Origin of the sequence: Streptomyces sp. NPDC020597 (genome assembly GCF_044335095.1) — a bacterium.
Lineage (GTDB): Bacteria > Actinomycetota > Actinomycetes > Streptomycetales > Streptomycetaceae > Streptomyces.
Window position 1 is genome coordinate 1 of the sequence record NZ_JBIRUL010000010.1, and the last position, 112,176, is coordinate 112,176.

Annotated in this window: 100 protein-coding genes, 2 tRNA genes, 2 pseudogenes and 1 riboswitch (1 of these 105 only partly in view); of the genes and pseudogenes, 52 read left to right on the forward strand and 52 right to left on the reverse strand. The window is 73.4% G+C overall.

Translation table 11 applies throughout. The annotated features are described in order from the left end of the window. From ACH4ZA_RS19010 to ACH4ZA_RS19030, 5 genes are all read left to right on the forward strand, one after another. Positions 1–636, forward strand: a 636-nt coding sequence (locus ACH4ZA_RS19010; RefSeq protein WP_398430478.1) for a flavodoxin-dependent (E)-4-hydroxy-3-methylbut-2-enyl-diphosphate synthase, incomplete at its 5' end; no start/stop codon positions are given. 30 nt (positions 637–666) lie between these two features. Next, on the forward strand, positions 667–2,589 hold the full coding sequence (dxs, locus tag ACH4ZA_RS19015) for a 1-deoxy-D-xylulose-5-phosphate synthase (protein WP_398430480.1): 1,923 nt from the start codon (positions 667–669) through the stop codon (positions 2,587–2,589). Beyond that, positions 2,586–3,971: an aspartate aminotransferase family protein gene (locus ACH4ZA_RS19020; RefSeq protein ID WP_398430482.1), complete on the forward strand. Its 1,386-nt coding sequence runs from the start codon at positions 2,586–2,588 to the stop codon at positions 3,969–3,971. The genes dxs and ACH4ZA_RS19020 overlap by 4 nt, the downstream gene beginning before the upstream one ends. 168 nt (positions 3,972–4,139) lie before the next feature. Then, positions 4,140–4,772, forward strand: coding sequence for a helix-turn-helix domain-containing protein (locus ACH4ZA_RS19025; RefSeq protein ID WP_398430483.1), 633 nt, complete (start codon positions 4,140–4,142; stop codon positions 4,770–4,772). Further along, positions 4,769–4,891: a DUF6126 family protein gene (locus ACH4ZA_RS19030; protein ID WP_398430484.1), complete on the forward strand. Its 123-nt coding sequence runs from the start codon at positions 4,769–4,771 to the stop codon at positions 4,889–4,891. The genes ACH4ZA_RS19025 and ACH4ZA_RS19030 overlap by 4 nt, the downstream gene beginning before the upstream one ends. Positions 4,892–4,898: 7 nt before the next feature. Here ACH4ZA_RS19030 and ACH4ZA_RS19035 read toward each other — a convergent pair whose 3' ends face one another. Next, entirely contained in the window at positions 4,899–5,696 is a 798-nt protein-coding gene (locus tag ACH4ZA_RS19035) for a tyrosine-protein phosphatase (RefSeq protein WP_398430485.1), read from the reverse strand. Positions 5,697–5,920: 224 nt separating this feature from the next. Here ACH4ZA_RS19035 and ACH4ZA_RS19040 point away from each other — a divergent pair, with 224 nt between their 5' ends. From ACH4ZA_RS19040 to ACH4ZA_RS19065, 6 genes are all read left to right on the forward strand, one after another. After that, on the forward strand, positions 5,921–7,996 hold the full coding sequence (locus ACH4ZA_RS19040; RefSeq protein WP_398430486.1) for an alpha-galactosidase: 2,076 nt from the start codon (positions 5,921–5,923) through the stop codon (positions 7,994–7,996). A 304-nt stretch (positions 7,997–8,300) separates the two neighbouring features. Continuing rightward, positions 8,301–8,458: riboswitch (cyclic di-AMP (ydaO/yuaA leader) on the forward strand. 4 nt (positions 8,459–8,462) lie between these two features. Beyond that, entirely contained in the window at positions 8,463–9,413 is a 951-nt protein-coding gene (locus ACH4ZA_RS19045) for a peptidoglycan DD-metalloendopeptidase family protein (protein WP_398430487.1), read from the forward strand. 353 nt (positions 9,414–9,766) lie between these two features. Beyond that, positions 9,767–10,474: a DUF6250 domain-containing protein gene (locus tag ACH4ZA_RS19050; RefSeq protein WP_398430488.1), complete on the forward strand. Its 708-nt coding sequence runs from the start codon at positions 9,767–9,769 to the stop codon at positions 10,472–10,474. A gap of 126 nt (positions 10,475–10,600) precedes the next feature. Beyond that, positions 10,601–11,386: an SGNH/GDSL hydrolase family protein gene (locus ACH4ZA_RS19055; protein WP_398430818.1), complete on the forward strand. Its 786-nt coding sequence runs from the start codon at positions 10,601–10,603 to the stop codon at positions 11,384–11,386. Between the two features lie 176 nt (positions 11,387–11,562). Next, entirely contained in the window at positions 11,563–12,324 is a 762-nt protein-coding gene (locus tag ACH4ZA_RS19060; protein ID WP_398430490.1) for an SIMPL domain-containing protein, read from the forward strand. A 487-nt stretch (positions 12,325–12,811) separates the two neighbouring features. Continuing rightward, complete coding sequence (locus ACH4ZA_RS19065; RefSeq protein ID WP_398430491.1) at positions 12,812–12,964, forward strand: hypothetical protein; 153 nt, start codon at positions 12,812–12,814, stop codon at positions 12,962–12,964. On the opposite strand, the gene ACH4ZA_RS19070 is transcribed toward ACH4ZA_RS19065, so the two are convergent. Both ACH4ZA_RS19070 and ACH4ZA_RS19075 read right to left on the reverse strand, forming a co-directional pair. After that, entirely contained in the window at positions 12,961–13,635 is a 675-nt protein-coding gene (locus ACH4ZA_RS19070; RefSeq protein ID WP_398430492.1) for a TetR/AcrR family transcriptional regulator, read from the reverse strand. The two genes, ACH4ZA_RS19065 and ACH4ZA_RS19070, sit on opposite strands and share 4 nt — an antisense overlap. Positions 13,636–13,677: 42 nt before the next feature. Then, positions 13,678–14,859: a Glu/Leu/Phe/Val dehydrogenase dimerization domain-containing protein gene (locus tag ACH4ZA_RS19075; protein ID WP_398430493.1), complete on the reverse strand. Its 1,182-nt coding sequence runs from the start codon at positions 14,857–14,859 to the stop codon at positions 13,678–13,680. Positions 14,860–14,987: 128 nt separating this feature from the next. Between ACH4ZA_RS19075 and ACH4ZA_RS19080 the strand changes: the two genes are divergently transcribed. Further along, on the forward strand, positions 14,988–16,181 hold the full coding sequence (locus tag ACH4ZA_RS19080) for an MBL fold metallo-hydrolase (RefSeq protein ID WP_398430494.1): 1,194 nt from the start codon (positions 14,988–14,990) through the stop codon (positions 16,179–16,181). Between the two features lie 96 nt (positions 16,182–16,277). Here ACH4ZA_RS19080 and ACH4ZA_RS19085 read toward each other — a convergent pair whose 3' ends face one another. The 4 genes from ACH4ZA_RS19085 to ACH4ZA_RS19100 are packed head-to-tail and all read right to left on the reverse strand — an operon-like array spanning position 16,278 to position 19,187. Next, positions 16,278–17,135, reverse strand: coding sequence for a serine hydrolase domain-containing protein (locus ACH4ZA_RS19085; RefSeq protein WP_398430495.1), 858 nt, complete (start codon positions 17,133–17,135; stop codon positions 16,278–16,280). A 5-nt stretch (positions 17,136–17,140) separates the two neighbouring features. Continuing rightward, positions 17,141–18,163 (reverse strand): HTTM domain-containing protein, encoded by a 1,023-nt coding sequence (locus ACH4ZA_RS19090; RefSeq protein WP_398430496.1) that lies wholly within the window; start codon positions 18,161–18,163, stop codon positions 17,141–17,143. Further along, positions 18,160–18,840, reverse strand: coding sequence for a DUF5819 family protein (locus ACH4ZA_RS19095; RefSeq protein ID WP_398430497.1), 681 nt, complete (start codon positions 18,838–18,840; stop codon positions 18,160–18,162). The genes ACH4ZA_RS19090 and ACH4ZA_RS19095 overlap by 4 nt, the downstream gene beginning before the upstream one ends. Continuing rightward, positions 18,837–19,187 carry a hypothetical protein gene (locus ACH4ZA_RS19100; protein WP_398430499.1) on the reverse strand — a complete coding sequence of 117 codons (351 nt, stop codon included), beginning with the start codon at positions 19,185–19,187 and terminating at the stop codon, positions 18,837–18,839. The genes ACH4ZA_RS19095 and ACH4ZA_RS19100 overlap by 4 nt, the downstream gene beginning before the upstream one ends. A gap of 179 nt (positions 19,188–19,366) precedes the next feature. Between ACH4ZA_RS19100 and ACH4ZA_RS19105 the strand changes: the two genes are divergently transcribed. Beyond that, entirely contained in the window at positions 19,367–19,585 is a 219-nt protein-coding gene (locus tag ACH4ZA_RS19105) for a hypothetical protein (RefSeq protein WP_398430836.1), read from the forward strand. Here the strand turns inward: ACH4ZA_RS19105 and ACH4ZA_RS19110 are convergent. Together ACH4ZA_RS19110 and ACH4ZA_RS19115 are read right to left on the reverse strand one after the other, a co-directional pair. Continuing rightward, a pseudogene (locus ACH4ZA_RS19110) lies at positions 19,586–19,702 on the reverse strand (IS5/IS1182 family transposase); the annotation flags it as partial. A gap of 156 nt (positions 19,703–19,858) precedes the next feature. Continuing rightward, positions 19,859–20,047 carry a hypothetical protein gene (locus ACH4ZA_RS19115; RefSeq protein ID WP_398430819.1) on the reverse strand — a complete coding sequence of 63 codons (189 nt, stop codon included), beginning with the start codon at positions 20,045–20,047 and terminating at the stop codon, positions 19,859–19,861. A 783-nt stretch (positions 20,048–20,830) separates the two neighbouring features. Here ACH4ZA_RS19115 and ACH4ZA_RS19120 point away from each other — a divergent pair. The 5 genes from ACH4ZA_RS19120 (at position 20,831) to ACH4ZA_RS19140 (ending at position 25,603) form a co-directional block, all read left to right on the forward strand. Next, a complete protein-coding gene (locus ACH4ZA_RS19120; protein ID WP_398430500.1) occupies positions 20,831–23,419 on the forward strand; it encodes an ATP-binding protein in 2,589 nt (862 codons plus the stop codon). A 95-nt stretch (positions 23,420–23,514) separates the two neighbouring features. Continuing rightward, positions 23,515–23,949: a roadblock/LC7 domain-containing protein gene (locus tag ACH4ZA_RS19125; RefSeq protein WP_351680864.1), complete on the forward strand. Its 435-nt coding sequence runs from the start codon at positions 23,515–23,517 to the stop codon at positions 23,947–23,949. A 2-nt stretch (positions 23,950–23,951) separates the two neighbouring features. After that, positions 23,952–24,323 (forward strand): DUF742 domain-containing protein, encoded by a 372-nt coding sequence (locus tag ACH4ZA_RS19130; RefSeq protein ID WP_398430821.1) that lies wholly within the window; start codon positions 23,952–23,954, stop codon positions 24,321–24,323. After that, positions 24,301–24,972 carry a GTP-binding protein gene (locus ACH4ZA_RS19135; RefSeq protein ID WP_398430501.1) on the forward strand — a complete coding sequence of 224 codons (672 nt, stop codon included), beginning with the start codon at positions 24,301–24,303 and terminating at the stop codon, positions 24,970–24,972. Before ACH4ZA_RS19130 ends, ACH4ZA_RS19135 begins: the two co-directional genes overlap by 23 nt. Before the next feature lie 61 nt (positions 24,973–25,033). Further along, a complete protein-coding gene (locus tag ACH4ZA_RS19140) occupies positions 25,034–25,603 on the forward strand; it encodes a GAF domain-containing protein (RefSeq protein ID WP_398430502.1) in 570 nt (189 codons plus the stop codon). Positions 25,604–25,610: 7 nt separating this feature from the next. Here ACH4ZA_RS19140 and ACH4ZA_RS19145 read toward each other — a convergent pair whose 3' ends face one another. Beyond that, on the reverse strand, positions 25,611–26,204 hold the full coding sequence (locus ACH4ZA_RS19145; protein ID WP_398430503.1) for a GPP34 family phosphoprotein: 594 nt from the start codon (positions 26,202–26,204) through the stop codon (positions 25,611–25,613). 309 nt (positions 26,205–26,513) lie between these two features. Between ACH4ZA_RS19145 and tdh the strand changes: the two genes are divergently transcribed. The 8 genes from tdh (at position 26,514) to ACH4ZA_RS19185 (ending at position 32,985) form a co-directional block, all read left to right on the forward strand. Next, the gene (gene tdh, locus ACH4ZA_RS19150; RefSeq protein ID WP_398430505.1) at positions 26,514–27,542 is read left to right on the forward strand and encodes an L-threonine 3-dehydrogenase; all 1,029 of its coding nucleotides are present in this window, start codon (positions 26,514–26,516) and stop codon (positions 27,540–27,542) included. Between the two features lie 46 nt (positions 27,543–27,588). Continuing rightward, positions 27,589–28,800 (forward strand): glycine C-acetyltransferase, encoded by a 1,212-nt coding sequence (locus ACH4ZA_RS19155; RefSeq protein ID WP_398430506.1) that lies wholly within the window; start codon positions 27,589–27,591, stop codon positions 28,798–28,800. A gap of 168 nt (positions 28,801–28,968) precedes the next feature. After that, positions 28,969–29,871, forward strand: a complete 903-nt coding sequence (locus ACH4ZA_RS19160; RefSeq protein WP_398430508.1) for a LysR family transcriptional regulator — start codon at positions 28,969–28,971, stop codon at positions 29,869–29,871. Positions 29,872–29,962: 91 nt separating this feature from the next. Next, a complete protein-coding gene (locus ACH4ZA_RS19165) occupies positions 29,963–30,574 on the forward strand; it encodes a helix-turn-helix domain-containing protein (RefSeq protein ID WP_398430510.1) in 612 nt (203 codons plus the stop codon). Beyond that, positions 30,571–31,092 (forward strand): GNAT family N-acetyltransferase, encoded by a 522-nt coding sequence (locus tag ACH4ZA_RS19170; protein ID WP_398430512.1) that lies wholly within the window; start codon positions 30,571–30,573, stop codon positions 31,090–31,092. The genes ACH4ZA_RS19165 and ACH4ZA_RS19170 overlap by 4 nt, the downstream gene beginning before the upstream one ends. A 30-nt stretch (positions 31,093–31,122) precedes the next feature. Then, positions 31,123–31,482, forward strand: coding sequence for an MmcQ/YjbR family DNA-binding protein (locus tag ACH4ZA_RS19175; RefSeq protein WP_398430513.1), 360 nt, complete (start codon positions 31,123–31,125; stop codon positions 31,480–31,482). Between the two features lie 109 nt (positions 31,483–31,591). After that, a tRNA-Pro gene (locus ACH4ZA_RS19180) sits at positions 31,592–31,665 on the forward strand. 279 nt (positions 31,666–31,944) lie between these two features. Further along, positions 31,945–32,985: a hypothetical protein gene (locus ACH4ZA_RS19185; protein WP_398430515.1), complete on the forward strand. Its 1,041-nt coding sequence runs from the start codon at positions 31,945–31,947 to the stop codon at positions 32,983–32,985. 154 nt (positions 32,986–33,139) lie between these two features. On the opposite strand, the gene ACH4ZA_RS19190 is transcribed toward ACH4ZA_RS19185, so the two are convergent. Genes ACH4ZA_RS19190 through ACH4ZA_RS19210 form a run of 5 tightly spaced genes read right to left on the reverse strand, consistent with a single transcriptional unit; the run spans position 33,140 to position 37,513 of the window. After that, a complete protein-coding gene (locus ACH4ZA_RS19190) occupies positions 33,140–33,574 on the reverse strand; it encodes a (2Fe-2S) ferredoxin domain-containing protein (RefSeq protein ID WP_398430516.1) in 435 nt (144 codons plus the stop codon). Between the two features lie 5 nt (positions 33,575–33,579). Then, complete coding sequence (locus tag ACH4ZA_RS19195) at positions 33,580–34,119, reverse strand: NUDIX hydrolase family protein (protein WP_306947169.1); 540 nt, start codon at positions 34,117–34,119, stop codon at positions 33,580–33,582. Between the two features lie 15 nt (positions 34,120–34,134). Continuing rightward, the gene (locus ACH4ZA_RS19200) at positions 34,135–35,271 is read right to left on the reverse strand and encodes an amidohydrolase family protein (protein ID WP_398430517.1); all 1,137 of its coding nucleotides are present in this window, start codon (positions 35,269–35,271) and stop codon (positions 34,135–34,137) included. A gap of 1 nt (position 35,272) precedes the next feature. Then, the gene (locus tag ACH4ZA_RS19205) at positions 35,273–36,676 is read right to left on the reverse strand and encodes a glutamine synthetase (RefSeq protein WP_398430518.1); all 1,404 of its coding nucleotides are present in this window, start codon (positions 36,674–36,676) and stop codon (positions 35,273–35,275) included. Positions 36,677–36,721: 45 nt separating this feature from the next. Next, positions 36,722–37,513 (reverse strand): SAM-dependent methyltransferase, encoded by a 792-nt coding sequence (locus ACH4ZA_RS19210; protein ID WP_398430519.1) that lies wholly within the window; start codon positions 37,511–37,513, stop codon positions 36,722–36,724. 130 nt (positions 37,514–37,643) lie between these two features. Here ACH4ZA_RS19210 and ACH4ZA_RS19215 point away from each other — a divergent pair, with 130 nt between their 5' ends. Beyond that, positions 37,644–38,507, forward strand: a complete 864-nt coding sequence (locus tag ACH4ZA_RS19215) for a Cof-type HAD-IIB family hydrolase (protein WP_398430520.1) — start codon at positions 37,644–37,646, stop codon at positions 38,505–38,507. A gap of 13 nt (positions 38,508–38,520) precedes the next feature. On the opposite strand, the gene ACH4ZA_RS19220 is transcribed toward ACH4ZA_RS19215, so the two are convergent. Next, positions 38,521–39,228 (reverse strand): response regulator, encoded by a 708-nt coding sequence (locus ACH4ZA_RS19220; RefSeq protein ID WP_398430521.1) that lies wholly within the window; start codon positions 39,226–39,228, stop codon positions 38,521–38,523. 131 nt (positions 39,229–39,359) lie between these two features. Here ACH4ZA_RS19220 and ACH4ZA_RS19225 point away from each other — a divergent pair, with 131 nt between their 5' ends. Continuing rightward, positions 39,360–40,604 carry an amidohydrolase gene (locus ACH4ZA_RS19225; protein WP_398430823.1) on the forward strand — a complete coding sequence of 415 codons (1,245 nt, stop codon included), beginning with the start codon at positions 39,360–39,362 and terminating at the stop codon, positions 40,602–40,604. 27 nt (positions 40,605–40,631) lie between these two features. On the opposite strand, the gene ACH4ZA_RS19230 is transcribed toward ACH4ZA_RS19225, so the two are convergent. The 4 genes from ACH4ZA_RS19230 to ACH4ZA_RS19245 form a co-directional block, all read right to left on the reverse strand. Continuing rightward, positions 40,632–40,964 (reverse strand): DUF3140 domain-containing protein, encoded by a 333-nt coding sequence (locus ACH4ZA_RS19230; protein WP_398430522.1) that lies wholly within the window; start codon positions 40,962–40,964, stop codon positions 40,632–40,634. 30 nt (positions 40,965–40,994) lie between these two features. Then, positions 40,995–41,477, reverse strand: a complete 483-nt coding sequence (locus ACH4ZA_RS19235; RefSeq protein ID WP_398430523.1) for a Dps family protein — start codon at positions 41,475–41,477, stop codon at positions 40,995–40,997. Next, positions 41,474–41,731, reverse strand: a complete 258-nt coding sequence (locus ACH4ZA_RS19240; RefSeq protein ID WP_398430525.1) for a WhiB family transcriptional regulator — start codon at positions 41,729–41,731, stop codon at positions 41,474–41,476. The genes ACH4ZA_RS19235 and ACH4ZA_RS19240 overlap by 4 nt, the downstream gene beginning before the upstream one ends. 124 nt (positions 41,732–41,855) lie before the next feature. Then, positions 41,856–42,674 (reverse strand): lysophospholipase, encoded by an 819-nt coding sequence (locus ACH4ZA_RS19245; RefSeq protein ID WP_398430526.1) that lies wholly within the window; start codon positions 42,672–42,674, stop codon positions 41,856–41,858. Positions 42,675–42,775: 101 nt separating this feature from the next. Between ACH4ZA_RS19245 and ACH4ZA_RS19250 the strand changes: the two genes are divergently transcribed. Next, positions 42,776–43,963 carry a thiolase family protein gene (locus ACH4ZA_RS19250; protein ID WP_398430528.1) on the forward strand — a complete coding sequence of 396 codons (1,188 nt, stop codon included), beginning with the start codon at positions 42,776–42,778 and terminating at the stop codon, positions 43,961–43,963. A 123-nt stretch (positions 43,964–44,086) separates the two neighbouring features. Beyond that, positions 44,087–44,860 (forward strand): sulfite exporter TauE/SafE family protein, encoded by a 774-nt coding sequence (locus tag ACH4ZA_RS19255; protein WP_398430529.1) that lies wholly within the window; start codon positions 44,087–44,089, stop codon positions 44,858–44,860. A 161-nt stretch (positions 44,861–45,021) separates the two neighbouring features. Here the strand turns inward: ACH4ZA_RS19255 and ACH4ZA_RS19260 are convergent, their stop codons facing one another. Beyond that, positions 45,022–45,552, reverse strand: a complete 531-nt coding sequence (locus ACH4ZA_RS19260) for a DUF309 domain-containing protein (RefSeq protein WP_398430530.1) — start codon at positions 45,550–45,552, stop codon at positions 45,022–45,024. Positions 45,553–45,652: 100 nt separating this feature from the next. Here ACH4ZA_RS19260 and ACH4ZA_RS19265 point away from each other — a divergent pair. The 4 genes from ACH4ZA_RS19265 (at position 45,653) to ACH4ZA_RS19280 (ending at position 48,986) form a co-directional block, all read left to right on the forward strand. Further along, a tRNA-Pro gene (locus ACH4ZA_RS19265) sits at positions 45,653–45,726 on the forward strand. Positions 45,727–46,223: 497 nt separating this feature from the next. Beyond that, positions 46,224–46,796 carry a TetR/AcrR family transcriptional regulator gene (locus tag ACH4ZA_RS19270; protein ID WP_398430532.1) on the forward strand — a complete coding sequence of 191 codons (573 nt, stop codon included), beginning with the start codon at positions 46,224–46,226 and terminating at the stop codon, positions 46,794–46,796. Positions 46,797–47,046: 250 nt separating this feature from the next. Further along, entirely contained in the window at positions 47,047–48,225 is a 1,179-nt protein-coding gene (locus ACH4ZA_RS19275) for an acyl-CoA dehydrogenase family protein (protein ID WP_398430533.1), read from the forward strand. Between the two features lie 2 nt (positions 48,226–48,227). Beyond that, positions 48,228–48,986: an SDR family NAD(P)-dependent oxidoreductase gene (locus ACH4ZA_RS19280; protein ID WP_398430824.1), complete on the forward strand. Its 759-nt coding sequence runs from the start codon at positions 48,228–48,230 to the stop codon at positions 48,984–48,986. A gap of 37 nt (positions 48,987–49,023) precedes the next feature. Here the strand turns inward: ACH4ZA_RS19280 and ACH4ZA_RS19285 are convergent, their stop codons facing one another. Beyond that, a complete protein-coding gene (locus ACH4ZA_RS19285) occupies positions 49,024–49,815 on the reverse strand; it encodes a GntR family transcriptional regulator (RefSeq protein ID WP_398430534.1) in 792 nt (263 codons plus the stop codon). Between the two features lie 418 nt (positions 49,816–50,233). On the opposite strand from ACH4ZA_RS19285, the gene ACH4ZA_RS19290 reads away from it, so the two are divergent. From ACH4ZA_RS19290 to ACH4ZA_RS19305, 4 genes are all read left to right on the forward strand, one after another. Further along, entirely contained in the window at positions 50,234–51,253 is a 1,020-nt protein-coding gene (locus ACH4ZA_RS19290; protein WP_398430536.1) for a sugar ABC transporter substrate-binding protein, read from the forward strand. Beyond that, positions 51,253–52,329 (forward strand): ABC transporter permease, encoded by a 1,077-nt coding sequence (locus tag ACH4ZA_RS19295; protein ID WP_398430537.1) that lies wholly within the window; start codon positions 51,253–51,255, stop codon positions 52,327–52,329. Before ACH4ZA_RS19290 ends, ACH4ZA_RS19295 begins: the two co-directional genes overlap by 1 nt. A gap of 8 nt (positions 52,330–52,337) precedes the next feature. Then, the gene (locus ACH4ZA_RS19300; protein ID WP_398430538.1) at positions 52,338–53,255 is read left to right on the forward strand and encodes an ATP-binding cassette domain-containing protein; all 918 of its coding nucleotides are present in this window, start codon (positions 52,338–52,340) and stop codon (positions 53,253–53,255) included. 227 nt (positions 53,256–53,482) lie between these two features. Next, positions 53,483–53,713 carry a hypothetical protein gene (locus ACH4ZA_RS19305; protein ID WP_398430540.1) on the forward strand — a complete coding sequence of 77 codons (231 nt, stop codon included), beginning with the start codon at positions 53,483–53,485 and terminating at the stop codon, positions 53,711–53,713. A 76-nt stretch (positions 53,714–53,789) separates the two neighbouring features. Here the strand turns inward: ACH4ZA_RS19305 and ACH4ZA_RS19310 are convergent, their stop codons facing one another. From ACH4ZA_RS19310 to ACH4ZA_RS19320, 3 genes are all read right to left on the reverse strand, one after another. Continuing rightward, positions 53,790–54,794: a Gfo/Idh/MocA family oxidoreductase gene (locus tag ACH4ZA_RS19310; protein WP_398430542.1), complete on the reverse strand. Its 1,005-nt coding sequence runs from the start codon at positions 54,792–54,794 to the stop codon at positions 53,790–53,792. A gap of 142 nt (positions 54,795–54,936) precedes the next feature. Beyond that, entirely contained in the window at positions 54,937–55,713 is a 777-nt protein-coding gene (locus tag ACH4ZA_RS19315; protein ID WP_398430543.1) for an SDR family oxidoreductase, read from the reverse strand. 15 nt (positions 55,714–55,728) lie between these two features. Continuing rightward, positions 55,729–56,898, reverse strand: coding sequence for a phytanoyl-CoA dioxygenase family protein (locus ACH4ZA_RS19320; protein ID WP_398430545.1), 1,170 nt, complete (start codon positions 56,896–56,898; stop codon positions 55,729–55,731). 117 nt (positions 56,899–57,015) lie between these two features. Between ACH4ZA_RS19320 and ACH4ZA_RS19325 the strand changes: the two genes are divergently transcribed. Then, entirely contained in the window at positions 57,016–58,050 is a 1,035-nt protein-coding gene (locus ACH4ZA_RS19325) for a LacI family DNA-binding transcriptional regulator (RefSeq protein ID WP_398430547.1), read from the forward strand. Between the two features lie 108 nt (positions 58,051–58,158). Here ACH4ZA_RS19325 and ACH4ZA_RS19330 read toward each other — a convergent pair whose 3' ends face one another. Further along, a complete protein-coding gene (locus tag ACH4ZA_RS19330) occupies positions 58,159–58,827 on the reverse strand; it encodes a hypothetical protein (RefSeq protein WP_398430549.1) in 669 nt (222 codons plus the stop codon). 150 nt (positions 58,828–58,977) lie between these two features. Further along, positions 58,978–60,135 (reverse strand): Gfo/Idh/MocA family protein, encoded by a 1,158-nt coding sequence (locus tag ACH4ZA_RS19335; protein WP_398430550.1) that lies wholly within the window; start codon positions 60,133–60,135, stop codon positions 58,978–58,980. A gap of 164 nt (positions 60,136–60,299) precedes the next feature. Between ACH4ZA_RS19335 and ACH4ZA_RS19340 the strand changes: the two genes are divergently transcribed. Next, complete coding sequence (locus tag ACH4ZA_RS19340; RefSeq protein WP_398430551.1) at positions 60,300–61,343, forward strand: LacI family DNA-binding transcriptional regulator; 1,044 nt, start codon at positions 60,300–60,302, stop codon at positions 61,341–61,343. Here the strand turns inward: ACH4ZA_RS19340 and ACH4ZA_RS19345 are convergent. Beyond that, positions 61,333–61,677 carry a cupin domain-containing protein gene (locus tag ACH4ZA_RS19345; protein ID WP_398430552.1) on the reverse strand — a complete coding sequence of 115 codons (345 nt, stop codon included), beginning with the start codon at positions 61,675–61,677 and terminating at the stop codon, positions 61,333–61,335. The two genes, ACH4ZA_RS19340 and ACH4ZA_RS19345, sit on opposite strands and share 11 nt — an antisense overlap. 178 nt (positions 61,678–61,855) lie before the next feature. On the opposite strand from ACH4ZA_RS19345, the gene ACH4ZA_RS19350 reads away from it, so the two are divergent. Next, positions 61,856–62,644 carry an alpha/beta fold hydrolase gene (locus tag ACH4ZA_RS19350; protein ID WP_398430553.1) on the forward strand — a complete coding sequence of 263 codons (789 nt, stop codon included), beginning with the start codon at positions 61,856–61,858 and terminating at the stop codon, positions 62,642–62,644. Between the two features lie 290 nt (positions 62,645–62,934). Here ACH4ZA_RS19350 and ACH4ZA_RS19355 read toward each other — a convergent pair whose 3' ends face one another. The 6 genes from ACH4ZA_RS19355 to ACH4ZA_RS19380 all read right to left on the reverse strand — a co-directional run bounded on the left by ACH4ZA_RS19355 (position 62,935) and on the right by ACH4ZA_RS19380 (position 78,290). Next, the gene (locus ACH4ZA_RS19355) at positions 62,935–63,972 is read right to left on the reverse strand and encodes a class I SAM-dependent methyltransferase (protein ID WP_398430825.1); all 1,038 of its coding nucleotides are present in this window, start codon (positions 63,970–63,972) and stop codon (positions 62,935–62,937) included. Between the two features lie 89 nt (positions 63,973–64,061). Then, positions 64,062–65,282: a glycosyltransferase gene (locus ACH4ZA_RS19360; RefSeq protein ID WP_398430554.1), complete on the reverse strand. Its 1,221-nt coding sequence runs from the start codon at positions 65,280–65,282 to the stop codon at positions 64,062–64,064. After that, on the reverse strand, positions 65,279–66,094 hold the full coding sequence (locus ACH4ZA_RS19365) for an alpha/beta fold hydrolase (RefSeq protein WP_398430555.1): 816 nt from the start codon (positions 66,092–66,094) through the stop codon (positions 65,279–65,281). The genes ACH4ZA_RS19360 and ACH4ZA_RS19365 overlap by 4 nt, the downstream gene beginning before the upstream one ends. Positions 66,095–66,097: 3 nt before the next feature. After that, positions 66,098–66,427, reverse strand: coding sequence for an acyl carrier protein (locus tag ACH4ZA_RS19370; protein ID WP_398430556.1), 330 nt, complete (start codon positions 66,425–66,427; stop codon positions 66,098–66,100). Further along, positions 66,424–71,130 (reverse strand): beta-ketoacyl synthase N-terminal-like domain-containing protein, encoded by a 4,707-nt coding sequence (locus ACH4ZA_RS19375; RefSeq protein ID WP_398430826.1) that lies wholly within the window; start codon positions 71,128–71,130, stop codon positions 66,424–66,426. Before ACH4ZA_RS19375 ends, ACH4ZA_RS19370 begins: the two co-directional genes overlap by 4 nt. An 89-nt stretch (positions 71,131–71,219) precedes the next feature. Then, positions 71,220–78,290, reverse strand: coding sequence for an SDR family oxidoreductase (locus ACH4ZA_RS19380; RefSeq protein ID WP_398430557.1), 7,071 nt, complete (start codon positions 78,288–78,290; stop codon positions 71,220–71,222). A 753-nt stretch (positions 78,291–79,043) separates the two neighbouring features. Here ACH4ZA_RS19380 and ACH4ZA_RS19385 point away from each other — a divergent pair. Continuing rightward, positions 79,044–80,240 (forward strand): serine hydrolase domain-containing protein, encoded by a 1,197-nt coding sequence (locus ACH4ZA_RS19385; RefSeq protein WP_398430558.1) that lies wholly within the window; start codon positions 79,044–79,046, stop codon positions 80,238–80,240. Between the two features lie 61 nt (positions 80,241–80,301). Here the strand turns inward: ACH4ZA_RS19385 and ACH4ZA_RS19390 are convergent. Continuing rightward, positions 80,302–80,506, reverse strand: a pseudogene (locus tag ACH4ZA_RS19390) (hypothetical protein); the annotation flags it as partial. Between the two features lie 70 nt (positions 80,507–80,576). Further along, positions 80,577–81,227: a TetR family transcriptional regulator gene (locus tag ACH4ZA_RS19395; protein WP_398430559.1), complete on the reverse strand. Its 651-nt coding sequence runs from the start codon at positions 81,225–81,227 to the stop codon at positions 80,577–80,579. 58 nt (positions 81,228–81,285) lie between these two features. On the opposite strand from ACH4ZA_RS19395, the gene ACH4ZA_RS19400 reads away from it, so the two are divergent. Both ACH4ZA_RS19400 and ACH4ZA_RS19405 read left to right on the forward strand, forming a co-directional pair. Continuing rightward, the gene (locus ACH4ZA_RS19400) at positions 81,286–81,972 is read left to right on the forward strand and encodes a class II aldolase/adducin family protein (RefSeq protein WP_398430560.1); all 687 of its coding nucleotides are present in this window, start codon (positions 81,286–81,288) and stop codon (positions 81,970–81,972) included. Then, a complete protein-coding gene (locus tag ACH4ZA_RS19405) occupies positions 81,969–82,898 on the forward strand; it encodes a carbohydrate kinase family protein (protein ID WP_398430561.1) in 930 nt (309 codons plus the stop codon). Before ACH4ZA_RS19400 ends, ACH4ZA_RS19405 begins: the two co-directional genes overlap by 4 nt. A 42-nt stretch (positions 82,899–82,940) precedes the next feature. On the opposite strand, the gene ACH4ZA_RS19410 is transcribed toward ACH4ZA_RS19405, so the two are convergent. Then, the gene (locus tag ACH4ZA_RS19410) at positions 82,941–85,535 is read right to left on the reverse strand and encodes a CHAT domain-containing protein (protein WP_398430827.1); all 2,595 of its coding nucleotides are present in this window, start codon (positions 85,533–85,535) and stop codon (positions 82,941–82,943) included. A 199-nt stretch (positions 85,536–85,734) separates the two neighbouring features. Here ACH4ZA_RS19410 and ACH4ZA_RS19415 point away from each other — a divergent pair, with 199 nt between their 5' ends. From ACH4ZA_RS19415 to ACH4ZA_RS19425, 3 genes are read left to right on the forward strand one after another with little or no spacing between them, the layout of a single operon-like run. Further along, complete coding sequence (locus tag ACH4ZA_RS19415; RefSeq protein WP_398430562.1) at positions 85,735–87,156, forward strand: S8/S53 family peptidase; 1,422 nt, start codon at positions 85,735–85,737, stop codon at positions 87,154–87,156. A gap of 7 nt (positions 87,157–87,163) precedes the next feature. Next, entirely contained in the window at positions 87,164–87,802 is a 639-nt protein-coding gene (locus ACH4ZA_RS19420) for an RNA polymerase sigma factor (protein WP_398430563.1), read from the forward strand. Positions 87,803–87,807: 5 nt separating this feature from the next. After that, positions 87,808–88,329, forward strand: a complete 522-nt coding sequence (locus ACH4ZA_RS19425; protein ID WP_398430564.1) for a hypothetical protein — start codon at positions 87,808–87,810, stop codon at positions 88,327–88,329. 64 nt (positions 88,330–88,393) lie between these two features. Here ACH4ZA_RS19425 and ACH4ZA_RS19430 read toward each other — a convergent pair whose 3' ends face one another. Further along, the gene (locus ACH4ZA_RS19430; protein ID WP_398430565.1) at positions 88,394–89,191 is read right to left on the reverse strand and encodes an N-formylglutamate amidohydrolase; all 798 of its coding nucleotides are present in this window, start codon (positions 89,189–89,191) and stop codon (positions 88,394–88,396) included. A gap of 87 nt (positions 89,192–89,278) precedes the next feature. Here ACH4ZA_RS19430 and ACH4ZA_RS19435 point away from each other — a divergent pair, with 87 nt between their 5' ends. Next, positions 89,279–89,620: a DUF5713 family protein gene (locus ACH4ZA_RS19435; RefSeq protein ID WP_398430566.1), complete on the forward strand. Its 342-nt coding sequence runs from the start codon at positions 89,279–89,281 to the stop codon at positions 89,618–89,620. Between the two features lie 105 nt (positions 89,621–89,725). Here ACH4ZA_RS19435 and ACH4ZA_RS19440 read toward each other — a convergent pair whose 3' ends face one another. Beyond that, the gene (locus tag ACH4ZA_RS19440) at positions 89,726–91,945 is read right to left on the reverse strand and encodes an NADP-dependent isocitrate dehydrogenase (RefSeq protein WP_398430567.1); all 2,220 of its coding nucleotides are present in this window, start codon (positions 91,943–91,945) and stop codon (positions 89,726–89,728) included. Positions 91,946–92,153: 208 nt separating this feature from the next. Between ACH4ZA_RS19440 and ACH4ZA_RS19445 the strand changes: the two genes are divergently transcribed. Further along, positions 92,154–93,701, forward strand: coding sequence for a M1 family metallopeptidase (locus ACH4ZA_RS19445; RefSeq protein WP_398430568.1), 1,548 nt, complete (start codon positions 92,154–92,156; stop codon positions 93,699–93,701). A gap of 15 nt (positions 93,702–93,716) precedes the next feature. On the opposite strand, the gene ACH4ZA_RS19450 is transcribed toward ACH4ZA_RS19445, so the two are convergent. Together ACH4ZA_RS19450 and ACH4ZA_RS19455 are read right to left on the reverse strand one after the other, a co-directional pair. Further along, entirely contained in the window at positions 93,717–94,814 is a 1,098-nt protein-coding gene (locus tag ACH4ZA_RS19450; protein WP_398430569.1) for a mechanosensitive ion channel family protein, read from the reverse strand. 398 nt (positions 94,815–95,212) lie between these two features. Beyond that, positions 95,213–96,178: a YbhN family protein gene (locus ACH4ZA_RS19455; protein ID WP_398430829.1), complete on the reverse strand. Its 966-nt coding sequence runs from the start codon at positions 96,176–96,178 to the stop codon at positions 95,213–95,215. A gap of 258 nt (positions 96,179–96,436) precedes the next feature. Between ACH4ZA_RS19455 and ACH4ZA_RS19460 the strand changes: the two genes are divergently transcribed. Next, positions 96,437–98,317, forward strand: coding sequence for an ABC transporter ATP-binding protein (locus tag ACH4ZA_RS19460; RefSeq protein ID WP_398430831.1), 1,881 nt, complete (start codon positions 96,437–96,439; stop codon positions 98,315–98,317). A 32-nt stretch (positions 98,318–98,349) separates the two neighbouring features. Here ACH4ZA_RS19460 and ACH4ZA_RS19465 read toward each other — a convergent pair whose 3' ends face one another. The 10 genes from ACH4ZA_RS19465 to ACH4ZA_RS19510 form a co-directional block, all read right to left on the reverse strand. After that, complete coding sequence (locus ACH4ZA_RS19465) at positions 98,350–99,072, reverse strand: gamma-glutamyl-gamma-aminobutyrate hydrolase family protein (RefSeq protein WP_398430570.1); 723 nt, start codon at positions 99,070–99,072, stop codon at positions 98,350–98,352. Beyond that, entirely contained in the window at positions 99,069–100,559 is a 1,491-nt protein-coding gene (locus ACH4ZA_RS19470) for an aldehyde dehydrogenase (RefSeq protein WP_398430572.1), read from the reverse strand. The genes ACH4ZA_RS19465 and ACH4ZA_RS19470 overlap by 4 nt, the downstream gene beginning before the upstream one ends. A 191-nt stretch (positions 100,560–100,750) precedes the next feature. Beyond that, a complete protein-coding gene (locus tag ACH4ZA_RS19475; protein WP_398430573.1) occupies positions 100,751–102,208 on the reverse strand; it encodes an APC family permease in 1,458 nt (485 codons plus the stop codon). A gap of 300 nt (positions 102,209–102,508) precedes the next feature. After that, positions 102,509–103,168: a TetR/AcrR family transcriptional regulator gene (locus ACH4ZA_RS19480; protein ID WP_398430574.1), complete on the reverse strand. Its 660-nt coding sequence runs from the start codon at positions 103,166–103,168 to the stop codon at positions 102,509–102,511. Positions 103,169–103,212: 44 nt separating this feature from the next. Then, entirely contained in the window at positions 103,213–104,058 is an 846-nt protein-coding gene (locus tag ACH4ZA_RS19485; RefSeq protein ID WP_398430575.1) for a fumarylacetoacetate hydrolase family protein, read from the reverse strand. A gap of 10 nt (positions 104,059–104,068) precedes the next feature. Then, the gene (locus ACH4ZA_RS19490; RefSeq protein WP_398430576.1) at positions 104,069–105,049 is read right to left on the reverse strand and encodes a 3,4-dihydroxyphenylacetate 2,3-dioxygenase; all 981 of its coding nucleotides are present in this window, start codon (positions 105,047–105,049) and stop codon (positions 104,069–104,071) included. Next, on the reverse strand, positions 105,042–106,508 hold the full coding sequence (locus ACH4ZA_RS19495; RefSeq protein WP_398430577.1) for an aldehyde dehydrogenase: 1,467 nt from the start codon (positions 106,506–106,508) through the stop codon (positions 105,042–105,044). Before ACH4ZA_RS19495 ends, ACH4ZA_RS19490 begins: the two co-directional genes overlap by 8 nt. Before the next feature lie 33 nt (positions 106,509–106,541). Then, a complete protein-coding gene (locus tag ACH4ZA_RS19500) occupies positions 106,542–107,348 on the reverse strand; it encodes an acetoacetate decarboxylase family protein (RefSeq protein ID WP_398430578.1) in 807 nt (268 codons plus the stop codon). Between the two features lie 11 nt (positions 107,349–107,359). Next, positions 107,360–108,568, reverse strand: coding sequence for an NAD(P)/FAD-dependent oxidoreductase (locus ACH4ZA_RS19505; RefSeq protein WP_398430579.1), 1,209 nt, complete (start codon positions 108,566–108,568; stop codon positions 107,360–107,362). 4 nt (positions 108,569–108,572) lie between these two features. After that, positions 108,573–108,761, reverse strand: a complete 189-nt coding sequence (locus ACH4ZA_RS19510) for a ferredoxin (RefSeq protein WP_351679256.1) — start codon at positions 108,759–108,761, stop codon at positions 108,573–108,575. Between the two features lie 413 nt (positions 108,762–109,174). Between ACH4ZA_RS19510 and ACH4ZA_RS19515 the strand changes: the two genes are divergently transcribed. Together ACH4ZA_RS19515 and ACH4ZA_RS19520 are read left to right on the forward strand one after the other, a co-directional pair. Beyond that, entirely contained in the window at positions 109,175–110,530 is a 1,356-nt protein-coding gene (locus ACH4ZA_RS19515; protein ID WP_398430580.1) for a glutamine synthetase family protein, read from the forward strand. 99 nt (positions 110,531–110,629) lie between these two features. Beyond that, positions 110,630–111,943, forward strand: coding sequence for a cytochrome P450 (locus ACH4ZA_RS19520; RefSeq protein WP_398430582.1), 1,314 nt, complete (start codon positions 110,630–110,632; stop codon positions 111,941–111,943). Positions 111,944–111,951: 8 nt separating this feature from the next. On the opposite strand, the gene ACH4ZA_RS19525 is transcribed toward ACH4ZA_RS19520, so the two are convergent. Then, positions 111,952–112,176 carry the 3' end of a SpoIIE family protein phosphatase gene (locus tag ACH4ZA_RS19525; RefSeq protein WP_398430584.1) on the reverse strand. It continues 1,995 nt past the right edge of the window, so 225 of the gene's 2,220 nt are visible here — the last part of the coding sequence; its start codon lies beyond the right edge, outside the window; its stop codon occupies positions 111,952–111,954.

Genomic DNA, 112,176 nt, shown 5'->3' on the forward strand with positions numbered 1-112,176 from the left:
GAGCACGACTTCCGTGACATCAAGATCTCCGTGAAGCACAACGACCCGGTCGTGATGATCGAGGCGTACCGGCAGCTCGCCGCGCAGTGCGACTATCCGCTGCACCTCGGCGTCACCGAGGCGGGCCCGGCCTTCCAGGGCACGATCAAGTCGGCGGTCGCCTTCGGTGCGCTGCTCTCCCAGGGCATCGGCGACACCATCCGGGTCTCCCTGTCGGCGCCGCCGGTGGAGGAGGTCAAGGTCGGCAACCAGATCCTGGAGTCGCTGAACCTCAGGCAGCGCGGTCTGGAGATCGTCTCGTGCCCGTCGTGCGGCCGCGCCCAGGTGGACGTGTACAAGCTGGCCGAGGAGGTCACCGCCGGGCTCACCGGCATGGACGTCCCGCTGCGTGTGGCGGTGATGGGCTGTGTCGTCAACGGTCCCGGTGAGGCGCGGGAGGCCGACCTCGGCGTCGCCTCGGGCAACGGCAAGGGTCAGATCTTCGTGAAGGGCGAGGTCATCAAGACCGTCCCGGAGTCGAAGATCGTCGAGACCCTCATCGAGGAGGCCATGAAGCTGGCCGAGCAGATGGAGCAGGACGGGGCCGCCTCCGGGGGCCCCGTCGTCACGGGGAAACCGGCAGTGACGGTGAGTTGAGGCAAGGCACGGACCGAGAGGGGGCCCGACGTGACGATCCTGGAGACCATCCGGCAACCACGCGACCTGAAGGCGCTGTCCGAGGCGGAACTCGGTGAACTGACCGACGAGATAAGAGAGTTCCTGATCCACGCGGTCGCCAGGACCGGTGGGCATCTGGGGCCCAACCTGGGCGTGGTGGAACTGACCGTCGCGCTGCACCGGGTCTTCGAGTCGCCGGACGACCGCATCCTGTGGGACACCGGCCACCAGAGCTATGTGCACAAGCTGCTGACCGGGCGTCAGGACTTCTCCAAGCTGCGCGGGAAGGGCGGCCTGTCCGGCTACCCCTCGCGCGAGGAGTCCGAGCACGACGTCATCGAGAACAGCCACGCCTCCACCGCGCTGGGCTGGGCCGACGGCCTCGCCAAGGCGCGCCAGGTACAGGGCGGCAAGGGCCACGTGGTCGCGGTCGTCGGCGACGGCGCGCTCACCGGCGGCATGGCCTGGGAGGCGCTGAACAACATCGCGGCCGCCAGGAACCGGCCGCTGATCATCGTCGTCAACGACAACGAGCGGTCGTACGCGCCCACCATCGGCGGCCTCGCCAACCACCTGGCGGCGCTGCGCACCACCGACGGCTACGAGCGGGTGCTGGCCTGGGGGAAGGACGTCCTGCTGCGCACGCCGCTGGTCGGGCACACCGTCTACGAGTCCCTGCACGGCGCGAAGAAGGGCTTCAAGGACGCCTTCGCCCCGCAGGGCATGTTCGAGGACCTCGGTCTCAAGTACGTCGGTCCGATCGACGGTCACGACGTCGGGGCCGTCGAGTCCGCGCTGCGGCAGGCCAAGCGCTTCCACGGGCCGGTGCTGGTGCACTGCCTGACCGAGAAGGGCCGCGGCTACGAACCGGCCCTCGCCCACGAGGAGGACCACTTCCACACCGTGGGCGCGATGGACCCGCTCACCTGCGCCCCGCTCGCGCCCGCCGGCGGGCCGTCCTGGACGTCGGTCTTCGGCGACGAGATCGTGGCGATCGGCGAGGAGCGCGACGACGTCGTGGCGATCACGGCCGCGATGCTTCACCCGGTGGGGCTCGGCAGGTTCGCCGAACGCTTCCCGGACCGCGTCTTCGACGTCGGCATAGCCGAGCAGCACGCGACGGTGAGCGCGGCCGGCATGGCGACCGGGGGCCTGCACCCCGTGGTGGCCGTCTACGCCACCTTCCTCAACCGCGCCTTCGACCAGGTGCTGATGGACGTGGCGCTGCACCGCTGCGGGGTGACGTTCGTCCTGGACCGGGCCGGAGTCACCGGCGTGGACGGGGCGTCCCACAACGGGATGTGGGACATGTCCGTGCTCCAGGTGGTGCCCGGGCTCAGGATCGCCGCCCCGCGCGACGCCGGCCAGCTCCGCGCCCAGCTGCGCGAGGCCGTCGCGGTGAACGACGCGCCGACCCTCGTCCGCTTCCCCAAGGAGTCCGTCGGACCGGAGATCCCCGCGGTCGGCACGGTGGGCGGCATGGACGTCCTGCACCGCGCCGAACGGCCCGAGGTGCTCCTGGTGGCCGTCGGCGTGATGGCGCCGGTGTGCCTGGGGGCCGCCGAGCTGCTGCGGGCGCGCGGCGTCGGCTGCACGGTCGTCGATCCCCGGTGGGTCAAACCCGTCGATCCGGCCCTGCCCGGCCTCGCCGCCGAGCACCGGCTGGTGGCGGTCGTCGAGGACAACAGCCGGGCGGCGGGCGTCGGCTCGGCGGTGGCGCTGGCCCTCGGCGACGCCGAGGTCGACGTGCCCGTGCGGCGGTTCGGCGTCCCGGAGCAGTTCCTCGCCCACGCCAAGCGCGGCGAGGTGCTCGCCGACATCGGTCTCACCCCCGTCGAGATCGCCGGCCGGATCAGCGCGAGCCTGGCCGTGCGGGGCGCTCCCTCCGCCGACGGTCCGCTCGCCGGCCCACTCAAGGAGAAGGCTGAATGACCACGGAGTTCGACCTCGGCGCGCTGCTGGCCGAGCGCGGAGCCGAGCGCTACGAGCTGCACGGCAGACACCTCAACCACCAGCTGCCGCGCATGCTGCACACCATCGGCTTCGACAAGGTCTACGAGCGGGGCGAGGGCGCCTACTTCTGGGACGCCGAGGGCCACGACTACCTGGACATGCTCGCCGGCTTCGGGGTGATGGGCCTCGGCCGTCACCACCCCGTCGTCCGCAAGGCGCTGCACGACGTCCTCGACGCGGGGCTCGCCGACCTCACCCGCTTCGACTGCCAGCCGCTGCCCGGGCTGCTGGCCGAGAAGCTGCTCGCGCACAGCCCCCACCTGGACCGCGCGTTCTTCGGCAACAGCGGCACCGAAGCGGTGGAGACGGCGCTGAAGTTCGCCCGGTACGCCACCGGCCGGCCCAGGATCCTGTACTGCGACCACGCCTTCCACGGGCTCACCACGGGCTCGCTGTCGGTGAACGGCGAGTCGGGTTTCCGGGACGGCTTCTCCCCGCTGCTGCCCGACACGGCCGTCCCCCTCGGCGATCTCGACGCGCTGGCCCGCGAGCTGAAGAAGGGCGACGTCGCCGCCCTGATCGTCGAGCCGATCCAGGGCAAGGGCGTGCACGAGGCGCCGCCGGGGTATCTGCGCGCCGCGCAGGAGCTGCTGCGCCGCCACAAGGCGCTGCTCATCGCGGACGAGGTGCAGACGGGCCTCGGGCGGACCGGCGACTTCTACGCCTACCAGCACGAGGACGGGGTCGAACCGGACCTCCTGTGCGTGGCCAAGGCGCTGTCCGGCGGCTATGTGCCGGTCGGAGCCACCCTCGGCAGGGACTGGATCTTCAAGAAGGTCTACTCCTCGATGGACCGGGTGCTCGTGCACTCGGCGAGTTTCGGCTCCAACGCGCAGGCCATGGCGGCGGGGCTCGCCGTGCTGTCCGTCATGGAGAACGAACAGATCGTGGCGAACGCCCGGGCCACGGGCGACCTGCTCAGAACCCGGCTTGCGGCACTCGTCGACACCTACGAGCTGCTCGCCGACGTCCGCGGCCGGGGGCTGATGATCGGCATCGAGTTCGGGCGGCCCCGGTCGCTGAAGCTGCGCGGCCGCTGGACGATGCTGCAGGCGGCGCGCAAGGGGCTCTTCGCGCAGATGGTGGTCGTGCCGCTGCTGCAACGCCACCGGATCCTCACCCAGGTGTCCGGCGACCATCTGGAGGTGATCAAGCTGATCCCGCCGCTGATCGTGGGGGAGCCGGAGGTGGACCGCTTCGTCGACGCCTTCACCGCGGTGATGGACGACGCGCACAGCGGCGGCGGACTGATGTGGGACTTCGGCAGGACCCTGGTCAAGCAGGCGGTCGCCAACCGCTGACCATGCCCTGGCACTGTAAGGGGACGGCCCCTCGCCCGGACGGCCTCCAGCCCGGACGGCTCCTCGCTGGAGGCGGCGGCAGAACGGTGGGGCGGCGGGATCGCCGACGGGTTTTGCCTCTGAGGCAAGAAATTTGCCGCAGAGGCAAAATCCGCGTGCAATGGAGGCATGAGCCCAACCGAGTCCGAGCACCCGGCGGAACAGGCCGAGGCCCTCTCCGCCGTCGCGCCCCAGCTGCGCGACCTGCGCCGCCGGGCCGCCCTCACCCTCGAGAGCGCCGCCCGGGCGGCCGGGCTCTCGCCCGCGCACCTCTCCCGGCTCGAGACCGGGCAGCGGCAGCCCTCGCTGCCGATGCTGCTCGCCCTCGCCCGGGTCTACGGTACGACGGTCTCGGAGCTGCTCGGCGAGAGCGCCGCAGCGCGGGGCTCCGTCGTGCGCGCCGCCGCCATGGAGCCGACCCGCGCGGGCGGCTGGACGTACTGGCAGACCGGCGCCTCCGGGCGGGCGATGCAGGCCCTGCGGGTCCACGTCCCGTACGGGGCGCAGGGCGACATCGTGCGCGTGCACCCCGGCGAGGAATGGCTGCACGTGCTGCGCGGACGGCTGCGGCTGCGCCTCGCGGACGCCACGGACCTGCTCGGGCCCGGTGACAGCGCGCACTTCGACTCGCTCACCCCGCACCGCATCGCCGCGCAGGACGCCGACGGGGTCGAACTCCTCTTCGTCCACACCTTGCTGCAGAGCCCCACGGCCACGCTGTGCCTGGGCCCGAACCCGTCAGAGACCGGAGCGACGTCATGAGCGACCTCGAGGAGAAGTTCCCCCGCACCCTCTGGATCCGGCTGATCATCTACATCGCCGTCGGACATCTCTTCGCGGGATTCCTCTGGCTGCTGTTCGAGGTGGGCGCCAAGCAGTAGGGCGCCGTCAGTCCAGGAGCCGCTCGCGCAGCCGGGCGCGGGTCTCGGGGGAGAGGCCGAGGCCCTGCTCCAGGTAGGCGTCGACGCCGCCCCAGGTCTGCTCCACGGTCTCGAAGGCCGCCTCGAGGTACTCCGCGCGGGCGTCGAAGAGCGGGCCGAGCAGCTCCATGACCTCGGGGGAGTAGGCGGCGGCGGAGGTGGCGCTGCGGTGCACCTTGTAGCGGCGGTGCTTGGCGTTGGACTCCAGGTAGTCGCCGAGGATCGCCTCGCGCTCCACGCCCACGGCGAGCAGCGTCACCGCGACGGACAGGCCCGCGCGGTCCTTGCCCGCCGCGCAGTGCATCAGCGCCGGCACGCTGTCCTCGGCGAGCGCGTGCAGCACCCGCGAGTGCTCCGCCGTGCGCTCCGTGACGATCCTGCGGTAGGAGGCGACCATCCGGGCCGCCGCCTTGCCGTCGCCGAGGATGCCCCGCAGCTGGTCGATCTCGCCGTCCCGCACCATCTTCCAGAACTCGGCGCCGTCCGCCGGGTCCGACAGGGGCAGGTTCACGTTGCGCACGCCCGGCAGCTCGACGTCCGGGCCCTCCAGCTTCTGGTCCGCGGCGTTGCGGAAGTCGAAGACGGTGTGCAGGCCCAGGCCGGCGAGGAACGCCGTGTCCTCGTCGGTCGCGTGCGCGAGGTGGCCGCTGCGGTACAGCACGCCGTGGCGCACCCGCCGGCCGTCGACGGTCGGCAGACCCCCGACGTCCCGGAAGTTGCGCACTCCGGCCAGCTCGGGCTCGGTCGACGGGATCTGCTGCGTCACGGGGGCTCCCTCCCAGTCGGTCCGCACCGGCGCGGCTCGTGGTGGCCGGCAGGACCTCCCCGACCATACGACACGGGCCGTCGGGGCAACGGTTCGTCGGGCCGGCGGCCGTGCGTCGCGTCCGCCCAGGTGGGGCGTCGTCCGCCGGAAGTTGCCCGACGGGCCGACCGCGTTCGATGATGTTGACGCTTGATCGCACCTGTTCGAAACAGTGGGGGTTTTTGATGCCCGAGATCGCCGACGCCGGCCGCACCTGGGTCCTGTCCGGGCCCACGAGCAGTTATGCCCTCCACCTCACCGAGGCCGGCGAGCTGGTCCATCTGCACTGGGGCCCGGGCATCGCGCTCGCCGACGCCGAGGCGCTGGCCGCGCTTCCCTGGTCGGAGCGCGGGGCGTCCTTCGAGTCCCCGCTCGACGGCCGTGAGGAGTACCCGGTCGAGGGCGGCCCCCGCTTCGTCCGCCCCGCCCTGTCGGTGCGCACCGACGAGCGCCGCGGCACCGAGTGGACCTTCGAGGCGCACGAGCGGGACGGTGACGAGTTGCGGCTGCGCTTTGGGGACGCCGGGCTCGCCGTCACCCTCCACTACCGGATGCGCGGCGACGTCGTCGAGCGGTGGACGACCCTGCGCAACGAGGGCGAGCAGCCGCTGGAACTGCTCCGCGCGGACTCGGCCACCTGGACCCTGCCCGAGCGGGACGACTGGCGGCTCTCGCAGCTGCACGGCCGCTGGGCCGCCGAGTCGCAGCTCGCGCGCACCCCGCTCGGCCCCGGCGAGACGGTCATCGGCAGCCGCCGCGGCCACACCGGCCACCAGCACCTGCCCTGGGTCGCCCTCGACACCGACGCCACCGAGGAGCGCGGCGAGGTCTACGGCTGCGCCCTCGGCTGGTCGGGCTCCTGGCGGATCGCCGTCGCCCGGCTCCCCGACGCACGTGTGCAGGTCACCGGCGGAGCCGGGTACGACGACTCGGGCCTGCTGCGCCTCGCGGCGGGTGAGTCCTTCACCACCCCGGTCTTCGCCGGCCTGTGGAGCGACGGCGGCTTCGGCGGGGCGAGCCGTGCCTGGCACGCCTACCAGCGGGCCCATGTCGTCCCGGACGCCGGGCGGGACCGGCCGGTGCTGTTCAATTCCTGGGAGGCCACCTACTTCGACATCTCCGAGGAGCAGCAGGCGACCCTCGCCCGGCGCGCCGCGGCGATCGGGGTCGAGCTCTTCGTGGTGGACGACGGCTGGTTCGGGGCCCGGACCGGCGACCACGCCGGGCTCGGCGACTGGCAGCCCAACCCGGACCGCTTCCCGAACGGGCTGAAGCCCCTCGCCGACTACGTGCGCGCCCTCGGCATGCAGTTCGGCATCTGGGTCGAGCCCGAGATGGTCAACCCGGACAGCGACCTCTACCGGGCGCACCCGGACTGGGTGCAATTCCAACCCGGGCGAAAGCGGACGGAGTTCCGCAATCAGCTCATGCTGAACCTCGCACGCGAGGACGTCCAGGAGTACCTCTGGGAGCAGCTCGACGGGCTCCTGTCCAGCGCGCCGATCGACTACGTCAAGTGGGACTTCAACCGCTGCTTCACCGACGCCGGCTGGCCGGACGACCCCTATCCGCAACGTCTGTGGGTCGACCACGTGCGGGCCCTGTACGCCCTCCTGGACCGGCTGCGGGCGGCCCACCCCGGCGTCGCCTTCGAGTCCTGCTCGGGCGGCGGCGGACGGGTGGACCTGGGGATCATGAGCCGCACCGACCAGGTGTGGACCTCCGACAACACCGACCCGCTGGACCGGCTCGTCATCCAGCACGGCTTCAGCCAGATCCACCCCGCCCGGGTGATGGCCGCGTGGGTCACCGACAGCCCCAACACGCAGCTCAACGGGCGGGTCAGCTCACTGCGCTTCCGGTTCGTCAGCGCCATGGCCGGGGTGCTCGGCGTCGGCGGGGACCTCGCCGAGTGGAGCGAGGAGGAGCTCGCCGAGGCGCGCCGGTGGGTGGACCTCTACAAGGACATCCGGACGCTCGTGCAGCAGGGCGACCTGTACCGGCTGCGTCCTCCGGCGGGCGGCCTGAGCGCCGTCCAGTACGTGCTCGGCGACGAGGCGGTCGTCCTGGCCTGGCTCCAGGCCCAGCGGTTCGGTGAGCCCGTCCCGGCGCTACGGCTGCGCGGACTCGACCCGACGGCGTCGTACGAATGCCGTGAAACGGGAGAAGTCCACCGAGGCGCGGTGCTCCTGCATCACGGGTTGCACACCGGACTGCGGGGCGACCTCGATGCGACGGTTATCCGACTGCGTCGCATCTGAGGTTTCTGTCCGAATTGGATTCTTCGTGATAACTCGCTCTGGAATAAAGAAAGCTGGAGCGGCGTCACGTGAGCAGCGTCATAAAGGTGACCGTGCGTCGCCCGTCATGTTCACGTAATTCATGTGGATTTCCGGGGTGCTTGACCCAATAGGGTTGTTTTGATTCACGGAGGGTGACCGGGAATTCTCGCGGCGGATCAAGACAAATGCCATGGCCGTGCAACCTCTGCTTGTCCCTGTGCGTCCTGGTCGCTTACGTTCCACACCAATCCGGACGGACGCCCAATCCTGCCGCCGCCCGGAATCCGCACACCCACCCGTACACGGCAGGAGCGGGGGACCCACAGGCACGACCGCCTGTTCCGGTCCCGGAACAGGCTCGGGGTAAAGCCGCGTCCCGACGCGGCCGGACATCTCCAGTCCGCACCCGACAGCTCACCCCGCAGGCGCCGGAGAGGAATTCGTCATGCCCGCGAAGGGTAAGCACCGTCGTCCCAAGGCCCAGCGCCTCACCCGTTCCATAGCCGCCGCCGGAACCGGCGGGGCCGCGCTCGCCCTTCCGCTCATGGCCGCCTCCGGCGCCCACGCGGCCACTCCGGAGTCCGCGTCCCAGGCCGTCTCGCAGGCGGTCGCGCAGACCGTTTCCCAGAAGGCCGCGCAGGCCGCCCCGGCGGCCCGGAAGACCGCCGCCGTCACGACCTACACCGTGCGCTCCGGTGACTGCCTCTCGAAGATCGCGACCGAGCAGCACGTCGGCGGCGGCTGGAAGAAGCTGTACCAGGACAACCGCGAGGCCGTCGGCGCCGACCCCTCGCTGATCCACCCCGGCCTCAAGCTGTCGATCGGCAAGAAGGCCTCCGCCGGCGCGCCCAAGTCGTCCGGCTCGGCGTCCTCTTCGTCCTCCTCCGCGAAGTCGTCGACGTCCTCGAAGTCCTTGACGGCGGCCGAGTCGTCGTCCTCCGCATCCACCGCGAAGGCCGCCGTCCAGGCCGCCGAGAGCAGCAGCGGCGACTTCACCCTGCCCGTGTCCGGCGCCACCGTCGGCACGCCTTACCACCAGTCCGGCAGCATGTGGTCCAGCGGCTACCACACCGGCGTCGACTTCGTCGTCCCGACCGGCACCCCGCTCAAGGCCGTCGCCGCGGGCACCGTCGTCTCCGCGGGCTGGGGCGGCGCCTACGGCAACCAGGTCGTCATCAAGCTGAACGACGGCTACTACGCCCAGTACGCCCACCTGTCCCAGCTGTCCGTCTCGGCCGGCCAGACCGTCGGCGTGGGCCAGCAGGTCGGACTCTCCGGCGCGACGGGCAACGTGACCGGACCGCACCTGCACTTCGAGATCCGCACCACGCCGGACTACGGCTCGGACGTCGACCCGCTCGCCTACCTCCGCTCCCACGGCGTCTCCGTCGGCTGATCCCCGCCGCCGACCCGCCCGACGCGCAGCCGAAGGCCGGACCCCGATCGCGAGATCCGGGGCCCGGCCTTCGGCGTGCCCGCGTGCGGGCCGCGTTCGCCGCTCGGCCCTCGGTGCCCGGTTCTGATGCGTCGCGGGGCCGGAAACACGTGATCGTCTCATTGCGGTCCTGTGGCGTGTCCGGTCGCGGTGTCGACAGGCGACGCCGCGAGCCGACACAGTGGTCCGGTCAGACGGCAAGCGCTTTCATCGTCGGCCTCGGACCCGGTGGGACGTCGACCAGACGTCGGCCCGGCGTCCGCCGCTCGCGGAAGCCGCCCCGCCGCCCGGTCCGACCGAAGGAGACGCATCCCGTGACGACGACGCGCAGGGCATTCGGCGCACTCGCCGCCTCCGCCGCCCTGGCGGCCCTCGCCCCCGCGACGACGGCGAGCGCCGCGCCCCGCCGCCACCGGCTCCTCGCCCACGACGACTTCCGGCACGGGCTCGGCCGGTGGGCCGTCGAGCGGGAACAGGGCGGTACGGTCACCGCCTCCCGCGGGAGCCTGGAGATCGACGTGCCCGCCGGCGCGACCGTCTGGTTCAGGCGGCGGCTCGAGGGGCCGTACGTCCTCGAGTACGTCGCCACGCCCATCTCCGCGGGCGGGCCCAACGACCGCGTCTCCGACCTCAACAACTTCTGGAACGCCGTCGACGCCCGCTCCCCGGACGACCTCTTCGCCACCCCCCGCGGCGGCGCCCTCGCGGAGTACGACCACCTCAGGACGTACTACGTCGGCTACGGCGCCAACGGCAACACCACGACCAGGCTGCGCCGTTACGTAGGCGAGCCGGGCGTGCGCCCGCTGCTGTACGACTACACCGAGCCGCTGCTCGTCGCGAACAGGCCGCACCACGTGCGGATCGTCTCCGACGGGCCGGTCGTCCGCTGGTGGATCAACGGGCGGCCGGTCTTCGACCACACCGACCCGGAGCCGTACACGGGCGGCCACTTCGCCTTCCGCACCACCTGGAGCCACTTCCGCATCAACGACTTCCGCGTGTGGTCGCCTATTCCCTGATTGGCAAATTCTTTAGGAGTGTCCTTTCTCACCGAGCGTCAACCCCTGCCTACGGTCGCGTAGGTCACATTCAAAGGTGAATCATGATCTGCCGTGGCAGACGATTCGAAGAGTGACAACAGATCAGTGATCGGGTCGTACGTGGCGGTGGGGGACAGCTTCACCGAAGGCGTCGGCGACCCCGGCCCCGACGGGGCGTTCGTCGGCTGGGCAGACCGGCTCGCGGTGCTTCTCGCGGACCTGCGGCCCGAAGGCGACTTCGCCTACGCCAACCTCGCGGTCCGCGGAAAGCTGCTCGACCAGATCATGGAAGACCAGCTCACCAGGGCGGTGGAACTCGCCCCGGACCTGGTCTCCTTCTGCGCGGGCGGCAACGACATCCTCCGCCCCGGCACCGACCCGGACGAGGTCGCCGAGCGTTTCGAGCGCGCGATCTCGGCCCTGACCGCCGCAGCCGGCACGGTCCTGGTGACGACCGGCTTCGACACCCGTGGCGTCCCTGTGCTCAAGCATCTGCGGGGCAAGATCGCCACCTACAACGGACACGTCCGCGCCGTCGCCGACCGGTACGGCTGTCCCGTGCTCGACCTGTGGTCCCTGAAGTCCGTGCAGGACCGCAGGGCCTGGGACGGCGACCGGCTCCACCTCTCCCCGGAGGGGCACACACGGGTGGCCCTGCGCGCCGGGCAGGTCCTAGGCCTCGACGTGCCGGCCGATCCGGAGCAGCCCTGGCCGTTGCTCCCGCCGCGCGGCGCCCTCGACGTACGGCGGGACGACGTGCACTGGGCCCGCGAGTACCTGGTGCCCTGGATCGGACGCCGGCTGCGCGGGGAGTCCTCCGGCGATCATGTGATCGCCAAGGGCGAGCTCTCCCCCGACGACATCAGGATGCGCATCGCGGCCGTCGCGTAGCGGGTCCGGCAGCACGGCTCGCCCGTGGGGGAGCGGCCGGCCGTGGGCGTCGTACGGCCGGCCGCTCCACCAGTGAGGTGATCGCACGGGAGTGGCGTCGGGGCGGGACCCGGAGCCGGTGCTGGGATGACCGCACCCGCACCGTCCGCGCCGACACCTTCGAGGACCGGTCCCGCATGCGCCTTTCCCGTACGTCCGTCGCCGCGGCGCTCGTCGCCCTGCTCACCCTCGGCGGCCCGGCGCTCGCCGCGCCCACGGCGGCGGCGCTGCCCGCCCGCCCCGCAGCCGTACCGGCCGACGCGGTACGGGCCGACGCCGCCACCGTGACGGTGACCGGTGAGGGCAGCGCGAGCGCGGAGCCCGACGTCGCGGTCGTCGGCGCCGCCGTCGAGGCCACCGCCAAGACCTCGCAGGCCGCGATGGACGCGCAGAGCAGGGCGGCCGCCGCGCTGCTCGCCGCGGTCCGCGCCGAGGGCGTCGCCGACCGGGACATCCGCACCGAGAGCGTCTCCCTCCAGCCCGTCCACGACTACACGGGCGGCGCGCCCCGCCTGACGGGCTACCAGGCCGCCCAGTCCTTCACCGTCAAGGTGCGCCAGGTGGCGAGGACCGGCGCGGTACTGCAGGCGGTCACGGACGCTGCGGGCGACGCGGCCCGCATCGGCTTCGTGGTCTTCGGCGTCTCCGACCCGGCCCCGCTGCAGGCCCGCGCGCGGGAGGCCGCGCACGCCGACGCCCGGGCCAAGGCCGAGCAGTACGCCCGCCTCAGCGGCCGCGTCCTGGGCCGGCTGATCTCGCTCAGCGAAGACGCGTCCACCACCCCGCGCCCCGTCCCCTCGGCCGGCGACACGCCCGGCGCCGGCATGGCCGCCGTGCCCGCGGCCCCCGGCGAGATCCGGGCGACGGCGACGGTGACGGCGGTCTACGCGCTGGACTGAGCACCGCTCAGGCCGTACGGCCTCTCTGCGAGCCCGGCGAGCCCAGCGAGCCCTGCGGTCCCGTCCGCCTCGGCCGTCCAGGGTTCGGCGCTTGCGGCCATGTGGCCATGTGGCCACGCGAGCTTGCGGGCGGGCGTGCGGCGCTCGCGGGCGGCTCAGCCCGTCGGCTTCCGGCGTCCGGCTTGCGCGGTCCGACTCCGGCGTTCGGCTTGCGCCGTGCGACTCCGGCCGCCGGCTTCCCGCTACCGGTCGATGCCGTCGGCTGCCGCTCCGAGCTGTCGGCGGCCAAAGTCCCTGTGCGCCGGAGGTGCTGGAAGGCGCGAGAGGGTCGGGGATGCCGGGAGGCGTGGAACGGCCCCAGGTGCCGGAGGCGCTGGAAGGCGCGGGAGGGGCGGGAGGGCCGGAGACCCCCTAGGTGTCGGGAGGGGCGCTGGCCTCGGAAGGCGCTGGAGCTGCCGGAGGCGCGGGAGGGCCGGAGATCCTCCCGGTGCTGGAGGTGCTGGAGGTGCTGGAGGTGCTGGAGGTGCTGGAGGTGCTGGAGGTGCTGGAGGTGCCGGGGGCGCCAGAAGACGCGGAGGCGCTGGAGGTGCCGCAGGGTTCGGAGGCGCCGGGAGGCGCGGGAGGGCCGGAGATCCCCTAGGTGCCGGAAGGGTCGGGGGCGTCGGAAGGCGCGGAGGCACCGGGGGTGCCGGAGGCACCGGTGGTGCCGGGGGTTTTGGCGGGGAGTCCGAGTTCCCGGTTCAGGGCCTCGTCCGCCCACTCCCGTGCCCGGGTCCGGGACACCGCGCCCGCATAGGACGTCAACTGCACGGCGAGTCCGTCCAGCAGGGCGGTCAGACGCAGCGCCGTGCCGGCCGGGTCCGGGCACCGGAACTCGCCCGCGGTGACGCCCTCCGAGATCACCCCGGCGAGCGCCGCCTTCCACTCCCGGTCGAGATGGCGGGCGACGTCCCGCAGCGCCGGCTCGCGCAACGACACGGCCCAGCCCTCGATCCACAGCCGCCAGCCCTTGGCCTGGCCGGTGGGCGCGTACCAGTGCACCGCCGCCCGCAGCCGGCGCAGCGCCGTGGTGCGGCGGCCGACCAGCTTGCGCAGATGCGCCAGATCCTCCTGGGCCGCGCGGGCGAACGCGTCGGCGACCAGCTGCTCCTTCGTCGAGAAGTGGTACAGCACGAGCGCGTTGCTGACGCCGAGGGCCCCGGCCACGTCGGCGATCCTGACCGCCGCGACGCCCCGCGCCTCGATCTGCTCGATGGCCGCCCGCAGGATCTCCTCCCGCCGCTCGGCCACGCTCAACCGGACCCTCACCACGTCCGTCACCCTACACAGGGGCTGTGAGCTGCCCGGACGCCGTCATCGGCTGCCGCCGAACCGCTCCGTGACCGCCTGCTGCCGTTCCTGCGCGAGGGCGTGCGCGGCCGCCCGCGGGGTCGTCCCGTCGGCCTCCGCGCGGGCCAGCACCCGCTCCGTCAGGAGGCGCATCGAGCGGCGCGTGTGGCCGAAGGCCTCCTCGGCGTCCGCACCGACGTCGCCGAAGAGCGTCCACCACCACCAGGCGTTCGTCCCGGAGTTGACGACGACGTCCGGCAGCACGATCACCCCGCGCGCGTGCAGCAGCGCCTCCGCCTCGGGAAGGACGGGCATGTTCGCGGCCTCGGCGATCCAGCGCGCGGTGACGCGCTCCTGCTCCCGCACGCCGATCGTGTACGACACGGCGGCCGGCACCAGGACCTCGGCCTCCGCCGACAGCCAGGCGTCGCCCGGCAGTTCGCGGTCGCCGGGGCGCAGCGCGGACCGGTCGACCGTGCCGTGGCCGTCCCGCGCGGCCAGCAGCGCCTCCACGTCGAGCCCGTCGGGGTGGGCGATCGTGCCTTTGACGTCGGCGACGGCCACCACCGTCAGCCCCGCGCGCGTGAGGAAGCGCGCGGTCGCGCCTCCCATGGTGCCGAGCCCCTGGAGCGCGACCCGGGTCCCGGCGTGGGGCGCGCCGGCCCGGTCCAGTGCCGTCAGCACGGACTCGGCCACTCCGCAGCCGCCGACCAGCTCGTCGAGGCCGATGCCGTCCACCTCGACCGCGAAGGCGTCCGCGAGGCGCGCGCGGGCCGCGGGCGCGTCGGCCAGCAACGGATAGACCGCCTGCACGGACGAGACGAGACCCGCCTCGGCGGCGGCCCGGTCCACCAGGTCCTGGGTCAGCCCCAGGTCCTCGCCGGTGGTCCAGCAACTCTCCACGTACGGACGCATCGCCCGCAGGTAGCGCACCAGGATCCCGTAGGCGCGCGGATCCCGTGGATCGCAGTCGATGCCACCCTTGGCCCCGCCCAGCGGGACGTAGGCCGCGTCGGGGTCGTAGTGCAGGGCCTCCTTCAGGCTCATGCCGCGGGCCAGGCCGGTCACCTCCGCCAGGGTGCAGCCCCTGCGCATCCGCAGTCCGCCGCTGCAGACGCCGCGCACGAGACGGTCGACCACCAGGAATCCCTGACGGCCGGTGACCTCGTCCGTCCAGGTCAGGGACAGCAGGGGGGCGTCGGACACACGGACTCCAAGGCCGGGACGGTACTGAACAGTGGGTCAGTATTCCGGATGCGTTGCCGGGGCTGTCAACGCGTTGTCCGGCCGGGCGACCATAATGGAATGCCTCAGCGACCCCACCTGGAGGTACCGTGTCCGGTTTCCGTTCCCTGAGCTCCGGGCTCCGCGGTCTGCAGCCCGAGGCCTTCGGCGCGGATCCGAGCGGTGAGCGCCTGGCGCGCATCCGCAGATCGCCCCACTACAAGGACGGCGTCTTCCAGAACCCCGGCGGCCCGGCGCGCACCCGCCCTTCGGGCTCGATGCTGGAGTTCGCCAAGGTCTTCTTCGACAAGGAGCAGCGCCCCCGGCGTGCTCCCACGGGCACCGTGCCGGTGCACGCCACCACTCTCGCCGACCTCGCCAAGCCGCCGGTCACCGGACTCAGGGTGACCTGGATGGGGCACTCCAGCGTGCTCGCCGAGATCGACGGGCAGCGGGTCCTGTTCGACCCCGTGTGGGGCGCGCGCTGCTCCCCGTTCGCCTTCGCGGGACCCAAGCGGCTGCACCCGGTGCCGCTTCCGCTGGCCGCGCTCGGCCCGGTCGACGTCGTCGTCATCTCGCACGACCACTACGACCACCTGGACCTGCCCACCGTCAAGGCGCTTGCCGGCACGGACACCCTGTTCGCGGTGCCGCTCGGCGTCGGCGCCCATCTCGAGCACTGGGGCGTGTCCGCCGGCCGGCTGCGCGAGCTGGACTGGCACGAGGCGACGGAGGTCGGCGGGCTGACCCTGACGGCCACCCCGGCCCGGCACTTCTGCGGCCGGGGCCTGCGCAACACCCAGCACACCCTGTGGGCCTCGTGGGTGGTGGCGGGCGCGGAGCACCGGCTCTTCCACAGCGGGGACACCGGTTACTTCGACGGTTTCCAGGACATCGGCGCCGCGCACGGCCCGTTCGACGCGACGATGATCCAGGTCGGGGCGTACTCCGACTTCTGGCCGGACATCCACATGACGCCCGAGGAGGGCATGCGGGCCCACCTCGACCTCCAGGGAGGCGTCGGCGGGGTGATGATGCCGATCCACTGGGCCACCTTCAACCTCGCCACGCACGCGTGGGCGGAGCCGGGGGAGTGGATGAAGGACGCGGGCGAGGAGGTCGGTCAGGCGGTGGCGCTCCCGCGGCCGGGCGAGCCGTTCGAGCCGGCGGGAAGGCTGCCCGTGGAGCCGTGGTGGCGGGCCGTCTCCGGTCCGATCGCGCACCCCTGGCTGCGGCCCAGGCCGACGCGGGCTCCCGCCGAGGAGGCCCCCAGCCATGATCTCGACCTCGCCGGTGATCGATGACAGCGAGCGAGGAGGACCTCGGCCGGATCGTGCGACCCGGCTGAGGTGCGGCTCGGATCGCAGGGCGCCGATCTCCTTCCGTCCGCCGGTCCGGGATCAGGTACCGCCGCGATCTCCGGATGCCGTGCGCAGGTAGTCCAGGCCCGCGCGATCTGTCGCGTCGGAGGCGGAGCTCAGACGGTGGACCACCGTCCAACGTCCGTCCGGTACGGCGCCGGCGAAGACGGACGCCGTACCGGTCGCTCCGTTGTGCCAGATCACGGGCAGCGGCCCGGTGCGCTGCCATCCGGGCGCCGGGTCCCCGAGTGCACGCTCGAGCACGAGGCCCGTCAGTACGCGTGCCAGCGTGCGAGGGGTCGCCCACAGGCCGCCGGCGGGCAGGATCGCGCCGGTCATGGTCCACGGTTTCACCGTGCGGCCGAACCACCCGGTCGGCAGCAGCCGACTGTCCTTCGGGGGTGCGGCGCTCATGGCGTGCGCCGGCAGGCCGAGGGGTGACAGCACGAGTTCGGCGACGAGGTCCTCGTACGCCTGCCCGGTCGCCGCAACCAGTGCGGCGCCGAGCACGGCGTAGCCGAGGTTGGAGTACTCCTCGCGTTGTCCCGAGGGGGCGACGGCGAGGAGGTCGAGTCCGGCGACCAGGCCGCGCAGCCGGTCGTCGGTGAACTTCCGGTACGGATCGCGGCGGGACGTGCCAGGGGGGAGCCGGGGCAGACCCGACGTGTGCTCCGCCAGATGATGCAGGGTGACCCCGGTTCCCGGCGGGGCGTCGAGCCATCGCTCGACGGGGTCGTCCGGCGTCAGCACGGCCCGCTCGGCCAGCTGCTGGAGGATGGTTGCGGTGATGACCTTGGTGAAGGATCCCACCTCCACGTAGGCGTCGGGGTCGTGTGCGCCGGTGACGATCGGAGTCTCGTGGGCGCTGCCGAGGATGCAGGAGGGGACGGTGACCATGGCCGTCAGTTCGCCGTCTGAGGGACGGGGACGTCGACCGTGTGGTCGCTTTCCGGCGTGCCCCCCTCGGTGACGGTCCCGGCGCCGGCGGGCTGCTTCCGCGTCCGGCGTGCGGCCATGCCGCGTGCCGTCCGGCGTGCACGGTCCAGGGCCGACGAGAGGAAGATCAGGTCGCAGGCGATCATCGTCAGGGCGAACGCGGTGAGTCCCATGAACACACCGATGGACACATGGAACGCGATGGACGCCGCCGCCGTCCACGGACGCAGGCTCGGCACCAGGATCCCCATCGGGAAGTACACCAGGAACAGGGTGGTGCTGTAGGTGCCCAGGAAGACGAGCAGATCGTTGTCGTAGACCAGGCTGGACCAGCCCGGCAGCTCGAACTCGGGAACGCGCATGATGTAGAAGAGCGCGGTGCCGTCCTGCCAGACCTCTCCCTGCACCTTGTACAGACCGCTCACCACGTACACGAGGCACATCTGCACGGCGATCGCGGCCACGCCGAGATTGTGCAGGGGGACGCCGAGGCAGCGCAGGTCTTCGGGGAGCCGTCTCGTGACGCGCCGGGCGAGACCGCTCGAGAAGGAGAAGTGCCTGTAGCAGTCGGTCAGCAGCAGCATGGGGATGACGAGTTGAGCGAGGTTGTCCCCGCCGTCCAGGAATGCCGACTGCCGCTCGTAGAGCGACCAGAGGAGGACTCCGTGCGCCGCGAGGACCATCCTGCCCCCCACGCCGAGGGTGACGGCCAGAGCGGCGAACAGCCCGAGGTGGAAGACCACCTCGAACCAGACCTGGGAAGTGCTCCACGCGTAGAGGCTGAAGCTTCCCTTCTCCCTGATCTCCTCGACGAAGAGGCGGTGGGGCAGGACCGAGTCGGCTCCGGGGCCGAACAGATAGCTCCGGTCGCCGTAGTGGCTCAGGTAGTACATGAGGCCGACGAAGCCCAGCAGCGCGCGGGTCCCCGACACCCCCAGTGCGGCGACGGGGCGACTGGCGGCGGCGTCGATCGCGTCCTTGACCCTCACCGGAGGTCCACCGCCTTCTTCCACGGCAGGTCGTAGAGGTCCACTTTGCTCTTCGCCTCGGGATTCTTCCGCTGCGACCACGGGGGCAGCGTCTTGATGTACATGCGCACCTGGACAGCGGCAGGCGCCGTGCCGTCGGGGCAGACGTCGTGCATCTGGGTCAGCGAGAAGCGGGACAGGGAGCGCTCGGCGTCCTCGTGCTGCCTCTTCTCGTAGGGGGTCAGAGGAATGACGCGCTTGTGCTTGCCGTCTTTCGCTTCGGGGTCGTCCGTATTCTTCACTTCCTCTTTCTGCCGGAGTCGCAGCAACAGGTCATCAGAATCATTCAGCTGATTTATGCCGTTGCTTACGAGGCGCACCGTCCGGGAGGGGAAGAATCGGTCTTCCTGGGTCTCCTTGATCAAAGGTCCGGTCACGTCGTAGAAATCCGTGACGGAACCGTCGGAGCACCTTCCGCGAGCTATTATCCCCTCGTTGTCCTTTGTCGGATTCGGAGCGAAGAGACTCCAGTTCTGCGTGAAGTACGGCTCCAGGTAGCTGCTGATGAGTCCATGAAGCTTGATCTTGGCGGGGCTGAGTGGCGCCTGGGAGAACGCCGCGAGAAAGAAATGGGCGCCCAGGAGGGCGGCACCGGCCAGCAGTGCCGCCCTCTGGATGCGCCGATGGCGCGCTATCACCTGTCGAAAGCGGTCGCGGCAGCGGAGGCGCCGTCGACGGACACCTTTGCAGGCGCGCTGAACAGGCTGAAGTTGTTCGCCACCTCGGACGCCTGGTGAGCGACGGAGCTGGCGGCGGCCCGTGCGTGCACGCTGGCGCGAGCAGCGGCCCGGCCGGCCGCTGCGGCAGCGCGTGCGGCGGCAGCGGCCTGCGGGGTCGCCGGAGCGTCCTCGCTGACGGCCTGGGTGCTCAGGCTCACGTCAGCCTGCGGCGGCGTGGAGGCCTGAGCCGAACCCTGCATCGACACCGTCAGCAGGGTGCCTGCGACGGCCATGCCGAAAGCGACGGCGGCATTCTTCTTCTTCATTTTTTCCCCTCTTTGTTTCTGGTCGCCAGGGGTGAAGACGACGGCACGTCGGAAATGTTGGTCAGACATTCCCGACCGCTCGCCCCCCGTGGACGAAACAGGTTCTTCTCCGACGGGGGCGGAGGATTTTTCACGACGTTCGCCCCGTATGCCTGCTTGCTTCCGCAAGGAGACGTCTCATGTCCGCCGTGATGCCTGATGATCTTATGGAGATCGTCAGGTACATCTCAAGAAGTGCCCATGTGGTGATCATCACAGTGCGATGTCCGCGTCTTTCCGCCCTGATTCGTTCGCTTGTCCTTCGTTTCATCGACGGGTGTTATCGGTCAGCGGCCGACGCAAACCCATTGGGCTATTTCGGCGTTGCCGCTCAGGGTGAGGGGGGTCGCGGTGAATGACGTCATTCGGATCGGTGTGAGCTCACGACCCGGTGGACGTTCGAGTGGCGTCGTCACCCGCGAACCGGCGCGGACCCAGGCCCGGTCGGCGAGGACCGGGACGCCTTGGCGCCCGCAGGACGCGGTCGGCTTCACGCGTGGGCGGTGCCGACGGGGATGCCGAAGCCGGCGGCGAACCGGGTGGCGGCGCTCACCCTCGCGGGTGACATCAGCGCGGTGACCTGCTCGACCCGTGCATGAGTCGTCCGTATGCGGCACGCTCGCGCAGAGCGCTCATCCGACGGTCTCCGCCGCCTCGCTCTCGGACTTCTCGGGGAAGATCAGCCGCACCCCGCCGGCGATCACCAGGAAGCAGGACAGCAGGACGGCGAAGCGCATGATCTTCGCGGCGCCCTCCCAGTCGGACGACGGCCCCAGGACCAACCAGAAGGCGAGAGCCATCCCCGCCATCACCACCGTCACGCCAGCCAACCGACGCACCCCATGATCCCTTCGTCCTACGACCTTCACACAACCGTTTTACTCTACGCACCGGTAACTGCGGCTCGGAGCACGGCAGATGGGCATCTGGCCGAATCGCGCCGCACGCTCCGCGGTGCGGCCCGGGTGAAAGCCGTGCGGACCAGGCGCAATCACCCGGCCTGCGAAACGGACGCCGCCGTACTTCTGCCCGCGCCGGGCCGATCGACGAACGCAGCGTCCACCCGAGTCGGCGGAACCATGTTCATGCGGCGTCGTCACCGTGAGGCCGGGCAACCGCGCCGGGGGAGGCGCAGATCCATGCTTGGCTCAATGTGGCCGGTGACGCGGAGGCCCGCAGGGGACAGCGACCGTTGGGCGATCCGGCACCCAAGGCCAGTACTGATACCCACAGTGACATTCGGGCGGGTGTCGCCGAGGGCGGGGAGGCGCCGGAGGCGGTTCCGGGGGCCGACGGGAACGCGGTGACGTACGACCGTGCGAGTCGGGGTGCATTCGCCGCTCGGTCCGCGCGGTCACTTCCGTACCACCCCTGATCAGGTCTGATCGAAATTTTTTTATGCTGCCTCGCCGAGTGCGCGGGCTTATCGGTCTGTCGTACGAAGCCTCATACCAGAGCGGGACCCTCCCTGGGGGACTTTGTCAACTGCCCACCGCACATGATGGGTTGCCGACTACTGTGAGTGGCCGTCGGGCGACACCGGGCCGTAATTCCGGGCTCTCCCGACCGACGCCCCGGCTCGACGGACCAGTACGAGGACACCGATGTCTCACCTCCGCGCACCCGCCGCACGAGCAGACCGCCGTGAGGGCGGGCGGCACGGGCGGCCCGTCCCCCGCACCGCACCAACGCCGGCCGAGACGCACATACGGCCCCAGTTGGTCCGGCTCGCCGTGTTCCCCCCGACCGCGGTGGCGCTGAGCGCCTGCGCGGTCGTCCTGTTCACGGTGCGCTCCAGCGGCGTGCGCCCCGGCCCGACCCTGTGGGCGGTCCTGGCCGGCGCCGCCGCGGTGGCCGGCGTCGGCATCGTGATCGCGGCGGTGGCCGCCGACCGTGCCGCGCGTTCCGTCAGCGACCGCCTCGCCGCCCTGCGCCGGGGCAGTGCGCGCGGCGAGGCCGAGCTGCGCGGCGTCATCGAGGCGCTGCGCCGCGGGGAGGTCCCCCCGCAGCGCACCTCGCGGGGCGGACCGCCCCCCGGCGCGGACGACTTCGAACTGCTCGCGGCCGACCTGGCACGCGCCCACGACGGGGCCGTCGCCGCCGTCGTGCAGGCCGCCCAGCTGTCGAGCCAGGCCGGCAGCGAACAGAAGCTGGAGGTGTTCGTCAACCTCGCGCGGCGTCTGCAGTCCCTGGTGCACCGCGAGATCTCGATCCTCGACGAGCTGGAGAACGAGATCGAGGACCCCGACCTGCTCAAGGGCCTCTTCCACGTCGACCACCTCGCGACCCGCATCCGCCGGCACGCCGAGAACCTCGCCGTCCTCGGCGGGGCCGTGTCGCGCCGGCAGTGGAGCAACCCGGTCCCCATGACCGAGGTGCTGCGCTCCGCCATCGCCGAGGTCGAGCAGTACGCCCGCGTGAAACTCGTTCCGCCGATCGACGGCGAACTGCGCGGCCACGCCGTCGCCGACGTCATCCACCTGCTCGCCGAACTCGTCGAGAACGCCACGGTGTTCTCCGCGCCGCACACCCAGGTGCTGCTGCGGGCCAACCTCGTCACCTCGGGGCTGGCCGTCGAGGTGGAGGACCGCGGGCTCGGCCTGCCGGTCGAGGAACAGAGCCGGATGAACGCCCTGCTCGCCGACCCCGACCAGGTCAACGTCGGGCGGCTGCTGGCGGACGGGCGCATCGGCCTGTTCGTCGTCTCCCAGCTGGCCCGGCGGCACGGCATCCGGGTCCGGTTGCAGGGCAACATCTACGGCGGCGTCCAAGCCGTCCTCGTCGTGCCGCAGGCCCTGCTCGGCTCAGCGCCGGGCGTCCTCGCGGCGGCGTCGCCGGGCCCGGACACCGACGGCGCGGGACGGCCGCTCGCGCCCGCCACCACCCCGAAGGCGACGCACCGCCCGATGGTCCCGGCCCGGCCGCCCCTGCCCGCCGCCTCGCCGTCCCGGCCGGGCCGCCCCGGTCCGCGGCTCGTCGCCGGCGACGGCGCCGGCGACGGCCGGACCACGGCAGGGAATTCGAAGGGCGCGGGCCGGTCGTTCACCCCCACCCCCACCCCCGCCGCCGCCCCCGCCCCTGGAGTCACTCCCGCCCCCGCCCCTGCGCACGTCACGGCCACGACGCACACACGGCCCGGGCCCTCGGCGGCGCAGGACGCCGCGTCCGTCGGCTCGGCGGCCGGCGGTCTGCCGGGGGAAGCCAGGGTCCCGTCCGGCACCGGGCGGACGCCGGCACCGATCGCGTCGTCGCAGGCCCGGAACACGTCCGCAGCCGGGGCGGTTGCGAGCCTTCCCGCTCCGCAGGGCGCCTCCGCGTCCGGGGGCGCCGAGCGCGCCCCCCAGCCGCCCGGGACCGGCGGGTCGCGGGGCGACGGCGACCGCCCCGCGCCGCTCCCCGTCCGCGGCGCCCGGGCCGAGCGGCCCAACCCGGCCGAGGCCGTGCCCGGCATCCGCAGCGGCGACCGGCCCGTCGTCGAGGAGCACGAGGGCATCGCGCCCACCCCGCGCGTCGGCGCGGTGCGCGGCACCATGGGCAAGCCCCACCTGCCCCGCCGCCGCGCCCAGGAGCACCTCGTCCCCCAACTGCGCGGCGGCCCCGCCCCGCGTCCGGACAGCGAACCGTCCGCCGGTCACGACCCCAATCTGATGGCCGCCTTCCAACGGGGCATCGGTCTCGCCGAGGCCCAGCAGAGCCTGGAGGCGGACGCCGCCGAGCCGTCCGCGTACCCGCTGCCGGAACGCGACTCCTCGGAGCCGCCCGCCCGCCCCGACCCGTACCGACCCGAGCCGACGGCTCGCCCCGAGTCGTACGGGGCGTACGAGGCGGAGCCGGCGGCGCGTCCCGAGCCGTACGGGTCGCAGCAGGCCGTCCGGTCCGAGCCTCAACTCCTGGGACAGCCCTGGGACACGGGTTCGCTCGGCTCGTCGGCCAGGGGCCGCGGCGAGCATCCGGGCGACGCAGGTCACGGCGGTGACACGACGGCCGAAGCCGCGCGGGGCGTCCCGCTCCCGCTTCTGCCGCCCGTGCCCTCGCGCATGGACGCACGGCCGGCGCACCGGCCCGGGATAGCCGAGGCACGCCCCGCGCACGCCGTCGCGCCCCCCGAGGCGCACGGCGCGCGGGACGGGCTGGACCTGCCCGAACCCGACCGATCCACCGCCCGGCACGACGGGAGCGCACCAGCCGGATGAGCCCTGCGAGCACCACGACCCGCATCCCCGTCCCCACCCCCACCCCCACCCCCAGCGCTCCCTCAGACCTTCGTACCCCAAGGAGTCGATCCACCATGGCGAGCGATGCGCCGACCGGCCATGTATCCGACCTCGACTGGCTGATGAGCGGCCTCGTGCAGCGCGTGCCGCACACCATGAGCGCGGTGCTGCTCTCCTGCGACGGACTGGTGAAGTCGGTCCACGGCCTCGATGCCGACAGCGCCGACCACATGGCGGCGCTGGCGTCCGGCCTGTACTCCCTCGGCCGCAGCGCCGGAGTCCGCTTCGCCGACGGCGGCGAGGTCCGGCAGGTCGTCGTCGAACTCGACTCGACGCTGCTCTTCGTCACCACCGCCGGCTCGGGCACGTGCCTCGCGGTGCTCGCCGGACGGGAGGCCGACGCCGCCGTGCTCGGCTACGAGATGGCGATGCTGGTGAAGAGCGTCCGGCCGTATCTGATGACCGCGCCCCGACAGCACGCCGTCGAACCGTCGGTGATGGGACCTTGAGGGTGGCGGCGGCCGGCGACGGGCCCTGGCTCGACGACGCGGCCGGACGGCTGGTGCGCCCTTTCACGGTCAGCGGCGGCCGTACCAGGCCCAGTGTCGCCCTCGACCTCATGTCGCAGGTGATGGCCACCGGGGCGACCCCCCTCGGCTATCTCGGCCCCGAACACGCACAGGCGCTCGACCTGACCCGTGCGCCCGTGTCGGTCGCCGAGATCGCGGCCCATCTGAAGCTGCCGGCGGCGGTCACCAAGGTGCTGCTGTCGGACCTCCTCGACTGCGGGGCGCTGACCACCAAACCCCCCGAGTACCACCACATCCCCACCGACCGGGCCCTTCTGGAGGCAGTGCTCGATGGACTACGACGACAGCTCTGAGCACGACGACGCGTACGAGGCGTACGGTGCGCACCGTCGCCGCGGAGAGCACGGGGCAGGCGGCCCCGACCCCTTCCCGACCGCGCTGAAGATCCTGGTCGCGGGCGGCTTCGGGGTGGGCAAGACGACCTTCGTGGGCGCCGTGAGCGAGATCGCGCCGCTCAGCACGGAGGAGCTGCTCACCACCGTGAGCGCCGCGACCGACAACCTCGACGGCATCGAGAACAAGGTCGAGACGACCGTCGCCATGGACTTCGGCCGGATCAGCCTCGACCCGCAGCACGTGCTGTACCTGTTCGGGACGCCCGGGCAGGAGCGGTTCTGGTTCATGTGGGACGAGTTGTCCGAGGGCGCCCTCGGCGCGGTCATCCTCGCCGACACCCGTCGCCTCGAGGAGTGCTTCGCGGCCGTCGACTTCTTCGAGGAGCGCGGCCTCGCCTTCATCGTCGCCGTCAACGAGTTCGACGGCTCCCACCGCTACGACCCGGAGGAGGTGCGGGCCGCCATCGACCTGGATCCGGAGGTCCCCGTCGTGCGCTGCGACGCGCGGATCTCCGCCTCCGGCGTCCAGACCCTGCTCACCCTCGTCAAACACCTCATCGCCCATGCGCCGGCCGCACCTCAGCCGAGCCGCGGCGCACACATGTGACGCCCGCACACAACGCCCCGGAGCCGTATATGACGTTCGTCCACCGCGACGGAGCCCGGCCATGAGCTACGACCCACCGCGCCCGGTCGGTCGTCTGCTGCTCACACCGGAGGACAGGGAGGCTCCCGCCCGTGCCCGCAGGCTGCGCCGACTCGGTCTCGGCGAACAGCCCGAACCTGCCCTGGACGCCTTCGCGGGCCGTCTCGCCGAGGTGACCGGAGCGCCGTACGCCATGGTCAACTTCCTCGACGGGGAACGGCAGTTCTTCGCCGGGCTGCACACCCCGCAGGGCGGCCGGGCCGCTCGCGGCGGCAAACCCGAGGTGGGCCGCAGGCTGCCCCGCGAGTACGGCTACTGCCCGTACGTCGTCGTCCGGCGCAAGGCGCTGGTCCTGGAGGACGTGGGCGACTACCCGCGTTTCGCGGGCAACCCGGTGGTCGACGAGTACGGCATCCGCTCCTATCTCGGCGCCCCGCTCATCGACACCACCGGGATGGTCCTGGGCACGGTGTGCGTCGCCGCCCTCGCACCCCGGCCGTGGGGCAGGGCCGGACTGGAGACCATCAAGTCCACGGCCGCCGACCTCGTCGGACGCCTGCAGCGGCGGGACGCCGGCGATCCGCCGCCCTGAGCGTCCGTCAGGGGGCCCGCCAGACGTTGTCGAAGGCCGCTTTCTCGATGGACCGGCGCTGCCGGACGGCCTCGAGTTCCGTCACCGCGTCGGCGACGGTGGCCACCACCGTGACGACCGCTTCGCCGAGGGCGTCCGGGAGACCGCCGGCCGGCTCCTCGCGCAGACCGGCGGCGGCCGCCAGCGCGACGAGGACCGGTTCCTGCGACGTCCAGCGTGCGGCGGCGGCGCTGCGGTCCGGCGAATCCACGGGCGTGGTCCGCGCGCCGATCAGACGGCGCGGCCGGCCGAGCACGCCGTCCGCCTCCAGCCGGGCCGTGTAGGCGGCGGCCAGAGCGCGCCCGCGACGCCACAGCCAGTCCTCGACCGACTCGTACGGCGGCTCACGCCGCAGCTCCGAGGCGGCCTCCCGCAAGAGGGCGTCGCGCGGCTCCGACAGCGGGCCGGGCACCAGGACGCCCGCGTCCACGGCGAGCGCTCCGGCCTCGGCCAGATCGAGCGCCTCGGCGCCCGCGAGGGCGAGCGACAGATCGCCCTGCCCGACGGGTCGGGCGGCCGTCATGTCGATCGCGACGATCATCAGGTCCCGTGCTGTGGTCATCGGGGGCTCCACGTCAGTCGGCCGGCCTCGTGCGGGTTGCGGTCCAGGGTGGCACGGCCCACCGTGGAGTGCGGGAAGCCGGACCAGGCGGGCGCGGCCGCGCGGCCGAGCGGGTGAAACGCGGGAACGCGGCGGGCCTGTGGGGCCCGTGGGAACCCGTGTGAAGCAGAGCTGTCGCGGCGCTTAAGAAAAGCTCGATGGACCCGGCCCGGCGCAGTGCGGCAGATTGCTGGGCGAATCCATCCGTCTTCCCGGACGCGGGGCCTGTCGGCCTGTCCGCTCCGGGGCCTCATCACAGGAGCCGTTGCGTTGAAGGCGCTGGTCAAGGAGAAGGCGGAGCCCGGGCTGTGGCTCACTGACGTTCCGGAGCCCGAGGTGGGGCACGGGGATGTGCTGATCAAGGTGCTGCGCACCGGCATCTGCGGCACCGACCTGCACATCAGGTCCTGGGACGGCTGGGCGCGGCAGACGATCAGCACGCCCCTGGTGCTCGGTCACGAGTTCGTCGGCGAGGTCGTCGGGACCGGCCGGGACGTCACGGACATCGCCGTGGGCGACCGGGTCAGCGGCGAGGGACACCTCGTCTGCGGCAGGTGCCGCAACTGCCTCGCCGGACGCCGCCATCTGTGCCGGGCCACCGTCGGCCTCGGCGTCGGGCGGGACGGCGCCTTCGCCGAGTACGTCGCCCTGCCCGCGTCCAACGTGTGGGTGCACCGGGTGCCGGTGGACCTCGACGTGGCGGCGATCTTCGACCCGTTCGGCAACGCGGTCCACACCGCGCTGTCGTTCCCCCTCGTCGGCGAGGACGTCCTGATCACCGGCGCCGGCCCGATCGGGCTGATGGCGGCCGCCGTCGCCCGGCACGCCGGAGCCCGCAACGTCATGGTCACCGACGTCAGCGAGGAGCGGCTGGAGCTGGCCCGGAAGATCGGGGCGAGCCTCGCGCTGAACGTGTCGCAGGCCTCCATCGCCGACGGGCAGCGGGAGCTGGGGCTGCGCGAGGGCTTCGACATCGGCCTGGAGATGTCCGGCCGGCCCGAGGCGATGCGCGACATGATCGCCAACATGACGCACGGCGGCCGGATCGCGATGCTGGGGCTGCCCGCCGAGGAGTTCCCCGTCGACTGGGCCCGGATCGTCACCTCGATGATCACGATCAAGGGCATCTACGGCCGCGAGATGTTCGAGACCTGGTACGCGATGTCGGTGCTGCTGGAGGGCGGTCTGGACCTCGCCCCCGTGATCACCGGCCGGTACGGCTACCGCGACTTCGAGGCGGCGTTCGCCGACGCGGCGAGCGGCCGCGGCGGCAAGGTCATCCTCGACTGGACCGCGTGAGCCGTCCGTTTTCCGACGCTTCCGAGTGTTTCCTAGGAGCTTTGCGATGTTCGACTCCGTGCGCGACGACCTGCGCGCCACCCTCGACGAGATCCGCGCCGCCGGTCTGCACAAGCCCGAGCGGGTGATCGGCAGCCCGCAGTCCGCGACCGTCGCGGTGACCGCGGGCGGCCGGCCGGGCGAGGTCCTCAACTTCTGCGCCAACAACTACCTGGGGCTCGCCGACCACCCCGAGGTGATCGCCGCGGCCCACGAGGCCCTGGACCGGTGGGGCTACGGGATGGCGTCCGTGCGCTTCATCTGCGGAACGCAGGAGGTGCACAAGGAGCTGGAGGAGCGGCTGTCCGCGTTCCTCGGCCAGGAGGACACGATCCTGTACTCCTCGTGCTTCGACGCCAACGGCGGCGTCTTCGAGACGCTCCTCGGCCCCGAGGACGCGGTCATCTCCGACGCCCTCAACCACGCCTCCATCATCGACGGCATCCGGCTGTCCAAGGCACGCCGGTTCCGGTACGCCAACCGTGATCTGGCGGACCTGGAGCGGCAGTTGAAGGACGCGTCGGACGCGCGCCGCCGCCTCGTCGTCACCGACGGCGTCTTCTCGATGGACGGCTATCTGGCGCCCCTCGCCGAGATCTGCGACCTCGCCGACCGCTACGACGCCATGGTCATGGTCGACGACTCGCACGCCGTCGGCTTCGTCGGCCCCGGCGGCCGCGGGACGCCCGAGCTGCACGGAGTCATGGACCGGGTGGACATCCTCACCGGCACCCTGGGCAAGGCGCTGGGCGGGGCGTCCGGCGGCTATGTGGCCGCCCGCGCGGAGATCGTGGCCCTGCTCCGCCAGCGCTCGCGCCCGTACCTGTTCTCCAACACCCTCGCCCCGGTCATCGCCGCGGCCTCCCTGAAGGTCCTCGACCTGCTGGAGTCGGCGGACGACCTGCGGGTGCGGCTCGCCGAGAACACCGCGCTGTTCCGCCGGCGGATGACGGCCGAGGGCTTCGACGTGCTCCCCGGCGAGCACGCCATCGCCCCCGTGATGATCGGTGACGCGGCGAAGGCCGGCCGGATGGCGGAGCTGCTGCTGGAGCGCGGGGTGTACGTGATCGGGTTCTCGTACCCGGTGGTTCCGCAGGGGCAGGCCCGCATCCGCGTCCAGCTGTCCGCCGCGCACTCCACGGCCGACGTCGACCGCGCCGTCGACGCGTTCGTCGCGGCCCGGGCGGAGCTGGAGGAGTCGGCCGCCGGGACGGTCTGAGCCGGGCAAGGGCTCCGCACCTCCCACGGCACCGGGAACCGGCGAGGGGTCGCGTCCCGGCACCCGCGGCGGGTCGGACCGCCGACCGCCCCGGAGCCCGCGGCGGTCGGCGGTCCGTCCGGTCGAGGGTGGTCCACGGGGCCCTGACATATTGCGATAATCGATCCCATGATCGAAGCGCGGCGGCTCCACATCCTCCGTGCGGTGGCCGACCACCGCACCGTGACGGCGGCGGCCGCCGCGCTGTATCTCACCCCGTCCGCCGTCTCCCAGCAGCTGGCGGCCCTGGAACAGGAGACCGGACACCGGCTCGTCGAGCGCGGCGCCAAGGGCGTGCGGCTCACCCCCGCCGGCGAGATCCTGCTCGGCCACACCAACGCCGTCCTCGCCCAGCTGGAGCGGGCCGAGGCGGAGCTGGCCGCCTACAGCTCGGGCGCGGCCGGCACGGTCACCGTCGCGGCCTTCGCCACCGGCATCGCCCTCGTGGTGGCTCCCGCCGTGGCACGGCTGGCCCGCAGCGCCCCGGGGATACGGATCCGCGTGCAGGACGCCGAGGGCGACGCCAGCCTGCCGATGGTGCTCGACCGGCAGGTCGACGTCGCCGTGGCGGTCGAGTATCGGGGGGCCCCGGCCGCCGACGACCCGCGTCTGACGCATCTGCCGCTCTACGCCGAGCCCTTCGACGCGGTGGTGCCCGTCGCCCACCGGCTCGCCGACGCCGCCGAGGTCCCGCTGGCCGAGCTCGCCAAGGACGCCTGGATCGGCCCCTACCCGGGCAACCCCTGCCATGACGTCGTCGTCCTGGCCTGCGAGAACGCCGGCTTCCAGCCCTGCCTGGAGCACTCCTCCGACGACTTCCGCGCCGTCGTCGCGCTGGCCTCGGCGGACGCGGGCGTGGCGCTCGTCCCGCGTTCGGCGCTGCGCGGCATGGACCTCTCGGGAGTGGTCGTCCGGCCGGTCGACGGCGTCGCACCGACGCGGCGGGTCTTCGCGGCCGTCCGCCGGGGCGCCGAGGAGCACCCGCTGATCCGGCCGGTGCTGGAGGCCCTGGGCGAGGCCGCCGCGGTGTGAGGCCCCGCAATGTGGGGCCCCACACGGGGAGGTCCCGCCATGTGAGGTCCGCGTAACCACGTCGTCTCATATCAGGGATAGGTTCCCGGATATGAGACGAGAAGCGGACGTCGAGCGGACACCCGACTCGACCGAGACACGGGAAACCGACCCGGTCGACATGCGGCTCGCCGTCCGGCTGGCCGAGCTGCGGGCCGAACACGGCTGGTCGCTGGGGGAGTTGGCCGAGCGCAGCGGGATCAGCCGATCCACCCTCTCGCGCGCCGAACGGGCGGAGACCAGTCCGACGGCCGCGCAGCTCAACCGCCTCTGCCACGTCTACGGACGGACCATGTCGCGACTGCTCGGCGAGGTCGAGGCGGAGCCCGCCCCCGTGGTCCGCGCCGCAGAGCAGCCCGTCTGGGCGGACCGGGCCTCCGGGTTCGTCCGGCGCTCGGTGTCGCCGCCGCACCCGGCGCTGCGCGGCGAGCTGGTCGAGGGGCGGCTCGCCGTCGGCGCGGACATCGCCTACGACCGGCCGCCCGTGGCAGGGCTGGAGCAGCACGTGTGGCTGCTGGAGGGCGTCCTCGAGGTGACGGCGCAGGACGCGGTGCACCGTCTCGGCGCCGGAGACTGTCTGCGCCTGCGGGTGTGGGGGGCGACCCGCTTCCGGTGCGTCGGAGACGCCGAGGCGCGGTACGTGCTGGCGGTGGTGCTTCCGTGATCCCGACCCGTCTCGACGCCCCGCGACTGCTCGACCGCGCGCAGGGCCTGGCCGACCTGCTGATCGACACGGTGGACGGCGGCGCCTCGGTGGGCTTCCTCGCCCCGCTGGACCGGGCGGAAGCCGTCGCCTGGTGGCGTGAGCGGGCGCAACCGGTCGCCGCAGGGCGGCTCGCGGTCTGGGTTGCCCTGGACGGCGACCGAGTCGTGGGCACCGTGAGCCTGGCCTTCGCCGACAAACCCAACAGCCGTCACCGCGCCGAACTCGTCAAGCTCATGGTGCACCGGGACGCCCGCGGCCGGGGCCTCGCCCGCACCCTGCTCAAGACCGCCGAGAAGGCGGCCGCCGCGGCCGGCGTCACCCTCCTGCACCTGGACACGGAGACCGGCAGCCCCGCCGAACACCTCTACCGCGCCACCGGGTGGACCAGGGCGGGGACGGTCCCCGACTACGCGGCGGACCCTTACGGAGTGCTGCGGCCGACCACCCTGTACTACAGACACGTCGCCGCGGGGTGACTGTCAGCGGCAGCCGATACGGTGCGGAGCATGCCGGACGCCGAAGACGTACGCCGTATCGCCCTGTCCCTGCCGGACACCACGGAGAAGACCGCCTGGAGCATGCCCACCTTCCGGGTCGCGGGGAAGATGTTCGCCACCCTGCCCGAGGAGGAGACCTCGCTCGCCGTGCGCTGCCCCAAGGAGGAGCGCGACGAACTGGTGCTCGCGGAGCCCGGGAAGTTCTGGATCGCCGACCACGAGGCCCAGTTCGCCTGGGTACGGGCCCGGCTGGCCGCCTTCGACGACGAGGAGGAGCTGCGCGACGTCCTCGCCGACTCCTGGCGGCAGGCGGCCCCGCAGCGCCTGCTGGAGACCTACCCGGACCTGGGCGTCGCCCGCGGTGGCTGACGGTGCCCGGACGGCTGCGGACCGGGAAACAGGTGCGCGACCATCGACCCGAGTGCGGTATTGTTTCCATGCGCGTTCGGCCAGGGGAAACCCCAGGTCAGGCGGGCAACGGGACGTGGCGCAGCTTGGTAGCGCACTTGACTGGGGGTCAAGGGGTCGCAGGTTCAAATCCTGTCGTCCCGACTGGAGTTTTCTCACAGTCGTAGATCGAGAGCCCTGTTTCACCTCGGTGAAGCAGGGCTCTCGATCGTTTTCCCGGCCCGCCCCGCCCCGTCCTGTCCCCGTCGCCCGCCATCGTCGTCGGCGGCAGTCGCGTCACTCGCTTTCTCTCCGTACGCGGAACGGGTGAACGGACCGGTGGTTCCGGTCGGGGGCGGTGGTCGAGTCTCTACGGTTTCCGAGTGGATCCGGGGACTGCGGGAGAGGTCCCGCGGACGGGGGACCGGTGGAGAGGCGCACCTGATGTCGGGGTTGGGAAAGTCGCCGGAGGGGCTCGGCCTCCGGGCGGGCCGCTGCCGGCGGAGCGGGGCACGGAGCTGGGCGGCGGCCGGCGTGGTGTGCCTGGTGTGCCTGGTGGGCGCGGTGCTGACGTTCGGCGGGTCCCGGGCGGCCGGCGGCGGGGCGGCGCGGATGATGGCTTTCGGGCCGTCCGCCGGCAACTGGGCGCTGGCGGCCTCCTTGATGCTCCGCGCGAGGGGAGCGAGCGGGCGGGTGCGGACGCGCGTGCTGCTGTTGGCCGGCTCCGCGCTCGCCGGGGGCGTGTACCGGGGCGTCGTCACCGTGCTGTCGGCCGAGCCCGCGACCCCCGGGTGGGACGTGCGCTCGTTGCCGGGTGCGGTGACGGTCACCGCGGTGACGCTGACGGTCGGTCTGGGCATGGCAGGTCTGGTGGTCGCGGCCGACGCCGGAGCCGGTCGGCACGTGATGCTGCGGCGGGTGCTCGACGGGGTCGTCACGGCGGGGGCCGTCTTCATGACCGTGTGGGTGCTGCTGCGGAGCGCCGGTGACGGCACGCGGCTGGGGACGGGGATGGTCGGTGTCCTGTGGGCCGCCGAAATCGTGTTCCTCGGGTTTCTGTTCGCCTTGCGCCGTCTTGTGCGGAGCGACCGGAGAGCCACCCTGTGGGTCGGGATCGCCGGGCTGTGCCTCATGCTGATCGGCGACACCCTACGACTGTGGACGGTGGGCCCGCACGGCCCCGAGGTGATGTCCTGTCAGCTGGTCGACGTCTGCGTCACCGCGGGACTGCTGGTGGTCGCCGTCGGCCCCTGGGTGCCCGGCGGGGCGAGCGCACTGGGCACCGCGCGGCCCGCGCTACGGCGTGGGATGGAGGGTGCGGCGGGGTTCATCCCCCTGACGGTCTGCACGGCCACGGCCCTGGGATTCGCACTGGGTCCCTCCGTGCGGGACCCGGTGCCGCTGCTGGCCGGGGCGACGGCGCTGCTGAGCCTGTGGGCGCGCCAGAGATTCCTGCCGGGCGAGAACACCGGACACGAGGACTGAGCCGGCGGATCGGCGCGGCGTCACCGGGCCCGCGCCGCCGCCCTGACCGCCCGCCCGGCCGACGGCGGCCCGCACGGCGCAGAGCTGAGGAGCCGTGCGGGTGGGGGCGCCGTGCCGGTCCGTCGTGCAGGCCTCGCCTCGATCGGCTGCGGCGTTACCCGCGGACCGCACCCTGACGGCGGCCGCGCGAACGGGCGCCCCTGGGCGGGTCGATGAACTGCAGCTCCAGCGTCGCCGGCGGGGCGGCCAGGCCCGGACCGCCCGCCGCCGCCCACGCCACGATCTCCTCCGTGCAGTCGTCGTCCATGGCGAAGCCCACCCAGGCGGCCCGGCCACCCGCCCGGCGGCCGGCGGCCGAGGGCTGGACGACGATCACGTTCGCCTGGTCGCAGGGGCCGAGGCAGTCCGTCGTGCGGACGGCGAAGCCGCCGCCCGACGCGGCGGCGGCCGCACGCAGCCGGGCCAGCTGCCACGCGTGGTCGAAGCCGGGATGCTTGACGCCGTCGCCGCAACAGCAGCCCCTGCACACCACGAGGGTGCAGGGACGGCTCCCGGCGGCTCCGACCAGCGCGCGCCGGGCCGGCGGCACCCCGGTCAGGAGGCCGAGAGGCCGACGTGGGCCAGCGCCTGCCGGAGCAGGAATCCGTGCCCGCCGGGCATCTCGCTCTGCACCGCCAGCGAGGCGGCCTCCTGGGGGCTGAACCACACCAGGTCCAGCGCGTCCTGCCGGGGCCGGCAGTCGCCCGTCACCGGCACGATGTAGGCCAGGGACACGGCGTGCTGACGCGGGTCGTGGTACGGGGTGATGCCCTGCGTCGGGAAGTACTCGGCCACCGTGAACGGCTGGAGCGAGGTCGGCACCCGGGGCAGCGCCACCGGGCCGAGGTCCTTCTCGAGGTGGCGCAGCAGGGCGTCCCGGACGCGCTCGTGGTGCAGGACGCGGCCGGACACCAGGGTCCGGTTGACATTGCCGTCCGGCCCTATCCGCAGCAGCAGGCCGACGCTGGTGACTTCGCCGCTGTCGTCGACGCGCACGGGCACGGCCTCGACGTACAGGATCGGCATGCGGGCGCGTGCCATCTCGAGCTCGTCGGAGCTCAGCCAACCCGGCGTGGTCTCGGTCAAGTCAGACATTGTTCGATCATACTTTCAGTGTCCGTCGGGAAGCCGGTAGACCCGGCGGGCGTTGTCGGCTCCGGCCCGGCGCGCCAGCCGCAGCGCGTCGGGCAGGCTCAGTTCGTCCGCGTCCACCCGGTCCTGGAGCAGGTCTCCGAGACCGCGGCGGAAGGCCAGCGCGCCGAGCCAGTAGAACTCCGACACACCATAGGCGTCCGAGCTGTACAGCAGTTTGCGGAACGGTGTGATCTCCAGCGCCTCCTCCAGGACCGCCCGCGCTCGCACGGGACCCACATGATGCAGCGTGAGCCCCACGTCCAGGTACACCTGCTCGAACACCGCGGCCAGGTAGGCGGCTTGCCGCTGGTAGGGCCAGCAGTGCAGGAGCAGCACAGGGATCGTGCCCGCCGTGAGGTGCAGCCAGTCCGTGAGATGCGTCGGATCCACCCGGTGCAGCCGGATGTCGTTGTCCCCGAAGCCGGTGTGCAGTTGCAGGGGCAGCCCCAGATCGACCGCCGTCCACAGCAGGTGCCGCATCAGCACCGGGTCCGCCAGCCGTCCGCCGCCCGCCAGCCAGCGCCGGGCGGCCCGGGTGACGTCGGCGTCCGGGGGTCTGGCCGGGTCGAGGTCGAAGCCGGTCCGGTAGGCGGCCACCGACTTGACCCCCACGACGCCGGGCCGCCGGACCGCGTCCAGCGCGGCCGCCCGGAACGCGTCGGCGTACCCGTCGGCGTCGACGCCCCGCGCGGCGACGGCCTCGGCGACCGCCTCCAGCCGTACGACCTCGTACGCGACCGCCGGCCGCCCGGCCGCGGCGAGCTCGGCGGGCGTCGTGACGCGCTGCGGGGCGAAACCGGTGTCGACGCAGAACACCGCGGTGCGGGCGGCCCGCAGGAACCGCCGGTTCACCTCCCGAGGGCCGAGGGCCGCGCGCCTGGCCAGATAGGCGTCGGCGGGGGCGTGCGGGTCGAGGTCGAGCAGGGGCGCGCAGTGGCGGCGCACCGCCACCCCGACGGGCGTGTCGAACGTGGAGAACCCCGGCCAGAGGTCCCCCTCGGTCAGCAGCGCCTCGAAACCCGGTCGGTCCAGCGGGTCGGTGACCACGCCGTGGCAGTGGTGGTCGACCAGCCGCAGCTCCGCCAGCGCCTCGTGGACCGCCCGGGCGGCCATCTCAGTACACCCAGCGGTACGCGGCGGCCACCTGGTCGTCGTCGAGCCCGGCGACGGCGTCGATCTCGCCCTGCCGCACCGCGGTCACCGCGTCGGCGAGGACCGGGCCGAGGGCGGCGCGCAGCACGTCGTCGGCGCGGAACTCGGCGACGGCCCCGGCCAGCGAGGCCGGCAGCCGGCGCACGCCCCGGGCAGCGGCCTCACCGGCGGCGAGCCGCACCGGGTCCCCGGTGCTCTCCGCGGGCAGCACCGCGCCCGAGGCCACCCCGTCCAGCCCGGCCGCGATGACGCAGCCGAGAGCCAGATACGGGTTGGCGGCCAGGTCGACCGGCTTGACCTCCAGGTTCGCCTGCTCCGCGCGGCGGCCCGCGGTGCCCCGCACCAGGCGCAGCGCGCACTCGCGGGTCTCCAGGCCCCACGCGGTGTACACCCCCGCCCACTGCGAGGGTCGCAGGCGCAGAGCACTGGCCGGGCTGGGCGCGGTGACCGCCGTCAGCGCCGGGAGACGGGACAGGACGCCCGCGGCGAACGCCTCCGCGTCGGCCGTCATACCGTGCCGCCGTTCGCCGCCCGCGTGCAGGTTCACGCCGTCCCGCCACGCCGAGAGATGGATGTGGCCGCCGTTGCCGACGCCCTGCGCGACGACCGCGGGGGAGAAGGAGATCCGCAGCCCGTGACGGCGGGCCACCGCCCGCACGGTCTGACGGACGAGGACACTGCGGTCGGCCGCCGCCACCGGGTCGAGGGCGCCCACGGAGATCTCGAACTGGCCGGGGGCGTACTCGGGATGGATCTGCTCGACGTCGACGCCCTGCGCCGCGCACGCGGCCAGCAGGTCGGCGGTGTACCCGCTCAGCTCGACCTGCCGCGTCGCGCCGTACGCCGGTCCGGCGGCGGCCGGGACGAACTCCCCGGCGGGCGCGGAGTCCAGGCCGACCGCGAACTCGATCTCGACGGCCGCCCGGAAGGCGAGACCGTGCGTCCGGGCCGCGTCCGCCACGACGTGCCGCAGGAACGTGCGGGAGCAGCCCGGATGCCGCTCGCCGTCCTGGGTGACGCGGTCGACCGGCGCCCACGCCCAGCCGGGCTGGCCCGCCAGAACGACCAGCCGGTCGAGGTCCGGGTAGAGGCGCAGATCGCCGTCGGGCGAGCCCAGCACATCGGTCGTGACGATGGAGTCGTTCGCCAGGAACGTGTCGAACACCGGCGACATCCCGACGCCCCAGGCCGCCGCCGAGGCCAGCCTGCCCGTGGGGACCGCCTTCACCCGGCCGATCCCCGCGGTGTCGACGTAGGCCAGCACGACGCCGTGCACGCCCGCCGCGGTCAGCTCCCCGCTGAGCGCGGTCGCCCGCTCGACGTCTCCGGGACGCCCGCCGGGGACGGGATCGGCAAGGGTGGTCATACGTCCTCCACGATCGGCGCTGCGGCGCGCGTGCCCCTACGCCCGTCAGGGTTTCACGGCGACCGCGCCGTACTGCGGCACCACCGCGAGGGAGCCGGCCGTGCCGCGCCAGCGCGAACACGACACCAGGCCCGGCTCCAGCAGCTCCAGACCGTCGAAGAACACGGCGATCTCGGCGCCGCTGCGGGCGGTGATCGGCGGCTTGGCGTTCTCGTTCCAGAACTTCATCGCCGGGATCTGGCCCTCGCCGCCCACCTCGCTGTCGTGGGTGGGGTGCGTGAGGACCAGGAAGCTGCCGGACGGGACGTCGGCCATGACCCGTCGGACGATGTCCCGGGCCGCCTCGACGTCCAGGACGAAGTTCAGGATGCCCAGCATCATCACCGCGACCGGGCGGGTGAAGTCCAGGGAGCGGCCCGCGCGTTCGAGGATGGCGGCCGGGTCGTGCACGTCCGCGTCGATGTAGTCGGTGCGGCCCTGCGCGGTGCCGGTCAGCAGCGTGCGGGCGTGCGCCAGCACGATGGGGTCGTTGTCGACGTAGACGATCCGCGACTCCGGCGCGATGCGCTGGGCGATCTCGTGCGTGTTGTCCGCCGTCGGCAGCCCGGTGCCGATGTCGAGGAACTGCCGCACGCCGCGCTCCTCGGCGAGGAACCGCACCGCCTGTCCGAGGAACCAGCGGTCCGCGCGGGCGATCTCCCGGATGAGCGGGAACATCCCGGCGACGTGTTCGCCGACGCCGCGGTCGACCTCGTAGTTGTCCTTGCCGCCGATCCAGTAGTTCCACACCCGCGCGTTGTGCGCCACGCTGGTGTCCAGCCGTCCCGGCCCGCTCACGTGACCGCCCCTTCCCGCGTCCTGCCCGTGCCCTGCCGTTCCCCGGGCCTTCGCCGTCATTGTGCCGCCGGATGATCACCGGTGTCCCCGGTAGGGTGAAATCCGGTCGTCCACCAACAGGAAGCAGCACATGCCGTACTCGCACGCCCCCGGACCGGCAGCCTCCGAGCCGCCGACGGCTCCCGCCGACATCCGGCTGATCGTCACCGACATGGACGGCACGCTCCTCGACGACGAGAAGAAGGCGCCCGCGGATCTGTGGCGCGTGCTGGCGCTGCTGCGCGAGCGCGGGGTGCACTTCGCTCCGGCGAGCGGACGCCAGTACGCCACGCTGGCAGCGGACTTCGCCGAGGTCGACGGCGCGGCCGAGGGGATGGCGTTCATCGCGGAGAACGGCGCGTACGTCGTGCGCGACGGGCGGGAGCTGAGCTCGGATCCGCTGGAGACCGCCGTCGTCGTGCGGGTCGTGGAGGCCGTGCGCAAGCTCGCGGCCGACGGCGTCGACGTCGGCGCCGTGGTCTGCGGGAAGCGGTCGGCGTACGTCGAGCGGACCGACGAGGCGTTCCTGGCGGAGGCGGCCAGGTATTACCTGCGCCACGAGGTCGTCGAGGACGTCACCGCCGTCGACGACGACATCCTCAAGGTCGCCCTGTACGACTTCGGGTCGGCCGAGGCGAGCACCGCCCCGGCGCTCGCGCCCTTCGCGCGGACCCACCAGGTCGTGGTCTCGGGCGAGCACTGGGTCGACGTCATGAACCGCACCGCCCACAAGGGCGCCGCGCTGCGCCGCCTCCAGCGCGAGCTCGGCGTCACGCCCGCGCAGACCATGGTGTTCGGCGACTACCTCAACGACCTGCAGATGCTGGACGCCGCCGACTGGTCGTTCGCCATGGCCAACGCCCACCCCGAGGTCGTGCGCAGGGCCCGCCACCTCGCGCCCTCCAACAACGAGGACGGGGTGCTGCGCACCATCACGCGCGTGCTGGGCCTGTGAGGCCGCGGCGGCCTCAGGCCCGGGGCCGCGCGTGCCCGTGCTGCCAGGCCCAGGCCGCGATCTCGACGCGGTTGCGGGCGCCCAGTTTCAGCTGGACGCTCGACAGGTGCGTCTTCACGGTGGACAGGGAGACGTAGAGCTCGGCCGCGATCTCGGCGTTGGTCCGGCCGAGGGCGACCAGCCGGACGACGTCCAGCTCCCGTTCGGTCAGCGGTTCGGCGAGCGTGTCCGGGAGGGCGACGGGGGCGGCGGCCGACGTGGTCTGAGGGGCGGTCAGGTGCTGGAGCAGGCGTACCGTCACCGACGGCGAGACCAGGGAGTCGCCCGCGGCGGCCGCCCGGACCGCCTCCGCGAGGAGCGTCGGCCCGGAGTCCTTCAGCAGGAAGCCGCAGGCGCCGCCGCGCAGCGCCCCGTACACGTACTCGTCCAGGTCGAAGGTGGTGACCACGACGACCCGCAGCGGGTCCGGGACGTCCGGTCCGGCCAGCAGCCGGGTGGCCGCGAGACCGTCCAGCCTCGGCATCCGGATGTCCAGCAGACACACGTCCGGCCGCACTCTGCGGGCCAGCGCCACCGCCTCCTCGCCGTCGGCGGCCTCCGCGACGACCGTGATGTCCGGCTGCGCGTCGAGGAAGAAGCGGAAGCCGGTGCGGACCATTTCCTGGTCGTCGGCGAGGAGGACCCGGATGGGGGCGGGGCCCGACGGGCTGGGGGCGGTCATGGCTCGATCATGCCTCAGGTCGCGGCACGGGCGGCGGCACGCGCAGGCGGCCCCCGTTCGCGCATGCTCGCGTCAGGACCGTTCGGCCGACCGCGCCGGGGCGTCCCGCGTAACGTGGCCGCATGCGTGCAATGACCGAACCGGCCGTCGTCGCCCGCCTGGCCCGGGAGATCACCCCGGACCTGGAGTCCGGGCGGCTGGAGGACTTCTACCAGGATCTGCACCGCCACCCCGAGCTGTCCTTCCAGGAGCACCGCACCGCCGCCGCACTGGCCGGGCGGCTGCGGGCGGCCGGGTACCGGGTGACGGAGGGCGTGGCCCGCACCGGCGTCGTCGGCGTGCTGGCCAACGGCGACGGGCCGGTGGTGTGGCTGCGCGGGGACATGGACGCGCTGCCCGTACGGGAGGCGACGGGCCTCGCCTACGCCTCCACCCACGACGGCGTGATGCACGCCTGCGGCCACGACCTGCACGTCACCTGGCTGGCGGCGGCCGCCGAGTCGCTCGCCGCCGCCCGCGAGACGTGGTCCGGGACGCTCGTCGTGGTCGGGCAGCCCGCTGAGGAGGCCGGGGGCGGTGCGGCGGCGATGGTCGCCGACGGCATCCACGACCGCTTTCCGCGCCCCGACGTGCTGTTCGGCCAGCACGTCGCGCCGGGACTCGCCGGGTTCTACCCGCACACCCCCGGGCTGACCCTGTCGGCCTCGGACGACGTGGACGTCGTCGTGCACGGTGTGGGCGGACACGGGTCGCGGCCGGAGTCGACGGTCGATCCGGTGGTGACCGCCGCCTTCGTCGTGACCCGGCTGCAGACGGTGGTCTCCCGCGAGATCGCCGCGAACGACTCGGCGGTGCTCACCGTGGGGCGCTTCCACGCCGGCACGACGTCCAACATCATCCCCGACGAGGCGCGGCTGGGGGTGAACGTCCGCACCCGGGACACCCGGGTGCGCGACCGTCTCCTCGCGGCGATCCGGCGGATCGCGGAGGCGGAGTGCGCCGCCGCGGGCTGCCCCCGCCCGCCGGACGTCGTCGTCCGGCCCGGCTGCCCCACCACCGTCAACGACCCTTCGCTGGACGAGGAGATCGCGGCCGTCCACCGGGAACTCTTCGGCCCGGACACGGTGTTCGACTTCGGCCAGGCGCTCGGCAGCGAGGACTTCTCCCTGCTCGCTCCCGAAGGCGTGCCGTACGACTACTGGTACGTGACGTCGACCCCGGCGCCGGTGTGGGAGGCGGCGCCGGGGGAGGGGGTGTGGGAGAAGGCGGCGGGCGTGCCGGGCAACCACAGTCCGCTGTTCGCCCCGGACCTGTCGGTGCTGGCGCCGGGCGTGCGCACCCTGGTCTCGGCGGCGCTGTCCCGGCTCGCCCGCTGACGCCGCGACGCCGGCCCGGCTCGGGTCCTACGGCCTGAGCGGATCGTGCCCGATCGTCATCAGGCGGTGACGGCGTTGCGTCTCCTGCGCCTCGGGCTCGTTCTCCGCGTCCGCCTGCGCGGCGACCGTGTCCACGACCCGGTACATCACCCGGACGTCGTCGTCGGTCAGGTCGGTGCGCCGCTTCTGCAGGATCTCCAGCACCTGCTGTCCGGTGGCGCCGCCCGCCCGGTCCGGCAGCGGTTCGGTGCTCTCTCCGGCGTCGCGCACCCGCAGCCAGGCGGCGAGTTCCTGCGAGGTCATGTTCACCGCGTGGTGGAACTCCTCCCAGAGCGCGTCGAGTTCGAGTGCGTCGGTCATGGGGGGCCTTTCTCCGGGGGTCGGCGCGGGTCAGTTCTCGCGCGGCCAGTTCTCCGCCTCGAACATCCAGCGCTGCTTCTCGAGGTCGGCGGTGACGCCGATCAGCAGGTCCTGGGTCACCGGGTCGGCGTCCTCGGTCGCCGTGATCCGTTCGCGCAGCCGTGCGATGGCGGCCCCCAGGGACTCGGCGATCACCCGGACGACGTCCTCGTCGCGCAACCAGCCGTCCTTCGGGGAGGGCAGGGTGAACGCGGACGCGATCGTCTCCGGGCGGCCGTCCGGCGGCAGGCCCAGCGCGGCCGCCCGCTCGGCGACGGTGTCGGCGTAGGAGCGGGCCGCGGTGACGACCTCGTCCAGCTGGAGATGGATCGAGCGGAAGCGGGGGCCCACGATGTTCCAGTGCGCCTGCTTGCCGATCAGGGAGAGACCCAGGAGATCCACGAGGGTGCCCTGCAGCGCGTCGAACGTGATCTGGCGGGCGGGCTCGGGCAGGGGGCTCTTCACGACAGTCATACGGTGCTCCTCCTCGTCGCGTCGTGTGGTGGGGTACGGAGCAGCGCCACGCGTTCCTGCTCGCCCGTCCCGCCCCAGACACCCGAGGCCTGTCCGCTGCCGAGGGCGTAGGACAGACACTCGGCGCACACCGGGCAGCGGGCGCAGACCCGCTTGGCCGCCGCGGCCTCCCGCAGGGCCGGTCCGGCCGTGCCCACGGGGAAGAACAGCTCGGGGTCCTCGCCCACGCAGGCGGCAACGCGCAACCACTCCATGCAGGCGCGGGTGCCCCTGGCGTAACGCTGCAAACAGGAGTTTTCCCCGATCCCCGATCCCCCGGTCCGTCGGTTCCCCCCGGTCCGTCGGTTCCCCCCCGGTCCGTCGGGGAAGGCGTCGGGATCAGACGGCGAGGGTCCGGTCGAGGAAGCCGGTCAGGTCCGCGAACACGTCCGCCCTGTTCGTCTCGTGGAACACCTCGTGCCGGGCGCCGGGATAGATCCGCTCGGTGTGCGCGCCGCCGCCGAGCCGCTCGACGCCGGTCCGGCTGCCGGGCAGCGGCACCAGGCGGTCGTCGTCGCCGTGCAGCCACAGCAGCGGCAGCGCGCCGACGCCGCCGTGTTCGGCGACGGTCGCCAGGGTCCGCACGAAGGCCTGCAGCGTGGGCCGCTTCATCGGTCCGTGCCAGATCAGCGGATCCGCCGCGTACGCCGCGCCGACCGCCGGGTCGCGGGAGAGCGCGGCCGGGCTGACCGCAACGTCGGGGATCTCGTCGTACGCCAGCAGCCGCGCCGGCAGCCGCCACTCGCCGATCACCGGGCCGGAGAGCACCAGCGCGGCGAGACGGTCGCCGTGGCGCTGGGCGTACCGGGCCGCGATCAGGCCGCCCATCGAGTGCCCGATCACCACCAGCGGCAGGTCCGGGTGGGCGGCCCGGGCGAGTTCCGCCACGGCGTGCAGGTCGGTGACGACGTCCTCGAAGTCCTCGATCACCGCCCGCTCGCCGGCCGACCTGCCGTGCCCGCGGTGGTCGGGGGCGTAGACGGCCGTGCCGTGTCCGGTCAGGACGCCGGCGAGCTCCTCGTAGCGGCCGGCGTGCTCGCCGTATCCGTGCACCACGAGGGCGAGGCTGCGGGGGACCGGCGGGGACCACTCGCGCGCGGCGATCGTGCCGCGGGTCCCGGTCAGGAGGTGGGTACCGGTGACGACGGATGCGGTCATCGCTGCTCCAGCTGCGTCGGCGAAGGCGTCCGGGGATCTTCCCAGGGCGGGGCGTCGGGGTCTATAGTCGAAAACTAGCAGTGCTAACCAAGGAGTCCGTCGTGCGCCCCGTCCACTTCGCGGCCGCCCGCCGCACCCCCGTCGGCAGACTGCGCGGAGCCCTGTCCTCCGTCCGGCCCGACGATCTCGCCGCCGCCGTCGTCCGCGGCCTCGTCGCCGAGGTGCCCGCGCTCGACCCGGCCCGCGTCGACGACGTCTACTGGGGCGCGGCCAACCAGGCCGGCGAGGACAACCGCAACGTCGCCCGGATGGCCGCCCTGCTCGCCGGTCTGCCCGAGACCGTGCCGGGCGCGACGGTGAACCGGCTGTGCGCCTCCGGACTCGAGGCCGTGACGACCGCGGCCCGCACCATCGCCGCGGGCGAGGCGGACATCGTGATCGCGGGCGGCTCCGAGTCGATGAGTCGCGCCCCCTTCGTGCTGGCCCGCCCCGAGGAGGCGCTGCCGCATCGCGTCGAGACGGTGGACACCCGGCTCGGCTGGCGCCTGGTCAACCCCGCGATGAAGGATCTGCACGGCCTGCTGGCCATGGGGGAGACGGCCGAGGAGGTCGCCGTGCGGTGCGGCATCACGCGCGAACGCCAGGACGAGTTCGCCCTGCGCAGCCACCGGCTGGCCGCGCTGGCCCGCGAGAAGGGCCACTTCGACGACGAGATGCTGCCGGTGCGGCGTCCCGACGGCGTGCTCGTCGACGCAGACGAGGGCATCCGTGAGGACACCTCGTACGAGAAGCTGGCCCGGCTGAAGCCGGTCTTCCGGGAGGGCGGCACCGTCACCGCCGGCAACTCCTCGCCCATGAACGACGGGGCGGCGGGACTGCTCCTGGTCAGCGAGGAGGCGCTCAACGAGCTCGGCCTCGAGTCGCTGGGCCGCTATGTCGCCGGCGCCTCCGCCGGCGTCCACCCCGACGTGATGGGGCTCGGTCCGGTGCCCGCCACCCGCAAGGCGCTGGCCCGCGCGGAGTGGAGCGTCGAGGACGTCCAGGAGGCCGAGTTCAACGAGGCGTTCGCCGCCCAGGCGCTCGCCTGCGTCGACCGGCTGGGCATCGACCCGGACCTGGTCAACCCCAGCGGCGGGGCGATCGCGCTCGGCCATCCGCTGGGCGGTTCGGGGGCCCGCATCCTCACCACGCTCCTGCACCGCATGCGCCGTACCGGAGCCGAGCGCGGGCTGGCCACGATGTGCGTGGGCGTCGGACAGGGCACCGCCGTGCTGGTCGAACGGCACTGACGTCGAACGGCGCTGACGTCGAACGGCATTGACGGGTCGCGCCGGTCCCCTGCGCAGGGAACCGGCCACCTGGCGAGACGGCCCGCCGGGTGTTCGATAGATGTGCGTAGCATCGGTCCCCGCATGAACACGATGACCCTGTGGCACATCACCGGCTGGGAGTTCGCCGCCCTCGCCCTCGCGGCCGTGCTCGTCGGCTTCTCCAAGACGGCCGTCAGCGGGGCCAACACGGTCAGCCTCGCCGTCTTCGCGGCGGTCCTGCCCGCCCGCGCCTCCACGGGCGTCCTGCTGCCGATCCTCATCGCCGGAGACGTCCTGGCCGTCCTCACCTACCGGCGGCACGCCCACTGGCCCACACTGTGGCGGCTCTTTCCGGCGGTCGCGGCCGGCGTGGTCCTCGGCGCGCTGTTCCTGGTGTGGGCCGACGACGGGATCGTCCGGACGTCGATCGGCGCGATCCTGCTGCTGATGGCCGGCGTCACGGTGTGGCGGCGGCGCGCGGGCGACGCGGCGGACGACCCCGACGCCGTGGTGACCCGGGCCGGACGCCTCAAGGCCCGCTCCTACGGCGTCCTCGGCGGTTTCACCACGATGGTCGCCAACGCGGGCGGTCCGGTCATGTCGATGTACCTGCTCTCGGCCGGCTTCCGCAAGCTCGGCTTCCTCGGCACCTCGGCGTTCTTCTTCCTGATCGTCAACGTCTCGAAGGTGCCGTTCAGCGTGGGCCTCGGCCTGATCGACGGCCGTTCGCTGCTGCTGGACGCCGCCCTCGCCGCGTTCGTCGTCCCCGGCGCGCTGTTCGGCAAGTGGGCGGTGCACCGCATCAACCAGCGGCTGTTCGAGCAGCTGGTGATCGCGGCGACCGTCGTGGGCGGACTGCAGCTGCTGCTGCGGTAGACGGTCGGGCGCGGCCTGTCGGGCGCCGCGCCGGTGCACGGGGCACGCGTCGGGAGTCTTCGCCGAGGCGCGGGCGGGGCGGGCGGGTCCTGACGTCGGCCTTCGCCGACGTGGGGGACGGGCCGGGCCCGGCGTCAGCCCGGGCCGGGCCGGATCCGGCGTCAGCGCAGCCGGGGCGCCCGGGCCTGCGCGTCCACCGCCGCGCCCGTCCGCTCCACCGACGCCGCCAGCTCACGCGCCCACCGCGCCAGCCCCGTGAGATCCAGCCCGTACGGCCGGTCCTCTCCCGCGCCCGCCGCCCACTCCTCGGCGGCCCCGGCGCCGCGCCGCAGCAGTCGCACCCCGCCCGTGAGGTTCCCCCGGGCCGCGTGCGTGAGACCCACGGCGAGCTGGGCGAGCCCCCGCCACAGGGTGCGCTCCGCAGCCGGGCCCGACTTCCAGGCGTCCTCGAAGACCTCGTGCGCGTGGAAGGGCTTCCCGGCGTCCAGCAGCGCCTGCGCCTCGGCCACGGTCTGCTCCGGGGTGCGGACGACCCCCTCCGGCTGCCGCTCCACACCGGGCGCGCCGTACGGCAGAGGCCGGCCGAGCCCGTCCCGGGGCCGGGCACTGCGCGCCCGCCCCTCTCCGTCGCGGTCCCTGGCGGCGCCGGGCCGGTCGCCGCTCGTGCCTCCTGTGCTGCCCCAACGGTCCATGTCCCGATTGTCCCGCGGGCGGGCCCACTTCGGTGCATCGCTCCGGGTGGGGTAAAGTGCTGTTCGCGCGATCACACGGGCAGCACCGTGCGGAGCGCATCGGGACGTGGCGCAGCTTGGTAGCGCACTTGACTGGGGGTCAAGGGGTCGCAGGTTCAAATCCTGTCGTCCCGACTTTTCGAAGTCGCAGGTCAGAGGCCGTTTCAGAGAGAATCTGAAACGGCCTTCGGCATTCCGTGCACAGCTTGCATCGCGGTGAGGACGTCCCGCGCCACCCGCTGCGGCGCATGTGCCAGAACGTCAGCAGACCGGCGGGGCCCGCACCGTCGAGCGCCGCCACCGGCAACCATCAGGCGGTGACCATGGCCCGTCCTCCTCAAGGGACCGCCGTCGTGCACGGGGCGAGGCTCCCAGCCCGACATTCGCGCCCCGGATCCCGCCCGGGCCAAGGCCCTTGTGCTCGCGTGCACTTCAAGCCAGTCCCGGTCCGGGCCGGGCGGCACCGGCGTGACCGGAGGAAGGGCGATCGGTGGCCACGGGAGGAGAACCCGGCCGCCGTCGACCCGGAGCCGACCGCGGACCGGTGCTCCCGGCTGGACGCGGCGCACGGACGAGACACGTCGGCGCCGGACACTGACCCGCGAGTAACCAGTGAGGCTACGCTGGGGATCATGCCGTCCTCCCGCCGCACCGCCAGACAGGCCGACCTGCTGGAACGACTCGTCGCACTGGTGACGGCGGAGGGGTTCGCCCATCTCACGCTCGACGATCTCGCCGAGCGGCTGCGCTGCTCCAAGACGACGCTGTACCAGCTCGCCCGCAGCAAGCAGGGGCTGGTCGTCGAAGCGGTCAAGCACTACTTCCGCGGGGCGACCGAGGCCGTCGAGAAGCGGGTGGCGCTGACCGCCGACCCCTCGGACCGGGTACGGGCCTACCTGACCGCCGTGGCCGAGCAGCTGCGCCCGCTCTCCCGCCGCTTCCTCGACGACGTGGCGGACTTCCCGCCCGCCCGCGAGGTGTACGAGGCCAACACGCGGATGGCCGCCGAGCGGGTGCGCCGGCTGATCGCGGCAGGCGTCTCGGACGGCGCCTTCCGCGAGGTGCACACCGCGTTCGTCGGCGAGGTCGCCGCCGCCACCATGCGGCAGATCCAGTTGGGCGAGCTGCAGGCGCGCACCGGGCTGACCGACGCGCAGGCCTACGAACAGCTCGCCTCGCTGATCGTGCACGCCGTCTCCTCCTGACCGGCGTACCCGGGGCTCTTCCGCCCTCGACCCGTCCCGCCCCTTCGTCCGGCTCACCGGCCGCCCCGGACCCTACGGCCGCTCCAGGTCGTCCCGGCCGCTTTCCGGCGCCGCCGCCGACATCGCTCGAGCGGGCCACCGGCCTGGCTCCGGCCCGTCTCCATGCCGTACTGTGAATGATACGTTCGTACGCACGTCAGTATCATTCGCAGTACTCCGCACTTTCCCGCACTCCTCCGTGGAGGTCACCATGCCTGCCACCCGCGCCCTGCCGACCGAGGAAGCCGTCGAGCTCATCCAGCTCACCCGCACCCTCGCCGCCAAGGAACTCGCACCCCGGGTCGCCGACGCGGAGGCGGACGGGGCGTTCCCCCGGGACGTCTTCCGCACCCTCGGCCGCAGCGGTCTGCTCGGACTGCCCTTCGCCGAGGAGGACGGCGGGGCGGACCAGCCGTACGGCGTCTACCTCCAGGTGCTCGAGGAGGTCGCCGCGGTCTGGTCGAGCGTCGCCGTGGGGATCTCCGTGCACGCCCTGTCCTGTTTCCCGCTGGCCCGCTTCGGCGACGCGGAGCAGCGGCGCAGGTGGCTGCCCGACATGCTCGCCGGTGACCTGCTCGGCGCGTACTGCCTGTCCGAGCCGCACGCCGGCTCCGACCCGGCGGCCATGCTCACCCGCGCGGTCCGCGACGGCGACTCCTATGTGCTGAACGGCGCCAAGGCCTGGACCACGCACGGCGGTTACGCCGACTTCTACACGGTCATGGCCCGTACCTCCGAGGACCGGACGCACGGCATCTCCTGCTTCCTCGTCCCGGCCGACGCCGCCGGCCTCAGCGCCGACCCGCCGGAGCGCAAGATGGGCCTGACCGGCTCGGCGACCGCGACCATGCGGTTCGAGGACGTCCGGGTGCCCGTCGAACGCCGGATCGGGGAGGAGGGCCAGGGGCTGAAGATCGCGCTCGCCTCCCTCGACTGCGGCCGCCTGGGCATCGCCGCCGTCGCCACCGGTCTCGCCCAGGGCGCCCTGGACCACGCGGTGCGCTACGCGCGCGAGCGGGAGACCTTCGGCAAGCCGATCATCGAGCACCAGGGCCTGGCGTTCGTGCTCGCCGACATGGGCGCGGCCATCGAGTCGGCGCGGGCCACCGCGCTGGCCGCAGCCCGGCTGAAGGACCTGCACCTGCCCTTCACGCGGGAGGCGTCCATCGCCAAACTCGTCGCTACGGACAACGCCATGAAGGTGACCACGGACGCGGTCCAGGTCCTCGGGGGGTACGGATACACCCGTGACTTCCCGGTGGAGCGTTTCATGCGCGAGGCCAAGGTCATGCAGATCTTCGAAGGAACCAACCAGATCCAGCGCATGATCATCTCCCGTGCGCTGGACCGCGACGAGGGCGGTGTGCTCACCGTCCTCGGCAAGGAGTGATGATGCAGCTCGAGAACACCGCCGCCCTCGTCACCGGCGGTGCGTCCGGCCTCGGCGCGGCCACCGCGCAGGCCCTCGCCGGGCGCGGTGCACGGGTCTTCGCCCTCGACCTCAAGGACGGCGTCGACAAGGCGCCCGAGGTCGACGGCGTCACCTATGTGCCCGCCGACGTCACCGACCCCGAGCAGGTCCGGGCCGCCGTCGCGACCGCGGCCGGGTCCGGCGTGCCGCTGCGCACGGTCGTCAACTGCGCGGGCATCGGCCCGTCGGCGCGGATCCTCGGCAAGAAGGGCGTCCACGACCTCGGCCTGTACGCCAAGGTGATCCAGATCAATCTGATCGGCACGTTCAACGTGCTCGCGCTCGCCTCCGAGGCCATCGCCGAGACGGAGGCCGACGCGGACGGCCAGCGGGGAGTCATCGTCAACACCGCCTCGATCGCCGCGTACGACGGCCAGATCGGGCAGGCCGCGTACGCGTCGTCCAAGGGCGGGGTCGTCGGGCTGACCCTGCCGGCCGCCCGCGACCTGGCCCAGTACGGCATCCGGGTGTGCACCATCGCCCCGGGCGTCGTGGAGACGCCGATGCTGGCGACCGTGTCGGAGGAGTTCCGCGCCTCGCTCGCGGCCGGGGTGCCCTTCCCGCGCCGGCTGGCCCGTCCCGAGGAGTACGCGCGGCTGGCCCTGACGATCGTCGACCACGACTACCTCAACGGCGAGACCATCCGGATGGACGGCGCCCTGCGCATGGCGCCCCGCTGAGCCGACCGGACCCGCCCGGCGCCCGGCGCGCCGGGGATCACGGGCACGGCCTGACCAGCAGCTGGAAGTCGAACGCGTACCGGGACGCGCGGTAGATGTGCGTCCCGTACTCGACCGCCCGCCCGGTGTCGTCGTACGCGGTGCGGCGCATGGTCAGCAGGGCCGCCCCCTCCGCCTCGGCGAGGAGGGCGGCCTCCCCGGCGGTGGCGGAGCGGGCGCCCACCGTCTGGCGGGCGCTGTGCAGGGTGATGCCCGCGGTGCGCAGCAGCCGGTACAGGCCCGTCGACTCCAGGCGCGCGGTGTCGAAGTCCGGCAGTGCCGAAGGCAGGTAGTTGGACAGGAACGCCACCGGCTGTCCGTGCGTGGCGCGCAGCCGCTCCAGCAGGGTGACCTCGCTGCCCTCCTCGACGGCCAGTGCGGCGGCGACGTTCGCGGTCGCCGGCACCCGCTCGTTGCGCACGACGCGTGTCGTCGGTCCCTGGCCGGCCGCCTCCAGGTCGTCGTACAGGCTGCTGAGCTCCAGTGGCCGCTTCACCTGGCTGTCCACCACCTGCGTGCCGACGCCTCGGCGGCGCACCAGCAGCCCCTTGTCGACGAGCGACTGGATGCCCTGGCGGACCGTGGGGCGGGACAGCCCGAGCCGGGTCGACAGGTCGATCTCGTTGCCCAGCAGGTCGCCCGGGGCGAGCGCCCCCCGCTCGATCGCCTGCTCCAACTGCCGGGCGAGCTGGTAGTAGAGCGGTACCGGGCTGGTGCGGTTCAGTGCGAAGTGCAGCCCGTCGAGCGCGGTGCCCGCCGTGGCACGGGTCCGGGCGCCGGCCTTCGCCATCGGGGCACCCCTTCGGTCGTCGGTTCGGTCGTCGGTGCGACGCGGCCGAAACCGCGCACCTGTCCGCCTCCGTCAAGATCAGGTCCGGTTGCCGGGCTGATCGCGCCGTATGGGAGGCTCCTCACGGCGATCGGGACCTGGCTCTCCCCAGGTGTAGGTCCCGGGAGCACGCACTGTCAAGACTTTGTACTTACATTCGGACCTGTACGTGAAATGATGTCATAACAAAGTATTGACACCGGGCTCGCCAAGGAATTGAATCCGGTCCCAGCAGTGCACGGGCCGGGTCCGGGACACCTGAACAGTCGCGGACCCGGCTCCCCGGCCCCAATCTGAGAAGAAACGGGCCCCGGATCCTCCCGTTCGCCTCCACTCGATCCCCGTCGTTTTCTCCGTCGCACAGTGAGGTGCAGGAAAGATGGACAGCTCTTCTCCGTCCCGCTCACGCAGCATCGCTCCGGTCGTGGCCATGGCCGCGGCAGTGGCTCTGACCCTCGCAGGCTGCTCCAGCAGCTCCGGCGGGAAGAAGTCCGAGGAGAGCGCGGACGGCGCTTCCGCGGGCAAGGCGAGCACCCCGCAGATGACGGTGGCGCTGGTGACCCACCAGTCGCCCGGCGACACCTTCTGGGACATCGTCCGCAAGGGCGCCGAGGCCGCCGCCGCCAAGGACAACGTCAAGCTGGTCTACTCCGCCGACCCGAACGCCGGCAACCAGGCCAACCTCATCCAGAACGCGATCGACCAGAAGGTCGACGGCATCGCGGTCACCCTGGCCAAGCCGGACGCGCTCAAGGACGTCATCGCCAAGGCGAAGACCGCGAAGATACCCGTGGTCGGTCTCAACTCCGGTGTCAGCGAGTGGAAGAACCTCGGGCTGATGGAGTTCTTCGGCCAGGACGAGACCGTGGCCGGCGAGGCCCTCGGCAACCGCCTCAACACCGAGGGCGCCAAGAAGGCCGTCTGCGTCATCCAGGAGCAGGGCAACATCGGCCTCACCCAGCGCTGCGACGGCGTGAAGAAGACCTTCAAGGGCACCACCGAGGTCCTCAACGTCAACGGCACCGACATGCCGTCGGTCAAGTCGACGATCACCGCCAAGCTGAGCCAGGACAAGGCCATCGACTACGTGGTCACCCTCGGCGCCCCGTTCGCGCTGACGTCGGTGCAGTCGGCGGCCGACGCGGGCAGCAAGGCCAAGATCGCGACGTTCGACCTCAACAAGGACCTGACCGGGGCCATCAGCAAGGGCACGATCCAGTTCGCCGTCGACCAGCAGCCCTACCTCCAGGGCTACCTGGCGATCGACTCGCTGTGGCTCTACAAGAACAACGGCAACTACATGGGCGGCGGTGAGCAGCCGGTGCTGACCGGCCCCGCCTTCGTCGACAAGTCCAACGTCGAGGCGGTCGCCGCGTTCGCCGCGAAGGGCACCCGGTGATGAGCGGGACCCGGCATGCCGAGCCGGCGGTGACCTCACCGCCGGCCTCCGGCCCCCAGCAGAGCGACGGCCGGACCGTCCGGCGGTCGCCGGCTCTGCGGCTGCTGGCGCGCCCCGAGGTGGGGGTGTTCCTGGGAGCCGTCGCCGTGTACGTGTTCTTCCTGATCACGGCCCCGCCGGTGCGCGAGGGCAGCGCGATGGCGAACATCCTCTACCAGTCGTCGACCATCGGGATCATGGCGCTGCCGGTGGCGCTGCTGATGATCGGCGGCGAGTTCGACCTGTCGTCCGGCGTCGCGGTGATCACCTCGGCGCTCACCGCGAGCATGCTCAGCTACCAGCTCACCATGAACGTGTGGGTCGGTGTGGTGGTGGCGCTCGCCGTGTCGCTGGGGATCGGGTTCCTCAACGGCTGGATGGTCGTGAAGACCGGCCTGCCGAGCTTCCTGATCACCCTGGGCACCTTCCTGATCCTCCAGGGCGTCAACCTGGCGGTGACCAAGCTGGTCACCACCAACGTGGCGACCGACGACATCAGCGACATGGACGGCTTCGGCCAGGCCAAGAAGATCTTCGCGTCGTCGTTCCACATCGGCGACGTCCAGGTGAAGATCACCATCGTGTACTGGCTGGTGTTCGCGGCGCTGGCGACGTGGGTGCTGCTGCGCACCCGGTACGGCAACTGGATCTTCGCGGTGGGCGGCAACAAGGAGTCGGCGCGGGCCGTCGGCGTCCCGGTGACCTTCACGAAGATCTCGCTGTTCATGCTGGTCGGCTTCGGCGCCTGGTTCGTGGGGATGCACCAGCTGTTCACGTTCAACACCGTGCAGTCGGGTGAGGGCGTGGGCCAGGAGCTGATCTACATCTCCGCGGCGGTGATCGGCGGCTGTCTGCTGACCGGCGGTGCGGGCTCGGCGATCGGCCCGGTCTTCGGCGCGTTCATGTTCGGCATGGTGCAGCAGGGCATCGTCTACGCCGGCTGGAACCCCGACTGGTTCAAGGCCTTCCTCGGCGTCATGCTCCTCGGCGCCGTCCTGATCAATCTGTGGGTCAGCCGCACGGCGACCCGGAGGTGACCCACCCCATGACATCCACCGACAAGAGCGGTACCCACGGGGCCGTCATCGCGGACACCGTCCCCGAGACCGGGGACGGCCCGATCGTCGAGCTGCGCGGCGCGGGCAAGTCCTACGGGAACATCCGCGCCCTGCACGGCGTGAGCCTCGCCGTCCACCCGGGGCGGGTGACCTGCGTGCTCGGCGACAACGGCGCCGGCAAGTCCACCCTCATCAAGATCGTCTCGGGACTGCACCAGCACACCGAGGGCGAGTTCCTCGTCGACGGCCGGCCGGTGCGCTTCACGACGCCCCGCGAGGCCCTCGACAAGGGCATCGCCACCGTCTACCAGGACCTCGCCACCGTCCCGCTGATGCCGGTCTGGCGCAACTTCTTCCTCGGCTCCGAGATGACCAAGGGGCCCTGGCCCGTGCGCCGTCTCGACATCGCCGCCATGAAGAAGACCGCCGACCGCGAACTGCGCAACATGGGCATCGTCCTGGACGACATGGAACAGCCCATCGGCACGCTCTCCGGCGGCCAGCGCCAGTGCGTCGCCATCGCCCGCGCCGTCTACTTCGGCGCCCGGGTGCTGATCCTGGACGAGCCCACCGCCGCCCTCGGCGTCAAGCAGTCCGGCGTGGTCCTGAAGTACATCGCCGCCGCCCGCGACCGCGGCCTCGGCGTCATCTTCATCACCCACAACCCGCACCACGCCTACATGGTCGGCGACCACTTCAGCGTCCTGCGCCTGGGCACCATGGAACTCACCGCCTCCCGCGACCAGGTCAGCCTCGAAGAGCTCACCAACCACATGGCCGGCGGCGCCGAACTCGCGGCCCTCAAGCACGAGTTGTCCCAGGTGCGTGGCGTCGACGTCGACGAGCTGCCGGAGGAGAAGGACCTCACCGCCCCCGTGGCCGCCCCGGGCGAGGGCGAGTCCTGAGGCGCCCTTAGGACCGGACGGGAGCGTCCGCCGCCGACAGGCGGCGACGCTCCCGCGGTCGTTCGGCGGCGATGACCGGCCGCACCCGCGCCCCGCGCGACCCCGTCAGGAAAAGCGTTCCGCCGTGCCGCGTCTTCGGCCTCCGCGGAACCCGCCGCGCGGCGCGGACGTTCCCCTCGCAGAGGGCCCGGGACGGAAGACGTTCCGGGCAGGGCCGGGAGGGTGAGATGCGGGAAGAGCGGCGGGCGGAGCAGCAGGCGGACGAAGTGCAGGCGGACGAACTGCGGACGGTCGAGCCGCAGGCGGACGGGGCGGAGGCCGGGCGGCGGGCCCGGTTCGGGGCGCTGCCGGAGCGGGTGGACCCGCAGGATCTGGTGGAGGAGCGGCCGGCGATCCCGCGCGACCCGTCCCGCGACGACTACGACCCCGACCAGGTCGCGATCCGCTACGGCCTGTGAGCCCAGAGGGCGGCCGGGGCCGGGGCGTGTTCCGCCCCGGCCCCGGCCGCCCTCGTTCCGGCTGCCCGGCCGGGCGTCAGGACGCCCGCACCTCCGCGATCGTCACCGGCCGGTGCTCGTGCAGGGACAGCGTGCACGCGTCGGCGATCCAGCCCGCCTCCAGCGCGTCCTCGATCGTGCAGGGCGAGGGGCGGGTCCCGGCCACGACCTCGGTGAACGCGGTGAGCTCGGCGCGGTACGCGGCGGTGAAGCGGTCCATGAAGAAGTCGTGCGGCGTGCCGGCCGGGAAGGTGACCCCGGGCTCCACCGAGCGCAGCGGCAGCTTGTCCTCGAGACCCACCGCGATCGAGTCGGTGAAGCCGTGGATCTCCATCCGCACGTCGTAACCCCGGGCGTTGTGGCGGGAGTTGGACACCACCGCGATCGTGCCGTCGTCGAGGGTGAGGATGGCGCCGGTGGTGTCGGCGTCGCCCGCCGCCGCGATGTAGTCGGCGCCCCGGTTGCCGCCGACCGCGTACACCTCGCTCACCTCGCGGCCGGTGACCCAGCGGATGATGTCGAAGTCGTGCACGGAACAGTCCCGGAAGATGCCGCCGGAGGCGGCCACGTACGCGGCGGGCGGCGGAGCCGGGTCCAGCGTGGTCGAGCGGACCGTGTGCAGCGTGCCCAGCTCACCGGCCAGCACGGCGGCCCGCGCGGCTGCGAAGCCCGCGTCGAAACGGCGGTTGTAGCCGATCTGGATCGGCACCGGACTGCCCTGGACGGCCTTCAGCACCTCGACGCCCTCGGCCATCGTCCGGGCCACGGGCTTCTCGCAGAACACGGGGACGCCCGCCTCGATGGCGGCGAGGATCAGGCCCGGGTGGGCGTCGGTCGCCGCGGCGATCACGACGCCGTCGATCCCGGCGGCCAGCACCGCCTCGGGGGAGTCCGCGACCTCGGCGCCGAACCGCTCCGCGGCGGTCTTGGCGGCCTCGGCGAACGGATCTGCCACGACGAGCGACTCGACGGCGTCGAGTCCGGAGAGGGTCTCGGCGTGGAAGGCGCCGATGCGGCCGAGGCCGAGGATTCCGATGCGCATGAGGGTGCAGCTCCTTGAGGGTCTTGCGGGGAGGGAACAACGGGAGGGGACGAAGAGGCGGGGGACGGGGACGGGGACGGGCCGGAAGGGGAGCCGGGACGGGGAACGGACGGGGATGACGGGACGGGCCGCGGGTGGACGGCTAGTCGAGTCCGCCGAGGACGTTCTGGTCCCAGTCGATCACCGAACCGGTGACCACGCCGGACCGGTCCGACAGCAGGAGGACGACGAAGTCGGCGATCTCGTCGGGCCGGCCCAGCCTGCCCATCGGCAGCCGTGCGGCGGCCTGCTCGCGCCAGTCGTCGCCCGCGCCGTGGAAGGCCCGCTGTGTGGCGTCCTCGCCCTCGGTGGCCGTCCAGCCGATGTTGAGGCCGTTGATCCGGATCCGGTCGAAGCGGTGGGCGTGCGCCGCGTTGCGGGTGAGGCCCATCAGCCCGGCCTTGGCGGCCACGTACGGCGCGAGGAAGGACTGCCCCCCGTGCGCCGAGGAGGTGATGACGTTGACGATCGTGCCGGGGGCCTTCCGGGACACCATGTCCGCGACCGCCGCCTGCATGGCGAAGAACGGCGCGCGCAGATTGATCGCGATGTGGCGGTCGAACAGCTCGGGCGAGGTGTCCAGCAGCGTGCCCCGGTCGGTCAGCCCCGCCGAGTTCACCAGGCAGTCGATCCGTCCGTGGACCGCCACCGTCTCGGCCACCGACGCGCGCGCCTGTCCGGCGTCCGCCAGGTCGGCCTGGACGAACACGGCCTCGCCGCCCGCGGCGGTCAGTTCCGCCACCAGTGCCTCACCCGGCTCACGCCGCCGTCCGGTGACGGCCACCAGGGCGCCCTCAGCGACCGCGGCTCGCGCGACGGCCGCGCCCACGCCCTGGCTGCCGCCGTTGACGAGGACGACCTTGTCGTCGAGAAGTCCCATGTACGGGGGTTCCTTTCAGCTGGTGCGCCGTGCGGCGCCGGCCCGCAGCGCGTCCCGGAGCGTCTGCGGGGTCCACTCCTCGCGCAGCGCCTGCCGTACGAGGTCCGCCTGCGAGGGCGGGGCCAGTCCGTCGACCGGCGGGTCGGCGTCGAGGTTCGTGGGGAAGGGGTAGCCCTCGGCGCTCGCGGCGACGACCCGCTCGAGCCACTCCTCGTCCGCACCGCGCGACCTGCGGCCGAGCAGCACGGGGAAGACCGCGTTCACCACCGCCTCCCGGTCCACGGTCTCCATCGCGCGCCCGAAGGCCGAGGACACCTGGAGCAGGTTGGCCGTCCGGCGGACGCCGGCCGTGCGGTTGGCGCCGGCGGCGTGGAAGACCGCCGGGTTGAAGAAGACGGCGTCGCCCTTGGCCAGCGGCAACTGCACGTGCCGTTCGGCGAAACAGGCCTGGAACTCCGGCCGCCGCCAGGCGAGGTAGCCGGGCTCGTAGGTCTGCGAGTACGGCAGGTACAGCGTGGGCCCGGACTCCACGGGCATGTCGCAGTGCGCGACCGCGCCCTGGAGGGTGAGCACGGGGGAGAGGCGGTGGACGTGCGCCGGGTAGGCGGCGGCCGCCCGGTCGGAGAGGAACCCGAGATGGTAGTCGCGGTGCGGGCTCTGGGCCGCGCCGCCCGGGTTGACGACGTTGACCTGCGAGGTCACCTGGTAGCCGGGGCCCAGCCAGGCGCGGGCGACCAGGGCGAGGACGTCGCTCGCGTAGTAGTCGGCGAACGCCTCCGGATCGTGGAGTGCGGCCTTCTCCAGGGCGTTCCAGACGCGGTCGTTGGCGCCGGGCTTCGCGAAGTGGTCCCCGGCGGTCGCCCCCGAGGCGTGCTGCGCGGCGATGAGCGCGTCGAAGACGGCCGTCAGCCGGTCGACGACCGCCGCGTCCGGGAAGGCGCCGCGCAGCACGACCACGCCGGGTCCGTCGGAGAAGGCCCGCACCAGCTCGGCGCGGATCGCGCGGCCGCCGTCACCGGCCGCCCGCAGGCGCGCGCTGTCGTAGACGAGGACGTTCTCCTCGACGGCCGAGGCGTGCGGGAAGTCGGCGAGGTCGGTCGTGCGCTCGACGAGCGAGCGGAACACGTCCAGGTCGCAGTCCTGCCCGGTCAGCCGGGCGGAACCCGGCACGGAGGTGAAGGACATCGGCGTCCCTTCGATGACAACGGCGGCTCAGCCCTGCCATTCTTGTCATGACAAACCCGTCGAACAACCAGCAGGCAGCCGTCAAAAACCCCTCAAGCCGATGCCGAGGAGTCTTCCGTGGGTCACCCTTTCCCGCTCCGCGAGATCGCGCGTCAGGCCGGTCTGAGCGAGGCGACCGTCGACCGGGTGCTCAACGGCAGGGGCGGGGTGCGGGAGTCCACCGCGCAGGAGGTGCGCCGGGCCATCGCCGACCTCGACCGCCAGCGCACCCAGGTCAGGCTCGTCGGCCGCACCTTCATGATCGACATCGTGATGCAGGCGCCGGAACGATTCACCACCGCCGTGCGCTCCGCCCTGGAGGCCGAGCTGCCGTCGCTGCACCCGGCGGTGCTGCGTTCGCGGTTCCACTTCCGGGAGACCGGCCGGGCGGGGGAACTGGTGGCGACCCTGGACCGGATAGCCCGGCGCGGCTCGCAGGGGGTGATCCTCAAGGCGCCGGACGTCCCCGAGGTCACCGCGGCCGTCGGCCGGCTGGTGGCCGCCGGCATCCCCGTCGTCACGCTGGTCACCGACCTGCCCGCCAGCGCCCGGCTCGCCTATGTCGGCATCGACGACCGCGCGGCCGGCGCGACCGCCGCCTATCTCACCGGCCAGTGGCTCGGGGACCGGCCCGGCAACGTCCTCACCAGCCTGAGCAGCGGGTTCTTCCGCAACGAGGAGGAGCGCGAGATGGGCTTTCGCGGAGTGATGCGGGCCCGGCACCCGCAGCGGGCGCTCGTGGAGATCGTCGGCGGGCAGGGCCTGGACGCCACCCATTACGACCTCGTGCGCGGCGCACTGGAACGGGACCCGCTGATCCGCGCCGTCTACTCGATCGGCGGCGGCAACATCGCCGCCCTGCGCGCCTTCGCCGACCTCGGACGGACGTGCGCGGTGTTCGTCGCCCACGACCTCGACCAGGACAACACCCGGCTGCTGCGCGAGCACCGGCTGTCCGCCGTCCTCCACCACGACCTGCGCCACGACGTGCGCGAGGCCTGCCACACCGTGATGCGGGCGCACGGCGCACTGCCGCCGGCCGGGCCCCGGCCGCCGTCGGCGATCCAGGTCGTCACCCCGTACAACATGCCGCCCCGGGCGGCGGGCGGCTGACGCGGGCCTCCGCCCGGGGGCGTGCGCTTCCTCCGGTCCTCGCAGGCTCCGGCCGTGGCGCCGCGGACGCCTCCGCAGCCCGGGCGCCGGGACGCCTGCCCCGCGCCTTCAGGCCCGCAGCGCGGGGGCGGCGGCCGCCCGGGCGACGCGGACCGCGCCGCGGTACGTCGAGATCCCCACGGCCAGCAGCCAGTAGCTGAGGACGAAGCCCATCAGCGCGGTCGTGCCCCAGCCGTTCGCCGCGTAGAAGAACGCGGGGTCGTTGCCGAAGAACAGCGACGGCACGAACACGAGGTTGACGCCGGCCAGGACGTGGGCGGAGCGGCCGGTCCAGCGCGGCAGCAGCCCGGTGCGGACCACGGCCTGGCCGAACGCGGTCAGGAACAGCGCAAGCATGAGGCGGGAGACCGACCCGTAGAGGATGTAGGTGCCGCTGACGTCGATCGTCGGGTCGATCGGGTGGTCGACGGCGATGACCGCGCCGGCCTCCAGCCCCATCGAGACGAGGGTGACCGTGGCGTACACGAGTCCGGTCGCGAAGGCGATCGAGCCGATCCACTCGTGGTCGGGGGAGACGCGCCGGACCAGGTCCCGGAACGCCGTCACGAACACGACGAGGCACGCCAGCGCGACGATCCCGACCAGCAGCCGGGACAGGACGTTGACGTCCGGCGGCGGGCCCGCGTAGAGGAAGTACAGCGGCACCTGGACGATGAGGGCGACGGCGGCGGCTACGGCGGCGAGGCCGGTCAGGCGCCGGGCGACGGCTTCGGACATGGGGTCCCCCTGGTTGTCTGCGTGGTGGATGCGGCGCCGGCCGCCAGGCTCCCGCGGGGCTCGTCCGGGCCGGCCCCTGAAGCCTGCCGCCTCCGGCGGTCCCGGTCGCGGGGCCTGGACGCCGGATCGGGGGTGGTCCTGGCCCCACCCCTACGGGTGCACGTCGACCCAGCGGCTGCTCCCGGCGGAGCGCGACATCGCCTCCAGCACGGTGGCGCTGTGCACCGCGTCCGCGAGCGTCGCCCCGTGCGGGGCGCCCTCGGCGACCGAACGCAGGAAGCGGCAGGCCTCCACGACCTTGAGGTCGTCGTAGCCCATCGCGTTGGCCGCGCCCGGCTGGAAGGCCGCGAACTCTCCGTCGCCCGGACCCACGTACACCGTGCTGACCGGCTGGTCCTGGTACGTCGTGCCGCGGCTGACGCCGAGCTCGTTCATCCGCCTGAAGTCCCAGAACACCGCGCCCTCGGTGCCGTGCACCTCGAAGCCGTAGTCGTTCTGCGCGCCCACCGAGACCCGGCAGGCCTCCAACACGCCCCGCGCGCCGGAGGCGAAGCGCAGCAGGCAGTTGACGTAGTCCTCGTTCTCGACCGGACCGAGTTCGCCGCCCGCCGCGAGGCTGTGACCCGCCGTGGCACCCGTCGGACGGGCGCGCTGCGGGACGAAGACGGCGGTGTCGGCCGCCAGCGAGGTGATGTCGCCGAGCAGGAAGCGGGCCAGGTCGACGCCGTGCGAGGCCAGATCGCCGAGCACCCCGCTGCCGCCGCGCTCCCGTTCGTACCGCCAGGTCAGCGCGCCGTCGGGGTGGGCCGCGTAGTCGCTGAGAAGACGGATGCGGACATGGGTGACGGCGCCCAGCTCACCGGCGGCGATCAGCGCACGGGCGGTCTCGACGGCGGGCGCGTTGCGGTAGTTGAATCCGACGGCCCCCTGGACCCCGGCCCGCGCCACGGCGTCCGCCACGGCGACGGCGTCCTCGCGGGTGAGGCCCACCGGCTTCTCGATCCAGATGTGCTTGCCGGCCTCGGCCATCGCGACGCCGATCTCGCGGTGCAGGAAGTTCGGCGCGGTGATGCTGACGGCCTGGACGCGGGGGTCGGCGGCCACCTCGCGCCAGTCGCGGGTGGTGGCGGCGAAGCCGTACTGCGCTGCCGCCTCCTCCGCCCGGCCGGGGACCTCCTCGGCGACGACCACCAGCTCCGGGCGCAGGGCGAGGTGCGGGTAGTGGTGCCGGACGCGGGCGTACGCCTGGGTGTGCACCCGCCCCATCCAGCCGAACCCGACGACGGCGACACCGAGCGCGTCCACCATGACGGCCCCTCTCAGCCTTCTGCCGGTCTTTGCTGGACCGGTCCATGTCCTGTCCAAGTCACCCTGAGGGCGGCCCGCCGAAGGTGTCAAGGCCTTCGAGGCCTGGAGAGGGTGAAGGACGTACCCCTTTGACAGCCGTCCGGCGACATGGAACGGTCCATGTCATGAGACCGCCGACCATCCGAGACGTCGCCGACCGCGCGGGCGTGTCCAAATCCCTGGTCTCGCTCGTGCTGCGCGGGACCGGGCAGGTGCGCGCGGAGAAGCGGGAGGCCGTCCTGCGCGCCGCCGGCGAACTGGGCTACCGGCCGAACACGGCGGCGCGCAGCCTCAGCGAGCAGCGCAACCTCCCAGGCCCCCCTGGACGGCCGGACGCGGGAACCCCCATGGTCGGCGTCCTCCTGCACGATCTGCGCAACCCCTGGTACGTGGACCTCCTCGACGGTCTCAACTCCCTGCTGCACGCGCACGGTCTGCACATGCTGCTCGCCGACGCCCGTCTCAACCGCCGGGTCGGCCAGGACCCGGCCGGCCCCTTCCTGGACCTCGGCGCGGACGGGCTGGTGATCGTCGGGACGCTGCCCGACCCGGCAGCGCTCGGCGCGGTCGCGGAGCGGATCCCGGTCGTCGTCGCCGGCGCCCGGGAACCCGTCCCGCCGGGGGTGGACCTGGTCGCGGGCGACGACGAACAGGGCGCGCGCCTGGTCACCGAGCACCTGCTAGCGCTCGGGCACCGCCGCATCGCTCACATCGCGGGGTACGGCGCGGTCGGCGAGCTGCGGCGGCGCAGCTTCGAGGCGGTGATGCGGGAGCACGGCGTGGAGCGGCCCGCCGTCGAGGCGAGTGACATGACCGAGGAGGGCGGTCACCGTGCCGCGGTGCGGCTGTTGGGCCGTCCCGACCGGCCGACGGCCGTGTTCGCCGTGAACGACATGGCCGGGGTGGGCGCGCTGTCGGCCGCGGACGAGCTGGGGCTGCGCGTTCCCGGGGACCTCTCCGTGGTCGGCTACGACAACACCAGCATCTCCCGGCTGCGGCACCTGTGGCTGACCACCGTCGACAACGCCGGCCACGAGGTCGGTCGCCGGGCGGCCCGCTGCCTCCTGGACCGGTTCGAGGGGGGCGGCGGAGCGGGGCGGGTGCGGCTCGCCGCGCCGCTGCTGGAGATCCGGGGGACGACGGCGCCCCCGGCCCCGCTCACCGGTTGATCGCGTAGACCTTGCGCAGCGTCTCGTGGACCGTCCACGTCGTGCGGTCGCCCTCGCGCAGCACGGCCATGTCCCCGGGGCCCACCGTCAGCGTCGGCCCGCCCTCGACCTCGACGGTCGCCGAGCCGCTGACCACGACGAACAGCTCGTCCGCCTCCGTGTCGGTGACCACGCCCGGGGTGATCTGCCAGATTCCCCGGATCTGCCGGCCGTCGTCGGACTGGCACACCACCCTGCCGCTGACCTCGGGCGAGCCGGACACGATCTGCGACGGGTCGAGCGGATCGGGTTCGAGGGCGGCGTCCGGAACGTGGAGAGCGAAGCTGTGGGTCATGCGGCGACCCTAACGAGGCACGCCGTCCCCGCGGGCTGGACACCGTGTGTGGCGCACACCCCGGCGATGCGGCACATCGTCGGGGTCGGTGCCCCGGCCCGGGCCCGGACTCCCGTGCGCCGGTCGGTCGTCCCCGGTCCCGGGTGCGGCCCGGCCGCACAGGGGTCAGGCTCGGGGTATGGGCCAACGGTGGCAGATCCGCCGGGCGGGCGCGGCGAACGCCCCGCACCGGGTGCTGATGATTCCGGGCGGGCTGTGCACGACGGAGTTCTACGCGGACGTGATGGCCGAGCCCGCGGTGGCCGGGCTGGCGACGGTCGCGGTGACCCAGCCCGGGTTCGGCCCCACCGAACCGCCGTCGGACGTCTCCATGGAGCACTACGCCCGGCTGATGGCGGACTTCGCCGCCGAAGAGGGCTGCGGCACCGTCGTCGGCCACAGCCTGGGCGCGAACGTGGCGCTGGAGATGGCCGCGCTCGGCCTGTTCCACGGCCCGCTGGTCCTGCTGTCCCCGACCTTCTCGCGCGGCGACGAGGCCCGCTTCCTGACCGTCCTGAACGCCCTGGGCCGGGTGCCCGTGCTGGGCGGCGCGGCCTGGGCCGCCATGATCCGGCTGCTGCCCCGTGCGCTGAAACGCGAACTGCCGCCGCACCGCGCCGAGGCGCTGGCCGCGGCCATGGGGAGCAGCGACCCGGCGGCCTGCCGACGGATCGTTCGCGCCTACTACGCGTACCTCGACCGCTATCCGTCCCTGGTCCCGCGGCTGTGCGAGGCCGGGGTCCCCGCCTGGGTGGTGCGCGGCGACCGGGACGGGATCGGCCTGACGGACGGCGAACGGCGGGGCCTCGAGGCCTGCCCGCGGGTCCGTACGGTGGCGGTGGCGGACGCGGGACACCTCGCCCTCGTCGAACAGCCGGCCGCCGTCGCCGCCGTCGTCGCCGAGGCGGCCACGGCGACGGTGCGCTGAGCGGCGGCCCGGTGCGCTGAGCCGTGGGCAGGGGGCCGGCCCCGGGCCGGCCCAGGAGGCGCGCGTCCTCTCCGCGTGCCCGTCGTCGCCGTCGTGGCCGCGCACCCCTCGGCAACCTCGCGGTTCAGCCGTTCCTCCGACGCCCGGCACGTCGTGCTGCTCCACGAGCGCGCCGGCCCCCGCTCGACGGAAGGGGTGAAGCCGGCACGGTCCGGCCGTCGCGCACGGGCCTTCCTCGCGAACCGCCGTCATCCCGCCCGTACGCCCGCACGCCCGCCCGGTCCCGCCGGTCACTCCCGGCGGGCCACCAGCCGGTAGGCGTTGGACACGCCGAGCCGGTGCGACAGCGGCCGCACCGCGAACCGGTCCAGCAACGTGGCGACGACCAGGGCCGGGATCCCGGCGACCAGCAGGGTCCCGCGCAGCGCGCGGCGCAGCGCGCCGGGCGGTCGGGGCAGCCAGGGCGCGTCGTCGCGGGGCGCCGCGTGGTCCAGCGCGAGCCAGACGCCGGCCAGCAGGTCGACCGGGTCGTGCGGCTCCGCGTGCTGCTCCGCCACCACCGTGAAGCCGAGGCTCGTGAGCCGCTCCCGCAGATTGGCCACCGGTACGAGGTGCAGGTGCTGCGGCTGGAGCCAGGGCAGCCACCAGCGGCCCAGCAGCCGTGCGTAGCGGCTCTCGGGGTCCGGCACCTCGATCAGCAGGTGCCCGCCGGGCCGGACCGCCTCCCGGGCGGCGCGCAGCTCACGGTCGGGATCGGTGCTGTGCTCCAGGTAGTGGAACATGCTGACCACGTCGTAACGGGCGGCCAGTTCGGACGCCAGGTCCGGGAAGTCGCCCCGGTACCCGCGCTCCACCCGGCCCTCCCGTTCGGCGAGTTCGACGCCGTCGGTGAAGTCGAGCCCGTCGAACACCGTGCCGGGCAGCACCTCCCGGGCGGCGGCGCAGAAATGACCGTGCCCGGTGCCCACGTCCAGCCAGCTCTTCGGCGCGGGGTCGTGCGGCAGCATCGACTCGGCCCGCCCCCGGTACATCTTCGTCCGGCCGCCGAAGGTGTCGCCGAGCTTCTTCTCGCCCAGTCCGTCGTAGAAGTCCCGGTAGTAGAACTCCAGTCCCTGCGCGCTGAGCCGGGGGTTCTGGAAGGTGTGTCCGCAGCGCTCGCAGCGGTCCAGCACGAACCGGCCCGGCTTGTGCTGGAGCAGGTCGGTGGTGCGCAGGCGGGTGGTCAGCTCCCGCGCGCCGCACCAGGGGCAGTCGGTGCGGCGGGGCTCGAAGAAGCGCTCCAGCCCGGCGGCGAGGTCCGCCTGGTAGACGGGCCGCAGCCCGGCTATCCGCTCGGCAGGCTTGACGGACTCTGCGGACTCTGCGGACTCTGCGGGCCTGACGGGCTCGGCCGGATCGCCGGACGTGATCTGATCGGTCATCTGAACTCCCGTGCCAGTGCTTCGAGTCGGGCCGCCGCGGCGGTCGCGCCGCCCGCGGCGCGGAACGCGGTGCGGATGCGGACGGCCGCCGCGCGGGGGCCGGGGTCGTCCAGGACGAAGTCGAGCGCCGCGCCGAACCGCTGTGCGGTGACCCGGCCGAAGCGCACCCGCACCCCGGCACCCGCGTCCACGACCTGCCCGGCCACCACCGGCTGGTCGTCGCGGATGGGGGCCACGACGAGCGGGATCCCGTGCCACAGGGCCTCGCACACGGTGTTGTGACCCGCGTGGCAGACCACCGCGCCGACTCCCTTTTCCAGCAGGGCGAGTTGCGGCACGGACGGCACGATCAGCACGTCCTTGTCCGGCTCGCGCGCTCCCAGGGTGCCGCCGGGGTCGACGATCACCCCCTGCACCCGGTCGGCCCGCTCCCGCAGCGCGCTCCGGCACACGTCGAGGAAGCGGCCGCCGACGTCGGCGTTCGCGGTGCCGAGCGTGACCAGCACGGTGGCGCGTCCGGCGTCGAGCCACTCCCACGGGAAACCGGCGGCCGACGGCCGGGCCGACACCGACGGGCCGACCCAGCAGACGCTTCCGCCGCTCCCCTCGTCCCCGCTGCTCCCTGCGACCCCGCCGCTCCCGGCGGTCCCGGGCGATCCGCCCGCCAACTCCGGTGTGCTGAAGGCGAGAACGAGATGCGGGGAGAAACGGGGGTCGGCCGCGCCGGCGGGGTCGCCGACGGCGGCCCGCAGCGCGGTCAGCCGCTCGTCCAGCCACCGGCGGACCTTGGGCAGCCCGGCCAGCGGGTCGGTGAGCTCGGCGGACGTGGTCGCCGAGGTCGCCCACGGCAGGCCCAGCCGCTCGGCGACCAGCGCGCCGGCGAAGGCCTGCTGGTCGGCGACGACGACGTCGGGCCCGAACTCCTCGACCGCCGCCCGCACCCCCGGCGCCATCGCCTCGGCCAGCGGCAGCAGGTACCACTCCCACAGGAACTTCAGCGCCTCCGGCCCGCGCAGGTCCGCGGGCCGCTCACCCGCAGGAGCCCCGCCGCAGGCGTAGACCGGGCCCGCCGAGCGGCCCACCAGCCCGGCGACCAGCTCCGGATCGGGACAGACCCAGGCCACCGCGTGGCCGCGTGCGGCGAGCTCGGCGGCTACGCCGACCGTCGGGTTGACGTGTCCGACCAGCGGGGGCACGACGAACAGGAACCGGCTCATCCGGCGGCCTTCGCCGCGGTCCGTCCGGCCTCCTCGACGAGGGTCAGGATGTGCCCGCCGACGACGCCCGACGCCTCCACGAGCACCGAGTGCTCATGGCCCGGGATCACCACCGTCCGGCAGTCCGGCAGCACCGACTCCAGCCACGGCGCGAGTGCGGCGAGGTCGGAGTCGCCGCCGTACAGGGCGAGCACCGGGCAGCGCACCGCCGCGATCCGGTCCTCCGTCAGCACCCGGCTGGCCGGGATGTCCCGGCCGAGGGTGGTGTCGCGGGCGAGCTTGGCCGCGCCCTTGGCCAGGCGCGCGGTGTTGTGGCCGCGGTGGGCGCTGATCCAGGCGATCGCGTCGGGCTCGTTGTGGGCGAGCTGCGTCACGACCCGGTCCAGGATGCCGCCGAGCTTCACCGCCCAGGCGGCGGTGGCCGGTTCGGACTCGACGAGGGTCACGCTCGCCGCCCTCCCGGGGTGCCGGGCGGCGTATCCGAACGCGATCGTGCCGCCGTAGGAGTTGCCGACCAGGTGCACCGGACCGGTCACCCCCAGCCGGTCGAGCAGGTCCTCGAGGTCGTCCACGTTGTGGTCCAGCGTGTAGCCCTCGGCGGGGCGTGCGCTGCGGCCGTGGCCGCGCAGGTCGTACATGACGACGTCGAGGCCCGCCGCGGCGAACGCGGGCGCCACGGTGAAGTAGTAGCTGGCCAGGCTGTCGGTGAGCAGACCGTGCACCAGCACCACGGTGGCGGTGGCCGGCCGGCCCTCCCTCGGGCCGAGCCGCTGTACGTGCAACCGGACGGCGCCGGTGTCGACCATCGCCATGGCTCAGCCCGCCTCCGCCGAGGCCTTCAGGCTCGTCACGACGTACTCGACGAGCCGGCCCACGGTGAGCTCGATGATCTCGTCGAACTCCATGCCGGCCAGGAACTCGGCGAAGTTGACCCGGTCGCCGTACCGCTCCTGCAGCATTCCGGCGAGGGTGACCAGGTCGATGCTCTCCAGCTCCAGATCGCGGTTGAAGGTGGTGTGCATGCCGATCTCGACGTCGTCGAGGCCGTACTCGTCCTCCAGGAGCCGCGCGAGCATCCCGGTGAGGTCGGCGAGGACGGACTCCTCCTCGGCGGTGACGGGGGAGTGGGGGGTGGGGGATGTCATGGGGTGTCGTACTCCTTCGCGGTCGAGGGTCCCGTCGTCCACGCCACCGCGTACGCGCGTCGCGGCAGCCGGGGCGGGTTGGCGGCGGGTGCGCAGTGCACGGTGTAGGCGCGTTCCAGGCGGCCCGCCACGGTCAGCCGGTCGCCGGCCGCCGTCGCGTCGAGCACCCTGAAGTCCCGTGGTCTGCCGCCGAATCCGGTGCCCTCCGCCTTCGCGACGGCCTCCTTCGCCGCCCAGAAGCGGGTGAACCACAGGGCCTCGGAGTCGCCGCCGGCGGCGGACAGCGCGCCCAGCAGGCGCAGTTCGTCTCCGCCGAGGGCGGCGGCGAGGGTCTGCGGGGTGCGCTCGACGACCTCCTCGATGTCGATCCCCGGTCCGGGGCCGGGCCGGTGCGGGCGGACGATCGCCACGGCCGCCTCCGCGCAGTGCGCCAGTGAGACGTCCAGCGGCGGCAGGACGCGACCGTGCTCGCCGGTGACGTACGGGAGGCCCGCCGCGTCGTTGCGCACCCTCAGTTCCGCCGGGAACACCGGTCCCTCGCCGTGATCCCAGAGCCACCGCCGCACCGCATCCTTGGCCGCGATCCTGCCCAGCAGCCACTGCCGGCGTCCCCGCGGCGGGTGTTGCGCGTACTGGGCGCGTTCCGTGCCGCCCAGCGAGTTGCGCATGATCAGTTCACGGGAGGCCAGGTCGGGCCATCGCTCGTGCAGCAGCTGCCAGCCGCCCGGGCGGGTCTCTGACAGGGTGTTGCGCTCGGGGAACCGCTCGACGGGCCGGGTGGCGGGATCGTTGTCGAAGCGCCGGTCCTGCCAGCCGCGCAGCTCCGCCCAGACCGTGCCGTCCACCGTCAGCTGGACGTCGGCCTCGAGGAACGCGTCGGTCAGCGAGGTGATCCTCACCAAGCACCCGACCGGGGTCCCGGTCGCCGGATGCGGCCCGTAGAAGCGCATCTCCCGCATCCCGACCGGGAACACCACGGTCCGCTCGGTCCGGGTCGCCATGATCCAGTAGCCGAGGATCTGGCCCACGTTGTCCAGCAGCGCACCGGGCGCGGCCGGCGTGGTGATGACCCCGCGCACATGGCGGTCGCCGATCGCGGTGAGTTCGGTGACGCCGCGGAACGCCGGGCCGTGGAACATCCAGCGCTCGTCGTAGAGCTGGGCGGCGGTGTGGTCGGGGGTGCGTTCGGGTCCGGGCGGGGCGTCCCAGGGGGCGGGCGGCGGCGCGGGATGGGCCGCGGCGAGTTCCACGGTGGCCCGGGCCCGCGGGCCGAAGGAGACGGTGAGGCGGTCCGCGCCGGCGGGTGCCAGGGTGACCGGCACGTCGACGGCGGGGGCGGCGGTGAGCCACTCCTCGAAGCGCGCCCCGTGCACGGCGACCGGCACCGTCCGGCCGGCGTCCGCGGCCCGTGCGGCGTCCGCCGCCGCGTCCATGACGTGCTGCACGATCGTCGTGGCGGGAACGACCGGCCAGCGGTCGGCGAGGTCGGGCCAGCCGGGGCGTTGCGGGAAGAAGCAGTGGTCCAGGAGGTAGGGCATGGCGTCGGTGCAGACGCGGACCGTCGTGCGTCCGGGGGCGACCGGGCGGTTCGGCGCGGTCGCCGCGGCGTGCGAGGCCGCCGGAGCACGCAGGTCCGCCGCAGCACGCGCGGTCGCCGGAACGTGTGCGGTCATCAGGGCGGCCGCGGTGTCCGCCGTGTCGCGGAGCAGTGCGCTCAGCTCGGCGGCGATCGGGGAGCGTGCGACCAGGGCGTCCAGCGGCGACGGACCGCCGGGCCCGGGCGTGGGGGCCGCAGCGGCGGCGGGCTCCGTGCGGGCGGGGGGCGCGCCGGGCGGGGCGTGCGGCGCGGCCCGTAGTCCTTCCCGCCGTCCGCCTCCCGGTTCGTCGTGCAGTCCCTCCCGCAGTCCGTCCCGCAGTCCGTCGCGCAGTTCGGCGCGCAGTTCGGCGAGGCGCTGCGGGGCGAGCGAGACCAGGGCGCCGTCCAGGTCCAGCCGTGCCGGGGGGAGCCGGCGGGCGTCCCGCCCCCCGGACGCGAACGCGGACGAGGGCGCAGGCAGCAGGGGCGACACCGCGGCTCCCGCCGTCCACAGTGCGGTGGCGACCCGGCGCAGCTGGGCGAGGCCCGTGCGGTGGGGCGAGTTGGCGGCGATCACCAGGTGGTCGCGTCCGCCCAGGGTGTCGCCGACGAGGGAACCGAGCTGACCTGGCCCGACCTGGACGTACGCGGTGTGGCCGGCCGCGTGCAGGGCCTCGGCGAGCTGCCGGAAGCGCACGGGCTCCAGCAGATGCCGCACGAACAGGGACCGAACGCCGTCCTCGTCCGCGGGGAACGGCGCGGCCGTGGTCCCCGACCAGAGCGGGGTGTGCGGACGGTGCAGCCGGAACCGGGCGGCCGCCGCCTCGATCGGGCCGATGTGGGGCTTCAGCATCGGCGTGTGGAAGCCCGACCGGAACGGCAGCACCTGGCTGAGCACGCCCTGGGCGCGGAACGCCCGCACGAAGTCCTCGACCGCCGCCTGCGGCCCGCACACCATGGACTGGCCGGGCGCGTTGTCGTGGGACAGCACCAGACCCGCCCGTGCTCCGCCCTCGTCGTGCAGGGCGGTCCGCACCCGTTCCGCGGACGCGCCGATCGCGCCGAAGGCCAGCCCGGGGACCGCGACGGTGTCCGGGTCGAACTCCGCCATGAAGGCGTCGACCTCGTCCCCGGCGTAGAGTCCGGCCGCGGCCATCGCCGTCCACTCGCCGACGCTGTGCCCGGCGACCGCGTCCGGCACGATCCCGCTGCGGCGCAGCGCCGCGTCGAGGAGGCGGCCGACGGCGACGACGCCGAAGCCGTGCCGGCCCACGTCGCCGGGCCGGTCGCCGTCGACGGCCGGAGCGGGCAGGGCGAAGTGGGCGGCCACGTCCTCGACCTGCGGGGTGAAGTCGCCCTCCAGCCCGGGGAACAGGAACGCCAGCCGGCCCCGGCCGGCGCCCAGCAGCGGGCTCGGCCGGAACCAGACGTCGCTGCGGCCGTGCCAGGCACGCTCCTTGGCGACGGCGCGGCGGGCCAGCGCGAGGCGTTTGGCGGTCGGCTCGACGATGCCGAGCCGGCTCCCCCCGGCGTCCGGGTGCGGACGGGAGGGGTCGAGACCGGCGGCCCGTACGGCGTCGTCGGTCACGTCCAGGAGGGCGGCGAGCCGGGCGGGGGAGTCGGCGGCGAGCAGCAGGACGCGTTCGGGCTCGGCCACGTCCAGGACCGCGCGGGGCGCCGCGGCGCGCGGCCCGCGGGCGGCGGGCGCCTCCTCCAGCACCACGTGGGCGTTGATCCCGCCGAACCCGAAGGCGTTGACGGCCGCACGACGCACGGGCTGCCCGGCCGTGGTCTCCCAGTCGGCGGCCTTGTCCAGGGTGCGGAACCGGGTGCGGGCCAGCGCCGGGTGGGGGTCGTCGCAGTGCAGCGTCGGCAGCAGTGTGCGGTGGTGCACGGCGAGGGCGGCCTTGACCAGTCCGGCCACCCCGGCGGCGGGCATGGTGTGCCCGATCATCGACTTGACCGATCCGAGGACCGCCTCGCCGTCCCCGGGGCCGAACACCTCGGCCAGCGTTTCGAGTTCGGCGCCGTCCCCGGCCGGGGTCGCGGTGCCGTGCGCCTCCAGCAGACCCACCGAGCCGGGCGCGGCGGGATCGAGCCCGGCGGCCCGCCACGCCTGCCGCACGGCCAGCGCCTGACCACCCGGATCGGGGTTGACCAGCCCGGCCGCCCGGCCGTCGCTGGCCACCCCGGTGCCCCGGATGACGGCGTAGACCCGGTCGCCGTCGCGCTCGGCGTCGGACAGCCGCTTGAGGACGACGACGCCCGTGCCCTCGCCGATGAGGATGCCGTCCGCCTCCCGGTGGAAGGGGCGGATGCGCTGGCTGGGGGAGAGGGCGCGCAGCTGGGAGAAGACGCTCCAGAGCGTGATGTCGTGGCAGTGGTGCACTCCGCCGGCGAGCATCACGTCGCACCGGCCGGAGACGAGTTCGCCCACCGCCTGGTCCACGGCGACCAGCGACGAGGCGCAGGCCGCGTCCACGGTGTACGCCGGTCCGCGCAGGTCGAGCCGGTTGGCGACCCGGGAGGCGGCCAGATTGGGCACCAGGCCGATCGCGGACTCGGGACTGTCCGGACCGAGTCGCTCGGTGAACGCGTCCCGCACCCGCTCGAGTTGCCGGTCCGTCAGGTCGGGCAGCAGCTCGCCGAGGGTGCGCACGAGCTGGCCGGCGGTGCGCACCCGCTGGTCGAGCCGAACCAGCCCGGGCGTGAGGTAGCCGCCCCGGCCGAGGACGACGCCGACGCGCTCCCGCTCGGGCAGACGGTCCGCGCCGCCCGCGTCATCGAGCGCGGCCGAGGCCACGTGCAGGGCGATGAGCTGGTCGGGCTCGGTCCCGGCCACCGAGTTCGGCATGATCCCGAACCGGGTGACCTCGACTTCCGCGAGCCCGTCCACGAACCCGCCGCGCCGGGTGTAGACCCGGTCCGCGACGGCCGGGTCGGCGGCCGTGCCGGGCCGGTAGAACGCGGCGTCCCAGCGTCCGTCCGGCGCCTCGCCGATCGCGTCGACCCCGTCGCGCAGGTTGCGCCAGTACGCGTCGAGACCGGCGGCGCCCGGCAGCAGCACCGACATCCCGACGATGGCGACCGGCGTCTGACGCCCGGACGCCCGCCGCTCCGACGACATGCCCCCGAACAGCCGTGGTTCCAGTTCCTGACGTTCCGTCATCGATCTCGGTCCCGCGTCGACCGTTGCGGACGACGTCACCGCGGCGGTCACCAGCCCGAGGCGGTGTAGACGACGGCGGTGGCCGACTCCTCGCCCCAGGCCAGCTCCCGCAGCAGCGCCGCGGTTCCCTCCTCGGGATCGATCAGCCGGATGCCGCGCCGGGCGTACTCGCGGGCCAACTCGGCCCCGACCATGCCGGCGTGCCCGGCGGCGGGCGCCCACGGACCCCAGTGCACGGTCACGGCGCGGCGGCCGGTGCGGGCCGCGAAGGCCGCCCCGAGCGTCTCCAGCGCGTCGTTGGCGGCCGCGTAGTCCACCTGGCCCCGGTTGCCGAGAACGGCCGATATCGAGCCGAACAGCACGGTGAACGCGGGCGTCGAGGGCAGCTCCTCCACTGCGGTGAGCAGGGCGTGCGCGCCGGTCGCCTTCGTGCCGTACACGCGTTGGAACGACTCGGCGCTCTTCTCTCCGATCAGCCGGTCCTCGATGACGCCGGCCGCGTGGACGACGCCGTCGAGCCTGCCGTGCTCGGCGTGGATCTCCTTCACCGCCTGGCGCACGGCGTCCGGCTCCCGGAAGTCGACGGTGCGGTAGCGGGCCCGACTGCCGAGCGCGTCGAGCTCGGCCAGCGTGGCCGCGATCTCCCTCTGGGCGAGGAGGAGTTCGGCCGCGCGGTTGATCTCGGCCGGCTTCAGGCCGCCGCGTGCGGCGAGCGCGGCGCGCAAGGCGGCCGGGGTGCGCGCGGCCGCGGTGTCCGCGTCCTCGGGACCGTCCGGAGCGGGGGTGCGGCCGAGCAGCTCCAGCCGGCAGCGGGCGGCCCCGGCGAGCGCGGCGGCGAACTGCGCGGTGATGCCCCGCGCGCCGCCCGCCAGCAGCACCACCGAGTCCCGGTCCAGGCCGAGCGCGGCCGCCTCCGCGACGCCGTCCCCGGCCGGTCCGGCGCCCGTGCTGCCGAGCGCGCCCAGCGGCGCCTCCGCCAGCTCGAAGCCGTGCCGTCCGGCCGCCGTCCGCAGCACGACCGGCGTGCGGTCGGCGGCGACGGCCTCCTCGACCACCGCGTCCGCGACCGCGGCCGCCGACACGTCGGTGAGGTCGACGATCCGTGCGAGCGTGTCCGGGCACTCCCGCGCCAGGGTCCGGAACAGGCCGCGCAGGCCCGCCGTCCTGGCGTCGGGCGTGTCGACGTCGCCCTGCCGGACGGCCAGCAGCCACCGCGGGCCGCCCGCGAGGGCCGCCTTCAGCACGGGGAAGGCGTCCGGCAGCACCGGCGCGCCGTCGTCGGCGCCGGTGAGGGCCCCGAGGTACAGCACCCCGTCCACCGCCCCGTCGTCCCGCGACAGGACGTGGTCCCGGCCGCGGACGGTGACGTGGGCGCCGTGCGAGACCAGCCGGGCGGCGACCTCCGGGGCGTCCCCGAGGACGGTCCAGCGGGTGCCGGAGAGCACCGCGGACGGGTCGGCGGGGGTCCGGTCCGCGGAGTCGAGGAGCACCGGCCGCAGCACGTGCCGCCGGGGAGGCTCGGCGCGCACCTCGTCGGCCTCCGGGGCCCCGGGCGCGGGGGGCGCGATGGGTGCGGTGGGCCCTGCGGGGGCGGGGGCGGGTGCGGTCCCGGTCGCCGCGGCTTCGTCCAGCCGGGCCGTGAGCCAGTCGGTCACCGCGGCGGCGGTGCGCGCCCTGGCCAGCTCCTCCAGCTCGGCGTCGTCCATCGCGGTCAGGTCCGCGCCCGCGCCGCCCAGCCGCCGGGCCAGCTCACCGGCGATCTCCGCCCGTTTGATGGAGTCGATGCTGAGGTCCGCCTCCAGATCGAGGTCGGGCTCGATCATGTCGACCGGGTAGCCGGTGCGCTCGCTGATGATCTCCAGGACGACCTGCCGGACGTCCGGCGGTCCGCCGGCCGGGGCCACCGCCTCGGCCGCGGACGCGGTGTCCGCCGTGTCCCTCGCGGCCGTGCCCGTCTGCGCCGCCGGCGTCTGCGGCGCCGACTGCGGTCGGGGCGCCGCGAGTTCGGCCGGCGTCTGCGCCGCCGGCAGTTGCCCGACGGCCAGGGGTGCGGCGATCGCGGCCCCCGGCGTGGCGCCGAAGTAGGTGAGCAGCACGTCCCGTTGGGCGGCGATCATCTCGCGGCTGGTGCGCAGGAACTCGGAGATGAGAGCGTCCCGGTCGGACGGGACGCCGGGCGGGGGGTTCGTCGGCACAGTCGTCTCCTGGGTCTCCGCGACTCGTCGGGCCGGCGCGAGCGCACCGGGAAGGAGCGCACCGGCGGCGGTGCGGACCAGCTGTCCGTCGACCGTCCAGCCGGGCGGCTTCGGCACGGGGGTCCGTACCGCGTCCACCGCGTCCCGGCCGCGCAGCAGCCACCCCGCGCGCACCGGCAGGCCCGCGACGGCGAGCGCGGCCAGGGCGTCGAGCCAGCCGCCGAGCCCGCTGCCCGGCCGGGGCTCGCAGGCCACCGTGCGATGCGGGCGGTCGCCGAGGATCTGACCGACCAGCCGGGTGAGCACCGTCCCGGGCCCGGCCTCGACGAAGACGCGCGCCCCGGCCGCGTACATCGCCTCGATCTGCTCGGCGAAGGCGACCGGCGCGCCGATCTGTGCGGCGAGCCCGGCCCGGACGGCGTCCGCGTCGGCGGGGTAGGGGGCGGCCGTGCGGTTGGACCACACGGGGAACTCGGGGGCGTGCACAGGGCGGCCTGCGAGCGCCCCGGCGAACCGGTCGGCGGCGCCTGCCACCAGCGGACTGTGGAAGGCGCAGGCCACGGGGATGCGCTGGGCCCCGAGTCCGGCCTCGCGCAGCAGCCGGACGGCCTCGGCGACGGCCTCCGTCGGTCCCGAGATCACCGTCTGCCCGGGCGAGTTGCGGTTGGCGACGACGACGGAGTCCGGTGCGGATCCCGCCTTCAGCGCCTCGGTCACCGCGTCGGCGCCGGCCGTGACGGCGGCCATGGTCCCGGGGTCGCCGCCGTTCCCGCCGGCCTGGCCGCCCTCTCCGTCGGCGTGTCCGGCGGCCTCCAGGATCGCCGCGGCCCGTTCGGCGCTCAGTTCCAGCAGCGTCCCGGGGGTCAGTGCGCCGGCCGCGCAGAGGGCGACCAGCTCGCCGTAGCTGTGTCCGGCGGCCATGTCGGGACGCACCCCGGCCGCGGTGAGCACGGCGTGCGCGGCGAGGCCGGCGAGGCCGAGCGCCGGCTGGGCCGCCCGGGTGTCGGTCAGCGCGGCCTGCTGCCGGGCGCGGCCGGCGTCGTCGAAGGCGGCCGGCGGGTACAGCGCGTCGGCGTGGGCGCGCCCGAGCTCCAGGTACGGGCGCAGCTCGGGGAAGGCCACGAACAGGTCGGCGAGCATGCCGGTGCGCTGGCTGCCCTGGCCCGGGAAGAGGAAGGCGACCTTGCCCTCCCCGGCGTCGTCCCGGCCGGGGCCGGGGCCGGGGCCGGGGCCGGTGCCGGAGTCGGGGGCGGCGCTGGTGCGCTCGTCGGGCTCTTCGGGTCGGACGGCCCGGTGGACGCCGCGCATCGGCCCGGTCCCGGCGGGTTCGGCCGTCAGTCGCCGCAGTTTCTCCACCAGGTCGTCGAGGTCCGTGGCCACGACCGCGAACCACGTCGGATCCGCGCTCGCGTCGGCCCGCCGCGCCGCGCTCAGCGCCAGGTCGCGCAGCCGCCAGGGCCGTCCCTCGGTCTGTGCGACCTCGAGGAGTTCGGTCACGGCGCGGCGGGCCGCCGCCTCGTCCCTTCCCCGGAAGACGAACAGCTCGGCGGGCCAGGCGTCCAGTCCGCGCACCGGGGGCACGCCCTCGGCGTGGGCGGCCAGCACGACATGGAAGTTGGTCCCGCCGAACCCGAACGCGCTGACGCCGGCGACGCGTTCGCGGGCCGGGGCCGCCCACGGACGGGCTTCGGCGTGGAAGGCGAAGGGACTGGCGGCCGCGTCCCAGGCCGGGTTGGGGGCCTCGACGTGCAGCGTGGGCGGTCTGACGCCCGTGTGCAGCGACAGCAGCGTCTTGATCAGGCCGGCGAGTCCCGCGGCGCACTTGGTGTGCCCGATCTGCGACTTCACCGAACCGAGCACACAGCCGCCCGGCTTCGCCCCCGCCTCGTCGAACACCTCGGTGAGGATGCGCAGTTCGGTGCGGTCGCCGACCACCGTGCCGGTGCCGTGCGCCTCGACGAGCCCGACGTCGGCCGGGGAGACGCCCGCGTTGCGGTAGGCGCGCTCCAGGGCCGAACGCTGCCCTTCGGGCCGCGGCGCGGTCAGCCCGAGCGAACGTCCGTCGCTGGAGGAGCCGAGCCCCTTGATGACGCCGTAGATCCGGTCGCCGTCGCGTTCGGCGTCCGCGAGACGCTTGAGGACCACGCAGGCCACGCCCTCGCCGAGCGCGATGCCGTCCGCGGAGCCGTCGAAGGCGCGGGAGCGGCCGGTCGGGGACAGGGCGTGCACGGAGGAGAAGAGGACGTAGTCGTTGATGCCGTTGTGCAGGTCGGCGCCGCCGCACAGCACCACGTCGGACGTGCCGCCGACCAGTTCCTTGCAGGCGACGTCGACGGCGGCCAGCGAGGAGGCGCAGGCCGCGTCGACGGTGTAGTTGGCGCCGCCGAGGTCCAGCCGGTTGGCGATCCGCCCGGAGATGACGTTGGCGAGCATGCCGGGGAAGGAGTCCTCGGTGAGCTGCGGCAGCTGGCCGTCGAGGCCGGCCGGGACCTCGCCGTAGTAGGAGGGCAGGACCGCCCGCAGGGTGGCCGCGTTCGACAGGTCGCTGCCCGCCTCCGCGCCGAACACCACGGAGGTGCGGGAGCGGTCGAACCGCCGCCCCCCGTCGCCGTATCCGGCGTCCTCCAGGGCACGCCGGGCGGCTTCCAGGGACAGCAGCTGCACCGGCTCGACGCTGCCGAGGGAGGCCGGCGGAATGCCGTAGCGCAGCGGGTCGAAGGGGATGCGGGGCAGGAAGCCGCCCCATTTGGAGGGGGTGGACGTGCCGTGGTGGACGGCCGGGTCCCAGCGGTCCGCCGGAACCTCGCCCACCGCGTCCACGCCCGCCACGACGTTCGCCCAGAAGGCGGCCAGGTCGGGCGCCCCGGGGAACATGCAGGCCATGCCGACGACGGCGACGTCGAGCGGGGCGGGAGCCTCCGCCTCGGCGGATTCGTCCGGCAGACCGAACTCGGCCGCCCGCCGGGCGAGATGATCCAGCGCTCCCGCCGTCACCGACGTGTGCAGCGCGGCGAGGGTGGTCGGGGCCGAGCGCAGCACCGCCACCTCGCCGGCCATGAACATCCCTTCGGCGAGCTGGCGTTCCTCGTCGACGGGAGTGAGCAGACCGTCGGAGTCCCGGGTCACGCCCTTGCTGGCGACGCGCAGCCGGCCGACGTTGAGCCGTTCCAGCTCCTCCCAGATCCGCCGCTCCGGCACGCCCTCGGCGCGCAGCCGGGCCGCCCGGTCCCGGTAGCCGGCCGCGAACGGGCTCGGCACGCACCGTGTGGCGTGACCCGGCGCCGACTCCAGGAGCGCGGTGCTCCCGGCCGCCATGACCTGCCGCTGGAACAGCGGCCGGATCGCGCCGAGCGCCACCGCCTCCTCGGTGAACAGGTAGGCGGTGCCCATCAGCACGCCGACGGCCGCTCCGCGCGCGGTCAGCGGGGCGGCGAGCGCGGCGACCATCGCCGCCGACCGCTCGTCGTGCACCCCGCCGGCGAAGAACACCTCGACGTCGGCGGCCTCACTGTCCGTCAAGAAATTTTCCAGCACGGCTAGTTGTGCCTCCCAGAGCGGGAAGCTGGCGCGCGGTCCGACGTGCCCGCCGCATTCCGCGCCCTCGAAGACGAACCGGCGCGCGCCCGCCTCCAGGAACTGCCGCAGCAGTCCCGGGGACGGCACGTGCAGGAAGGTGCGCACACCGTCGCGCTCCAGCGCCTGCGCCTGGGAGGGCCGTCCGCCCGCGATGATCGCGTGGGTCGGCCGCAGCTGCCGTACGGCCTCCAGCTGGGCGGCGCGCACCTCCTCCGGCGCGAAACCGAGGACGCCCACGCCCCAGGGCCGGCCGGCCGCCGCCTCCCGTGTCTCGGCGAGCATCGCCCGGGTCCGCTCGCCGTCCGCAAGCGCCAGCGCGAGGAACGGCAGGGCCCCGTCCGCGGCCACCGCCGCGGCGAACCCCGCTCCGTCGCTCACCCGGGTCATGGGACCCTGCGCGACCGGCAGCCGGGTGCCGAGCGCCCGGGCCATCGGCGACCCGTCCCGCAGCGCCCGCCCGGCGGTGTCGTCGCGCAGGGCGTCCAGCACGGCTTCCCTGAGCGCGCGGACCGTGCGCCGCACATCGGTCCAGCGCTCGGCGAACCGGGCGGCGAGGAAGCCGTCCTGGCCCACCGGGAGCAGCTGGGTGCGCGGGTCCTGCGCGCCCAGCATCGAGGCCACCGTCTCGGCGGTGGCGTCCGGCGCGAGCCGTGGTGCGTCCGGGCCGCGCCGCAGCAGGACGCGGTGACCGGCCAGGACGACGGTCTCCGAACCGTCCAGGGTGCGCAGCACGGCCGCGGCCGGCTCGGGCAGGGCCGACTCGGCGAGCAGCGCCAGCTGACTGTCCAGGACCACGCCGGCCGCCCCGCCCGCCACCGCGGCGGCCGCGGTGCGCGGACCGATGCCGCCGCACGCCCACACCGGCACGCTCACCTCGGGCGCGGCGAGGAGCTGCTGGAGCAGGACGTAGGTGCTCAGTTCGCCGATCCGGCCACCGCACTCGGTTCCGCGCGCGATCAGGCCGTGGGCGCCGGCGCGCAGCGCTTCCCGCGCGTCCGCCAGGTCGGCGACCTCCACCAGGATGCGATGACGATCCGTCAAAGTGCTGATGTGCCAAGGACTTTGTGCGTCGCGGGCCGCTTGGGCGGTGAGTACCACGGTGTGCGGGCCGTCAGGGGTCAGATCGGCGGGGCCGAGTGCGCAGTGGGCGTCGACCCGGACGCCGAACGCGCCGGGGGAGTCCCTGCGCAGGCGGTCGAGGGCCTCCCGGGATCTTCGGTCCCCCCGTCCCAGATCGAGCACGCCCAGGCCGCCGGCGCGGCCCGTCGCCAGGGCGAGCCCCGCGTCGGGCTCCCCGAACGGAGTGATGCCGATGATCATGTCCTCGGAGCGCACAGCGGACGTCATGATTCTCCGAATCAAGGTGAGACTGCACGGTGGGGGGGTCGGGACAGCAAAGGCGGCTCACCGGATTCCAGCGGGCAGAGGTTCACCGCGGAACGCCGTTCTACAGCGCGTGCTCGAGACGCGTTGAAAGGTAGTGCTCTTATTACTCACTGGTCAACGTTCGAACGATCGGCCGGTATTCAGCCGCAACGATTCGGTCAGTCGCACGCCGGGGGCAGGGTGCAGGAATGCGGATGAACTCCTTCTGCCGGCCGCGGCGACCGTCGGCCGGAGGTGTTGTCGAAGCGTCAACGACTCCTGGAAATAGGCCCCTTGGGGCCGCAAGTCCGACATCGGGACGTCCGTTTCCGGCACGGTCCGCAGGGTGGGTCGCGATCCGTGTGTCGCCCCCTGAGCGGCGGGGAAGGCTTCGTGGTCATGACCATTCCCGCCCCCTCCGCGGCCGTGGATGTCCTGGAACAGCTCTTGGCCGACGCCGCCCGCGGGCGGGTCGGTCCGCGTCGCCCGCGCTCATCGGTGAGACGGGTCTTGACGCGGACCGGGTGGCTGCCAAGACTGGGCTGACTCCGCAGTCAAGCCGGTCCTCGGGAGGTCGTCGGCCGGCTTGGCTGCGTGGTCCCGCCCCGGGCTGCCGGGGCCGCCCCCCGGTGGCCGGGCAGTCGGCGCAGGCCCCGTCCTCCGTCCGGGTCCGTGGCGCCGGTGCCCGGAGTGTTGACCGCCGGACCGTTGTGACAATCAGCCCATAGTGCGCGTATGACGCGTACCCGTACGGCGCTGCTCTGCGCCGCCGCCCTCCTCGCCTCGACCCTGCAGACCGCGGTCGCGGCCGCCGTCCCCGAGCGCCACGACCGCGCCTGCACCGCCACCCGCGACCCGCAGGGCAAGGCGCGCGAGGTCCTCGACATCGTCCGCAGGGCCAAGAAGGAACTCGACCTCGAGGCCGCGCTCGTCAAGGTCACGGTCGGCGGCCGCGACCTGGTCACGAGCGCCGTCGGCGAGTCCATGACGGATGTCCCCGCCACCGCCGCCATGCACTTCCGGACCGGCTCGGTCGGCATCGCCTTCATGGGCACCGTGCTGCTCCAGCTCGTCGAGGAGGGCCGGGCGGACCTCGACGACCCGGTCTCCAAGTGGCTGCCGCGCCTGCCGCACGGCGACCGGATCACCCTGCGCATGCTCGGCGACTCCACCTCGGGCCTGCACGACTACGTCCCCGACCCGGTCTTCCTCAAGAAGCTCTACGCCGACCCCTGGCGGCACTGGACGCCCGAGGAGGTCGTCGGGATCTCCCTGAGCCACCCCCTGTGGTACGCGCCGGGCACCAACTGGAGCTACTCGCACGCCAACTTCGTCCTCCTCGGCCGTGCCCTGGAGAAGATCTCCGGCACGCCGCTCGACCGCCTGCTGCGCCAGCGCGTCTACCGCCCGCTGGGCCTGCGCAACACCCGCGACAACGACACCGCGGTCATCCCGCAGCCCGTGCTGCACGCCTACGACGACGAGCGCGGCACCTACGAGGAATCCACCTACTGGAACCCGTCCTGGACCACCGCGCCCGGGGCCGTCATCACCCAGGACATCTGCGACCTCGCACGCTCCGGACAGGGCGTCGGCTCGGGTGAGCTGCTCTCGCGGCAGTCCTTCCGCACCCAGCTGAACCCGGGCACGGTCGGCCTGGGCCACCCGACCGCCACCTGCCCCGCGACGGTGTGCCTGCCCATGACCGAGGACTTCCACTTCGGCGTCGGCGTGGTCGTCAAGAACGGCTGGGTGGTGCAGAACCCGTCCTTCTTCGGCTACGCGGCCGTGATGGCGTACGAGCCGCACCAGCGGCTGTCCATCGCCGTGTCCACGACGGTGGGCCGCAACGCGCCCGGCGGCAACAACTCCCAGACGATCACCGAGCGGATCGCGAAGCTGCTGGCCCCGCAGCACCCGCTCGGCGGCTGACCCCCGCGCCCGAGCGGGCCGCGGCCCCGTCCTCCCGCGCCGGGACGGGGCCCCGGCAGTGTCACGGGAACGTGTGGACCAGCTGGATCCCGCCCACGATGTGCGCGTTGGACTCGGCCAACCCCCGTGCCGGAAGCCACAGTTCGAGAATCGTCCGGACGCCGGCCCGCTGCACGGGATATCTCCGCCGGAACTCCGTGTCGACCTCGAACCGGGTGACGTGTCCGGGCCCCGTCGTGCCTGACGTTCCAGTCCCGGACGACTCTTCGCCCCCGCAGCGGAGAAAGTCCGTGCACAGGGAGGGTCGGCACTCGTGCCGTGCCGCCTCCGGCGCCGTCACGCCCCGTCGCGCCGTGCGGTGATCGCCGCGAGGTAGGCGCGCAGCATCGTCTTCGCCTCGTCGAGCAGGAGCGCGTCCCCCTCCGGGGCGCGGCGGAACGCCTCCTGGGCGAGGGCGTCCGCGGCGAGGATCGCCGCGTGGCCCGCCCTGGCCAGGGTCTCGTCGTCGCCGGCCACCCCCAGGGCGCGCAGGACGCGGCGGATCCCGTCGGCCATCCGGCCCTTGTGCTCGCGGTCGGCGGCCCGGGTCCGCTCGGTGAGCCCGCTGCCGAACCACAGGGCGCGGAAACCGTGTTCGGTCCGGTACACCTCGGCGTACGTGTCGACCAGCACGCCCACCGGATCGTCCCACCGCTCCTGCGCCGCCGCCCGGACCAGGCCGTCCATGACGCCCTCCAGGCGGGCGAAGTACCCGGTCGCGAGAGCGTCGATGATCGCGTTCCGGTCGGGAAGGTACTGGTACAGCGAGCCGACCGACACCTTCGCCTCGGCCGCCACCCGGGTCGTGGTGAGCGCCTCGACGCCCTCCGCCACCAGGATGCGCTCGGCGGCCTCCAGCATCAGCGCCAGACGTGCCCTGCTGCGCGCCTGCCGGGGGGTGCGGCGCAGGGGAACGCCGCCGTCGGGACCCGCGGTCGCCTGGACCAAGGAACTGCCTCCGAATCTGAACGTGACTTTGTTTCACGTTTACGCTACCTTCGCGCCCATGACCGCCTCAAGCGCGACGCCGGGCCGCGAGCGGACCGCCGTGGCGGACGCCTGCCGGCGTCTGGGGGCCGAAGGCCTCCTCATCGGCACGGCAGGAAACGTGAGCGTACGCGTCGAGGACCGCGTCGCGATCACCGCGACCGGCGCCGTCCTCGCCGACCTCACCCCCGACCAGGTGACCGTGGTGGACCTGGACGGCGGGATCGTGACCGGGGACCTGCAGCCGACCTCGGAACTGGAGCTGCACCTCGGCGTCTACCGCCGCTACGGAGCCGGCGCGGTCGTCCACACCCACGCCCCGATGGCCACCGCCGTCTCCTGCGTGCTCGACGAACTGCCGTGCATCCACTACCAGCTGCTCGCCCTCGGCGGCACGGTGCGGGTCGCGCCGTACGCCACGTTCGGCACGTCCGAACTCGCCGAGTCCGTGCTCACCGCGCTCGACGGCCGCAGCGCCGCCCTGATGGCCAACCACGGCGCGCTCACCCACGCCCCGACCCTCGCCAAGGCGGTCGAGAACGCGCTGCTCCTCGAATGGGCCTGCGGCGTCTACCAGCGTGCCGCCGCCATGGGCCGGCCGCGCGTCCTCGACGAACAGCAGCAGCTCGCGGTCGTCGAGGCCGCGATCGCCCGGAACTACGGCGCCACCCACCCCGTTGCACCCGCGCAGGAGGAAGCCCGATGAAGGTCGTCACGATGGGCGTGCACGTACTCGACGTACTGGTGCGGCCGGTGCAGGAGATACCCGAGGGCCAGGGCGCGACCCTGGTGGACGACATCCGGATGACGGCCGCCGGAACCGCCGGCGGCACCGCCCTCACCCTCGCCAAGCTGGGCGCCGAGGTGCGCACGGCGGGCGCCGTCGGCTCCGACCCGACCGGCGACATGCTGATCCAGCTGCTGGAGCGGGGCGGCGTCGACACCGGTTTCCTGGTCCGCCGCACCGACACCGCCACCTCCGCGAGCGTCCTGCCGATCCGGCCCAACGGCGACCGTCCCTCGCTGCACCTGCTCGGCGCGAACATCACCTACGGCCCCGACGACGTCCCCTGGGACGCCCTCGCCGAGGCGACCCATCTGCACCTCGGCGGCCCGGAGCTGATCGGCGTCGACGCGGCGGCGCGCATCCTGTCGTACGCCAGGGAACACGGCGTCGTGACCTCCGTGGACCTGCTCGCCCCCGGCGTCCTCGGCAGCTTCGAGCAGATCGAGGGGGCCCTGCCCCACATCGACCACCTGCTGCCCAACGAGGACCAGGTGCTCGGCTTCACCGGCGAGAGCGACCTGCTCACCGGCGCCCGGAAGCTGCTGGCCGCCGGCGTGGGCGTCGTCGCCGTCACACGCGGCGGGGACGGCGCGCTCGTGGTGACGGCGGACGGCGCGGAGCCGGTGCCCGCCTTCGAGATCGACGTCGTCGACACCACCGGATGCGGCGACGCGTTCTCCGCGGGCTACCTCCGGGGCGTCGCCCTGGGCCGTGCCCCGGGCGACGCCGCCGTGCTCGGCAGCGCCGCCGCCGCGCTCGTCGCCCAGGGGCTCGGCAGCGACCACGGCGACTTCGACCTCGCCGCCGCCGACGCGTTCGCCGCGACGCACAAGACCCGCCAGTGAACCGTCCCCGGGCGCCCTGGGCGCCCGGGGACGTCGGCGCGGTCACGCGGCGCCGAACGCCGTGAACGCCCAGCCCGTCGCCTGGTGGAGGGCGTCCCCCGGGAGCGCGGCCCGCGCGTCCCGCAGGGCCTCGGCGAGGGACAGGCCGCGGCGCAGGCCCTCGTGCAGGGCCAGCATCAGGGGAACGACCGCCGCGTCGTTGACCGGTGCGCTGCTCGCGACCACGCCCGCCGTGCCCAGCGGCAGCAACGCCGTGACCAGACCGAGGAGTTCGTCCGCGCCGACCGAGGCGAGCCGGGCGGTGTCGCAGCTGGAGAGGATGATCCGGTAAGGGCTGCGGGCCAGCCGCTCGAAGTCGTGGACGATCAACGGGCCGTCCGCCATGCGCAACGAGGAGAACAGCGGGCTGTCGGCGCGGAACGTGCCGTGCGCGGCGATGTGCGCCAGCGCGGCCCCGTCCAACTCCGCCAGCACGCGCGGCACACGGGCGTCCTCGTGCTCCAGCACGACGGGCGCGCCGTACCGCCCGGCGACCTCCGGGACCTCCGCCCCGCAGGTGGCCAGCCCCGGCCCGCGCACCAGGACCTGCCGCCCGCCGGCAGGCGGCCGGGTCTCCCGGGCCCGCAGCCAGCCGCTCGCCGACGGCGACACGCTGACCACCCGCTCCCGCAGCGCGGGCAGCAGCGCCCACGGCACCCGGTGCAACCGGGCCGGCGGCACCACCACGACCGGCCCCGGCCCCAGCCGCCCGGCCGCCTCGCCGAGCAGCAGCTCCTCCAGCCGCCGTCCCATCGCCTCCACCACCGGCAGCCGTCCCTCCGCGCCGGGATGCGCCAGCCGGCGCAGCCCCGCCTGAACGTGCTCGGCCTCCCGCTCGGCGTCGGCCAGCAGCCCGGCCGCGAACCGGCGAACCCGCCCGCCCCCGCACAGCAGCACCTGCACCCGGCCGTCCAGCACGGCGAGTTCGACCAGCCGTGCCTCGCCGAGCCGGTCCAGCAGCCGCCCGGCGTCGAACCGCCCGGCGTCGAACCGGCCGCCGCCGAACCGGTCGCCGCCCCACGGCGCGACACCGCGGATGTGCAGCGTCCGGGAGCGGATCTCCCGTTCCAGACGCCGCTGTTCGCGTTCCAGCGCCGGCACCGGCCGGCCGTCCCTGCGGGCGGCCTCCGCACGCGAGGCGATCACCCGGAAAGCGGTGAGTCCGCTCAGCAGCGCAGGATCGGCGGGCGGCCGGGTCGGCGGCGCGGACAGCGCCGTGGCCCGCCAGCGCTCACTCCACGCCAGCAACTGCCGCGGCCCGCCCCGCTCCAGGCTGACCTGCTGGGCCAGTGACGCCAGCTCCGCGCCCCTCGCGGTCGCGCGGGCCCGCAGTTCAGACGCCCCCAGCGTCGTGCGGTGGTCGTCGAGCACGTCGAGGCCGCGCCGGCAGGCCTCCAGCACCCCCCGTCCGGAACCGGTGGCCCGCGCCCACAGCGCCTGGGCCGCCCAGCCCGTCACCCGGGCCAGCGGCGGACCGCTGCGCCGGCTGCGCGCCGCGATCCGCAGACACCGCTCGGCGTCCGCGGCCCGGCCGAGGTCCAGCGCGATCCGGCCCGCCAGCAGCCAGGCCTCAGGCGCCGCAGGCGCCTGGAAGGCCGCGAGCCGCTCGGCGAGCCGTGCGGCGTCCGCGACCAGGCGGCCCGACCGCCGTCCGGTCGCGGCCCGGGCCTCGATCAGCACGAGCCGGGCATGCGCCTCCCACCAGGTGCGCCGCTGTCCCGCGAAGAGCCGCTCGGCCACCGCAGCGCGGGCGATCGCCGTCGCCGGATCGTCCGCCAGCCGGGCCGCCCGCGCGGCCGTCAGCAGCAGCTCCGCCTTGCGGGTGGACTGCCCGCCGATCCCGTCGAGCACGCCGATCGCGGTGTCCGCCTCGGCCAGCGCCTCCGGGGCGAGGCCGGCCGCCATCAGGACCTCGCAGCGCCGGATGGCGAGCATGAACGTCGGTGTGCCGAGCTTGGCGTAGCGCTCCTGTGCCTCGTCGAGGAGCCGCAGCGCGGCCGGCACGTCCCCCGAGTGGAACGCGGCCAGCCCCCGGCTCTCCACCGCGTCCGCCTTGTCGTGTTCCTGGCCGGTGGTCTCCCACAGCGCCTCGGCCGCGGCGAAGTCCGCCTCGGCCCGCTCCACCGCGCCGAGGGCCAGGTGCACGGTGGCGCGCAGGGTGCGGGCGCGTGCCGTCCAGATGACGTCGTCCGCCTGGCGCAGCACCGGTATCGCCCGGCGGACGTCCTCCAGCGCCTCACGATGCCGGCCGAGCACCCACAGGGAGTAGGCCCGCCGGTAAAGCACGCGCGCGCGGGTGTGGCCCGTGCCCCGGGCGACGCCCCGCTCGAACGCGGCCATCCCCTGCCTCGTGCGGCCCGCGTGCACCAGCGCCACGCCGAGCGTGCCGAGGACGTCCGCCTCGCGCTCGGCCGAGTCCGAGCGGGCCGCGAGGTCCCGGGCGCGACGCAGATGGTCGAGGGCGAGACGGACGTCCCCCCAGTCCCGCTGCCAGATGCCGATCACCTGGTGGGCGATCGAAGCGTGCAACGGCGTCGGATCGGTGTCGAGCATTTCCTCCGCCCGCGACAACGCGTCGCCCGGGGCGGCGAAGACCATCGGCAGCAGTTCGAGAACCGAGTCGTTTCCCGCTGTCACCCCAGGGATGGTAGTGCTCGGGGCCGCACACCACACCGGTTCGCGGCGAAGGGGCGCACGGCCGCAACGGCACTGCCCCCGACCGCCGTCGCACGCCTGTATCAGACGACCGCCTCGCGGGTCACTCTGACGACCACCGGCTTGCAGGGGAGGACATGCCATGGCACCGCAGCGTTTCCACGAGCAGTTCGACCAGATCCAGCGTTCGCTGCCCGGAGTCCCGTTGGCGATGGGACCGGACGACTCCGCCGAGTTCATCTACGAGAAGGGCGTCGTCCTGGCCCGTGACGGCGAGGAGGCGCAGGTCGTCGAGGACGCCGTCCGCACGCACTTCACCGCGACCGAGGGCCTCGTCCCGGACCATGTGCGCCGCGCTGGCCCGCAGGCCAACCGGTCGGGCGTCACCCGCATCCGGGTCGGCGATCCGGGCGAGGGCGGCCGCGCCGCCGACCACGCCGTCGCGGGGGCGTTGCGCGCGCTGCGCGAGACGGAGGCGCGCGCGGGCCGCCGGCTGGTCAGCCGCAACCACGTGGTGTCGATCGCGGTGAACGCCTGCCCCGGCGACGAGCCGGTGCCCGCGCCGCGCACCGGGCCGCCCAACCCCGGGGCTGCGGCGACGGCCCACGATCCGGCGCGCGCCGTCGGCGTCCTCGTCGTCGACACCGGCCTCACGCACGACTACCGCTCCTACCCGCTGCTGGCGCACACCGGGGGCGACCTCCAGGTCAGGGAGACCGACGACGACGGCGTCCTGCAGCAGTACGTCGGCCACGGCACGTTCATCGCCGGGCTGGTCGCGGCCGTCGCGCCGAACACCGACGTCACCGTGCGCGGCACGCTCGACGACGCGGGCGCGATCCTGGAGTCGGAGTTCGGCGACAGACTCTTCGACGCCGTCGAGGACGGCTGGCCCGACATCCTCAGCCTCTCCGCGGGCACCTCCAACGGCCGTGTCGACGGGCTGCTCGGCATCGCCGCGTTCATGGACGAACTCCGCTCGCGGCACACCCTGTTGGTCGCGGCCGCCGGCAACAACGCCAGTGCGGCGCCGTTCTGGCCGGCCGCCTACGCCGCCCTCCCCGAACACGCCGACGCGGTCCTGTCGGTGGGCGCGCTGCGCGGCGACGGCGCGTTCGGCGCGTGCTTCAGCAACCACGGCCCCTGGGTGAAGGCCTACGCCCCCGGTGAGCGCCTGGTCAGCGCCCTCACCGGCTTCGGCGCGCCCGTCCCGTACGTCTACCAGCACTCCACCTACGACGCCTGCCGCTACGGCTTCTCGTACTCCTGCACCTGCCGGTCCCCGCGCCACACCGGGGTGTTGAGCGAGGCGCGGCAGGCCGCCCCGGGCAAGCCGGACCAGGTGATGTTCGAAGGGCTCGCGTCCTGGAGCGGTACGTCCTTCGCGACTCCCCTGGCCGCCGGCCTCGTCGCCGCCCACATGACCGCGAACCAGCTGACCGACCCCCGGGCCGCGGCCCGCCAACTGCTGGCGGGCAACGCCGAGTTCGCCGAGGTGCGGGGCGTCGGCGTGCCGGCCCTGCTGCCGCCCACCTGGCGGCCGGTCCCGGTCGGTCCCGCGTGAGGGCCGCATGAGGTCCGGGACGCACCCCGCCACGGCGTACGATGACAGGCCGTACACGAGGGGTGGGACGGTGGACCGTACTGAGGTCGGCGCGCTCGTCCAGTCCGCCGTCGACGGCGACGCGGCGGCCTGGAAGGCGCTGGTGGACGGGCTGAGTCCACTGGTGTGGTCGGTGGTGCGCGCCCACCGGCTCTCGGAGGCCGACGGACACGAGGTGTACCAGACCGTCTGGTTCCGCTTCGCCCAGCACCTCGGGCGGATCCGCGAGCCGCACAAGGCGGGGTCGTGGCTCGCGAGCACGGCCCGCAACGAGTGCCTGAAAGTGATCAAGGGCCTGCGTCGGCTGACCCCCACCGACGATCCTCACCTGCTCGACCGGGCCAGCGAGGACCGCACGCCCGAGCAGTCGGTGCTGGACTCCGAGGAGGCGGCCGCCCAGGGCGAGCGCGTGCGGTTCCTGTGGCAGGAGTTCGAGGCGCTCGGCGAGCGCTGCCGGCAACTGCTGCGGGTGCTGATCGCCTCGCCGCCGCCCAGCTACCAGGAGGTGTCGGCCGCCCTCGGCATCGCCGTGGGCAGCATCGGCCCGATGCGCCAGCGGTGCCTGCGCCGGCTGCGCGCCCGACTCGACGCACGGGGAGCTCGGTGAACGGCATGAACGACACGCACATGAACCCCATGGACCCCTCGAACGACGGTGAGCCGGACGACTTCTTCGGTGACGTCCCCTTCGTCGACGAGGAGTTCGACCACGACCGGATGGAGGAGGAACTCCGCGACGCCGCCGCCGTCCTGGACCCGGTGCCGGCCGGCCTGCGGCGGGCCGCCGTCGAGGCCTACGCGCTGTACGACCTCGACGCGCGGATCGCCGAGCTGACCTTCGACTCGCTGGTGGACGCGGTCCCGGTGCGAGGCGCGGTGGACGTGCCGCGGATGCTGACCTTCCACTCGGGCGGCCTCACGGTCGACGTCGAGGTGTCCGAGGACGGGCTGCTGGGACAGCTGATGCCGCCGCAGCCCGCGTCGATCGAGGTCCTGCACGGTCCCCGGGCCGGCGCCGCGCTGACCGCCGACGACCTGGGCCGCTTCGCCTCCCCCGCACCGCCCGCCGGCCCGTTCGCCCTGCGGCTGCGGACCGGCGGGGACGTGGTCGTCACGGAGTGGCTGCGCGCCTGAGACCCGTCGCCCCGCGGTGCGGCTCGTACCGGGCGGCCGTCCGGTAGCGCTCAGCCGGTGATGCTCAGCCGGTGACGGCGTCCACGAGAGCCGCGAGCGCCGACGCGAGCCGGGTGAGTCCCGGGCCGGCCGGGCCGCCCGGCTCGCTCATGTACGTGTCCCGGCGGATCTCCACCATCAGCGCGCTCACCCGGGGGTCCTTCCCGTAGTACTCGAGGGGTACGTACGTCCCCGCGAACGGGCTGTCGAGGCCCGTGTCGCCGACCTCCCCGAACGCGGTCCGCGCGGCCGCCGCCAGTTCCGGCGGGGTGTGGAAGCCGTCGGTGCCCAGGCACACCGCCGGCCGCTGCCCGTCGCCGTGCAGCTCGTAGGGGAGCGGCGCGGCCGGGTACGAGTGCACGTCGACGACGACGACCCGTCCGACGGCCGCGAGCCGTTCGCCGACCGCGTCGGCCATGGCCCGGGCGTACGGCCGGAAGTAGCGGGCGAGCAGCGGCTCGGGGTCGGTGTCCTCGTGCCGCAGCGGCTCGCGGTGCGTGGTCCGGGTGTAGACGGCGCCCATGCCGACGGCCCGCATCTCCTCTCGCTCGTCCGGGAACCGCTCCGGGTCGACGACCAGGCGCGACAGCCGGTTCACGAACCGCCAGGGCGCCTCTCCCGCCAGCCGGGCCGCCTCCGCGGCGATCCGCGCGGTGTGCGCGTCGGTGATGTGGTCCAGCTCGCGCTCCAGCGCCCCGTCGTCGAGCACGATCCCTTTGCGCACCTCGGCCGGTATCTCCCTCGCCGAGTGCGGCACATGGAGGATCACCGGCGACGCGTCGGCGCCGGGCAGGAAGGAGAAGGACGGTGCGTCACAGGTCATCTCGCGGCTCCGGGGGCGTTGTCAGTGCGATGGTGCATGATCGGTGACGCCATCACAGCACGACGGCGAACAGGGCGGGGAAGCGGCATGGCACCGACGAACGAGCAGGTCACGGAGCACGCGTTCCTCAAGACGCTGTACCGGGACGACTACTACCCGGACGCTCTGGTCGACCGGGGCCGGGAGATCCTGCTGCGGCTGTGCGGGCGCGTCGAGGCGGAGCGGCCCGCCGGACTCGACGCGCTGTACGCGCTCACTCACGCCGCCACCGAGGAGTTCAACGCCCTGCAGGACGCCTTCTGGGAGGCCGGCAGCGAGATCGAGACCGTGGCCCGGGAAGAGATAGCAGGGGACTTCCGGTTCGTCGCCGAAGCCTACGGCTTCGCGGACGCGGACGTGGAGGAGCTGATCGCCCCCCGGGACTGGTGAGCACCGGACCGGGAGCGCCGGACGCACCGCGCCCCGGCCGGTCGGAACCGGTCGGGGCGCGGCGTGCTGCCGTACGGATGCGGATGCGGCTCACGGCCGCGTGCGTCAGCTCAGCGAGGCGAGGGCCTCGTTCCAGGTGGCCGACGGCCGCATGATCGCCGCCGCCTTGGCCGGGTCGGGCTGGTAGTAGCCGCCGATGTCGGCCGGCTCGCCCTGGACGGCGTTCAGCTCGTCGATGATCGTCTGCTCGTTCGAGGCCAGGGTCTCGGCGAGCGGCGCGAAGGCCTTCGCCAGGTCGGCGTCGTCGGTCTGCGCGGCCAGTTCCTGCGCCCAGTACAGGGACAGGAAGAAGTGGCTGCCGCGGTTGTCGATGCCGCCGACGCGACGGGTCGGGGACTTGTCCTCGTTGAGGAAGGTCGCCGTGGCGCGGTCGAGGGTGTCGGCGAGGACCTTGGCCTTCGGGTTGTCGGTGGCCGTCGCGCACTGCTCGAGGGACGGGACCAGAGCGAAGAACTCACCGAGGGAGTCCCAGCGCAGGTAGTTCTCCTTGACCAGCTGCTGGACGTGCTTGGGCGCGGAGCCGCCGGCGCCCGTCTCGAACAGGCCGCCACCCGCCATCAGTGGGACGACCGACAGCATCTTGGCGCTGGTGCCCAGCTCCAGGATGGGGAAGAGGTCGGTCAGGTAGTCGCGCAGCACGTTGCCGGTCACCGAGATGGTGTTCTCGCCGCGGCGGATGCGCTCCACCGACAGCTTCGTGGCGTCGACCGGGGCGAGGACGCGGATGTCCAGGCCCTCGGTGTCGTGCTCCGCCAGGTAGGCGTTGACCTTGGCGATGAGGTTGGCGTCGTGCGCACGGGTCTCGTCCAGCCAGAACACGGCCGGGTCGCCGGTGGCGCGGGCGCGGGTGACGGCCAGCTTCACCCAGTCCTTGATCGGCGCGTCCTTGGTCTGGCAGGCGCGGAAGATGTCGCCGGCCGAGACCGTCTGCTCGATCACCGCGTTGCCGGCCTGGTCGACGAGGCGGACCGTGCCGGTGGTCGGGATCTCGAAGGTCTTGTCGTGGGAGCCGTACTCCTCGGCCTTCTGCGCCATGAGGCCGACGTTCGGGACGGAGCCCATGGTCGACGGGTCGTAGGCGCCGTGGGCGCGGCAGTCCTCGATCACGGCCTGGTAGACGCCGGCGTACGAGGAGTCCGGCAGCACCGCGAGGGTGTCGGCCTCCTGGCCGTCCGGGCCCCACATGTGGCCGGAGGTGCGGATCATGGCCGGCATCGAGGCGTCGACGATGACGTCGGACGGCACGTGCAGGTTGGTGATGCCCTTGTCGGAGTCGACCATCGCCAGGGCCGGGCCCTCGGCGAGCTCGGCGTCGAAGGAGGCCTTGATCTCGGCGCCCTCCGGGAGGGACTCCAGGCCCTTGTAGATGCCGCCCAGGCCGTCGTTCGGGGTCAGGCCGGCCGCGGCGAGGGCCTGGCCGTACTGCGCGAAGGTCTTCGGGAAGAACGCGCGGACCACGTGACCGAAGATGATCGGGTCGGAGACCTTCATCATCGTGGCCTTCAGGTGGACCGAGAACAGCACGCCCTCGGCTTTGGCCCTGGCGATCTGGGCGGTGAGGAACTCGCGCAGCGGCGCGACGTGCAGCACGGAGGCGTCGACGACCTCGCCCTCGAGGACCGGTACCGACTCGCGCAGGACCTTGGTGGTGCCGTCGTCGCCGACCAGCTCGATCCGCAGGGCGCCGGCCTCGGAGATCACGACCGACTTCTCGGTGGAGCGGAAGTCGTCCACGCCCATGGTGGCGACGGCGGTCTTCGACTCGGAGGACCAGGCGCCCATGCGGTGCGGGTGCGTCTTCGCGTAGTTCTTGACCGACGCGGGGGCGCGGCGGTCGGAGTTGCCCTCGCGCAGGACCGGGTTCACGGCGGAGCCCTTGACCTTGTCGTAACGGGCCTGGACGTCCCGCTCCTCGTCGGTCTTCGGGTCGTCCGGGTAGGCCGGCAGTGCGTAGCCCTGGCCCTGGAGCTCCGCGATCGCCGCCTTGAGCTGCGGGATCGACGCCGAGATGTTCGGCAGCTTGATGATGTTGGCCTCGGGCGTCTTCGCCAGCTCGCCGAGCTCGGTCAGCGCGTCCGGGATCCGCTGGTCCTCGGTGAGGTACTCCGGGAACACGGCGATGATGCGTCCGGCCAGCGAGATGTCCCGCGTCTGGACCGCGACACCCGCCTGCGAGGCGTACGCCTGGACCACCGGCAGGAAGGAATACGTCGCCAGGGCCGGGGCCTCGTCGGTGTGCGTGTAGATGATGGTCGAGTCAGTCACCGGGTGCTCCGCTCCACGTCTGCAACATTGCTCGACATCAAGATATCTCGTACTCGGGTCGGGCTCGACAGGGGTCTCCTCACATCCGGGACGGTCCAGGTGTCCCCGGCGTGCAACCGAAACGGCCGTTCTCGCGGTCAAGCAGGTAGATCCTCGACCTGATCCGACGGCCGGACCGACCACCCGGCCGCCCGAGCGAAAGCGGACCATGAGATATCGCAGCAGAGTGACGGCCCCGGCGGCCGCCCTGATCGGCACGGCAGCAGTCCTGGCCGGGGGAACCACGGCTCACGCGGACGGGAAGCCCGACGACGCCCCCGCCCCTGCCCCCGAGACGCTCGCCGACCCCGTCTTCCCGAACCTGGGCAACGACGGCTACCGCGTGACCGCGTACCACCTCGACGTCTCCTACGACGCGACGACCACCCTCGTCGACGCCACCGCGACCCTGGACCTGCGCACCACGCAGGCCCTCACCCGTCTCTCCCTCGACTCCCTCGGCCTCGACATACGCACCGTCCACGTCGACGGCCGCACCGCCGCCTTCGAGCTGGCGGACGAGAAGCTGCGGATCACGCCCGCCCGCCCGCTGCGCGCACGGCAGCGCGTCACCGTGTGCGTGACGTACACGGCCGACCCGCGGCGCACCCTCGCGCACACCGCCTGGGTGCCCACCCCGGACGGGTTCGCGATATGCCCCCAGCCGGACTCGGCGCACACCGTGTTCCCGTGCAACGACCACCCGTCGGACAAGGCGGACTTCACCTGCCGCATCACCGTGCCCGCCGCCCTGCGCGCCGTCGCGAGCGGCTCGCTGGTGTGCACCGAGAACCTGTCCGGCGACCGGACCGCGTACACGTACCGCTCCCGTTCGCCGATCGCCACCGAGCTCGTGCAGATCACGGTGGGCGACTACGTCGTCAAGGAGCGACAGGGTCCGCACGGCCTGCGCCTGCGCGACGTGGTGCCGGTCGCCCGCGCCGAGGCCCTGGAGCCGGCGCTCGCCCTCACCCCGGGCCTGGTCGAGTGGCTCGAGGCGCGGCTGGGCGCCTACCCCTTCGAGACGTACGGACTGCTGCCCTGCAACTCCGACGCCCCGAACGCCTTCGACTTCACCGGCCTCGAGACCCAGACCCTCACCCTCTACAAACCGAACTTCCTGCTGCAGCCGGAGCCGAAGATCGGCTCGCACATGATGCACGAGCTGGTCCACTCCTACTTCGGCAACAGCGTCAGCCCCGCCACCTGGGCCGACCTGTGGATCAACGAGGGCCACGCCGACTTCTACGGGCTGCTCTACCGCTACGAGCGCGGCTGGGCGGACTCCCTGGGGCTGACCACGTTCGAGGCCCGGATGAAGGACACCTACGCGCGCGGCGACCAGTGGCGCAAGTCCTCCGGCCCGGTCGCCGCGCCGAACGCCGCCAACCTCTTCGACAGCCAGCGCTACCTGGGCGGCGTCCTCGTCCTGTACGCGCTGCGCCAGCTCATCGGCGAGGACGCCTTCCACGCGGTCGAGCGGGCCTTCCTGGCCCGGTACCGCGACTCCTCGGCGTCGACGGAGGACTACATCGCCGTCGCCTCGCAGGTCGGCGGGCAGGACGTCTCCGGCTTCCTGCGCGACTGGCTGTACGGCACGACGACGCCGAGGATGCCCGGTCACCCCGACTGGACGGTCACCCCGGTGCCGCCGTCCCTCACCGCGCCGCGCCGGCGGTCGGACGCGCGTCGGCACGAGAACTCGGCGACGCTCTGACCCGAGTGAGCGCGGTCAGTCGTGCAGGGCGGGCGTCTCGCCCTGCACGACCCCGTCGCCGGACCGCTGCTGCGGGATGACGACGGCGCCCGACTGCAGCGCCACCGTGCGGGCGGGCGCCGGGATCCGGATGCCCTCCTCGCGGTAGCGGCGGTGCAGCCGCTTGATGAACTCGTGCTTGATCCGGTACTGGTCGCTGAACTCGCCGACGCCCAGGATCACGGTGAAGCCGATCCGCGAGTCGCCGAAGGTGTGGAAGCGGATCGCGGGCTCGTGTTCGGGCAGGGCCCCGTCCACTCCCGTCATGACCTCCGCGATGACCTCCGACGTCACCCGCTCCACCTGCTCCAGGTCGCTGTCGTAGGCCACGCCCACCTGCACCAGGACCGTCAACTGCTGTTCGGGGCGCATGTAGTTGGTCATGTTCGTCTTGGCGAGCTGGCCGTTGGGGATGACGACCAGGTTGTTGGAGAGCGCGCGCACGGTCGTCTGACGCCAGTTGATGTCCTCGACGTAGCCCTCCTCGCCGCTGCTCAGCTTGATGTAGTCACCGCGCTGGACGGTCTTGGAGGCGAGGATGTGGATGCCCGCGAAGAGGTTCGCGAGGGTGTCCTGGAGTGCGAGCGCGACCGCCAGGCCACCGACGCCGAGTGCGGTGAGCAGGGGCGCTATGGAGATGCCCAGTGTCTGCAGCATCACCAGGAAACCGATCGCCAGGACCAGGATCCGGGTGATGTTCACGAAGATGGTGGCCGACCCGGCGACGCCGGAACGCGACGACGTCACCGTCTGCACGAGTCCGGCGACGACCCGCGCCGCCGACACCGTCACCACGAAGATCAGCAGGACCGTCAGACACTGGTTGACGGTGTGCTGCACCGCCTTGGTCAGCGGCAGCACCGCGGCCGCGGCCGCCGCGCCGCCGGCGATCGCCGCCCACGGCACGACCGTGCGCAGCGCGTCCACGACGACGTCGTCGCCGGTCCACTTGGTGCGCTTGGCGTGCTTCGCCAGCCAGCGCAGCACGGTGCGCGACAGAAAGGCCGTCAGCAGACCGGTGGCCAGGGCGATTCCGGCGAGGACGCCGTCGTCGAGGGTCAGCGCACGGTTCACCGGTCACCTCCGGGAAGTCGATCCGCGGCCGACGCGGCCGCCGACGGCCGGATGTGAAGTCTCGTCACGATGTCACCTGTTCGGTTCCGGGATGTGCAATGGCGTCCCCGTCCGCTCGGGCGCCGGGGGCGCGATCGCTCATCCTGCCGTATCCGGCACGGCGGTTCGTACCGGAGCGTCCGGGCGCGTGACGGGATCGCGCCACTCGGGAGAGGTGCGCGGCCGGGGCGTAAGGAGGTACGAGGAGCCCGGGGGACCCCGGGGGAGCCGGGAGAGGCCGGCGGGGGCCGGGAAACGGGACCGCGGTCACGAACGGCCGTTGAAGCCCCGGCGCGTTGACGCGTCGGCACCGCGAGGGTGTGCGCGGGCGCGTGCGGCCGCCGGCGTCGGCGACCGGCTCAGACGATCTTCATACGGACCAGGGCCGCGAGCGTCAGCGCGCCCGGCAGCAGCGGCAGCCACACGGTGATGATGCGGTAGCCGAGGACCACGGCGGTGGCGACCGCCACCGGCCCGCCCGCCGCGACCAGCGCCACCACCAGCGCCGCCTCCACCGAGCCGATCCCGCCCGGCGCCGGCACCAGCGCGACGGCCACCGTGGCCGCCACGTACGCGACCGCCATGTGCGCCGCGGGCACCGGCAGGCGCAACGCCTGCCCCACCGCGGTGAAAGCGGCCGCCTGCAGCAGCGGGAACGCCAGCGAGCCGCCCCACAGCGCGAGCGCCCTGGCGGGCCGGGAGTGCACCGAACGCGCCTCGCCGAGCGCGGTCCGCAGGAAGGAGCACACCGTCGACCGCAGCCGCCGCACGCACGCGAGGACGCCCGCCGCGACCAGCGCCACGGCCGCGAGGGCGGCGAGCAACGGGCCGAACGACCCGCCGGGCAGCAGAGGACCGAGCCGCAGCGCGTCGGGGAAGGCGAGCAGCAGCGCGGTCAGCAGCCCCACCCGGGCCACGCCCTCCGCCAGCAGGTACAGCGCGAGGGCCGCCGAGGAGCGGGCCAGCGGCACCCCGCACACCGACATGAACCGCAGGTTGACCGCGCTCGCGCCCAGCCCCGTCGGCAGGAGGTGGTTGGCCGCGCCCGCCGCGAACTGCGCCGCCAGCAGCCGCCGTCCGGGCAGCCGCTGCACGACCGCGCCCTGCCGGGTGACGGCCGCGGCCACCCAGGTCAGACAGGTCGCCCCGACCGCCGCCAGCAGCCAGGGCCACTCGGCGCCGCGCAACTGCGCCACACCGTCGGCGAGCACGGACCGGTGCCGCACCGCGACCACGGTGACCAGCAGGAGCGGAAGCAGACACAGGAGCTGACGGACCGGCAGCCGCCGGGCCGGTCCGCGGGGGGCGAGAGGAACAGCTGTCACACCCGCCGAGGGTTCCCGCACGGGGCCAACCACCGGTTTCACCAGCGTGGACGGAACATTGCTCACGGTCATCGGGGCCTTCGTGATCGGGGGCGTGGTGCGCGCGGGCGTCGTGCGCACCACGCCCGTGCCGGGGGCCTTCGGGCAGGCGGCCTTCGTGTCGGCGCCCCGGACGGCGCCGGAGGCGTTCTGGCGGGTGGACATCGGAAAGGGCTTGACCTCAATGATGCTTGAGGTTCTACGGTCGGTCCCATGAGCATGGACGCGATCGCCATGACGCAGCTGTACAGCGTCATGAACAGCCAACAGGAACGCCGCCCCTTCGACCGCGCGACACTGCGCCGCATCGGCGTGTTCGCCCGACCGCACCGCCGCCGCATCGCCCTGTTCGTCGTGCTGGGGGTGCTGACCGCGCTGCTGGCCGTCGCCACTCCCGTACTCGCCGGGAAGGTCGTGGACGCGATCGTGTCGCACGGCGACCCGGGCACGGTCGTGCGGCTGGCGCTGCTCATCGCGGGCATCGCGGTGCTGGAGGCGGCGCTCGGCATCCTGGGCAGGAGGCTGTCGGCGACGCTCGGGGAGGGGCTCATCCTCGATCTGCGCACAGCTGTGTTCGATCATGTGCAGCGGATGCCGGTCGCGTTCTTCACACGTACCCGTACGGGAGCGCTCGTCTCCCGACTCAACAACGACGTCATCGGAGCTCAGCGCGCGTTCAGCAACACGCTCTCCGGAGTGGTCTCCAACCTGGTCACCCTGGTGCTGACCCTCGCCGTCATGCTCACCCTCTCCTGGCAGGTCACGCTGCTCGCGCTGGTCCTGCTGCCGGTGTTCGTGATCCCGGCGCGGCGGATGGGCCGGCGGATGGCCGGCATGCAGCGGGAGGCGGCCGCGCTCAACGCGTCGATGGGCACCCGGATGACCGAGCGGTTCTCCGCCCCCGGGGCCACCCTGGTCAAACTGTTCGGCCGCCCCGAGGAGGAGTCGGCCGAGTTCGCGGCCCGCGCGGCCCGGGTGCGCGACATCGGCGTCCGCACGGCCACCGCCCAGTCGGTGTTCATGACCGCCCTGACCCTCGTGTCCGCGCTGGCCCTCGCCCTGGTCTACGGTCTCGGCGGCCACCTCGCGCTGAAGGGCTCCCTCGAACCGGGCGCGGTCGTCGCCCTCGCCCTGCTGCTGACCCGCCTCTACGCCCCGCTCACCTCGCTCGCCGGCGCCCGCGTCGAGGCGATGAGCGCGCTGGTCAGCTTCGAGCGGGTCTTCGAGGTGCTCGACCTGAAGCCGCTGATCGAGGAGAAGCCGGACGCCCGCGAGGTGCCCGAGGGCCCGGTCTCCGTCGAGTTCGACGACGTCCGCTTCGGCTACCCGTCCGCCGACAAGGTCTCCCTCGCCTCGCTGGAGGAGGTCGCCGTCCTCGACTCGCGCGGCGGCGACGAGGTCCTGCACGGCGTCTCCTTCCGCGCCGACCCGGGGCAGACCGTCGCCCTCGTCGGCTCCTCCGGCGCCGGCAAGTCGACGATCGCCCAGCTCCTGCCGCGCCTCTACGACGTCGACGGGGGCGCCGTCCGCATCGGCGGCGTGGACGTCCGCGACCTCGGCGCGAGCTCCCTGCGGGCGACCCTCGGCATGGTCACCCAGGACGGCCACCTGTTCCACGACTCCGTCCGGGCCAACCTCCTGCTCGCCCGCCCGTCGGCCACCGAGGACGAGCTGTGGGACGCGCTGCGCCGCTCCCGCCTGGACGACCTCGTGCGCTCCCTGCCCGACGGGCTCGACACCGTCGTCGGCGAACGCGGCTACCGGCTCTCCGGCGGCGAACGCCAGCGCATGACGATCGCCCGGCTGCTGCTGGCCGGCCAGCGCGTCGTCATCCTGGACGAGGCCACCGCCCACCTCGACAACACCTCCGAGGCGGCCGTCCAGGAGGCCCTCGCCGAGGCGCTCGCGGAGCGCACGGCCGTCGTCATCGCGCACCGGCTGTCCACCGTCCGCGCCGCCGACCTGATCCTCGTCGTCGAGGCGGGCCGGGTCGTGGAGCGCGGCGACCACGAGCAGCTGCTGGCCGCCGGCGGACGGTACGCGGAGCTGTACCGGACCCAGTTCGACGAGCCCGCCGCGACCGAGGCGGCCGCCCTGTGACACGGCGGTGAGGGGGCGGTCTGCGGCCGCCGTCAGCGTCCGTCGCGGGCGGCCCGGACGAGGGCGTCGAAGAGGCCCTGCTGCGCCGGATCCTCGTGGGCGGTGTCCTCCGGGTGCCACTGGACTGCGGTGAACCACCCCTGACGGTCGAGGAGTTCGAGGCCCTCCACGGTGCCGTCGGCGGCGCGCGCGGTGACCGTGAGGCCCACGCCGATGCGCTCCACCCGCTGGTGGTGGTAGCAGGAGGCCTCGACCTTGCCGGCGCCGGCGGCCCGCTCCAGCAGCGAGCCGTCGCACACCGCCACCGGGTGCACCACGTGCCGGTGCTCGCGCTCCGGGCCGCCCATGTCCTGTTCCAGGGCGCCGCCGAGCGCGACGTTGACGACCTGCAGGCCCCGGCAGATCGCCAGCAGCGGCAGGCCGAGGTCCAGCGCGACGCGGGCGACCCGCAGGTCGAAGGCGTCCTGCAGCTCGTCGACGTCGTAGACGCTGTGGTGGGCGCCGGCGGCGCCGTAGCGGTGCGGGGCGAGGTCGCCGCCGCCGGGGAGCAGGACGCCGTCGAACCGGGCGAGGCGGGCCGCGACCTCCCGCTCGTCCTGGTCGGCGGGATGCAGACCGGCAGGTTCCCCGCCGGCCCGCCAGACCGCCTCGACGAGGGCCCGGGCGTTGACCTCGGCGGCGTAGCGCAGCGCGGACGTGGTCGCGCTGAAGCGGGCGGGGATCGCGACGAGGGGGCGCGGGGGCGTCGGCGTCACAGCTGGATCCAGGTGGTCTTGAGCTCGGTGTACTTCTCCAGGGCGTGCGCGGACTTGTCGCGTCCGTTGCCCGACTGCTTCATGCCGCCGAAGGGCACGGTCAGGTCGCCCTCCTCGTAGCAGTTGACCCACACCGTCCCGGCCTTGAGGGCGCGCGCCACGCGGTGGGCGGTGGACAGGTCGGAGGTCCACAGGCCGGCGGCGAGGCCGTACTCGGTGGCGTTGGCCAGCCGTACCGCCTCCTCCACGTCGTCGAAGGTCAGCACCGAGAGCACCGGCCCGAAGATCTCCTCGCGGGCGAGGCGCATGCCCGGGTCCACCTGGTCGAAGACCGTGGGGTGCAGGTAGCTGCCGCCGGTGTCGGTCAGGGCGCGGGCGCCGCCGGCCCGCAGGCGCGCGCCCTGCCCGACCCCGGCGCCGATGTGGTCGAGGACGCGCTCCAGATGCCCCTCGCCGACCAGCGCGCCCATCTCGGTCGCCGGGTCCAGGGGGTCGCCGACCCGCAGTTCGCGGGCCCGGGCCACGATCGCGTCGGTCACGCGTTCGGCGACGGAGGAGTGCACCAGCAGCCGGGAGGGGGCGGTGCACATCTCGCCCTGGTTGAAGAAGATGCCCCAGGCGGCGGTGGCGGCGGCCTTCTCCAGGTCGGGGGCGTCGGGCAGGACGATGTTCGGGGACTTGCCGCCCAGCTCCAGCCAGACGCGTTTGAGGTTGGAGTCGGCGGCGTAGCGCAGGAAGTGCCGGCCGACCGCGGTGGATCCGGTGAACGCCAGCACGTCCACGTCGGGGTGCAGGCCCAGCGCCCGGCCTGCCGTCGGGCCGTCCCCCGCGATCACGTTGAGCACGCCCGGCGGCAGCCCCGCCTCGGTGGCGATCCGCCCCAGTGCCAGGGCGGACAGCGGTGAGCTCTCCGACGGCTTCAGCACGACCGTGCAGCCCGCCGCCAGTGCCGGCGCGATCTTCCAACTCGCCAGCGTCAGGGGGAAGTTCCACGGTACGACGGCGCCCACGACACCGGCCGGCTCCCGGGTGACCAGCGCCAGGGCGTCCGGGGCGACGTGCGGCGACTCGTCGGTGAGTTTGTCCGCCAACTGCCCGTACCAGCGGAAGGTGTTGATCGCCGCGCGCAGCTCGATCCCGTACGCGTCGGTGAACGGCTTGCCCATCTCCAGGCTGACCGTCAGGGCGAGGTCCTCCCGCTGTTCCTCGAGCAGTTCGGCCATGCGCAGCAGGATCCGGCCCCGTTCGGCGGGCGCGAGCCGCGGCCAGGGCCCGGAGTCGAAGGCCCGGCGTGCGGCGGCCACGGCCAGGTCGACCTCGGCGCCGTGTGCGTCGGCGACCTCGCCGAGGACCTGTCCGTCGCGGGGTGAGACGACGGTGAACACGGCGCCCGAACCGGGCTCGTCCGCCCCGTCGATGTGGTGCTGGGCCGGCAGCCGCAGTTCCTTGGCGCGGCGCAGCAGATCGTCATGGGTGAGGGCCGGCATCTCGGCTCTCCTGTTCTCTTCTCGGTCTGCGGTCTTGTGCGTGGTGTGCGGTGGTCCGGGCCAGGGCGGCCCGCGGCCCGTGATCCCCTGCCCGAGATCCCCCGCCCGTGATCGGGCGTCCGTGATCGGGCGCCGGCGGCGGCGTCCGGGGAGTGAGGCCGCCGCCGGCCGTTCACGGGGGACGCCGGGGGTCAGGCGGTGGGGGCGTGCCTGCCGCGGGTCAGCCGTGCCACGCACAGCCCGAGGACCAGCACCGCCGGGACGGTCAGCTGGAGCCAGACGGCCGTGGCCCGGTCGCCCCCGATGAGCGTGGTGAAGTTCTCGATGATCAGCCAGATGGCGCCCGCGATGCCGAGTGCGCCCAGCACCGGTGCGACCAGGGTGTTCCAGGTCCGGGTGTCGGCCCGGGAACGGCGGAAGAAGACGACCACGGAGACGGAGGTCAGGAAGTACAGGAGCATCATCGCCAGTACGGCGACTCCGCTGAACCAGGAGAACAGCGTCAGCACGGGGTCCTTGCCGAGCAGTGCGAACGGGACGACCAGCACCGCCGCGATCACCGTCTGCACGGCACCGGCCGCCCAGGGGGAGTGGCGCCGGTTGAGCCTGGTCAGCCGGTGCGGCAGCAGTCCCTCACGGCCGAGGGAGAACAGATAGCGGTTGGCGGAGTTGTGGAACGCCAGGATCCCGGCGAACAGCGAGGTGGCCAGCAGGACCGGCAGCACGTCGCCGGCCCAGGAGCCGAACAGCGCGGTGATCGGCGCGAAGACCCACGACGTCGCGTCACCGGATTCCAGCGCCTTGCCCGCCTGCGCCGTCGCCGCGGACGGACCGTGCGCCGAGACCAGCATCCACGAGGTGAAGGCGAAGAAGCCGGTGACGACCGCGACCGACAGATAGGTGGCACGCGGCACGGTCCTGCGGGGCTCGCGGGCCTCCTCGCCGTAGATGGCGGTGGCCTCGAAGCCGAACATCGACGCCACGGCGAACATCAGCGCCACGCCGGGAGCGCCCTGGAGCGCGGCGTGCGGTGAGAAGCTGGCGCCGAAGCCGAGGCCCTCGGGGCCGCCGCCCTTGAAGAAGGTCACGAGGGCGAACACGATGAGGATGCTGAACTCCGCGAGGACGAAGACGGCCAGCAGCTTCGCGCCCATCTCGATCCCGGCCGCGCCGAGTACCTGGACGACGGCCATGGTGAGCAGCGTCCAGACCCACCAGGCGAGGTGCACGTCGGTGTAGTACGCGACGAGGCCGCCGACGGTCGCGCCGTAGAGGCCGTACATGGCGGCCTGGATGGCGCAGTAGGCGAAGAGGGCGACGGCGGCGCTGCCGGAGCCGGCCGAGCGGCCCAGGCCCTTGCCGATGTAGGTGTAGAAGGCGCCGGCGTCCACCACGTGGCGGCCCATGGCGACGAAGCCGATGGAGAACAGCAGGACCATGACGCCGGCGCCGAGGTACGCGGCGGGCGCGCCCGCCCCGTTGCCGATGGCGACGGCGATGGGGACGGCCCCGGCGATGCCGGTCAGCGGGGCCTGGGCGGAGAGGACGAAGAACAGGATGCCCAGGACGCCGAGGGAATCGGGCTTGAGTCTGCCTGCCGTGCTTGCGTCGTGCGGGGAGTGCGGGGCGACCGCCGTCTGACTGTCCACTCGGATCACCTGTCGGGGACGGGAAGGGATGGGAGTTTGTTTTGAGCCAAACGAGTTGCCTCATGGTGGTCGTGAACTATCCGTTTGGCAAGGCTCTGCGGAAAGATTTCCGCCCCGGCGCGGAACGTCGCGGCACCCGGCCGGGCGCCGCCCGTCTCAGGCGTGCGCGGGCGACCGACGGCACCCGACCGCCGACGCCGGTCCGGCGGCGCCGGGACGGGTGAACGTGCAGGTCGGACGGCCGGGCGTCAGAGGGCGGGCGTGATCAGAGGGCGGACGTGAGCAGAGGGCAGGGCGCGATCAGAGGGTCTGGCGCGGGGCGTCGCCGGGGCCTGCGGCGCGGCCCGGGCCGGCGGCCTCGCCGGACGCGGCCAGGAGCCTGAGCAGGGAGCGCAGCTGTTCCAGGGCGGCGTCCGTGACATCGGGCTCGCCGAGGACGAGCTGGTGCAGCACCAGCCCGTCGAGGGCGGCGAAGACCAGCCGGGCCAGCGCCTCGTCCGCGCCGGCGGGCAGCATCCGGCCCAGCTCGCGCCGGCTGGCGTCGAAGTACTCGTCGTACAGCTCGCGGATCTGCGGCAGCAGCTCGGGCCTGCGGCGGGACTCCAGCAGCAGTTCGTACTGGAAGGCCTGGGTGCCCGGGTCCGCCGTGACCATCTCGGAGAGTCCCGTCGAGAAGTCGTCGATCTCGCCGGTGCCCGGCTCCAGCGCGCTGCTGCTCAGCGAGGTGCGGATGGTGTGGGCGAGGGCCGCCTCGATCAGCGCGTCGCGGGAGCCGAAGTGGTGCACGACCAGACCGTGGGTGACCCCGGCCTCCTCGGCGACCGCCCGGTAGGTGAGCCTGCGCAGTCCGCCCCGCGCCACCACGCGCACGGCGGCGTTCAGCAGGGCCTCGCGGCCCTCGCCGTAGTGCAGGCGCTTGCGGGGCCGGCGGCCCGTCGGGGCGTCCGCGGAGTCGGTCATGCCGGTGACCCTACCCGCCGGTCCGGTGGCGGCCCTCGCGGGTGTCACCGCCGGGGCGGGCGGACGCCGCGGAACTCCCAGTCGCCGCCGAGCGCGGTGGACAGCACCTCCTCGGACTCCGTCGGCTGGGCGCCGACGTCGGCGCGGACGGCGGTCGGGCCGGTCACGATGTGGTTGGTGAGCCGCCCGAGGCCCTCGACCTCCACCTCGACGACGTCGCCCGGCCGCACGGGACGGGAGTTGGCCGGGGTGCCCGACAGCAGGACGTCGCCCGGGTACAGGGTGATGGTGCGCGCGATGTCGGCGACAAGGTAGTGCATGTCCCACTGCATCTCGTCGGTCGAACCGTCCTGCACGACCTCGCCGTTGACGTACGTGCGCAGCCGCTTGCCGTGGAAGTCCCAGTCGGTGACCAGCCCCGGCCCGAGCGGGCACAGGGTGTCGGAGCCCTTCACCCGGAGCATGGAGCCGGCGTCGGTGTCGCGGAAGTCGTGCAGACCGTAGTCGTTGGCGACGGTGTACCCCGCGATGAACGCCCCCGCCTCGGCGGGCGAGATGTTGCGCGCGGTCCTGCCGATCACGATGGCGACCTCGCCCTCGTAGTTGAGCCACTTGCAGCCCTCGGGGCGGACGATCGCGCCCCGGTGGGAGTTCAGGGAGGAGGTCGGCTTGTGGAAGTACGTGGGGGTGGCCGGCAGGTCGATCCCGAACTCGTCGACGCGGCTGCGGTGGTTGAGGTGGACGGCGATCACCTTCGACGGCACGACCGGCGGCAGGTGCTGCGCCTCCTCGGTCTTGACGCGACGGCCGTCGCCGGCGACGAGTTCGTCCCCGTCGACGGTGACCTGGACGGCGGCGCCGTCCAGCAGGATGCGGCGGTACTCGGGCATGGCGGGGCTCCTAGGGGCGGCTGTGCGGGGCGCGGCTGGGCGCGGGACGACTGGTCGGGAGGCTGTCGGGCGGGGTGTGCGCGGGGCCGGCCGCGGCCGCCCCCGCTCCGGTCCAGCCGTCGGACGGGCGGTCGAACCAGAGATGCACCTGGCCGGTGCCGATCGAGTTCTCGTACTCGCCGTACTGGCGGGCGGTCGCGACGCAGGCCTGCTCGCCGAGGGCGCCGGCCATCATCAGGTAGTGGAAGAACTTCGCCTCCGGCCGGTACTTCCAGAACTCGTCCATCGTGTCGAGGACCTTGTCGTGGCGGCCTTCCTTGAACCAGGCGATGCGCTCGTGGTCGGCCTCGCGCGCCGCGGGCGTGAAGATGTGCGCCGGGTCGCTGGACTCGTGGTCGCGCAGTTCGCGCAGCGGCCAGAAGGTGTGCGAGAGGGCGCCGGACGCGATGATCAGGACACGGCGGCCGGGGGTGGCGGCGATGCCGTCGGCCAGCGCGCGGCCGAGCCGCAGATGGTCCTCCATGTCACCGGTCTGGCAGACCCCGACGGTCACCCACCGCTTGTCGGGCAGCCCCTCGCCGAGGTACTTCCACAGGTTGATCGTGGCGTAGTAGACCGGCAGGTGTTCGTCGTCGATCGCGGTGATCCAGGTGCCGTGCCGATCCGCGAACTTCTCGATGTTCTGGGCGAGTTCGGGGTCGCCGGGATAGTCGTACGGCATCCGGCACATGCCGCGCGGCAGTTCCTCGGAGGTGAACAGCCCGGCGCGCCGCCGCTGGGCGGTGACGACGAACTCGACGGTCGTCGCCCAGTGCGAGTCGAGGACGACGACGGTGTCGTAGTCGTCGCGGGCGAAGACGTCCTCGCGCAGTTGTCGCAGCCCGGTGACGAGGGTGATCTCCCTGCCCTCGTTGAGCTCCCGCCGTTGCTCCTCGGGGAGCACGATGGTGGGGACGTGGGCGAGCAGGCCCGCCCCGACGATCTCACCCATGGTCCCGGCTCCATCCGTTCGGCGCGGTCACGGTGTTCTTCAGGTCGCAGTAGAAGTCGAAGCTCCAGGAGCCGCCCTCCCGGCCGACCCCGGACTGACGGGCGCCGCCGAAGGGGGCGCGCAGGTCGCGCACGAAGAAGCAGTTGACCCAGACGGTGCCCGCGACCAGCCGGGCCGTGACGCGTTCGGCGCGCTCACGGTCGCCGGTGGCGAGGGTGGCCGCCAGGCCGAAGCGGGTGTCGTTGGCGAGCCGGACGGCTTCGTCCTCGGTGCTGAAGGTCTGCAGCGTCAGGACGGGTCCGAAGACCTCCTCCTGGACGATCTCCGAGTCCTGGGCGACGTCGGTGAGCAGGGTCGGCGCGTAGTACCTGTCTCCCTCGCGGCGCCCGCCGACGACCGCGCGCGCCCCGGCCGCGACGGCCCGCTGCACGAACCCGTCGATCTTCTCCAGCTGGCGGGGATGGATGGTCGGTCCGACGTCGGTGGCCTCGTCGCGGGGGTCGCCCTGCGTGAGCTGCCCGGCCTTCTCGACGAACCGCCGGGTGAACTCCTCGGCGACCGATGCCTCGACCAGGAACCGGGTGGCCGCGAGACAGACCTGGCCGGCGTTGTCGTACTGCTCGACCGCCAGGTCCACGGCGAGGTCGAGGTCGGCGTCGGCGAACACCAGCAGCGGTGACTTGCCGCCGAGTTCGAGGCTGAGCGGGGTGAGGTGGGCGGCGGCCGACGCGGCGATCCGCCGGGCCGTCGGGACGGAGCCGGTGAAGCTGATGCGGCGGACGTCCGGGTGGGAGGTGAGCGCGTCGCCGATCTCGGAGCCGTAGCCCTGGACCACGTTCAGCACCCCGGCGGGCAGCCCCGCCTCGGCGGCGATGTCCGCGAGCAGCGACGCGGTCAGCGGGGACCACTCGGCGGGCTTGAGGACCACGGTGTTGCCGGCGGCGAGAGCCGGGGCGACCTTCCAGGTGGCGAGCATGAGCGGGGCGTTCCACGGGGTGATCAGCACACTCGGGCCCGCCGGGTCCCAGGAGACGTGGTTGGCGTGGCCCCGGGTGTCGAAGTCCTCGTGCTCCAGCTTCAGCAGCCAGTCGGCGAAGAAGCGGAAGTTGTGCGCCACCCGGGGCATCACGCCGCGGCGGTGCGAGCGCAGCAGGGCCCCGTTGTCGGTGGTCTCGACGATCGCCAGTTCCTCGAGCCGCTTCTCCACGCCGTCGGCGACGGCGTGCAGGATGCGGGCGCGTTCGGCGCGCGGTGTGGCCGCCCAGGCGGGGAAGGCGGCCTTGGCGGCGGCCACGGCGGCGGCGGCCTCCACCGGGGTGCCGCGCGCGATCTCCCCGATCGCGCGGCCGTCGATGGGCGAGATGTCGGTGAACGTCTCGGCGGAGGCGACGCGTTCACCGCCGATCCAGTGCCGTGCGTCGACGGTGACCCCGGCCACCGTGAGGGTGTGCTCGATCATGCCGGTCTCCAAGTTCTGTGATGCGTGAGGGGGTTACTCGGCGCCGGACATGCCGGACTCCAGGAGCCGGCCGCCGTCCCAGACGACGCCGACCTGCCGGTGGTAGGCGGCGATCGGCTCGTGGATCTCCAGCCGCGCCAGCTCCTCGGTGGGCGCCTCGAACAGCTCCAGTTCGGCGTCGCCGACCCATGCGGGGCCCGCCTCGAAGGAGGCCGCACCGGTCTCGATCAGCTCGTCGAGCGCCGGCCCCTTCCCCTTCTCGATGGAGGGCAGCCAGCGGTGATGCGCCATGGGGTGCGCGTTGACGAACCCGTTCGTCTGCGACGGCTCGCGCAGCGTCACCACGGCCTGGGCGAGCCGCCGGTCCGCCGCGGCCAGCGTCGCCCCGAACCGGGCCCCGGCCGCGATGCGCGGAGCGGGGCCGTAGGGGTGCGGGCGGGTCTGGTGGATCGAGCCGAGCTTCTTCGGGTAGCCCTGGTGCAGCCCGCGGGCGATGGCGAAGTCCTTGTCGACCCAGATGTAGACGCACCGCGAGTAGGTCTGCCCCCGGTAGGAGCAGCGGACGACCGCGAACGCCTCCTTGTACTGGGAGAGCACCGGGTCGAGCAGTTCGTCGCCGGAGGCGGAGCAGGACTGCCAGTCGGCCCAGATCAACGCCACCGCGCCGGGGTCCTCGTCGGCGAGTTCCAGCGGCTCGGGGAGGAGTTCGCGCACCCGGGCCGGATCGGTCCGGTACTCGACGGTGAGCAGGTCGCCGGAGTAGCGCCACGGCGGCGACGGGATCAGCGACGAGGCGCCGCTCGCGGTCTTGGGGTGGAAGTAACCACGGACAGGGGACATGACGGGCTTCCTCAGGGGGTGAGAGCGGGCGACTTCAGCAACTGGGCGCGATAGCGGGCGGCGGCCGTCGCGACGGCCGGACCGCCCAGGGCGACGACGCCCACCAGCCGGCCGCCGGTGTGGTACCCGACCAGGACGTCGCCCTCCGGGTCGCCCTCCAGGACGCGCACGTCGTCCGTGCCGAGGACGGGCGCCCCGAAGGACTGCAGCCGGAAGTCGTGCTGGTCGCTCCAGAAGGTGGGCAGCGGAGCGAAGGGGCCGGGCGTGGCGCCGGCGCCGGTGAGCCCGGCGACCAGGGTCTTCGCGGCATGCCTGGCGGTGTCGGTCGGGATCGACCAGTGCTCGACGCGGCGGGACACACCGTCGTAACGGGCGTTGGGGAACCGGGCCACGTCGCCGACGGCGACCACGTCGGGCCGGCCGCCGACCCGCAGCAGCTCGTCGGTGAGGACGCCGTCGGCGAGGTCGAGGCCGTTGCCGTCGAGCCATTCCACGTTGGCGACCGAGCCGACCGACTCGACCACCACGTCGGCGGGCAGCACGCGGCCGTCGCCGAGGACGACGCCGGTCACCCGCTCCCCGCCCCGGAACCCGGCCACACCCGTGCCCAGCGCGAAGCGCACCCCGCGCTCCTCGTGCCGCTTCAGCAGCGCGCGGCCGAGCAGCTCGCCCAGCGGGCCGGCCATGGGCAGGGGCAGCGGGTCGACGACGGTCACCTCGGTCACGCCGAGACGGACGGCGGTGGCGGCGACCTCGCAGCCGATGAATCCCGCGCCGACGACGACCAGCCGGACGCCGGGCCGGGTCAGCTCCTCCCGCAGGCCCTGCGCGTCGTCCAGGGTGCGGACGGTGTGCCGGCCGGCGAGCGGCCCGGGGCAGCGCAACCGTCGCGGCCGCATCCCGGTGGCGACGACCAGCCCGTCGTAGGACAGCGTGCGGCCGTCGTCGAGGGCGACGGTGCGCTCGTCGAGCCGGGCGGCGACGACCCGCGTGCCGAGCCGCCACTCCACGTCGGCCGCGGACGCCTTGGGGGTGAAGGCCAGCGACGCGAACGGCGCCTTGCCCGCCAGCACGTCCTTGGACAGCGGGGGCCGGTTGTAGGGCATGTGGGGCTCGTCGCCGAGGACGGTGACGGCCCCGGTCCAGCCCGCCGCGCGCAGCTGCTCGGCGGCGCGCAGTCCGCCCATCGAGCCGCCGGCGACGACGATCGTCCCGGTCATGGACTCAGGCCTCGATCCGGATGGCCTGCAGCGGGCAGACGTCGGCGGCTTCCTCGACCTCGTCGCGCAGCGCGTCGTCGGGGTCGGGGACGTAGGCGAGCCGTCCGTCGTCGTCCAGCGAGAAGACGTCCGGGGCGGCGAAGACGCACTGGCCGTGGTCCTGGCACTTGTTCATGTCGACGACGACCTTCATGGAGGTCCTCCTGAGGGGTGAGCGCGTCGGAGCGGAGGGGGAGGAGGTTGCGAAAGACGGAGACGGGGAGACGGAAGGGCCCGGCCCGGTGACAGCCGGACGGGCGTCCGGCCAGGGCCGGGCCCCGGTGCCACAGGGCGGCGGGGGTACCGTCGCCCTGACTCGTTTGGCGTCAAACAACATAGGAAGCCGTCGCCCCCTGGTCAATACCTGTCCAGATGGATAAATTTTTTGCGAGACCCCCTTGCGGGCCGCGACTCCCTTCCTTACCGTTCGGGATCAAACGAACGGCTCCAGGGGTTCGCCCGGGACCGTCCTCCCGCTCCCTCCCGGCCCCGGACCCGCCGCCCGCGCGCCTCCCCGTCCGGCCGACGCCCCCCGGGGGAGCCCGCCTTTCCGCCTAGGAGAACCCGGTGAGCGCATCCGACAGCCCAGACATCCGCCGGCACATGGAGCGGCTCGCCGCCGAGGGTGTCGACGTGGTCCGGGTCCAGTACCCCGACCTGATGGGGACCGACCGCGCCCGTGACGTCCTGCTGGACCACCTGCCCTCGGCCGCCGAGCACGGCCTCGCCTTCTGCCGCGCCGTCTACCACACCACCCCCCAGGGCGACGTGGTCCCCGTGCCGGGCGGCCTCGACGCCGGACTGCCGGACGTCTGCGTACGCCCCGACCTGTCCACCGCCGTCCCGCTGCCCTGGGAACCCGGCGTCGCCGCCTGCCTGGGCGAGGTCAGCGACCCCGCGACCGGGGAACCGGCCGCCGAATCCCCGCGCGACCTGCTGCGCACCGTGCTGGCCCGCTGCGCCGAGCACGGACTGCGGCCCGTCGTCGGCCCCGAACTCGAGTACTTCCTCCTCGAACCGGCCCCCGGCACGCCCACCGGATGGCGCCGCGCCCCGGAGACGACCGGCGCCGTCTACACCGCCGGCCTGCGCGCCGACCCCGGCAACCATCTGCTGCGCACCCTGCGCCTGCTGCGCGACCTCGGCCTGGGCGTCACCAACGGCAACCACGAGTTCGACGGCGGCCAGATCGAGATCAACCTGACCCACTCCGACGCCCTGGACGCGGCCGACCGCGCCTTCCGCTTCAAGGCCGCGGTCAAGGAACTGGCCCGCAAGGAGGGCAAGCTGGCCACCTTCATGGCCAAGCCCTTCGGCGACGCGGGAGGCTCCGGCTTCCATCTGCACCTGTCCTGCGACGACGCCGAAGGCCGCAACGCCTTCGACGACCCGTCCGGCGCATACGGCCTCTCGGCCACGGCACGGCACGCCGTCGCGGGCATCCTGGCCCACGCCCCGGCGCTCGCGGCGCTGGCCAACCCCACCGTGAACTCGTACAAGCGCTTCGGCCCCGACACCCTCGCGCCGTGGCTGATCGACTGGGGGCTCGACAACCGCAGCGCCATGGTCCGCATCCCGCCGGAGCGCGGCAGCGGCGCCCGGCTCGAACTGCGTCTCGGCGACGCCGGCGCCAACCCCTACCTGCTCGTCGCGGGCACGATCGCGGCCGCCCTGCTCGGCGTCCGGGCGGGCGAGGAGCCGGCCGCCCCGCTGGAGGGCTACGGGTACGACACCGCACGCTCCGCCGCGCTGCCCACGAGCCTGCCGGCGGCGCTCGACGCGCTGGAGGCGGACACCGACCTCACCGACCTCCTCGGCAAGGACTTCACCGCCTCCTTCCTCACCTACAAGCGCAACGAGGCCGAACGCTTCGGCCGGCACGTCACCGACTGGGAGTTCACCGAGTACGCCTACCACCTCTGAACCGGACGGACCGCCCCGCGTCCCCGCCCGTCCCGCCCCGCCCGCCGCTCCGTTCGGCATCCCCGCCCGCTCCGTTCCGCCCCGCACAGGAGATCACCGATGAACAGCCCCACCGCCGCCGCCCCGACCAGCCGGGCCGAGCTGCGCGCCGCCCTCGACGAGCCCCTGCCGCTGGACCGGGTGGACCTCGCCGACCTCGACAACTTCGCCGACGGCGTCACCCCGTGGCGGATGTTCCACACCCTGCGCCACCAGGACCCGGTCCACTGGCAGCCCGAGGAGGCCCCCAACTCAGGCTTCTGGGCGGTCACCCGGCACGCCGACATCGCCCGCGTCGACCGCGACGCCGACACCTTCACCTCCACCCGCTTCGTCAACCTGGAGGAGGTCGACGAGGACCAGATCAAGAAGCGCGCCTCGATCCTGGAGATGGACGGCGTCCGCCACCGCGCCCTGCGCAGCGTCATCCAGCGCCAGTTCGGCGCCGGCGTCATCAACAGCTACAGCGACTTCCTGCGCGGCCTGACCGCGAAGACCCTGGACGCGGCCCTGGCCAAGGGCTCCTTCGACTTCGTCGCCGACGTCTCCGCCGACTTCCCCATCAACGTGCTCGCCCGGCTCCTCGACGTGCCGCCGGAGGACAACCAGCAGCTCATCGACTGGGGCAACCGCATCATCGGCAACACCGACCCGGATTACGCCGACGTGCTCCTGCACAGCGAGGAGAGCGAGAAGTACCGCGACCTGCCGTTCCGTTCGCCCGCCTCGCTCGAGGTCTTCGAGTACGGCCGCGAGCTGGCCCGGCAGCGGCGCGGCGGCGACGGCCAGGACCTGGTGTCCAAGCTCGTCAACACCGTCCCGCGCGACGGAGTCCCGCTGTCGGCACAGGACTTCGACAACTACTTCCTGCTGCTGGTGGTGGCCGGGAACGAGACCACCCGCCACACCATCTCCCACTCCATGCTGGCCCTGCTCCAGCATCCCGACCAGCTCGCCAGGCTGCGCGACGACCCCTCGCTGATCCCGACGGCGGTCGAGGAGTTCCTGCGCTGGGCCTCCCCGGTGTACCACTTCCGCCGCACCGCCACCCGGGACGTCGAACTCGGCGGCAAGCAGGTCAGGGAGGGCGACAAGGTCGTCATGTGGTACGCCTCCGGCAACCGCGACGAGGCCGTCTTCGGCGACCCCTACGACTTCGACGTGGCCCGGCCGCACAACGACCACGTCACCTTCGGCAAGGGCAGCCCCCACCTGTGCCTGGGCAACCTGCTCGCCCGCACCGAGATCCGCATCATGTTCGAGGAGCTCGTCCCGCGGATCGCCGACATCCGGCTGGCCGGCGACGTCCCCCGGGTCCGCTCCAACTTCGTCAACGGCATCAAGAAGCTGCCGGTCGAGGTCACCCTGGCCTGAGCACGGAGTCAGGGCCGCCCGGTGGGGCGGATGAGCAGCAGGGCGATGTCGTCGCTGCGGGGCGCGGAGCGACGGGCGTGCTGGATGAGCGCGTCGGCGAGGGCGTCCAGGGTGCCCGGCCCGGCCCGCTCCAGCTGGCGGGCGAGGGCGTCGACGGCGTCGTCGAGATCCACCCCGGGCGCCTCGACGAGCCCGTCGGTGTAGAAGGCCAGCACCGAGCCGGGCGGCAGCGC

Excerpts from the sequence above, each read along its gene's own strand:
- ACH4ZA_RS19020 (WP_398430482.1), top strand. The coding sequence starts at position 2,586 with ATGACCACGGAGTTCGACCTCGGCGCGCTGCTGGCCGAGCGCGGAGCC.
- ACH4ZA_RS19025 (WP_398430483.1), top strand. The coding sequence starts at position 4,140 with ATGAGCCCAACCGAGTCCGAGCACCCGGCGGAACAGGCCGAGGCCCTC.
- ACH4ZA_RS19030 (WP_398430484.1), top strand. The coding sequence starts at position 4,769 with ATGAGCGACCTCGAGGAGAAGTTCCCCCGCACCCTCTGGATCCGGCTG.
- ACH4ZA_RS19040 (WP_398430486.1), top strand. The coding sequence starts at position 5,921 with ATGCCCGAGATCGCCGACGCCGGCCGCACCTGGGTCCTGTCCGGGCCC.
- ACH4ZA_RS19045 (WP_398430487.1), top strand. The coding sequence starts at position 8,463 with ATGCCCGCGAAGGGTAAGCACCGTCGTCCCAAGGCCCAGCGCCTCACC.
- ACH4ZA_RS19060 (WP_398430490.1), top strand. The coding sequence starts at position 11,563 with ATGCGCCTTTCCCGTACGTCCGTCGCCGCGGCGCTCGTCGCCCTGCTC.
- ACH4ZA_RS19085 (WP_398430495.1), bottom strand. The coding sequence starts at position 17,135 with ATGGTCACCGTCCCCTCCTGCATCCTCGGCAGCGCCCACGAGACTCCG.
- ACH4ZA_RS19100 (WP_398430499.1), bottom strand. The coding sequence starts at position 19,187 with ATGAAGAAGAAGAATGCCGCCGTCGCTTTCGGCATGGCCGTCGCAGGC.
- ACH4ZA_RS19105 (WP_398430836.1), top strand. The coding sequence starts at position 19,367 with ATGTCCGCCGTGATGCCTGATGATCTTATGGAGATCGTCAGGTACATC.
- ACH4ZA_RS19120 (WP_398430500.1), top strand. The coding sequence starts at position 20,831 with ATGTCTCACCTCCGCGCACCCGCCGCACGAGCAGACCGCCGTGAGGGC.
- ACH4ZA_RS19125 (WP_351680864.1), top strand. The coding sequence starts at position 23,515 with ATGGCGAGCGATGCGCCGACCGGCCATGTATCCGACCTCGACTGGCTG.
- ACH4ZA_RS19135 (WP_398430501.1), top strand. The coding sequence starts at position 24,301 with ATGGACTACGACGACAGCTCTGAGCACGACGACGCGTACGAGGCGTAC.
- ACH4ZA_RS19140 (WP_398430502.1), top strand. The coding sequence starts at position 25,034 with ATGAGCTACGACCCACCGCGCCCGGTCGGTCGTCTGCTGCTCACACCG.
- ACH4ZA_RS19145 (WP_398430503.1), bottom strand. The coding sequence starts at position 26,204 with ATGACCACAGCACGGGACCTGATGATCGTCGCGATCGACATGACGGCC.
- ACH4ZA_RS19155 (WP_398430506.1), top strand. The coding sequence starts at position 27,589 with ATGTTCGACTCCGTGCGCGACGACCTGCGCGCCACCCTCGACGAGATC.
- ACH4ZA_RS19160 (WP_398430508.1), top strand. The coding sequence starts at position 28,969 with ATGATCGAAGCGCGGCGGCTCCACATCCTCCGTGCGGTGGCCGACCAC.
- ACH4ZA_RS19165 (WP_398430510.1), top strand. The coding sequence starts at position 29,963 with ATGAGACGAGAAGCGGACGTCGAGCGGACACCCGACTCGACCGAGACA.
- ACH4ZA_RS19175 (WP_398430513.1), top strand. The coding sequence starts at position 31,123 with ATGCCGGACGCCGAAGACGTACGCCGTATCGCCCTGTCCCTGCCGGAC.
- ACH4ZA_RS19185 (WP_398430515.1), top strand. The coding sequence starts at position 31,945 with ATGTCGGGGTTGGGAAAGTCGCCGGAGGGGCTCGGCCTCCGGGCGGGC.
- ACH4ZA_RS19195 (WP_306947169.1), bottom strand. The coding sequence starts at position 34,119 with ATGTCTGACTTGACCGAGACCACGCCGGGTTGGCTGAGCTCCGACGAG.
- ACH4ZA_RS19200 (WP_398430517.1), bottom strand. The coding sequence starts at position 35,271 with ATGGCCGCCCGGGCGGTCCACGAGGCGCTGGCGGAGCTGCGGCTGGTC.
- ACH4ZA_RS19205 (WP_398430518.1), bottom strand. The coding sequence starts at position 36,676 with ATGACCACCCTTGCCGATCCCGTCCCCGGCGGGCGTCCCGGAGACGTC.
- ACH4ZA_RS19215 (WP_398430520.1), top strand. The coding sequence starts at position 37,644 with ATGCCGTACTCGCACGCCCCCGGACCGGCAGCCTCCGAGCCGCCGACG.
- ACH4ZA_RS19220 (WP_398430521.1), bottom strand. The coding sequence starts at position 39,228 with ATGACCGCCCCCAGCCCGTCGGGCCCCGCCCCCATCCGGGTCCTCCTC.
- ACH4ZA_RS19225 (WP_398430823.1), top strand. The coding sequence starts at position 39,360 with ATGACCGAACCGGCCGTCGTCGCCCGCCTGGCCCGGGAGATCACCCCG.
- ACH4ZA_RS19230 (WP_398430522.1), bottom strand. The coding sequence starts at position 40,964 with ATGACCGACGCACTCGAACTCGACGCGCTCTGGGAGGAGTTCCACCAC.
- ACH4ZA_RS19235 (WP_398430523.1), bottom strand. The coding sequence starts at position 41,477 with ATGACTGTCGTGAAGAGCCCCCTGCCCGAGCCCGCCCGCCAGATCACG.
- ACH4ZA_RS19240 (WP_398430525.1), bottom strand. The coding sequence starts at position 41,731 with ATGGAGTGGTTGCGCGTTGCCGCCTGCGTGGGCGAGGACCCCGAGCTG.
- ACH4ZA_RS19245 (WP_398430526.1), bottom strand. The coding sequence starts at position 42,674 with ATGACCGCATCCGTCGTCACCGGTACCCACCTCCTGACCGGGACCCGC.
- ACH4ZA_RS19255 (WP_398430529.1), top strand. The coding sequence starts at position 44,087 with ATGAACACGATGACCCTGTGGCACATCACCGGCTGGGAGTTCGCCGCC.
- ACH4ZA_RS19260 (WP_398430530.1), bottom strand. The coding sequence starts at position 45,552 with ATGGACCGTTGGGGCAGCACAGGAGGCACGAGCGGCGACCGGCCCGGC.
- ACH4ZA_RS19270 (WP_398430532.1), top strand. The coding sequence starts at position 46,224 with ATGCCGTCCTCCCGCCGCACCGCCAGACAGGCCGACCTGCTGGAACGA.
- ACH4ZA_RS19275 (WP_398430533.1), top strand. The coding sequence starts at position 47,047 with ATGCCTGCCACCCGCGCCCTGCCGACCGAGGAAGCCGTCGAGCTCATC.
- ACH4ZA_RS19280 (WP_398430824.1), top strand. The coding sequence starts at position 48,228 with ATGCAGCTCGAGAACACCGCCGCCCTCGTCACCGGCGGTGCGTCCGGC.
- ACH4ZA_RS19285 (WP_398430534.1), bottom strand. The coding sequence starts at position 49,815 with ATGGCGAAGGCCGGCGCCCGGACCCGTGCCACGGCGGGCACCGCGCTC.
- ACH4ZA_RS19290 (WP_398430536.1), top strand. The coding sequence starts at position 50,234 with ATGGACAGCTCTTCTCCGTCCCGCTCACGCAGCATCGCTCCGGTCGTG.
- ACH4ZA_RS19295 (WP_398430537.1), top strand. The coding sequence starts at position 51,253 with ATGAGCGGGACCCGGCATGCCGAGCCGGCGGTGACCTCACCGCCGGCC.
- ACH4ZA_RS19300 (WP_398430538.1), top strand. The coding sequence starts at position 52,338 with ATGACATCCACCGACAAGAGCGGTACCCACGGGGCCGTCATCGCGGAC.
- ACH4ZA_RS19305 (WP_398430540.1), top strand. The coding sequence starts at position 53,483 with ATGCGGGAAGAGCGGCGGGCGGAGCAGCAGGCGGACGAAGTGCAGGCG.
- ACH4ZA_RS19310 (WP_398430542.1), bottom strand. The coding sequence starts at position 54,794 with ATGCGCATCGGAATCCTCGGCCTCGGCCGCATCGGCGCCTTCCACGCC.
- ACH4ZA_RS19315 (WP_398430543.1), bottom strand. The coding sequence starts at position 55,713 with ATGGGACTTCTCGACGACAAGGTCGTCCTCGTCAACGGCGGCAGCCAG.
- ACH4ZA_RS19320 (WP_398430545.1), bottom strand. The coding sequence starts at position 56,898 with ATGTCCTTCACCTCCGTGCCGGGTTCCGCCCGGCTGACCGGGCAGGAC.
- ACH4ZA_RS19330 (WP_398430549.1), bottom strand. The coding sequence starts at position 58,827 with ATGTCCGAAGCCGTCGCCCGGCGCCTGACCGGCCTCGCCGCCGTAGCC.
- ACH4ZA_RS19335 (WP_398430550.1), bottom strand. The coding sequence starts at position 60,135 with ATGGTGGACGCGCTCGGTGTCGCCGTCGTCGGGTTCGGCTGGATGGGG.
- ACH4ZA_RS19340 (WP_398430551.1), top strand. The coding sequence starts at position 60,300 with ATGAGACCGCCGACCATCCGAGACGTCGCCGACCGCGCGGGCGTGTCC.
- ACH4ZA_RS19345 (WP_398430552.1), bottom strand. The coding sequence starts at position 61,677 with ATGACCCACAGCTTCGCTCTCCACGTTCCGGACGCCGCCCTCGAACCC.
- ACH4ZA_RS19350 (WP_398430553.1), top strand. The coding sequence starts at position 61,856 with ATGGGCCAACGGTGGCAGATCCGCCGGGCGGGCGCGGCGAACGCCCCG.
- ACH4ZA_RS19360 (WP_398430554.1), bottom strand. The coding sequence starts at position 65,282 with ATGAGCCGGTTCCTGTTCGTCGTGCCCCCGCTGGTCGGACACGTCAAC.
- ACH4ZA_RS19365 (WP_398430555.1), bottom strand. The coding sequence starts at position 66,094 with ATGGCGATGGTCGACACCGGCGCCGTCCGGTTGCACGTACAGCGGCTC.
- ACH4ZA_RS19370 (WP_398430556.1), bottom strand. The coding sequence starts at position 66,427 with ATGACATCCCCCACCCCCCACTCCCCCGTCACCGCCGAGGAGGAGTCC.
- ACH4ZA_RS19375 (WP_398430826.1), bottom strand. The coding sequence starts at position 71,130 with ATGTCGTCGGAGCGGCGGGCGTCCGGGCGTCAGACGCCGGTCGCCATC.
- ACH4ZA_RS19380 (WP_398430557.1), bottom strand. The coding sequence starts at position 78,290 with ATGACGTCCGCTGTGCGCTCCGAGGACATGATCATCGGCATCACTCCG.
- ACH4ZA_RS19385 (WP_398430558.1), top strand. The coding sequence starts at position 79,044 with ATGACGCGTACCCGTACGGCGCTGCTCTGCGCCGCCGCCCTCCTCGCC.
- ACH4ZA_RS19400 (WP_398430560.1), top strand. The coding sequence starts at position 81,286 with ATGACCGCCTCAAGCGCGACGCCGGGCCGCGAGCGGACCGCCGTGGCG.
- ACH4ZA_RS19405 (WP_398430561.1), top strand. The coding sequence starts at position 81,969 with ATGAAGGTCGTCACGATGGGCGTGCACGTACTCGACGTACTGGTGCGG.
- ACH4ZA_RS19410 (WP_398430827.1), bottom strand. The coding sequence starts at position 85,535 with ATGGTCTTCGCCGCCCCGGGCGACGCGTTGTCGCGGGCGGAGGAAATG.
- ACH4ZA_RS19415 (WP_398430562.1), top strand. The coding sequence starts at position 85,735 with ATGGCACCGCAGCGTTTCCACGAGCAGTTCGACCAGATCCAGCGTTCG.
- ACH4ZA_RS19420 (WP_398430563.1), top strand. The coding sequence starts at position 87,164 with ATGAGGTCCGGGACGCACCCCGCCACGGCGTACGATGACAGGCCGTAC.
- ACH4ZA_RS19425 (WP_398430564.1), top strand. The coding sequence starts at position 87,808 with ATGAACGACACGCACATGAACCCCATGGACCCCTCGAACGACGGTGAG.
- ACH4ZA_RS19430 (WP_398430565.1), bottom strand. The coding sequence starts at position 89,191 with ATGACCTGTGACGCACCGTCCTTCTCCTTCCTGCCCGGCGCCGACGCG.
- ACH4ZA_RS19435 (WP_398430566.1), top strand. The coding sequence starts at position 89,279 with ATGGCACCGACGAACGAGCAGGTCACGGAGCACGCGTTCCTCAAGACG.
- ACH4ZA_RS19445 (WP_398430568.1), top strand. The coding sequence starts at position 92,154 with ATGAGATATCGCAGCAGAGTGACGGCCCCGGCGGCCGCCCTGATCGGC.
- ACH4ZA_RS19460 (WP_398430831.1), top strand. The coding sequence starts at position 96,437 with ATGGACGCGATCGCCATGACGCAGCTGTACAGCGTCATGAACAGCCAA.
- ACH4ZA_RS19470 (WP_398430572.1), bottom strand. The coding sequence starts at position 100,559 with ATGCCGGCCCTCACCCATGACGATCTGCTGCGCCGCGCCAAGGAACTG.
- ACH4ZA_RS19480 (WP_398430574.1), bottom strand. The coding sequence starts at position 103,168 with ATGACCGACTCCGCGGACGCCCCGACGGGCCGCCGGCCCCGCAAGCGC.
- ACH4ZA_RS19485 (WP_398430575.1), bottom strand. The coding sequence starts at position 104,058 with ATGCCCGAGTACCGCCGCATCCTGCTGGACGGCGCCGCCGTCCAGGTC.
- ACH4ZA_RS19490 (WP_398430576.1), bottom strand. The coding sequence starts at position 105,049 with ATGGGTGAGATCGTCGGGGCGGGCCTGCTCGCCCACGTCCCCACCATC.
- ACH4ZA_RS19495 (WP_398430577.1), bottom strand. The coding sequence starts at position 106,508 with ATGATCGAGCACACCCTCACGGTGGCCGGGGTCACCGTCGACGCACGG.
- ACH4ZA_RS19500 (WP_398430578.1), bottom strand. The coding sequence starts at position 107,348 with ATGTCCCCTGTCCGTGGTTACTTCCACCCCAAGACCGCGAGCGGCGCC.
- ACH4ZA_RS19505 (WP_398430579.1), bottom strand. The coding sequence starts at position 108,568 with ATGACCGGGACGATCGTCGTCGCCGGCGGCTCGATGGGCGGACTGCGC.
- ACH4ZA_RS19510 (WP_351679256.1), bottom strand. The coding sequence starts at position 108,761 with ATGAAGGTCGTCGTCGACATGAACAAGTGCCAGGACCACGGCCAGTGC.
- ACH4ZA_RS19520 (WP_398430582.1), top strand. The coding sequence starts at position 110,630 with ATGAACAGCCCCACCGCCGCCGCCCCGACCAGCCGGGCCGAGCTGCGC.